Origin of the sequence: Nocardioides alpinus, assembly GCF_900112035.1 — a bacterium.
Lineage (GTDB): Bacteria > Actinomycetota > Actinomycetes > Propionibacteriales > Nocardioidaceae > Nocardioides > Nocardioides alpinus.
Map to the genome: position 1 here is coordinate 280,957 of NZ_FOKC01000001.1, position 112,945 is coordinate 393,901.

Annotated in this window: 109 protein-coding genes, 1 tRNA gene and 1 pseudogene (2 of these 111 running past the window's edge); 49 read left to right on the forward strand and 62 right to left on the reverse strand. The window is 71.6% G+C overall.

The window, feature by feature from the left end:
* On the forward strand, positions 1-106 hold the final stretch of the coding sequence (locus tag BM127_RS01400; protein ID WP_091193328.1) for a DNA recombination protein RmuC. Its footprint begins 1,016 nt before the window's first position; only the last 106 of its 1,122 coding nucleotides appear in the window; the start codon falls outside the window, past its left edge; it ends in the stop codon at positions 104-106.
* A 22-nt stretch (positions 107-128) separates the two neighbouring features.
* Positions 129-575 (forward strand): DUF6542 domain-containing protein, encoded by a 447-nt coding sequence (locus tag BM127_RS01405; protein WP_091193330.1) that lies wholly within the window; start codon positions 129-131, stop codon positions 573-575.
* 16 nt (positions 576-591) lie between these two features.
* Here BM127_RS01405 and BM127_RS01410 read toward each other — a convergent pair whose 3' ends face one another.
* Positions 592-1,215, reverse strand: a complete 624-nt coding sequence (locus tag BM127_RS01410; RefSeq protein WP_091193333.1) for an L-threonylcarbamoyladenylate synthase — start codon at positions 1,213-1,215, stop codon at positions 592-594.
* 2 nt (positions 1,216-1,217) lie between these two features.
* Positions 1,218-2,219 (reverse strand): 4-hydroxy-3-methylbut-2-enyl diphosphate reductase, encoded by a 1,002-nt coding sequence (locus BM127_RS01415; protein ID WP_091193335.1) that lies wholly within the window; start codon positions 2,217-2,219, stop codon positions 1,218-1,220.
* Between the two features lie 57 nt (positions 2,220-2,276).
* Between BM127_RS01415 and xseA the strand changes: the two genes are divergently transcribed.
* On the forward strand, positions 2,277-3,542 hold the full coding sequence (gene xseA, locus BM127_RS01420) for an exodeoxyribonuclease VII large subunit (RefSeq protein WP_091193337.1): 1,266 nt from the start codon (positions 2,277-2,279) through the stop codon (positions 3,540-3,542).
* Complete coding sequence (locus tag BM127_RS01425; protein ID WP_091193340.1) at positions 3,535-3,762, forward strand: exodeoxyribonuclease VII small subunit; 228 nt, start codon at positions 3,535-3,537, stop codon at positions 3,760-3,762. Before xseA ends, BM127_RS01425 begins: the two co-directional genes overlap by 8 nt.
* Here the strand turns inward: BM127_RS01425 and BM127_RS01430 are convergent.
* Positions 3,752-4,297, reverse strand: a complete 546-nt coding sequence (locus tag BM127_RS01430) for a DUF4245 domain-containing protein (protein ID WP_157829644.1) — start codon at positions 4,295-4,297, stop codon at positions 3,752-3,754. The genes BM127_RS01425 and BM127_RS01430 overlap by 11 nt on opposite strands.
* Before the next feature lie 154 nt (positions 4,298-4,451).
* Between BM127_RS01430 and BM127_RS01435 the strand changes: the two genes are divergently transcribed.
* From BM127_RS01435 to glpX, 5 genes are read left to right on the forward strand one after another with little or no spacing between them, the layout of a single operon-like run.
* Positions 4,452-4,859 carry a TOBE domain-containing protein gene (locus BM127_RS01435; protein WP_091193345.1) on the forward strand — a complete coding sequence of 136 codons (408 nt, stop codon included), beginning with the start codon at positions 4,452-4,454 and terminating at the stop codon, positions 4,857-4,859.
* Positions 4,856-5,605, forward strand: a complete 750-nt coding sequence (modA, locus tag BM127_RS01440) for a molybdate ABC transporter substrate-binding protein (protein WP_091193348.1) — start codon at positions 4,856-4,858, stop codon at positions 5,603-5,605. The genes BM127_RS01435 and modA overlap by 4 nt, the downstream gene beginning before the upstream one ends.
* Positions 5,602-6,384 carry a molybdate ABC transporter permease subunit gene (modB, locus tag BM127_RS01445; RefSeq protein WP_091193350.1) on the forward strand — a complete coding sequence of 261 codons (783 nt, stop codon included), beginning with the start codon at positions 5,602-5,604 and terminating at the stop codon, positions 6,382-6,384. The genes modA and modB overlap by 4 nt, the downstream gene beginning before the upstream one ends.
* On the forward strand, positions 6,381-7,343 hold the full coding sequence (locus BM127_RS01450; RefSeq protein WP_198554465.1) for a sulfate/molybdate ABC transporter ATP-binding protein: 963 nt from the start codon (positions 6,381-6,383) through the stop codon (positions 7,341-7,343). The genes modB and BM127_RS01450 overlap by 4 nt, the downstream gene beginning before the upstream one ends.
* Before the next feature lie 10 nt (positions 7,344-7,353).
* Positions 7,354-8,358, forward strand: a complete 1,005-nt coding sequence (gene glpX / locus BM127_RS01455; protein ID WP_091193354.1) for a class II fructose-bisphosphatase — start codon at positions 7,354-7,356, stop codon at positions 8,356-8,358.
* On the opposite strand, the gene BM127_RS01460 is transcribed toward glpX, so the two are convergent.
* The gene (locus BM127_RS01460) at positions 8,323-9,165 is read right to left on the reverse strand and encodes an alpha/beta fold hydrolase (RefSeq protein WP_157829645.1); all 843 of its coding nucleotides are present in this window, start codon (positions 9,163-9,165) and stop codon (positions 8,323-8,325) included. The genes glpX and BM127_RS01460 overlap by 36 nt on opposite strands.
* Before the next feature lie 91 nt (positions 9,166-9,256).
* Here BM127_RS01460 and BM127_RS01465 point away from each other — a divergent pair, with 91 nt between their 5' ends.
* Positions 9,257-10,183 (forward strand): alpha/beta fold hydrolase, encoded by a 927-nt coding sequence (locus BM127_RS01465; protein ID WP_091193359.1) that lies wholly within the window; start codon positions 9,257-9,259, stop codon positions 10,181-10,183.
* Here BM127_RS01465 and galK read toward each other — a convergent pair.
* Positions 10,180-11,271, reverse strand: a complete 1,092-nt coding sequence (gene galK / locus BM127_RS01470) for a galactokinase (protein WP_231263131.1) — start codon at positions 11,269-11,271, stop codon at positions 10,180-10,182. The genes BM127_RS01465 and galK overlap by 4 nt on opposite strands.
* A gap of 102 nt (positions 11,272-11,373) precedes the next feature.
* Between galK and BM127_RS01475 the strand changes: the two genes are divergently transcribed.
* Genes BM127_RS01475 through BM127_RS01490 form a run of 4 tightly spaced genes read left to right on the forward strand, consistent with a single transcriptional unit; the run spans position 11,374 to position 15,743 of the window.
* On the forward strand, positions 11,374-12,672 hold the full coding sequence (locus BM127_RS01475) for a sugar ABC transporter substrate-binding protein (RefSeq protein WP_091193364.1): 1,299 nt from the start codon (positions 11,374-11,376) through the stop codon (positions 12,670-12,672).
* Complete coding sequence (locus BM127_RS01480) at positions 12,669-13,634, forward strand: carbohydrate ABC transporter permease (protein ID WP_091193367.1); 966 nt, start codon at positions 12,669-12,671, stop codon at positions 13,632-13,634. The genes BM127_RS01475 and BM127_RS01480 overlap by 4 nt, the downstream gene beginning before the upstream one ends.
* On the forward strand, positions 13,634-14,476 hold the full coding sequence (locus tag BM127_RS01485) for a carbohydrate ABC transporter permease (protein WP_091193370.1): 843 nt from the start codon (positions 13,634-13,636) through the stop codon (positions 14,474-14,476). Before BM127_RS01480 ends, BM127_RS01485 begins: the two co-directional genes overlap by 1 nt.
* 7 nt (positions 14,477-14,483) lie before the next feature.
* The gene (locus tag BM127_RS01490; protein WP_091193373.1) at positions 14,484-15,743 is read left to right on the forward strand and encodes an ABC transporter ATP-binding protein; all 1,260 of its coding nucleotides are present in this window, start codon (positions 14,484-14,486) and stop codon (positions 15,741-15,743) included.
* An 87-nt stretch (positions 15,744-15,830) separates the two neighbouring features.
* Here the strand turns inward: BM127_RS01490 and BM127_RS01495 are convergent, their stop codons facing one another.
* Positions 15,831-17,459, reverse strand: a complete 1,629-nt coding sequence (locus tag BM127_RS01495; protein WP_308249284.1) for an alpha-amylase family protein — start codon at positions 17,457-17,459, stop codon at positions 15,831-15,833.
* A 257-nt stretch (positions 17,460-17,716) separates the two neighbouring features.
* On the opposite strand from BM127_RS01495, the gene BM127_RS01500 reads away from it, so the two are divergent.
* The gene (locus BM127_RS01500) at positions 17,717-19,117 is read left to right on the forward strand and encodes a glycoside hydrolase family 32 protein (protein WP_091193379.1); all 1,401 of its coding nucleotides are present in this window, start codon (positions 17,717-17,719) and stop codon (positions 19,115-19,117) included.
* A 70-nt stretch (positions 19,118-19,187) separates the two neighbouring features.
* Here BM127_RS01500 and BM127_RS01505 read toward each other — a convergent pair whose 3' ends face one another.
* Complete coding sequence (locus BM127_RS01505; protein ID WP_091193382.1) at positions 19,188-20,273, reverse strand: ABC transporter ATP-binding protein; 1,086 nt, start codon at positions 20,271-20,273, stop codon at positions 19,188-19,190.
* 104 nt (positions 20,274-20,377) lie between these two features.
* Positions 20,378-21,388, reverse strand: a complete 1,011-nt coding sequence (locus BM127_RS01510; protein ID WP_175507299.1) for a LacI family DNA-binding transcriptional regulator — start codon at positions 21,386-21,388, stop codon at positions 20,378-20,380.
* A 221-nt stretch (positions 21,389-21,609) separates the two neighbouring features.
* On the opposite strand from BM127_RS01510, the gene BM127_RS01515 reads away from it, so the two are divergent.
* The 5 genes from BM127_RS01515 to BM127_RS01535 all read left to right on the forward strand — a co-directional run bounded on the left by BM127_RS01515 (position 21,610) and on the right by BM127_RS01535 (position 28,815).
* Positions 21,610-22,890, forward strand: coding sequence for an ABC transporter substrate-binding protein (locus tag BM127_RS01515; RefSeq protein ID WP_157829646.1), 1,281 nt, complete (start codon positions 21,610-21,612; stop codon positions 22,888-22,890).
* Between the two features lie 95 nt (positions 22,891-22,985).
* Complete coding sequence (locus BM127_RS01520; protein ID WP_091193391.1) at positions 22,986-23,978, forward strand: carbohydrate ABC transporter permease; 993 nt, start codon at positions 22,986-22,988, stop codon at positions 23,976-23,978.
* Positions 23,975-24,892: a carbohydrate ABC transporter permease gene (locus BM127_RS01525; protein ID WP_091193393.1), complete on the forward strand. Its 918-nt coding sequence runs from the start codon at positions 23,975-23,977 to the stop codon at positions 24,890-24,892. Before BM127_RS01520 ends, BM127_RS01525 begins: the two co-directional genes overlap by 4 nt.
* Positions 24,893-24,964: 72 nt before the next feature.
* Entirely contained in the window at positions 24,965-27,097 is a 2,133-nt protein-coding gene (locus BM127_RS01530; RefSeq protein ID WP_091193396.1) for an alpha-galactosidase, read from the forward strand.
* Positions 27,094-28,815: a glycoside hydrolase family 13 protein gene (locus tag BM127_RS01535; RefSeq protein ID WP_091193399.1), complete on the forward strand. Its 1,722-nt coding sequence runs from the start codon at positions 27,094-27,096 to the stop codon at positions 28,813-28,815. Before BM127_RS01530 ends, BM127_RS01535 begins: the two co-directional genes overlap by 4 nt.
* 9 nt (positions 28,816-28,824) lie before the next feature.
* Here the strand turns inward: BM127_RS01535 and BM127_RS01540 are convergent, their stop codons facing one another.
* Positions 28,825-29,466, reverse strand: a complete 642-nt coding sequence (locus BM127_RS01540) for a DUF1707 SHOCT-like domain-containing protein (RefSeq protein ID WP_091193401.1) — start codon at positions 29,464-29,466, stop codon at positions 28,825-28,827.
* 112 nt (positions 29,467-29,578) lie between these two features.
* Positions 29,579-29,872: a hypothetical protein gene (locus tag BM127_RS01545; protein ID WP_091193403.1), complete on the reverse strand. Its 294-nt coding sequence runs from the start codon at positions 29,870-29,872 to the stop codon at positions 29,579-29,581.
* Between the two features lie 184 nt (positions 29,873-30,056).
* On the opposite strand from BM127_RS01545, the gene BM127_RS01550 reads away from it, so the two are divergent.
* Positions 30,057-32,945: an ATP-binding protein gene (locus BM127_RS01550; RefSeq protein WP_175507300.1), complete on the forward strand. Its 2,889-nt coding sequence runs from the start codon at positions 30,057-30,059 to the stop codon at positions 32,943-32,945.
* Complete coding sequence (locus BM127_RS01555; protein ID WP_091193409.1) at positions 32,942-35,839, forward strand: ATP-binding protein; 2,898 nt, start codon at positions 32,942-32,944, stop codon at positions 35,837-35,839. The genes BM127_RS01550 and BM127_RS01555 overlap by 4 nt, the downstream gene beginning before the upstream one ends.
* Here the strand turns inward: BM127_RS01555 and BM127_RS01560 are convergent, their stop codons facing one another.
* Entirely contained in the window at positions 35,840-37,537 is a 1,698-nt protein-coding gene (locus tag BM127_RS01560; RefSeq protein WP_091193411.1) for a CapA family protein, read from the reverse strand.
* Positions 37,538-37,586: 49 nt separating this feature from the next.
* Positions 37,587-38,669, reverse strand: coding sequence for a flavin-containing monooxygenase (locus BM127_RS01565; RefSeq protein WP_091193414.1), 1,083 nt, complete (start codon positions 38,667-38,669; stop codon positions 37,587-37,589).
* A 64-nt stretch (positions 38,670-38,733) separates the two neighbouring features.
* Between BM127_RS01565 and BM127_RS01570 the strand changes: the two genes are divergently transcribed.
* The gene (locus BM127_RS01570) at positions 38,734-39,495 is read left to right on the forward strand and encodes an isocitrate lyase/PEP mutase family protein (RefSeq protein WP_091195323.1); all 762 of its coding nucleotides are present in this window, start codon (positions 38,734-38,736) and stop codon (positions 39,493-39,495) included.
* Positions 39,496-39,504: 9 nt separating this feature from the next.
* On the opposite strand, the gene BM127_RS01575 is transcribed toward BM127_RS01570, so the two are convergent.
* From BM127_RS01575 to BM127_RS01590, 4 genes are all read right to left on the reverse strand, one after another.
* Positions 39,505-40,554, reverse strand: a complete 1,050-nt coding sequence (locus tag BM127_RS01575; protein ID WP_091193416.1) for an ABC transporter ATP-binding protein — start codon at positions 40,552-40,554, stop codon at positions 39,505-39,507.
* Complete coding sequence (locus BM127_RS01580) at positions 40,551-41,339, reverse strand: ABC transporter permease (protein WP_217642306.1); 789 nt, start codon at positions 41,337-41,339, stop codon at positions 40,551-40,553. Before BM127_RS01580 ends, BM127_RS01575 begins: the two co-directional genes overlap by 4 nt.
* Positions 41,336-42,097 carry an ABC transporter permease gene (locus tag BM127_RS01585; protein WP_217642307.1) on the reverse strand — a complete coding sequence of 254 codons (762 nt, stop codon included), beginning with the start codon at positions 42,095-42,097 and terminating at the stop codon, positions 41,336-41,338. The genes BM127_RS01580 and BM127_RS01585 overlap by 4 nt, the downstream gene beginning before the upstream one ends.
* A 119-nt stretch (positions 42,098-42,216) precedes the next feature.
* The gene (locus BM127_RS01590) at positions 42,217-43,341 is read right to left on the reverse strand and encodes an ABC transporter substrate-binding protein (RefSeq protein WP_091193421.1); all 1,125 of its coding nucleotides are present in this window, start codon (positions 43,339-43,341) and stop codon (positions 42,217-42,219) included.
* Positions 43,342-43,513: 172 nt separating this feature from the next.
* Here BM127_RS01590 and BM127_RS01595 point away from each other — a divergent pair, with 172 nt between their 5' ends.
* Complete coding sequence (locus BM127_RS01595) at positions 43,514-45,235, forward strand: fumarate hydratase (protein ID WP_231263129.1); 1,722 nt, start codon at positions 43,514-43,516, stop codon at positions 45,233-45,235.
* A 26-nt stretch (positions 45,236-45,261) separates the two neighbouring features.
* Here the strand turns inward: BM127_RS01595 and BM127_RS01600 are convergent, their stop codons facing one another.
* Together BM127_RS01600 and BM127_RS01605 are read right to left on the reverse strand one after the other, a co-directional pair.
* Complete coding sequence (locus tag BM127_RS01600; protein WP_139227552.1) at positions 45,262-46,095, reverse strand: hypothetical protein; 834 nt, start codon at positions 46,093-46,095, stop codon at positions 45,262-45,264.
* 326 nt (positions 46,096-46,421) lie between these two features.
* Complete coding sequence (locus tag BM127_RS01605) at positions 46,422-47,231, reverse strand: alpha/beta fold hydrolase (RefSeq protein ID WP_091193429.1); 810 nt, start codon at positions 47,229-47,231, stop codon at positions 46,422-46,424.
* Positions 47,232-47,261: 30 nt separating this feature from the next.
* Between BM127_RS01605 and BM127_RS01610 the strand changes: the two genes are divergently transcribed.
* Complete coding sequence (locus BM127_RS01610) at positions 47,262-47,930, forward strand: spermidine synthase (protein WP_231263128.1); 669 nt, start codon at positions 47,262-47,264, stop codon at positions 47,928-47,930.
* Between the two features lie 19 nt (positions 47,931-47,949).
* Here BM127_RS01610 and BM127_RS01615 read toward each other — a convergent pair whose 3' ends face one another.
* Positions 47,950-49,842, reverse strand: coding sequence for a penicillin-binding transpeptidase domain-containing protein (locus tag BM127_RS01615; RefSeq protein WP_091193433.1), 1,893 nt, complete (start codon positions 49,840-49,842; stop codon positions 47,950-47,952).
* Between the two features lie 136 nt (positions 49,843-49,978).
* Between BM127_RS01615 and BM127_RS01620 the strand changes: the two genes are divergently transcribed.
* Genes BM127_RS01620 through BM127_RS01635 form a run of 4 tightly spaced genes read left to right on the forward strand, consistent with a single transcriptional unit; the run spans position 49,979 to position 53,029 of the window.
* Positions 49,979-50,401: a hypothetical protein gene (locus BM127_RS01620; RefSeq protein ID WP_091193436.1), complete on the forward strand. Its 423-nt coding sequence runs from the start codon at positions 49,979-49,981 to the stop codon at positions 50,399-50,401.
* A gap of 35 nt (positions 50,402-50,436) precedes the next feature.
* A complete protein-coding gene (locus BM127_RS01625) occupies positions 50,437-51,819 on the forward strand; it encodes a class II fumarate hydratase (RefSeq protein WP_269800912.1) in 1,383 nt (460 codons plus the stop codon).
* Complete coding sequence (locus tag BM127_RS01630) at positions 51,819-52,352, forward strand: class I SAM-dependent methyltransferase (RefSeq protein ID WP_175507301.1); 534 nt, start codon at positions 51,819-51,821, stop codon at positions 52,350-52,352. Before BM127_RS01625 ends, BM127_RS01630 begins: the two co-directional genes overlap by 1 nt.
* 38 nt (positions 52,353-52,390) lie before the next feature.
* Positions 52,391-53,029 carry a DUF4396 domain-containing protein gene (locus BM127_RS01635; protein ID WP_231263127.1) on the forward strand — a complete coding sequence of 213 codons (639 nt, stop codon included), beginning with the start codon at positions 52,391-52,393 and terminating at the stop codon, positions 53,027-53,029.
* A gap of 188 nt (positions 53,030-53,217) precedes the next feature.
* Here the strand turns inward: BM127_RS01635 and BM127_RS01640 are convergent, their stop codons facing one another.
* The 3 genes from BM127_RS01640 to BM127_RS01650 form a co-directional block, all read right to left on the reverse strand.
* Positions 53,218-53,889, reverse strand: a complete 672-nt coding sequence (locus BM127_RS01640) for an aggregation-promoting factor C-terminal-like domain-containing protein (RefSeq protein WP_091193442.1) — start codon at positions 53,887-53,889, stop codon at positions 53,218-53,220.
* Positions 53,890-54,216: 327 nt separating this feature from the next.
* Entirely contained in the window at positions 54,217-55,545 is a 1,329-nt protein-coding gene (locus BM127_RS01645) for a PhoH family protein (protein ID WP_231263126.1), read from the reverse strand.
* Between the two features lie 231 nt (positions 55,546-55,776).
* Positions 55,777-56,556, reverse strand: coding sequence for an isoprenyl transferase (locus BM127_RS01650; protein WP_091193447.1), 780 nt, complete (start codon positions 56,554-56,556; stop codon positions 55,777-55,779).
* 96 nt (positions 56,557-56,652) lie between these two features.
* On the opposite strand from BM127_RS01650, the gene trhA reads away from it, so the two are divergent.
* Both trhA and BM127_RS01660 read left to right on the forward strand, forming a co-directional pair.
* Positions 56,653-57,411 (forward strand): PAQR family membrane homeostasis protein TrhA, encoded by a 759-nt coding sequence (trhA, locus tag BM127_RS01655; protein ID WP_091193450.1) that lies wholly within the window; start codon positions 56,653-56,655, stop codon positions 57,409-57,411.
* A gap of 141 nt (positions 57,412-57,552) precedes the next feature.
* A complete protein-coding gene (locus tag BM127_RS01660; RefSeq protein ID WP_139227554.1) occupies positions 57,553-57,930 on the forward strand; it encodes a hypothetical protein in 378 nt (125 codons plus the stop codon).
* On the opposite strand, the gene BM127_RS01665 is transcribed toward BM127_RS01660, so the two are convergent.
* Positions 57,917-58,840: a DUF1353 domain-containing protein gene (locus BM127_RS01665; RefSeq protein ID WP_139227556.1), complete on the reverse strand. Its 924-nt coding sequence runs from the start codon at positions 58,838-58,840 to the stop codon at positions 57,917-57,919. The two genes, BM127_RS01660 and BM127_RS01665, sit on opposite strands and share 14 nt — an antisense overlap.
* Positions 58,841-58,857: 17 nt before the next feature.
* Between BM127_RS01665 and BM127_RS01670 the strand changes: the two genes are divergently transcribed.
* Entirely contained in the window at positions 58,858-60,018 is a 1,161-nt protein-coding gene (locus BM127_RS01670) for a glycosyltransferase (protein ID WP_091193454.1), read from the forward strand.
* Here BM127_RS01670 and BM127_RS01675 read toward each other — a convergent pair whose 3' ends face one another.
* Complete coding sequence (locus BM127_RS01675) at positions 60,019-61,293, reverse strand: FAD-binding protein (protein WP_091193456.1); 1,275 nt, start codon at positions 61,291-61,293, stop codon at positions 60,019-60,021.
* Between the two features lie 78 nt (positions 61,294-61,371).
* Between BM127_RS01675 and BM127_RS01680 the strand changes: the two genes are divergently transcribed.
* Together BM127_RS01680 and BM127_RS01685 are read left to right on the forward strand one after the other, a co-directional pair.
* The gene (locus BM127_RS01680) at positions 61,372-62,361 is read left to right on the forward strand and encodes a YihY/virulence factor BrkB family protein (protein ID WP_091193459.1); all 990 of its coding nucleotides are present in this window, start codon (positions 61,372-61,374) and stop codon (positions 62,359-62,361) included.
* A 20-nt stretch (positions 62,362-62,381) separates the two neighbouring features.
* The gene (locus BM127_RS01685) at positions 62,382-62,990 is read left to right on the forward strand and encodes a class I SAM-dependent methyltransferase (RefSeq protein ID WP_091193463.1); all 609 of its coding nucleotides are present in this window, start codon (positions 62,382-62,384) and stop codon (positions 62,988-62,990) included.
* Here BM127_RS01685 and BM127_RS01690 read toward each other — a convergent pair.
* Positions 62,987-63,220: a hypothetical protein gene (locus BM127_RS01690; protein WP_091193466.1), complete on the reverse strand. Its 234-nt coding sequence runs from the start codon at positions 63,218-63,220 to the stop codon at positions 62,987-62,989. The two genes, BM127_RS01685 and BM127_RS01690, sit on opposite strands and share 4 nt — an antisense overlap.
* 23 nt (positions 63,221-63,243) lie before the next feature.
* Complete coding sequence (gene mca / locus BM127_RS01695; RefSeq protein WP_091193468.1) at positions 63,244-64,137, reverse strand: mycothiol conjugate amidase Mca; 894 nt, start codon at positions 64,135-64,137, stop codon at positions 63,244-63,246.
* Between the two features lie 37 nt (positions 64,138-64,174).
* Between mca and BM127_RS01700 the strand changes: the two genes are divergently transcribed.
* Both BM127_RS01700 and greA read left to right on the forward strand, forming a co-directional pair.
* Positions 64,175-64,564 (forward strand): DUF4307 domain-containing protein, encoded by a 390-nt coding sequence (locus BM127_RS01700; protein ID WP_091193470.1) that lies wholly within the window; start codon positions 64,175-64,177, stop codon positions 64,562-64,564.
* A gap of 224 nt (positions 64,565-64,788) precedes the next feature.
* Entirely contained in the window at positions 64,789-65,280 is a 492-nt protein-coding gene (gene greA / locus BM127_RS01705; RefSeq protein WP_091193472.1) for a transcription elongation factor GreA, read from the forward strand.
* 42 nt (positions 65,281-65,322) lie between these two features.
* Here the strand turns inward: greA and ilvA are convergent, their stop codons facing one another.
* From ilvA to BM127_RS01735, 6 genes are all read right to left on the reverse strand, one after another.
* Complete coding sequence (gene ilvA / locus BM127_RS01710; RefSeq protein WP_091193475.1) at positions 65,323-66,531, reverse strand: threonine ammonia-lyase; 1,209 nt, start codon at positions 66,529-66,531, stop codon at positions 65,323-65,325.
* Positions 66,528-67,913, reverse strand: coding sequence for an AI-2E family transporter (locus tag BM127_RS01715; RefSeq protein WP_231263125.1), 1,386 nt, complete (start codon positions 67,911-67,913; stop codon positions 66,528-66,530). The genes ilvA and BM127_RS01715 overlap by 4 nt, the downstream gene beginning before the upstream one ends.
* Before the next feature lie 14 nt (positions 67,914-67,927).
* Positions 67,928-69,316 (reverse strand): glutamate mutase L, encoded by a 1,389-nt coding sequence (locus BM127_RS01720; RefSeq protein WP_091193477.1) that lies wholly within the window; start codon positions 69,314-69,316, stop codon positions 67,928-67,930.
* Positions 69,313-69,648 (reverse strand): YidH family protein, encoded by a 336-nt coding sequence (locus BM127_RS01725; protein ID WP_091193481.1) that lies wholly within the window; start codon positions 69,646-69,648, stop codon positions 69,313-69,315. The genes BM127_RS01720 and BM127_RS01725 overlap by 4 nt, the downstream gene beginning before the upstream one ends.
* Positions 69,645-70,805: a cystathionine gamma-synthase gene (locus BM127_RS01730; RefSeq protein ID WP_091195339.1), complete on the reverse strand. Its 1,161-nt coding sequence runs from the start codon at positions 70,803-70,805 to the stop codon at positions 69,645-69,647. The genes BM127_RS01725 and BM127_RS01730 overlap by 4 nt, the downstream gene beginning before the upstream one ends.
* Before the next feature lie 78 nt (positions 70,806-70,883).
* Complete coding sequence (locus BM127_RS01735; RefSeq protein ID WP_091193484.1) at positions 70,884-71,606, reverse strand: hypothetical protein; 723 nt, start codon at positions 71,604-71,606, stop codon at positions 70,884-70,886.
* Between the two features lie 244 nt (positions 71,607-71,850).
* On the opposite strand from BM127_RS01735, the gene msrA reads away from it, so the two are divergent.
* A complete protein-coding gene (gene msrA, locus BM127_RS01740) occupies positions 71,851-72,501 on the forward strand; it encodes a peptide-methionine (S)-S-oxide reductase MsrA (protein ID WP_091193487.1) in 651 nt (216 codons plus the stop codon).
* Positions 72,502-72,503: 2 nt separating this feature from the next.
* Here msrA and BM127_RS01745 read toward each other — a convergent pair whose 3' ends face one another.
* A complete protein-coding gene (locus BM127_RS01745; protein WP_198554466.1) occupies positions 72,504-73,151 on the reverse strand; it encodes a FadR/GntR family transcriptional regulator in 648 nt (215 codons plus the stop codon).
* A 70-nt stretch (positions 73,152-73,221) separates the two neighbouring features.
* On the opposite strand from BM127_RS01745, the gene BM127_RS01750 reads away from it, so the two are divergent.
* Positions 73,222-74,451, forward strand: coding sequence for an MFS transporter (locus BM127_RS01750; protein WP_157829647.1), 1,230 nt, complete (start codon positions 73,222-73,224; stop codon positions 74,449-74,451).
* 75 nt (positions 74,452-74,526) lie between these two features.
* Positions 74,527-74,868 carry a YciI family protein gene (locus BM127_RS01755; RefSeq protein WP_091193494.1) on the forward strand — a complete coding sequence of 114 codons (342 nt, stop codon included), beginning with the start codon at positions 74,527-74,529 and terminating at the stop codon, positions 74,866-74,868.
* Here BM127_RS01755 and BM127_RS01760 read toward each other — a convergent pair.
* On the reverse strand, positions 74,861-75,427 hold the full coding sequence (locus BM127_RS01760; protein WP_091193497.1) for a hypothetical protein: 567 nt from the start codon (positions 75,425-75,427) through the stop codon (positions 74,861-74,863). The genes BM127_RS01755 and BM127_RS01760 overlap by 8 nt on opposite strands.
* 97 nt (positions 75,428-75,524) lie before the next feature.
* On the opposite strand from BM127_RS01760, the gene BM127_RS01765 reads away from it, so the two are divergent.
* The gene (locus BM127_RS01765) at positions 75,525-76,262 is read left to right on the forward strand and encodes a CDP-alcohol phosphatidyltransferase family protein (protein ID WP_091193499.1); all 738 of its coding nucleotides are present in this window, start codon (positions 75,525-75,527) and stop codon (positions 76,260-76,262) included.
* A 109-nt stretch (positions 76,263-76,371) separates the two neighbouring features.
* On the opposite strand, the gene BM127_RS01770 is transcribed toward BM127_RS01765, so the two are convergent.
* Entirely contained in the window at positions 76,372-77,832 is a 1,461-nt protein-coding gene (locus BM127_RS01770; RefSeq protein ID WP_231263123.1) for a S8 family serine peptidase, read from the reverse strand.
* Positions 77,833-77,940: 108 nt separating this feature from the next.
* Here BM127_RS01770 and BM127_RS01775 point away from each other — a divergent pair, with 108 nt between their 5' ends.
* Together BM127_RS01775 and BM127_RS01780 are read left to right on the forward strand one after the other, a co-directional pair.
* Positions 77,941-79,287: an ABC1 kinase family protein gene (locus BM127_RS01775; protein ID WP_091193501.1), complete on the forward strand. Its 1,347-nt coding sequence runs from the start codon at positions 77,941-77,943 to the stop codon at positions 79,285-79,287.
* A 2-nt stretch (positions 79,288-79,289) separates the two neighbouring features.
* Complete coding sequence (locus BM127_RS01780; protein WP_091193503.1) at positions 79,290-79,694, forward strand: nuclear transport factor 2 family protein; 405 nt, start codon at positions 79,290-79,292, stop codon at positions 79,692-79,694.
* 324 nt (positions 79,695-80,018) lie between these two features.
* Here BM127_RS01780 and BM127_RS01785 read toward each other — a convergent pair whose 3' ends face one another.
* The 3 genes from BM127_RS01785 to BM127_RS01795 are packed head-to-tail and all read right to left on the reverse strand — an operon-like array spanning position 80,019 to position 83,921.
* Entirely contained in the window at positions 80,019-82,022 is a 2,004-nt protein-coding gene (locus BM127_RS01785; RefSeq protein ID WP_091193506.1) for a vWA domain-containing protein, read from the reverse strand.
* Positions 82,019-82,540, reverse strand: a complete 522-nt coding sequence (locus tag BM127_RS01790) for a GNAT family N-acetyltransferase (RefSeq protein WP_091193508.1) — start codon at positions 82,538-82,540, stop codon at positions 82,019-82,021. Before BM127_RS01790 ends, BM127_RS01785 begins: the two co-directional genes overlap by 4 nt.
* Positions 82,533-83,921 (reverse strand): magnesium chelatase ATPase subunit I, encoded by a 1,389-nt coding sequence (locus BM127_RS01795; protein ID WP_091193510.1) that lies wholly within the window; start codon positions 83,919-83,921, stop codon positions 82,533-82,535. The genes BM127_RS01790 and BM127_RS01795 overlap by 8 nt, the downstream gene beginning before the upstream one ends.
* A 153-nt stretch (positions 83,922-84,074) precedes the next feature.
* On the opposite strand from BM127_RS01795, the gene BM127_RS22075 reads away from it, so the two are divergent.
* Both BM127_RS22075 and BM127_RS01800 read left to right on the forward strand, forming a co-directional pair.
* A complete protein-coding gene (locus tag BM127_RS22075; RefSeq protein ID WP_175507302.1) occupies positions 84,075-84,515 on the forward strand; it encodes a pyridoxamine 5'-phosphate oxidase family protein in 441 nt (146 codons plus the stop codon).
* Between the two features lie 16 nt (positions 84,516-84,531).
* Complete coding sequence (locus BM127_RS01800) at positions 84,532-86,100, forward strand: GAF domain-containing sensor histidine kinase (RefSeq protein WP_175507303.1); 1,569 nt, start codon at positions 84,532-84,534, stop codon at positions 86,098-86,100.
* Positions 86,101-86,171: 71 nt separating this feature from the next.
* On the opposite strand, the gene BM127_RS01805 is transcribed toward BM127_RS01800, so the two are convergent.
* Both BM127_RS01805 and BM127_RS01810 read right to left on the reverse strand, forming a co-directional pair.
* Positions 86,172-86,765 carry a DoxX family membrane protein gene (locus tag BM127_RS01805; RefSeq protein ID WP_157829648.1) on the reverse strand — a complete coding sequence of 198 codons (594 nt, stop codon included), beginning with the start codon at positions 86,763-86,765 and terminating at the stop codon, positions 86,172-86,174.
* A gap of 122 nt (positions 86,766-86,887) precedes the next feature.
* Entirely contained in the window at positions 86,888-87,529 is a 642-nt protein-coding gene (locus tag BM127_RS01810; protein ID WP_091193518.1) for a response regulator, read from the reverse strand.
* Between the two features lie 93 nt (positions 87,530-87,622).
* Here BM127_RS01810 and BM127_RS01815 point away from each other — a divergent pair, with 93 nt between their 5' ends.
* Positions 87,623-88,006, forward strand: a complete 384-nt coding sequence (locus BM127_RS01815; protein WP_091193520.1) for a VOC family protein — start codon at positions 87,623-87,625, stop codon at positions 88,004-88,006.
* Between the two features lie 8 nt (positions 88,007-88,014).
* Here the strand turns inward: BM127_RS01815 and BM127_RS01820 are convergent, their stop codons facing one another.
* Both BM127_RS01820 and BM127_RS01825 read right to left on the reverse strand, forming a co-directional pair.
* The gene (locus BM127_RS01820) at positions 88,015-88,551 is read right to left on the reverse strand and encodes a mycothiol transferase (protein ID WP_091193522.1); all 537 of its coding nucleotides are present in this window, start codon (positions 88,549-88,551) and stop codon (positions 88,015-88,017) included.
* 18 nt (positions 88,552-88,569) lie between these two features.
* Positions 88,570-89,160, reverse strand: coding sequence for a hypothetical protein (locus tag BM127_RS01825; protein ID WP_269212848.1), 591 nt, complete (start codon positions 89,158-89,160; stop codon positions 88,570-88,572).
* A gap of 95 nt (positions 89,161-89,255) precedes the next feature.
* Between BM127_RS01825 and BM127_RS01830 the strand changes: the two genes are divergently transcribed.
* Positions 89,256-89,603: a YchJ family protein gene (locus BM127_RS01830; protein ID WP_198554501.1), complete on the forward strand. Its 348-nt coding sequence runs from the start codon at positions 89,256-89,258 to the stop codon at positions 89,601-89,603.
* A gap of 14 nt (positions 89,604-89,617) precedes the next feature.
* Here the strand turns inward: BM127_RS01830 and BM127_RS01835 are convergent, their stop codons facing one another.
* The 5 genes from BM127_RS01835 to BM127_RS01855 are packed head-to-tail and all read right to left on the reverse strand — an operon-like array spanning position 89,618 to position 93,873.
* The gene (locus BM127_RS01835; RefSeq protein ID WP_091193527.1) at positions 89,618-90,241 is read right to left on the reverse strand and encodes a YigZ family protein; all 624 of its coding nucleotides are present in this window, start codon (positions 90,239-90,241) and stop codon (positions 89,618-89,620) included.
* Positions 90,238-91,254 (reverse strand): YihY/virulence factor BrkB family protein, encoded by a 1,017-nt coding sequence (locus tag BM127_RS01840; RefSeq protein WP_091193528.1) that lies wholly within the window; start codon positions 91,252-91,254, stop codon positions 90,238-90,240. Before BM127_RS01840 ends, BM127_RS01835 begins: the two co-directional genes overlap by 4 nt.
* A gap of 33 nt (positions 91,255-91,287) precedes the next feature.
* Positions 91,288-92,067 (reverse strand): sulfite exporter TauE/SafE family protein, encoded by a 780-nt coding sequence (locus BM127_RS01845; protein WP_091193531.1) that lies wholly within the window; start codon positions 92,065-92,067, stop codon positions 91,288-91,290.
* A gap of 1 nt (position 92,068) precedes the next feature.
* Positions 92,069-92,491, reverse strand: coding sequence for a hypothetical protein (locus tag BM127_RS01850; protein WP_091193534.1), 423 nt, complete (start codon positions 92,489-92,491; stop codon positions 92,069-92,071).
* Complete coding sequence (locus BM127_RS01855; protein WP_091193536.1) at positions 92,488-93,873, reverse strand: cystathionine beta-synthase; 1,386 nt, start codon at positions 93,871-93,873, stop codon at positions 92,488-92,490. The genes BM127_RS01850 and BM127_RS01855 overlap by 4 nt, the downstream gene beginning before the upstream one ends.
* Positions 93,874-93,913: 40 nt before the next feature.
* Between BM127_RS01855 and BM127_RS01860 the strand changes: the two genes are divergently transcribed.
* The gene (locus BM127_RS01860; RefSeq protein ID WP_091193538.1) at positions 93,914-94,936 is read left to right on the forward strand and encodes an SGNH/GDSL hydrolase family protein; all 1,023 of its coding nucleotides are present in this window, start codon (positions 93,914-93,916) and stop codon (positions 94,934-94,936) included.
* Between the two features lie 94 nt (positions 94,937-95,030).
* Here the strand turns inward: BM127_RS01860 and BM127_RS01865 are convergent, their stop codons facing one another.
* From BM127_RS01865 to BM127_RS21750, 4 genes are all read right to left on the reverse strand, one after another.
* Entirely contained in the window at positions 95,031-95,861 is an 831-nt protein-coding gene (locus BM127_RS01865) for a Bax inhibitor-1/YccA family protein (protein ID WP_091193541.1), read from the reverse strand.
* Between the two features lie 145 nt (positions 95,862-96,006).
* Positions 96,007-99,012: a lamin tail domain-containing protein gene (locus BM127_RS01870; RefSeq protein ID WP_091193543.1), complete on the reverse strand. Its 3,006-nt coding sequence runs from the start codon at positions 99,010-99,012 to the stop codon at positions 96,007-96,009.
* 154 nt (positions 99,013-99,166) lie between these two features.
* A complete protein-coding gene (locus tag BM127_RS01875) occupies positions 99,167-100,432 on the reverse strand; it encodes an outer membrane protein assembly factor BamB family protein (protein WP_091193544.1) in 1,266 nt (421 codons plus the stop codon).
* A 133-nt stretch (positions 100,433-100,565) separates the two neighbouring features.
* Complete coding sequence (locus BM127_RS21750; RefSeq protein WP_139227558.1) at positions 100,566-101,429, reverse strand: HNH endonuclease; 864 nt, start codon at positions 101,427-101,429, stop codon at positions 100,566-100,568.
* Positions 101,430-101,843: 414 nt separating this feature from the next.
* Here BM127_RS21750 and BM127_RS23125 point away from each other — a divergent pair.
* Positions 101,844-103,256 (forward strand): annotated as a pseudogene (locus BM127_RS23125) (GTP-binding protein); the annotation flags it as partial.
* A gap of 73 nt (positions 103,257-103,329) precedes the next feature.
* Positions 103,330-103,995: a hypothetical protein gene (locus BM127_RS01895; RefSeq protein WP_091193549.1), complete on the forward strand. Its 666-nt coding sequence runs from the start codon at positions 103,330-103,332 to the stop codon at positions 103,993-103,995.
* Between the two features lie 8 nt (positions 103,996-104,003).
* On the opposite strand, the gene BM127_RS01900 is transcribed toward BM127_RS01895, so the two are convergent.
* The 11 genes from BM127_RS01900 to mfd all read right to left on the reverse strand — a co-directional run.
* Positions 104,004-104,077, reverse strand: a tRNA-Leu gene (locus tag BM127_RS01900).
* A gap of 18 nt (positions 104,078-104,095) precedes the next feature.
* A complete protein-coding gene (locus BM127_RS01905; protein ID WP_091193550.1) occupies positions 104,096-104,653 on the reverse strand; it encodes a peptide deformylase in 558 nt (185 codons plus the stop codon).
* A gap of 8 nt (positions 104,654-104,661) precedes the next feature.
* A complete protein-coding gene (locus BM127_RS01910; protein WP_091193551.1) occupies positions 104,662-105,180 on the reverse strand; it encodes a glycine cleavage system transcriptional repressor in 519 nt (172 codons plus the stop codon).
* Positions 105,177-106,016: a uracil-DNA glycosylase gene (locus BM127_RS01915; RefSeq protein ID WP_198554502.1), complete on the reverse strand. Its 840-nt coding sequence runs from the start codon at positions 106,014-106,016 to the stop codon at positions 105,177-105,179. Before BM127_RS01915 ends, BM127_RS01910 begins: the two co-directional genes overlap by 4 nt.
* A 40-nt stretch (positions 106,017-106,056) precedes the next feature.
* The gene (locus tag BM127_RS01920; RefSeq protein ID WP_232786078.1) at positions 106,057-107,001 is read right to left on the reverse strand and encodes a Ppx/GppA phosphatase family protein; all 945 of its coding nucleotides are present in this window, start codon (positions 106,999-107,001) and stop codon (positions 106,057-106,059) included.
* Between the two features lie 5 nt (positions 107,002-107,006).
* Entirely contained in the window at positions 107,007-107,531 is a 525-nt protein-coding gene (locus BM127_RS01925) for a DUF501 domain-containing protein (RefSeq protein WP_091193554.1), read from the reverse strand.
* A complete protein-coding gene (locus BM127_RS01930) occupies positions 107,528-108,166 on the reverse strand; it encodes an FtsB family cell division protein (RefSeq protein WP_091193556.1) in 639 nt (212 codons plus the stop codon). Before BM127_RS01930 ends, BM127_RS01925 begins: the two co-directional genes overlap by 4 nt.
* 19 nt (positions 108,167-108,185) lie before the next feature.
* Entirely contained in the window at positions 108,186-109,463 is a 1,278-nt protein-coding gene (gene eno, locus BM127_RS01935; RefSeq protein WP_091193558.1) for a phosphopyruvate hydratase, read from the reverse strand.
* Between the two features lie 42 nt (positions 109,464-109,505).
* Positions 109,506-109,904 (reverse strand): MazG nucleotide pyrophosphohydrolase domain-containing protein, encoded by a 399-nt coding sequence (locus tag BM127_RS01940; protein ID WP_231263119.1) that lies wholly within the window; start codon positions 109,902-109,904, stop codon positions 109,506-109,508.
* A 4-nt stretch (positions 109,905-109,908) separates the two neighbouring features.
* Positions 109,909-110,577, reverse strand: coding sequence for a hypothetical protein (locus BM127_RS01945; RefSeq protein WP_091193562.1), 669 nt, complete (start codon positions 110,575-110,577; stop codon positions 109,909-109,911).
* A gap of 27 nt (positions 110,578-110,604) precedes the next feature.
* On the reverse strand, positions 110,605-112,945 hold the 3' portion of the coding sequence (mfd, locus tag BM127_RS01950; protein ID WP_231263118.1) for a transcription-repair coupling factor. It continues 1,232 nt past the right edge of the window; 2,341 of the gene's 3,573 nt are visible here — the last part of the coding sequence; its start codon lies off the right edge, out of view; it ends in the stop codon at positions 110,605-110,607.

Below are 112,945 nucleotides of genomic sequence, written 5' to 3' on the forward strand. Positions count from 1 at the left end.
GGAGACCGTCCCCCGCTCGCTGGCCGCTCCCGAGCTGGCCGTGCTCGACGACCTGCTCGCCCACGAGGCGCAGCGTCCCGCGGCGCGCCGCGTCGAGGGGGCCTGAGATCGGTCCTAGGTTGAGGGTCGTGACTCAGGCCGAGGCGTTCTGGGAGGCCGGGCGCGAGCCCGGCCGGCAGGTGGTGGCGCTCGGCGTCGCCCTCGCGCTCACCGCGGTCGCCATCGACGTGCTCCTCGTCGGCCGGCTCACCCTGTTCTTCGACCTGTGCTTCATGGTCCTGTGCCTGGGGCTCGCAGCGCTGGTCCGCCGGCGCGACTTCTACATGGTCGCGCTGCTCCCTCCGGTGCTGATGACCGCCGTCTTCGGGTTCGTCGCCCTCGTCGCCCGCGATGTCATCGCCGACCCGAGCGACAGCGTCCTGCAGGCCGTCGTGTCGGGCGTCGCCACCCACGGCATCGCGCTCTTCGTCGGCTACGCCCTGTGCCTGGGCTGGCTCGGCTGGCGGCTGCACCGCGAGGGCGAGGACGATATGGCCACCGAGCTCAGCCGTGAGCTGGGCCGGTCGACCGGCTGAGCGTCGCCCGTCGGGCTCAGGCCTCGAAGCGCTCCGGGTCGCCCGCCCCACGTCGTACGACGACGGGCTCGGCCTCCGACCAGTCGATCACCGTGGTCGGCTCGGCGGTGACCTCACCGGACTCCACGACGATGTCGACGACGTGGTCGAGGTCCTCCTTGATCTCCCAGCCCATCGTCCGCGCCTCGGTCTCGCCGGGCAGGATCAGGGTGCTGGTGAGGATCGGCTCGCCGAGCTCCTCGAGGAGGGCGCAGACCAGCGTGTGGTCGGGGATCCGCACCCCGACCGTCCGCTTCTTGGGGTGCATCAGCCGCTTCGGCACCTCGCCCGTGGCGGGGAGGATGAACGTGTAGGGCCCCGGCGTCGCGGACTTGATCGCGCGGAACGCCGCGTTGTCGACGTGGACGAACTGCCCGAGCTGGGAGAAGTCCTTGCACATCAGGGTGAAGTGGTGGCGGTCGTCGAGCTCGCGGATCCTCAGGATCCGGTCACGGCCCTCGCGGTTGCCGAGCTGGGCGCCGAGGGCGTAGCCGGAATCGGTCGGGTAGGCGATCAGCTGGTCGTCGCGCAGCGCCTCGACGACCTGGGTGACCAGCCGCGGCTGCGGGTTGTCGGGGTGGATGTCGAGGTAGCGGGCCATCGTCAGCCCTTGTCCCGGGCGGCCCGGATGTCGCGGCGCAGCTCGGGCGGCAGCGCGAAGATCAGCGACTCCTCGGCCGAGTGGACGGCCCGGGCATCGGGGTAGCCGCGCTCGGACAAGAAGGCGAGCACGCCCTCCACGAGGTCCTCCGGCACCGACGCACCCGAGGTCACCGAGACCGTGTCGACACCGTCGAGCCACGCCTCGTCGATCTCGGTGTGGTCGTCGACGAGGTAGGACGCCTTGGCGCCGGCCTCGAGCGCGACCTCGACCAAGCGGACCGAGTTGGAGGAGTTGCGGGAGCCGACCACGATCACCAGGTCGGCGTCCGGCGAGATCTCCTTGACCGCGAGCTGGCGGTTCTGGGTGGCGTAGCAGATGTCGTCGCTCGGCGGGTCGAGCAGCAGCGGGAACCTCTCCCGGATCGCGGCGACGGTCTCGAGCGTCTCGTCGACGCTCAACGTGGTCTGCGAGAGCCACGCCACCCTGGCGGGATCGCGTACGACGATGCCGGCGACGTCGGCCGGGCTCTGGACGAGCTGGATGTGCTCGGGCGCCTCGCCGGCGGTGCCCTCGACCTCCTCGTGGCCCTCGTGGCCGATGAGGAGGATGTCGTAGTCGTCGCTCGCGAAGCGCCGGGCCTCGTGGTGGACCTTGGTCACCAGCGGGCAGGTCGCGTCGATGGTCTTGAGGCTGCGGTCGGCCGCCTGGGCGTGCACGGCCGGGGAGACGCCGTGGGCGGAGAAGACGACCGTCTGACCCTCCGGCACCTCGTCGAGCTCCTCGACGAAGATCGCGCCGCGCGACTCGAGGTTGGCCACCACGTGCTTGTTGTGCACGATCTGCTTGCGGACGTAGACCGGCGAGCCGTAGAGGTCGAGTGCCTTCTCCACGGTGATCACGGCCCGGTCGACGCCGGCGCAGTAGCCTCGCGGGGCGGCCAGCAGCACGTTCTTGGCGGTCTCGGGGTCGAGCACCGGAGGCAGGCCGAGGTCGGTCGTCATGGGGACGAGTCTACGGGCCGCACCACCGGCGTCGGTCCCCTCGCCTATCCTCGCCGCGTGCCCTCACTCCGCGACGCCACGGCCGAGTCCCCGGCCCCGGTGCGCGCGGTGGCCAACGCGGTCACGCAGTGGATCGACAAGCTCGGCAGCGTGTGGGTCGAGGGGCAGATCGCGCAGGTCAACCGCCGCCCCGGGGTCAACACCGTCTTCATGACCCTGCGCGACACCGTCGCCGACATCTCGGTCACCCTCACCTGCGCCCGATCGCTCTTCGACTCGATGAACCCGCCGCTCGTCGAGGGAGCCAGCGTGGTCGTGCACGCGCGGGCCAGCTTCTACGCCAACCGCGGCTCGTTCTCGCTGGCCGCGCGCGAGATCAAGATGGTCGGTCTCGGCGAGCTGCTCGCCCGCCTCGAGCGCCGCCGCCAGCTCCTCGCCGCCGAGGGGCTCTTCGCGCCGGAGCTCAAGCGCGACCTGCCCTTCCTGCCGGGCCGGGTCGGGCTGGTGACCGCTCCCAACAGTGCCGCCGAGCGTGACGTCCTCGACAACGCGCGCCGCCGCTGGCCGGCCGTGCAGTTCGAGGTGGCCTATGCCGCGATGCAGGGTCAGCGCTGTGCGTCCGAGGTGATCGAGGCGCTGCAGAGGCTCGAGCGCAACCCGGACGTCGACGTCATCGTCGTGGCGCGTGGCGGCGGGTCGATCGAGGACCTGCTGCCGTTCTCCGACGAGGCGATGATCCGGGCGGTCCACGCGCTGCGCACACCCGTGGTCTCGGCCATCGGCCACGAGCCCGACCAGCCGCTGCTCGACCTCGTCGCCGACGTACGCGCCTCCACTCCCACCGACGCCGCCAAGCTGGTCGTCCCCGACATGGCCGAGGAGGCCCAGGGCGTCACCTGGGCGCGTGACCGGCTGCGCCAGGTGATCACCCAGCGGATCGCCCGTGAGCAGGAGTGGCTCGCGCAGGTGCGTTCGCGCCCGGCGATGGCCGACCCGCGCAACCTGCTGGCCGTCCGGTCCGAGGAGGTCGACGAGCTGGTGGCGCGCGCCCGTCGTACGCTCTCGCACCGCCTCGACCGCGCCGCCGACGACATCGGCCACCAGCGCGCGCGGGCCCAGGCGCTCTCCCCGCTGGCCACGCTGCAGCGCGGCTACGCCGTGCTCCAGGACGCCGACGGCCACGTCGTCACGTCCGTCGCGCAGTCCGCAGCAGGTGCCACCGTGTCCGTGCGGGTGGCCGACGGCCGCATCCACGCCACGACCGACCGCGTCGAGCCGGACGCCCTCACGACCGACCACCCGCAGGAGGACCCCGATGAGTGACGCAGCCGCTGACCAGCCCAGCACTGACCGGCCCAGCTACGAAGAGGCCCGCGAGGAGCTCATCGAGGTGGTGCGCACCCTCGAGGCCGGCGGCACGACGCTCGAGGAGTCGCTCGCCCTGTGGGAGCGCGGCGAGGCGCTGGCCAAGGTGTGCCAGCAGTGGCTCGACGGGGCACGCAAGCGGCTCGACGAGGCGATGGGCGACCCCTCTAACGAGTGAGCAGCCCGAGGTAGGCCTCGATGTCCTCGACCGGCGCCGAGCCGTAGACCAGCACCGCCTCGTCGCCGAGCTCGGTGGCGTACCCGTGGTCGCCGCCGTCGTCGGAGTAGGTCTGCCAGGTGTCGGTGACCTCCGACGGCACGGTCGCGTCCTCGCCGGCCTCGGCCTTCTCGTCGACGTACCGCTCCGCGAGGTCGTCCGCCGAGGAGTCCTCCTGACGGATGCCGATGAAGTCGCCGTCCTCGGTCAGGACGCCCAGGCCCCACCGCGGGTCGTCGCTGCCGAAGTAGGGGTCGACGCTGGTCGCGGTCCACCCGGCGGGCAGCTCGCGCGGGTGCACCACCTGCAGGCCCACCTGCTCGGCGAGCTCGACACTCTCCTGCCAGTCGACGGCCACCGGGGTGTTGTCGACGTCGGTGCGGAAGAGACCGCGCCACGCGACGAAGGCCAGCACGAAGAGCACCGTCACGATCAGCGCGCCGATCATGCCGCTGAAGGAGCGGGTGTACCGGCTCGGTCGTTCTTGCCCACTCACAGGATCCATCCTCCCAGCCCCTCGGTAGTCCGCATCAACCGGCTTGCTCCGGCGAGTCAGCTGACACGGACCATCGGGGGTGCGGGACGAGACAATGAAACGCAGGTGCGGACGCTGAGGGACATGGCGACCGCAGGTGCGGCATACTGCGACCGTGATCACCTACCGAATCGCGGAAGCAGCGGAGATCCTCGCCGTCAGCGACGACACCGTACGCCGCTGGGTGGACTCCGGCCGGATCCCGTCGCAGCGCACCGAGGGGCGCACGACCGTCACCGGACCGGACCTCGCCACGCTCGCCGAGCACCTCGCCGAGTCCGGCGAGGTCGCCGAGCGCGACAGGACCCGCGCCAGCACGGTGAGCGCCCGCAACCGGATGAGCGGCATCGTCACGCGGGTCAAGCGCGACACCGTGATGGCCCAGGTCGAGATGATCTGCGGCCCCTACCGCGTGGTGTCGCTGATGAGCAGCGACGCCGCCGACGAGCTCGGCCTCGAGCCGGGCGTACGCGCGATCGCCAGCGTGAAGTCCACCAACGTGATCGTCGAGGTCCCGTCGTGAGGAGGCTCGTGGTCCCCGGCCTCCTCCTGCTGCTGCCCCTCACGGGCTGCAGCGGTGACGACGACCAGCAGACCCTGACCGTGCTCGCAGCAGCCAGCCTCACCGAGACGTTCACCGAGCTGGCCGACACGTTCGAGGACGAGCACCCGGGCGTCGAGGTGGAGCTCGTGTTCGGCTCGTCGACCACGCTCGCCGAGCAGGCCGTCGACGGAGCGCCCGGCGACGTCCTGGCGACCGCCGACGAGACGTCCATGACGGTGGCCGAGAAGGGCGACGCACTGGGCGACAGCCCCAGCAGCTTCGTCAGCAACCGGCTCACGCTCATCACCCCGACCGACAACCCCGCCGGCATCGACGACCTGGACGACCTGGACGACCCGGCCGTCGACTACGTCGTGTGCGCCGACACCGCCCCGTGCGGAGCCGTCGCCGTCGCCGTGCTGGAGGAAGCGGGTATCACCGGACCCCCGGCCAGCGAGGAGGTCGACGTCAAGGCCGTGCTCGCCCGGGTCGTCCAGGGCGAGGCCGACGCGGGTCTCGTCTACCGCACGGACGCCGTCGCAGCCGGGATCGACGTGAACGAGGTCCCGACGGCTGGTGCCGACGCGTTCGCGACCAACTACTTCGTCGCCCCGCTCGTCGGCGACCGCGCCGGCCTGGCCGCCGAGTTCGTCACCCTGGTCCTGAGCAGCCCGGCCCGGCAGGTCTTCGAGCAGGCCGGCTTCGGCGGGACCGTGCCCGAGTGACCGGTCCCCGCCTCGGTCGTGCTCCCGCGGTCCTCCTCGTCCCGGCGACGATCGGCATCGCCCTCCTCGTGGTGCCGCTCGCGACCCTGGTGCTCGACACCCCGTGGCGCACCCTGCCCGAGCACCTCGGATCGGAGGTCGTGCGGGAGGCGCTGGCGATCACTGCCCTGAGCAGCCTGCTGACGGTCATCGGCTGTGTCGTGCTCGGCACTCCCTTGGCCTGGCTGTTGGCCCGGGTCGACTTCCGTGGCCGTCGGGTCGTGCGCGCGCTCGTGCTGGTGCCGCTGGTCCTTCCCCCGGTCGTGGCCGGCGTCGCCCTGGTCACCGCGCTGGGCCGCAGCGGTCTGATCGGGCAGCACCTTCCCTTCTCGATCCCCTACACGATGTCGGGCGTCGTGCTGGCCCACACGTTCGTCTCGCTCCCCTTCTACGTCCTGGCCGTCGAGGGTGCGCTGCGCACGCACGGCGGGTCGTACGACGTCGTGGCCGCGACGCTGGGCGCCGACCGGTGGACCACCTTCCGTCGCGTCACCCTGCCGCTCGCCCTGCCCGGCGTGCTCGCCGGGAGCGCGCTGGCGTGGGCGCGCAGCCTCGGTGAGTTCGGCGCGACGATCACGTTCGCGGGCAACTACCCCGGCACCACCCAGACGATGCCGAGCCTGATCTACGTGGCCCTCAACTCCGACCCGACCGTCGCCCGGACCCTGAGCCTGATCCTGCTGGTCCTCTCCGTCGGCGTCCTGGTGCTGCTGCGCGAGCGATGGGCGGTCGGACGATGATGCGGGTCGAGGTGGACATCCCCGGCCGGGTGAGCGCAGACCTCGAGGCAGCGGCCGGCGAGGTCGTGGTCGTGATCGGGCCCAACGGTGCCGGCAAGTCCACCCTCCTGCGCGCGATCGCCGGACTCGAGCCGGGTCGGGTGCGGGTCGGCGACGACGACTGGACCGACCTCGAGGTGCCGCGGCGCCGGGTCGGCTACGTCTTCCAGGACCAGAGCCTCTTCCCGCACCTCAGCGCCCTCGACAACGTCGCCTTCGGGCCGCGGGCCAGGGGTCGCCACCGACGGGAGGCGGAGGACCTGGCCCTCGGCTGGCTCCGGCGCTTCGGCATCGCCGAGCTCGCACACCGCAAGCCGCGCGAGCTCTCCGGCGGGCAGGCCCAGCGGGTGGCGATCGCCCGTGCACTGGCCACCGACCCGGACGTCCTGCTGCTCGACGAGCCGTTCACCGGCCTCGACGTGTCGGTGCAGGTGGCACTGCGCATCGAGCTCGGCCAGCACCTGCGCGACTTCCCCGGCATCGCGCTGCTGGTCACCCACGACGCGATCGACGCGCTGACCCTGGCCGACCGGGTGCTGGTGCTGGACGAGGGACGCGTGGCGCAGGTCGGTCCGCCCGCCGAGGTGGCCGCCGAGCCCCGCACGCCCCACGTCGCCCGGCTCGTCGGGCTCAACCTGGTCGCCGACGGCGAGGACCTGATCGCCTTCACCCCGGACGCGGTCACGGTCTCGCTGGCCGAGCCCGAGGGGTCGAGCCGCCTGCGCTGGCACGGCCCGATCGCGACGCTGGCGCCGCACGGTGACGCCGTACGCCTGCTGGTGCACGCCTCGCCCGACCTGCTCGCCGACCTCACCCCCGCAGCCGCGACGGAGCTGGCGCTGGTGCCGGGCCGCGAGGTCTGGCTGTCGGCCAAGGCGACGGCCGTGAGCCGCTACGGAGCCGCTGCCACCGGCCGATAACCTGTGGGTCATGAGCCCCAGCACCGGCAAGCCCGACCGCAACCTCGCCCTCGAGCTGGTGCGGGTCACCGAGGCAGCAGCCATGGCGGCGGGGCGCTGGGTGGGGCGCGGCGACAAGAACGACGCCGACGGCGTGGCGGTCGAGGCGATGCGCGAGATGATCTCGACGATCGGCATGCGCGGCACCGTGGTCATCGGCGAGGGCGAGAAGGACAACGCCCCGATGCTCTTCAACGGCGAGGAGGTCGGTGACGGCAGCGGGCCCGAGTGCGACGTCGCGGTCGACCCGATCGACGGCACCACGCTGACCGCCAAGGGCATGAACAACGCGATCGCGGTGCTGGCGGTCTCGCCGCGCGGCACGATGTACGACCCCAGCGCGGTCTTCTACATGGACAAGCTGGTCACCGGTCCCGAGGCCGCCGACGTGGTCGACATCCGGCTGCCGGTGAAGGAGAACATCGCCCGCGTCGCCAAGGCCAAGGGCCTCTCGATCCACGACGTGACCGTCGTGCTGCTCGACCGGCCCCGCCACGCCAAGCTGGTCGAGGACATCCGCGGGACCGGCGCGCGCATCAAGTACATCACCGACGGCGACGTGGCCGGCGCGATCATGACGGCCCGCCCGGACACGGGCGTCGACCTCATGCTCGGAGTCGGCGGCACGCCGGAGGGCATCATCGCCGCCTGCGCGATGAAGTGCATCGGCGGCAAGATCCAGGGGCGGCTCTGGCCCCAGGACGACGACGAGCGCCAGCGGGCGCTGGACGCGGGCCACAACCTGGACGCCGACTTCGTGCTGGGCACCGACGACCTGGTCACCGGCGACGACGCTTTCTTCGTGGCCACCGGCATCACCGACGGCGAGCTGATGCGCGGCGTGCGCTACCGCGGCGACGGCATCACCACGCACTCGCTCGTGATGCGCTCGCGCAGCGGCACGGTGCGCTCGATCACCGCGGAGCACCGGCTCTCGAAGCTACGCGCTCTGTCCCCGGTCGACTTCGACAACTGACGCCGGCACCGGCACCGGGACCGGCCGCAGCGCGGCCGAGACCGCGGCGATGACAGCGGGGTCGAACGCCATGCCCACGTGCGACGAGCGGACCTCGACCGCGCGGGCGACCGGGTCGACACAGGCACGCCAGTCGACGATCCCGTCACGGCGCGAGTAGATCGCGGTGAACTCGACGCCCTCGGGCAGCGCTGCCCGCGCCTGGTCGAAGCTCTCCTGCGCGCAGTGACCCGCCACGCAGTCCTCGGTCATCAGGTTGCGCATGCCGGCGCGGTTGAGCCGCACCAGCAGGTCGACGCTGCGGGCCAGCGACGCGTGGTGGGCGCCGGGCGCCAGCATCGGGCTGCCCATGGTCACGATGCCCGCGACCAGGTCGGGACGCCGGGCGGCGACGCCGCGCGCGAGCATCCCGCCGAGGCTGTGCCCCACGATCCGCACCTTCGACCCGCGGCGCTGGGTGATCTCCTCGAGCCGCTCCTCGAGCTGGGCGGCCGCGGCCAGGGTGCAGCCGACGTTGGCGCGGATGTCGGCGCGATAGGTGCGGAAGCCCTGGTGGCGCAGCGTCCGGCTCATCGGTCCGAGGGACGAGTCACCGGCGAGGAAGCCCGGCACGAGCAGCACCGGCTCGCTCACCCGCGCAGGTCGCGAGCCATAGGGCGTACGACGTCTCGCACCACGCGAACCGAAGGCCTGCACGGCGTAACGACCGGCCTCGGCGACGATCGATCCTTCGCGCAGCACGGCCGCCACCGAGGGCTGCGAAAAGCCCTCAGGCGTCAGGAAAGCCGCCACTGTGCGCTGGGTCACAATCATCGAACGTAGCCCAGAACCCCGTGGGAATGCGGGATGTCGCCCACTTTGCGTTCTTTTGGGGATGCCGGTCGTGTTCACTGGAGGCATGTCCCCCACCCGCCGAGCCCCCACCGAGGCGCCTGTCGTCTCCGACGAGCTCCTCGCGCCTGTGGGCAACGAGGTCGAGCTCTGCTACCAGACGTTCGGTGATCCCGACGGCGAGCCGCTGCTGCTGGTGATGGGTCTCGGCGGCCCGATGACGTGGTGGGACCCGGACCTGTGCCGGATGCTCGCCTCGGCGGGCTTCTACGTCATCCGCTACGACAACCGCGACGCCGGGCGCTCGAGCCGGATCCGCGCACGGGTGACCCGCAGCCAGCTGGTCCGCGCCTTCGGCGGGCGCAACGCCAAGGCGCCGTACTCGATGAGCGACCTGGCCGGCGACGGCGTCGCCCTCCTCGACCACCTCGGGCTGGAGTCGGCGCACGTGGCCGGTATCTCGATGGGCGGCATGATCGTGCAGACCATCGCGGTCGAGCACCCCCGTCGGGTGCGGTCGCTGACCAGCATCATGTCGACGACCGGCAAGCGCACCGTCGGCTGGCAGGACCCACGCCTCCTGCCGTCACTCATCGCCCCGCGCAAGCCCGGTCGCGAGTCCTACGTCCAGACGAGCGTGGCGTTCTGGGACGTCATCGGCTCCCCCGACTACCCGGCCGACGCAGAGCGGCTGGCCGAGCGGGCCGGCGAGACCTTCGACCGCGGCTACAGCGCCAGCGGGGTGATGCGGCAGATGATGGCCATCCTCAAGCAGCCCGACCGCACCCAGCGGCTGCGCAGCCTCCGGGTGCCGGCCCTGGTCGTGCACGGCACGGCCGACAAGATGGTCCACGTCAGCGGCGGCCGCTCGACCGCGGCCGCCATCCCCGGAGCCGAGCTGCTCCTGGTCGACGGGATGGGCCACGACCTCCCGCCCGCGCTGTTCGAGAGCTTCGTCGAGGCGATCGCTAGGACCGCGGACCGCGCGGGCTAGGCGGGCCGCGCGCCGTCCTGGGGCGCGGCCGTGAAGAGGGCGGGCTCGTTGAATCCCGCGTCCGCGAAGGCACGGCGTACGACGTCGCCCGCCGCGGCCACGTCGCGCTCGGGCACCAGCCCGATCACGCACCCGCCGAACCCGCCGCCGGTCATCCGCGCGCCCAGCGCACCGGCCTGGTGCAGGGCGTCGACCGCGGTGTCGACCTCGGGCACCGTGATCCGGAAGTCGTCGCGCATGGACGCGTGGGAGGCACTCAGGTGCGGACCGATCTCCGCGAGTGCGTCCGCGTCGAGGAGCCGCGCCATCTCCAGGACCCGGGCGTCCTCGGTGACGACGTGGCGGACATAGCGACGCAGCTCGTCGTCGTGGAGCCGGGCCAGCGCGTCGGCGAGGTCGTCCTCGGCGACGTCGCGCAGGGCAGGTACGCCGAGCTGCCGCGCGGCCTCCTCGCAGCCCCGGCGGCGGGCGCCGTACTCCCCGTCGGAGTGCTGGTGGGGCGCACGGGTGTCGACGACGAGCACCGCCAGCCCGGCGCCCGCGAGGTCGAGCGGCACCGACCGCGTCGCGTGGCTGCGCATGTCGCACAGCAGCACGTGACCGGCCCGGCCACGCAGGCTCACCAGCTGGTCCATCCCGCCGGTCGGCGCACCGACCGCGTCGTTCTCCACGTCGCGGGTCAGGGCGAAGACCGCGTCGTCGTCGAGACCGAGTCCGAGGTGGTCGTCGACGGCGCGGACCACCGAGCAGACCAGGGCAGCCGAGGACGACAGCCCCGCCCCGGTCGGCACGTCGGAGTCCACGACGATCTCGAGCGGCGGCACGTCCACGCCCCGATCGGTGAGGAGCCACAGGACACCGAGCACGTAGCGCGACCACCCGGCGACCTCGGGCGCGTCCGACAGACCGGAGCGGCGTACGACGACCGCATCGGGCTCCTGCAGCGAGCGCGCCGACCAGTCCTCGGCGCGCCCCGAGATCGTCGCCGTGCAGCCGACCTCCAGGGCGAAGGGCAGCACGAAGCCGTCGTTGTAGTCGGTGTGCTCACCGATGAGATTGATCCGGCCGGGGGCGAACCAGCGCGTCACGAAGGCCTCCTCGGCCGGTTGGATCAGAGGGGTGGGTGAGGTTTGCCAAACCCTAGCCTGAGCCGATAGACGTAGTGATCCACGTCATAAATAGGAGGGCGCATGGGGTTCTCATCCACCCGATCTCGCGGTCGTCCCGGGGTCCGACGCATCGTCGGCCCCATCGCCAGCCTGGTGCTCGCCAGCAGCTTGCTGGCGGCCTGCGGAGGGGACAGCGGCAAGCCGGAACTGGTCTGGTACATCAACCCGGACAGCGGCGGCCAGGACGCGGTCGCCGAGAAGTGCTCGACCGACGACTACACGATCACGACCCAGGTCCTGCCCCAGGACGCCGGCCAGCAGCGCATCCAGCTGGCCCGCCGCCTGGCGGCGAAGGACCCCTCGATCGACCTGATGTCGATCGACCCGCCCTTCACGGCCGAGTTCGCCGACGCCGGCTTCCTGGCCGAGGTCCCACAGGACGCGAAGAGCCAGCTCGAGGAGCAGGGGACCTTCAAGGGCGCGATGGATGCAGCCACGTGGAACGACAAGCTCGTGGTCTTCCCGTTCTGGTCCAACACGCAGGTCCTCTGGTACCGCAAGTCCTTCGTCGAGAAGGCCGGCCTCGACATGTCGCAGCCGGTGACCTGGGACCAGATCATCGACGCGGCCAACGACAACGACGGCAAGATCGGCGTGCAGGCCAACAAGTACGAGGGCTACGTCGTGTGGATCAACGCGCTCGTCGAGGGCGCGGGCGGGCGGATCCTGGAGAACCCCGAGGAGGGGGTGGACGCCAAGATCACCATCGGCGACGACGCCGGCCAGAAGGCCGCGGAGATCATCGAGAAGCTCGCCACCTCCGGGGCCGCACCCGCCGACCTCAGCGTGTCCAACGAGGGCACCGCCGGCTCGACGTTCGGCTCCGACCAGGGCTCGTTCCTCGTCAACTGGACCTACATCTTCAAGAACTACGACGAGACCGCTCCGGACGTCGCCAAGGACATCGGCTACACCCGCTACCCGCAGACGGTCGAGGGCGAGGAGTCCCGCCCGCCCTACGGCGGCATCGGGATCGGCGTCAGCGCCTACTCGGACGCCAAGGAGCAGTCCCTCGAGGCCGCCCAGTGCCTCGTGAGCCCGGAGAGCCAGGGCATCAACGCCGACCTCACGGGCAACATGCCGGCGAGCACCCAGGGCTACGAGTACGAAGCCCTCCAGGAGACCTTCCCGGCGGACCTGCTCGAGCTGTTCCAGACGAGCGTGGACGCGGCTGCGCCGCGCACCGTGACGCCGTACTGGAGTGACGTGTCGGGGTCCATCCAGAACATCTGGCACCCGCCGCGGTCCGTCGACGACGAGACGGCCCAGCGTTCCACCACGTTCATCGAGGACGTCCTGAAGGGGGGTGACCTGCTGTGAGCACCACCGTGGCACCCGAGACCGACAAGGCCGGCCAGGAGCACCGCAAGGGCGGCAAGCCGGTGGCCAGCGACCGCAGCTCGGCGGAGAACAGGCTCGGGCTCAAGCTCGTCGCCCCTGCCGTCGTGCTCATGCTCCTGGTCACGGCGTGGCCGATGATCCAGGCGCTCTACCTGTCGCTCTTCCGCTACCGGTTGACGGCGCCGGACGACCGGGCGTTCGTCGGGATCGACAACTACCTGACGATCCTCAGCGACGACCAGTTCTGGAAGAGCACCGGCACGACGCTCCTGATCATGGTCGTCACCGTGGCGGTCGAGCTGGTCATCGGCTTCGCGTTCGCGATGGTGATGCACCGCATCGTCTTCGCACGCGGCCTGATGCGCACCTCGATCCTGATTCCCTACGGCATCATCACCGTGGTCTCGGCGTTCGCCTGGCAGTTCGCGTTCTCGCTCAACAACGGGTTCGTGAACTCCTGGTTCAACTGGCTGCCGTGGATCGCCGACGACACCAACTGGTTCGGCGACTACCCGCACGCGATGTTCGCGATCATGGTCTCGGAGATCTGGAAGACCACGCCGTTCATGGCGCTGCTCCTGCTGGCCGGCCTCGCGCAGGTCAGTGAGGACATGCTCGAGGCGGCGAAGGTCGACGGTGCCACGTGGTGGCAGCGGCTGACCAAGGTGATCCTGCCCAACATGCGCGCGGCGATCATGGTCGCGGTGCTCTTCCGCGCCCTCGACGCCTACCGCATCTTCGACAACATCTTCGTGATGACCAAGGGGGCCGAGGGGACGCAGTCCATCTCGTTCCTGACCTATCGACAGGTGATCGAGCAGATGCAGCTCGGGCTGGGCTCGGCCATGTCGGTGCTGCTGTTCTTGTCAGTGCTGCTCCTGGCCTGGCTGATCGTGAAGCTGTTCCGGGTCGACCTGGCCCAGGCGAGGGGTGAAGGCTGATGGCTGGCAAGCAGACCGGCAAGACTGCCGTCGGCACGTGGATCGGGTTCGTCCTGATCATGCTGTGGTGCCTGTTCCCGGTGGCGTGGATCATCTCGCTGTCGTTCAAGTCCGAGGGCGAGACGGCTGCGGGGAGCCCGCAGTTCCTGCCCAAGGAGCCGACCATCGCCAACTACAAGGCGATCATCGACAACCCCGACTTCACCCGGGCGCTGCTCAACTCGTTCGGCATCTCGCTCATCGCGACGGTGCTGTCGGTGATCTTCGCGACGCTCGCGGCGTACGCCATCGCGCGGCTCGAGTTCAAGGGCAAGCGTCTGGTGCTGTCACTGGCACTGGCGATCGCCATGTTCCCGGTGGTCGCGCTCGTCGGGCCGCTCTTCGACATGTGGACCACGTTCGGGCTGTTCAACACCTGGCCCGGCCTGATCATCCCCTACATGTCGTTCACGCTGCCCCTGGCGATCTGGACCCTGTCGGCCTTCTTCCGCGAGATCCCGTGGGAGATGGAGCAGGCCGCCCAGGTCGACGGTGCCACGTCGTGGCAGGCGTTCCGCAAGGTGATCGTCCCGCTCGCTGCTCCCGGCGTCTTCACCGCGGCGATCCTGACGTTCTTCTTCGCGTGGAACGAGTTCGTGCTCGCGATCTCGTTGACCTCCACGACGTCCTCGCGGACGGTGCCGGCGCAGATGTCGTTCTTCGTCGGGCCCGACCCGTTCAACCCGCCGTACGCGCAGCTCGCGACGGCGTCGGTCATCGTCACGTTGCCGGTGATCGTCATCGTCCTGCTTTTCCAGCGCAAGATCGTTGCCGGCCTCACCTCCGGCGCAGTGAAGGGGTGATCAGCTCATGGCTGCCATCGAGATGAAGAACATCGTCAAGAAGTACGGCGACGGCTTCCCGGCCGTGAACGACGTGAGCATCGACGTGGAGGACGGGGAGTTCCTCATCCTCGTCGGGCCCTCCGGGTGCGGGAAGTCGACGCTCCTGCGGATGATCGTGGGGCTCGAGGACATCACCGACGGCGACATGATGATCGGAGGCAAGAAGGTCAACGACCTCGCGCCGCGTGACCGCAACCTGTCGATGGTGTTCCAGAACTACGCGCTCTACCCGCACCTCACCGTCTACGAGAACATCGCGTTCCCGCTGCGGCTGGCCAACAAGCCGGAGTCCGAGGTGGACGAGAAGGTGCGCGAGGCGTCGAAGACGCTGGAGCTCGACGAGCACCTCGAGCGCAAGCCCGGCAACCTGTCGGGCGGCCAGCGCCAGCGGGTCGCCATGGGTCGCGCGATCGTCCGCGACGCCGAGGCGTTCCTGTTCGACGAGCCGCTGTCCAACCTCGACGCCAAGCTCCGAGGACAGATGCGCACGGAGATCTCCCGGCTGCAGAAGCGGCTGGGCATCACCACGGTCTACGTCACGCACGACCAGACCGAGGCGATGACGCTGGGCGACCGGGTCGCGGTGCTCAAGCGTGGCGTCCTGCAGCAGCACGCCACGCCCCGCGAGCTCTACGAGAACCCGGCCAACCTCTTCGTGGCCGGCTTCATCGGCTCCCCGCCGATGAACTTCCTGCCGGCGAAGGTCACCGGCAACCAGGTCGAGCTGCCGTTCGGCACCCTGACGATCCCCGAGGACAAGGCCGCCAAGGCGCAGGACAAGGGCCTGCTCATCGCTGGCATCCGGCCTGACCACTTCGAGGACGCCAGCGTCATGGACGCCGACAAGGTCACCGACGAGGCCACCTTCAACGCGACGGTCGATGTCGTGGAGTGGCTGGGCAACGAGGCCTACGCCTACATCCCGTTCGAGGCCCCGCCCGAGGTGCGCGAGCAGCTCACGCAGCTCGAGAAGGACCTCGACGGTGAGTCGATGCGCACCCAGCTGGTGATCTCGCTCGACGGCGCCAGCCGGATCAGCGAGGGCGACGACGCCACCATCTGGGTCGACGCCCGCAAGATCCACCTCTTCGACCCGGCCACCGGCGAGAACCTCACCATGGACGCCGACAACGCCGGGATCGTCCCCGGCGTCGAGGCGCTCGCCAAGGCCGAGGAGGTCGGCAAGGAGCAGGACGCGGTCGACCCCAACGCCGCCACCACCTGAGCAGCACCCCTCACGTCCGACCCCGCTGGTCGGCGCGGAACCGAGGCCCCGGAAGCTCTGCTTCCGGGGCCTCGTCCCACGCGGGCGTCAACGCGAGCGGTCGTGGAGCCACGCGGTGCCGTACGGCGCCAGTCTCACGGCACCGTCGTGCAGCTCGGGGGCCGCGCCGGTGAGTGCGTCGTGCAGCCCGTCGGTGTGCAGCCCGAGCCAGTGCAGCACGTCGGCGGCCACCCACGCCTCCTGCGCGGTGGCGTTGGAGGCGGCGAGCAGAGGGCCGCGGGGATGGCGGCGTACGACGAGGAGGACGCCCGGGTCGCGCGGGTCCCAGATCTCCGTCGGGGAAGCGGCGTGGAGGTGGGGCAGCCCGGCGCGCACCTCGAGCAGGTGGCGCAGCCCGGCCCTGATGCCGTGGACGTCGTCGTGCGAGGCGGGGCCCCAGGGCATGGTCGGACGGTGAACCCAGCGGTTGTCGGCCGCGTGGGCCGGGTCGTCGGCCCACCCGGTGTCGTTGAGCAGCCCGAGCTCGTCGCCCATCCAGATCACCGGCAGGCCGCCGAAGCCGAGGATGACCGCGTGCGCCCACAGGATCCGCGCAGCGGCGTCCGGGTCGCCGGCCTCGAGACCGGCCAGAGACGCGAGCGTGCCGGAGATGCGTCGGTCCCCCGTCTCCTCGTTCTGCTGGAAGACGAGGCCGCGCGCCCAGGATCCGGGGTACGCCCCGCTGTACCAGTCCGACAGGAAGCGGCGGTGGGCGTAGGGATCGATCCCGACGGCGTGCGCGTCCTCGTCGGCGATGGCCCACCCGATGTCGTCGTGGCACCGGACGTACGTCGTCCACGCGGTGGTCGACGGCGGCTGCGGGAGCTGCTGGAGGGCGTGTGCAGCCAGGCGCGTGTCGCCGGAGGCGAGCATCGACCAGATCTGCACCATCAGGCCGTTGTGGTAGGCGAGGTCGCTCACCCGGCCCGCGTGCTGCCCGACGCCGAGGTAGGCCGGGAGGTCCGCCGGGCCCACGATGGCCTCGGCCTTGAAGAGCACCGCAGGTGCGGCGATCCGCGCGACCGTGCGCAGCACGCGGGTGAGGTCGTGGACCTCGGGCTGGTTCTGGCAGGCCGTCCCGAGCCGCTTCCAGATGAAGGCGATCGCGTCGAGCCGGAAGACCTCGACCCCGAGGTTGGCCAGCGAGAGGATGATGTCGGCGTAGGCGCAGAGCACCGCGGGGTTCGCCCAGTTGACGTCCCACTGGTAGTCGTTGAACGTCGTCCACACCCAGCCCGCGAGCTCGTCGTCCCAGGTGAAGTTGCCCGGCGCGAAGTCGGGGAAGACCTCCGGCAGGCTCGCCTCGTAGGCGTCCGGCATGCCGCGGTCGTCGAAGACGTGGAACCAGGCACGCTTGTCCCGGTCGCCCGCGCGGGCCGCGACCGCCCACTCGTGCTCGCGGGCGACGTGGTTGAGGACGAGGTCGAGGCACAGGCTGATGCCCTCGCCGCGCAGCGTCGTCGTGAGCGCGCGCAGGTCGTCGACGGTGCCGAGGTCGGGGCGCACCGACCGGTAGTCCATGACGGCGTAGCCACCGTCGTTCTCGCCCGGCCGCGGCGTCAGCAGCGGCATCAGGTGGAGGTAGCCGACACCGAGCTCACGCAGGTAGGCCGTGCGCGACCCGACGTCCGCGAGCGTGCCGGCGAAGCGGTCCGCATAGGCGGCGTAGCCCACCATCGACGGCCGCTGGAACCAGTCCGGCTCGCGCAGCCGCAGGGCGTCGAGCTCGTGCAGGTCCGCGGGCCGTGCGGAGTGGGCGGCCCGGGCGATCGCGACCAGCCGGTCGGTGACGTCGTCCACCGCGTCGGGTCCGTAGACCCGCTCGACTGTGGCGCGCAGGTCGGGTCCCCACGCGTCGAGCCTGTCCTCGAATCCAGCATCCCGGCGGGTCACGCGCACAGTATGGCGAAGTCGTGGGCCTAGGGTGATCGGTCGTGAGCTTCGATCCCACCATCCGGCCCCGGGACCACTTCACCGCGCAGCAGGGGTGGCTCAACGACCCCAACGGACTGATCCGCCACGAGGGAGAGCACCACCTCTTCTTCCAGCACCACCCGGCCGGACTGGTGCACGGCCCGATCTCGTGGGGACACGCGGTGAGTCCCGACCTCCTCACCTGGACCGAGCTGCCCATCGCCATCGCGGCGACGCCGATCGCGCACATCTGGTCGGGCAGCGTCGTCCACGACGCCGCCAACAGCTCGGGCCTCGCGCCCGAGGGCCAGGGGCCTCTGGTGGCGCTCTACACACGCTTCGAGCCGGCCACGGGGATCCAGTCCCAGTGCCTGGCGCACAGCGTCGACCGGGGCCTCACCTGGCAGCCCTACGCCGGCAACCCCGTCCTCGACATCGGCTCGACCGGCTTCCGCGACCCCAAGGTGTTCCGCCACGGCGACGGCTGGGCGATGGTGCTCGTGCTGGCCGAGGAGCGGATCGTCCAGCTCTACCGGTCCCCCGACCTGATCTCCTGGACCCACCACTCGAGCTTCGGACCCGAAGGCTTCGTCACCGGCGCCTGGGAGTGCCCCGACCTCGTGCGGGTGCCGGTCGAGGACAGCGCCGACACCGCCGACGTCCTGCTGGTCAGCGTCTGGGACGGCGGGCCGGCGGGCGGCTCCGGCATGCAGTACGTCGTCGGGCAGCTGGACGACGCAGGCTTCCGGTCGACGCAGGACGCCCAGTGGGTGGACCGCGGCGCCGACTTCTACGCCGCGATCTCCTACGCCGACGGCGCCGGCCCCGAGCCGGTCGTCCAGGCCTGGATGAGCAACTGGCAGTACGCCGACCAGGTCCCGGCCAGTGGGTTCCGGGGCTCGATGACGCTCGCGCGGCGGTTGTCCCTGCGCCGCCGCGACGGCGAGCTCGTACTGGTGCAGCGCCCCGTCGTACGGGCCGGCGAGCAGGTCCACGCGCTGGTCGACCACGATCTCACCGGCACGCTCGCCCTTCCCGTGGCGGCGCGCACGTGTCGCATCGTCGCCGACGTCGAGCCCGGCAGTGCGCCGGTGTTCGGGCTGCGCGTGCGCGTCGGCGACGGCGAGCGCACCACCCTCACGATCGACGTGGCGGCGCGCACGGTGTCACTCGACCGGACCGCGTCGGGCACGGTCGACGTACATCCCGCCTTCGCCGCCGTCCACACCGCGCCACTGCCGGGCGGCGAGGGACCCGTGCGGCTCGAGGTCGTGGTCGACGTCGCGTCCGTCGAGGTCTTCGTCGGGGACGGCGAGCTGGTGCTCACCGACCAGGTCTTCCCCGACCCCGGCAGCACGGGCATCGAGGTCTTCGCCGACGGCGGGACCGCACACGTGCACCGGCTCGACGTGACCGTGTGAGCAGACGAGCCCCCGGGAGCTGGCTCCCGGGGGCTCGTACGGTGCGCTGGTCGTGCCAGATCGGTCCGGGTCAGTCGGAGAGCCGCTCGCCCGTCTCGGTGTCGAACGCGTGGACGTGCTGCGGGTCGGTCGTGACGTAGAGCGTCTCGCCCTTCTGCGGGTGGTGCCGGCCGGCGATCCGGACGATCACGTTGGAGGGCACTCCCTCGACGTCGCAGGTGCCGTAGACGAAGCTGTCCGCGCCGAGCTCCTCGACGACCGTGACCTTGACGGGCAGTCCGCCCTCCTCGGCCGTGACCAGACGCCAGTTCTCGGGGCGCACCCCGACCGTGACCTTGCCGCTCATCTTGCGCTCCGCGGTCGGGTCGACCGGGACGGCGTAGCCACCGACCTTCACCGTGCCGTCCTCGGCCGCGACGCCCTCGAGGAGATTCATCTGCGGGGAGCCGATGAAGCCGGCGACGAACAGGTTGGCGGGCTTGTCGTAGAGCCGCAGCGGGGTGTCGACCTGCTGGAGCACGCCCAGCTTCATGACAGCCACCCGGTCGCCCATCGTCATCGCCTCGACCTGGTCGTGGGTGACGTAGACGGTGGTGACGCCGAGGTCCTGCTGGAGCCGGGCGATGTCGGTGCGGGTCGCCACCCGCATCTTGGCGTCGAGGTTGGACAGCGGCTCGTCCATGCAGAACACCTGCGGGTTGCGGACGATCGCGCGACCCATGGCGACGCGCTGGCGCTGACCACCGGAGAGGGCCTTCGGCTTGCGCTGGAGGAACTCGGTGAGCTGCAGGATCTCGGCCGCCTTGGCGACGCGCTCCTTGCGCTCGGCGGTCGGCACCTTGGCCATCTTGAGCGAGAACGCCATGTTCTCCTCGACGGACATGTGCGGGTAGAGCGCGTAGTTCTGGAAGACCATCGCGATGTCGCGGTCCTTCGGCGGGACCTTGGTGACGTCGCGGTCGCCGATCAGGATGCGCCCGTCGTTGACCTCCTCCAGCCCCGCGAGCATGCGGAGGGTGGTGGACTTGCCGCAGCCGGACGGGCCGACGAGGACCATGAACTCGCCGTCCTTGATCTCGAGGTCGATGCCCGGGACGGCTGGTTCGTCGGCCCCCGGATACCACCGCTGGGCCTTCTCGAAGCTCACTGTTGCCATGACTTTTCTCCTTCACCGGCAGGTACGTGCCGGACGATCCGTAGTGAAGTGACGCGGATCACAGTAGGCCCGAGCAGGGGCACCCGCAATGGGCGTCCACGTGCTCAACCGCCTCGGACGGACCCGCCGACGCGTACGGCCATTGGCAACAGGACCGTGCCGTCGGCGTCCTCGAGGTCCAGCAGGCGGCGTACGGCGAGGGCGCCCAGGTCGTGGAACGGGAGCTCGACCGACGTGAGCACCGGCCGCAACCAGGACGCCAGGGCGGAGCCGTCGAAGGAGACGACGCTGATGTCCTCGGGGATACGGAGCCCCGCCTCGGCGAGGGCCTGGTAGGCACCCATCGCGAGCCGGTCGTTCATGCAGATCAGCCCGCCCGCCCGGCCTCCCCCCGCCAGCCACCGGCTGGTCGCGGCGAACCCCTCGGTCACCGACCAGTCGCACGGCACCACCCCCGCGATGTCCAGGCCACGGGTGCCCAGCTCGGCCCGGATGCCCGCCATGCGTCGTGGCCCGGCGGTCGCGTGCGGAACGGGGTCCTCCCCCATCACCCACACGTCCTCGATGCCGGCGGCGAGCAGCGTGGCGGCGGCCGCCCGGCCCCCGGACTCGTCGTCGGGCACGACCGACGGCAGCCGTACGTCGGGGTCCTCGCAGTTGAGCAGGACCGCGCGCATCGCGCGCAACCCCTCGGGCAGCCGGATCGTCTGGGCGGTGCGGGTGGCATAGACCACTCCGTCGACGTCGCGCTCGCGCATCTCCTCGATGAGCAGCCGCTCCAGCTCGGGGTCGCCACCGCTCTCGCCCATCACCACGACGTGCTGCAGCTCGCGCGCCGCGACGCTCGCTCCCGTGAGCATGCTGCTGCCGTACTGCTGCCCGGCGATCTGGTCCGAGATCAGCCCGACCGTCGCCGTACGTCGCGTGCGCAGGCTGCGTGCGGTGCGGTTGGGGCGGTAGTCCAGCTTCGCCACGACGGCCCGGACCCGCTCCACGGTGGACGGTGCGATCCGCATCTCGTCGGCGCGGCCGTTGAGGATGTAGGACGCGGTGGTGCGCGAGACGCCCGCGCTGGACGCCACGTCCTGGAGGGTGGCTGATCGGCGACGGGTCATGACACCTCCAGATTCTCGGGCCCGCGGGTCGGGGCTCGCGCAGCGGGTCTCGTTTTGAACACGGGTCTTGACACCCATTCGTCGGACACATCATTCTGCTGACACGATTCAGCATGTGGTGTGTATCACATCGAGGAGTCGTGCGAACAGCACCGGAACCCGGCCCCCGGTGCGCCAACGAAGGGAAATCCCCCATGCTCCAGCGTCGAAACCGGCGGAAGATGGCTGCCACGGCAGTCGCAGCAGCCCTCGCCCTCACGGCCGCTGCGTGCGGCGGCGATGACAGCTCCGGAGAGGACGGCGGCGCCGTCACGATCTGGATGAGCCTCGACCAGTCCGTCGTCGACGGCATCCAGAAGCAGATGGACATTGCGGCCGAGGAGGCCGGCATCGAGGTCAACATCGAGCGGGTCGACGGCATCGACAAGCTCATCAAGACCAAGATCCAGGCAGGCGACGTCCCCGACATCGCCCTCCTGCCGCAGCCGGGCGTCGTCGCCTCGGTCGTGGAGCTCGGCGCGGCGTTCCCGCTCGACGACGTGCTCGACACCGGCGCGCTCGAGAGCTCGATGGTCGCCGGAGCGCTCGACGCGGGCATGGTCGACGACCAGCTCTACGGCCTGCTGACCTCGATGAACGTGAAGTCGCTGATCTTCTACCCCAAGAAGGCCTTCGAGGAGGCGGGCTACCCGCAGCCGGAGAGCCTCGACGAGCTGACCGAGCTCGCCGAGCAGATCAAGTCGGACGGCGGCACCCCCTGGTGCCTGACCATGGAGTCCGGTGACGCGACCGGCTGGGTCGCCACCGACTGGATGGAGGATCTCGTCATGCGCTACGGCGGGGTCGACGCCTACAACGACTGGGTCTCCCACGACCTGCCCTTCACCGACCCCGTGGTCAAGGAGGCGGCCGCCTACTTCGAGGGCGTCGCGCTGACCGAGGACAACGTCCTCGGCGGCCAGCAGGCCATCACCGCGACCCCCTTCACCGAGGCTGCCAAGCCGATGTTCGACGAGGGCAAGCCGGGTTGCTGGCTCCTGAAGCAGGGCTCCTTCTTCGTGGGACCCGACTTCCTCCCGGAGGACGTGTTCGCCAACCTCGACGAGGAGCTCGGCGTCATGGGCTTCCCGCCGGCCGAGGCCGGTGGCGAGAACCCGGTGCTGGGTGGCGGTGACCTCGCAGTCCTCATGAGCGACTCCGAGGACGCCAAGACCGCGATGAACCTGTTGGCCACGGCCGACATCGGCAAGGACGCCGCTCCGGTCTCCTCCTTCATCTCCCCGTTCAAGGACTTCGACGCCTCGCTCTACCCGAGCGAGACGACCCGGACGATCGCCAACGTGGCCTACGACTCGACCGCGTTCCTCTTCGACGGTTCGGACTCGATGCCCGCCGAGGTGGGTGCCGGCTCCTTCTGGAAGGAGATGACCGCCTGGCTCAACGGCGACACGGACATCGACACCGCCCTGCAGAACATCGACGACAGCTGGCCGGCCAGCTGACCTGGCCGTCGACCTGATCTGGCCCTCTGCCTGCGGGGCTCGCACCACGCGAGCCCCGCAGGTTCCCCGGCTCCCTGCAGGAAGGTTGTCCCCGCATGCTCGAGAAGACTCTGACCGCGTTCATCACGGTCCTGGCCGGTGTGAGCGCCGCCCTGGCCCTCTACTGGGTGCTCAACAAGATCTCCGAACTCCTCCCTGAGAAGTACGAAGAGCGGCTCAAGCCGTGGTTCTACATCCTGCCCGCCTACCTCGCGATCGCGATCTTCGTGATCTACCCGGCGGTGCAGACCTTCATCTACAGCTTCAAGACCAAGGTCGGCTTCCCCGCCGAGTCGTGGACGGGGTTCGACAACTACACGACCTTGCTGGCCAGCGACGCCTTCCGGCAGACGCTGCTCAACACGTTCCTGTGGATCCTCTTCGTCCCGGCAGCCGTGGTCATCCTGGGCCTGCTCGTGGCCCTGCTCGCCGATCGGCTCCCGACCAAGGGAGAGAACGCGGTCAAGACGCTCATCTTCATGCCGATGGCCATCTCGATGGTCGGCGCCGCCACCGTCTGGGGCCTGGTGTACGACTACCGCCCGCCGGGTCGCCCGCAGGTGGGGCTGCTCAACGGGATCGTCGCCGCCTTCGGTGGCGACCCGATCGCCTGGCTGCAGCAGAACGCGTTCCACTTCAACAGCTTCCTGCTGATGGTGATGCTGCTCTGGATGAACGTCGGCTTCGCCATGGTGCTGCTCTCAGCAGCCGTCAAGGGCGTGCCGAGCGAGACCCTCGAGGCGGCTCGCATCGACGGCGCCGACGAGCGCCAGGTCTACGTCCGCGTGGTGCTGCCGCAGATCAAGGGCACGATCGTGACGGTCTTCATCACCGTGCTGATCGGGGTCATGAAGGTGTTCGACATCGTCTTCGTGATGACCAACGGCAACTTCAACACCAACATCATCGGCAACGAGTTCTACCTGCAGTTCTTCAACAACAACAACCAGGGCGCAGCAGCCGCGATCGCCGTCATGCTGATGCTCGCCGTGATCCCGATCATGATCTACCAGGTCCGCAACTTCCGGGCCGAGGAGGCCGCACGATGACGACCAGTGTTGTGCCACCCGTGGCCGAAGCGGCACAGCCGCCCAAGGGCAAGCCGGGTCAGGAGGGTGGAGCGACCGGCGGCGCCGGTTGGTTCACCTACCTCGCCCTCGGGTTCATCGTCCTGTTGTGGGTGGTGCCCACGATCGGCATCGTGCTCACCTCGTTCCGCACCCGCGACGACGCAGCAGCAAGCGGGTGGTGGGAGCTGTTCCTCAAGCCGTCAGGCTTCGCCGACATGACCTTCGAGAACTACCAGAAGGCCATCCAGGGCACCAACCTCGGCGAGGGCTTCATCAACAGCCTCGCCATCGCCCTGCCCGCGACGTTCATCCCGATCCTGGTCGCTGCCTTCGCGGCCTACGCGTTCGCGTTCATGAAGTTCCCCGGACGTGACGTGCTCTTCGTGGTCGTCGTCGGGATGCTGGTCGTGCCGAGCTTCGTCTCGTTCGTGCCGATGCTCCGGATCTACCGCGACCTCGGCATCGGCGGCACCTTCCCGGCTGTGTGGCTGTTCCACCTCGGGTTCGGCATGTCGTTGGCGATCTTCATGATCCGCAACTACATGGCGACACTGCCCATGACCATCATCGAGTCCGCCAAGATCGACGGCGCCAGCCACTTCCAGACGTTCTTCCGCCTGGTGCTCCCGATGTCGGTGCCGGTGCTGGCGTCCTTCGCGATCTTCCAGTTCCTCTGGGTCTGGAACGACCTGCTCGTGGCCCTGGTGTTCCTCGGCCCCGGTGAGAACGCCCCGATGACGGTGTCGATCTCGCAGCTGCTCGGCCAGCAGGGCCAGAACCAGGAGCTGGTCACCGCATCGGGCATGTTCTCGATGCTCCTTCCGATCATCGTGTTCCTGTCCCTGCAACGGTTCTTCGTCCGCGGCCTGACCGCCGGAGCCGTGAAGGGCTGACCCGCCTCCGTACGTCGTCCGGCGCAGGCCGCCGGGCGACGTACGGTCACGTGACGACCCCGAAAGGGAACGATGATCTTCCCTCCCCGCGGCCTCGACGGCTGCCCCCGACTGACGCTCGAGCTCGACGCGGACGGCGACCTGCTGCCCCGGATCCTGTGGGCCGGCGTGAGCACGGACGGCACGGCCGGCCCGTCCGGCTACCCCTCGACCTTCCGGGGGCCGGGGATGCCGCTCCTCGGTGAGCACGCCCACGAGCTCTTCACCCGTCCCCACCTGGTCGGGCACCGCACCGACGCACCCGGGTCCGACGCCGCCTGGTCGACCCGCTTCACCCTTGACGGCGTCGAGGAGTCCGACTCCCTCCTCGTCGTCCGAGCCGCCGACCCGGCCGCCGGCCTGGCCCTCACCACCGAGATCGAGGCCCTGCCGGGTGGGCTGCTGCGCGGACGCCACACGCTGCGCAGCACCGGCCCCGGGCGCTACCACCTGGCCGCGCTGGACGTCGTCCTGCCGGCAGCCGACGACCTCGCCGAGCTGCTCGACTTCACCGGTCGACACGAGGGCGAGCGCACGCCGCAGCGCCACCTCGTCACCGACGGGCTGTGGCTCCGGGAGGGCCGCGAGGGCCGCCCCGGCCTCAGCGGCGCGACGACGGCGATCCTCGGCACGACCGGCTTCGGCACCCGTACCGGCACGGTGCTCGGCGTGCACGTCGCGTGGAGCGGCAACAGCAGCCTGCGCGTGGAGCGCTCCCCCGACCTCGGCACCACCCTCGGCGGCGGTGAGCTGTTCCAACCCGGCGAGATCGTCCTCGCGGAGGGAGAGGAGTACGCCACCCCGTGGGTCGTCTTCGGCGCCTCGGAGGAGGGCCTCGACGGACTGGCGCAGGCCTTCCACACCTACGAGCGGTCCCTGCCCGCGCACCCCGCCCACCAGCCGGTGGTGCTCAACGTGTGGGAGGCGGTCTGGTTCGACCACGACCTCCCGCGCCTGCGTGAGATCGCGGACCGGGCGGCGCGGGTGGGCATCGAGCGGTTCGTGCTGGACGACGGCTGGTTCCACGGCCGGCGCGACGACACCGCGGGCCTCGGCGACTGGTGGATCGACCCGGACGTGTGGCCCGAGGGACTGACCCCGCTCGCCGAGCACGTACGCGCGCTGGGGATGCAGTTCGGGCTGTGGTTCGAGCCGGAGATGGTCAACCCCGACTCCGATCTCCACCGCGCCCACCCCGACTGGATCCTGGCCACCGGCGACCGGGTCCCGCAGCTGCACCGGCACCAGCTCGTCCTCGACCTGTCGCGCCCGGAGGTGTGGCAGCACGTGCACGACCACGTGCACGAGGTCCTGCTCGCGACCCCGGTCGACTACGTCAAGTGGGACCACAACCGCGAGCTGCTGGAGGCCGGCTCGGGGGCGCGCGGCGGGGCGTCCGTCGTACGCGACCAGACCCTCGCCTTCTACCGGATGCTCGACTCGCTCCGCGCGCTGCACCCCGCCATCGACTGGGAGTCGTGCGCCTCCGGGGGCGGGCGGATCGACCTGGGCGTGCTGGAGCGGACCCAGCGGGTGTGGACCTCGGACATGACCGACGCCCTGGCGCGCCAGCACATCCAGCGGTGGACGGCCCAGCTGGTGGCGCCCGAGTACCTCGGCGCCCACGTGAGCTCCCCGGTCGCGCACGCCACCGGCCGGACGCTCCCCCTGGACTTCCGTGCCGCCACCGCGTTGTTCGGCGCCTTCGGCGTGGAGTGGGACCTGAGCACCGCCAGCGACGACGAGCTCTCCGCGCTCGCCGCCTGGGTCGACCTCCACAAGCGCTTCCGGCCGCTGCTGCACTCCGGTCGGGTGGTGCGCCCGGAGTCGGCCGACGCCGAGGTGCTCCTGCACGGCGTCGTCGCCGACGACGGTTCCGAGGCGCTGCTGGCCCACGTCCAGCTCGACGAGTCCGCCAGCAACCGGGGGGTCACGGTCCGGGTGCCCGGCCTGCTCCCCGACGCGGCGTACGAGCTCCGCTGGGCGGGTCCGGTCGACCACCGGGCGGTGAGCCGGTCCGTCGAGCTGCCCGACAACGGCCCCACGGGCGGTGTCCGGGTGACCGGTGCGGCACTGGCCGCGCGCGGCTGCTGGATCCCGCGCCGGCGGCCGGAGACGATCACGTTGGTGCACGTGACACGTGCCGGAGAGGAGCAACCACGATGACCAGCCGGACGGACGAGGACTGGTGGCGCACCGCGGTCGTCTACCAGGTCTACCCGCGCAGCTTCGCCGACTCCGACGGCGACGGCATCGGTGACCTGCGCGGACTGATCGGGCGGCTCGACCACCTCGAGCAGCTCGGCGTGGACGTGGTGTGGCTGTCCCCCATCTATCCCTCCCCGCAGGACGACGCGGGCTACGACATCAGCGACTACCAGGACGTCGACCCGACGTTCGGCACCCTGGCCGACCTCGACGAGCTCCTCGCGGCGCTGCACCGCCGCGGCATGCGACTGATGATGGACCTCGTCGTCAACCACACCAGCGACGAGCACCCCTGGTTCGTGGAGTCGCGGTCGTCGCCGGACAGCCCCAAGCGCGACTGGTACTGGTGGCGCCCGCCCCGCAAGGGGACCGTCGGCGGCACGCCCGGGGCCGAGCCGACCAACTGGGAGAGCTTCTTCTCCGGGCCTGCCTGGACCCGCGACGAGGAGAGCGGCGACTACTACCTGCACCTGTTCTCCCGCAAGCAGCCGGACCTCAACTGGGAGAACCCCGAGGTCCGCGACGCGGTCTACTCGATGATGCGCTGGTGGCTCGACCGCGGGGTGGACGGCTTCCGGATGGACGTCATCAACCTGATCTCCAAGGACGTCGACCTGCCCGACGGGATCGTGCGCGCCGGCGTCCTGGGGGACGGCACGCCCCACGTCATGAACGGCCCGCGGATCCACGAGTTCCTCGCCGAGATGCACCGCGAGGTGCTGCACGGTCGGGACCGCAAGATCCTGACCGTCGGCGAGATGCCGGGCGTGACCATCGAGGAGGCGCAGCTCTTCACCGACCCCGACCGCCGCGAGGTGGACATGGTGTTCACCTTCGAGCACATGGGTGTCGACCACGCCCACACCAAGTGGGACCTGCTGCCGTTCGACCTGGTCGCGCTCAGGACCGTGCTCGGCCGGTGGCAGGAAGGCCTCGCCGAGGTCGGGTGGAACTCGCTCTACTGGAACAACCACGACCAGCCCCGTGTCGTGTCGCGCTTCGGCGACGCCGGCCGATGGCGCGAACGCTCGGCCACCCTGCTGGGCACGGTCCTGCACCTGCACCGCGGCACGCCGTACGTCTACCAGGGCGAGGAGCTCGGGATGACGAACTACCCCTTCGTCGGCATCGAGGACTTCCGCGACATCGAGTCGCTCAACCACCACCGCGCGGCGGTGGAGCTGGGTGCCGACCCGGAGCAGGTGCTTGCGGCACTGCGGTCCCGCAGCCGTGACAACGCGCGTACTCCGATGCAGTGGGACGCCTCGCCGCACGCCGGCTTCACGACGGGCACGCCGTGGCTGCCGGTGAACCCCGACCACACGGAGGTCAATGCCGAGGCGGCGACGGCCGACCACGGCTCGGTGTTCCACCACTACCGGCGCCTCATCGAGCTCAGGCACACCGATCCGGTGGTGGCGCACGGAGACTTCACCATGCTGCTGGCCGACGACGGGACGGTCTACGCCTTCACCCGGTCCCTCGACGACGTCGAGCTGCTGGTGGCGGCGAACTTCTCCGGCGAGCGGGTGCGGGCCGACCTCGACCTCACCGGCTGGGCCGACGCCGAGCTCGTGCTGGGCAACGTGGAGCCCGGCGCGGGCGCTGGTCCGGGCATGCCGTGGGAGGGCAACCTCGAGCCGTGGGAGGCACTGGTCCTGCGCCGTCGGCGCTGACGGCGGCCGTCAGTAGGTGCCGAGGAACTTCTTCGGAGTGCCGGGCGCGGGCTGGCGCTGCACGGTCACCGAGCCCATCATCGCCATGCCGCGCACCCGGATGACCGGGGAGTCCGGGCCGATCGCCGCAGGGGTCTTGTCCTTGCCGTGGCCGAACTCGCCCATGATCGGCGTCCCGTCGACCACCACGTCGAAGTGCGCCGGGACGATGATCTTGACCTCGCCCATGATCGTGCTGGCGTTGATGTGGGTCGTGCGCGCGGCGAGCTGGGCCTGCCGCAGGTCGATGACGACCGAACCCATGAGGGCGAAGGCGCTGTGGTGCTCGGGCACCGACCAGACGCCCTGCCGCTTGCACTCCCCCAGGATCGCCGTCGACGAGGCGTGACCCACGGCCGGGACGTAGCTGGCTCGCGGGACCGGAGCGCTCGCCGGCTGCGGGTGCGCGGGCAGGTGGAGGTCGGCGGTGATCGGCACCAGGTCGGCGTACGTCTTCGCGCCCCACGTCAGCTCGAGGCGCTCGTCGAGCTCCTCGAGGTCGATGCGCCCCTCGCCGGCCGCATCGCGCAGCACGTCGGCGACCTTCTGGCGGTCGTTGTCCGAGATGCGCAGCAGCGACGGGTCCGGTGGCCGGTTCTCGATCTCCCCCATGGCGTCAGGATAGCGATGTGACGGCGCCCGGCCCCGTGACGGGCGTCAGGTCCCACCGTGCCGACAGCGGCGAGCGACGCGCGGCCGCCGCTGCCGGCACCCCGGAGGAGCCCTAGTCCCCCGGCTCGGCGGCGTACTCGTCGCCGAAGTCGATCCGGTTGCGGGTGCTCCCGCCTGCGGGATCGGCCGACTGCCACGCAGGAGTCGGACAGGTCGGTGCCGGACCCTCGGCGGTGTTCCACCGGGGCTGGGCGATGAAGCACGGACGCTCGGTGGCAGGTGCGGGCTCGATGATGGCGGGCGCCGGCGGTGCGGCGTACGTCGTGGTGATGGCAGTGATGCACGTGATGGTCGTGGCGCCCGCGATCGCGGCGATCCGGCGGAACGACGAGGTGGTGATGTTCATGATGGGCTCCTCTGGCGGGGCCGGGCGGGTGCCCGGCGGCTGTTCTCGGGACCACCAGAGTCGGTCCGGCGTGGACCGGGTTGACGACGGTTGACGAAGGTTGACACCCCCTCTTTTCGGGTTGCCGGACCGCAGCGCAGAGAGGATCGTCGCAAGCGAGCCGACGAGTGGTGAGAGGGGCCGTGTGAGCGCGCTTCCCCGTCCCGACCTGCCACCCGGACCCGCCCGGTCGCTCAACGACGCCCTCCACGGGCTCCACCACCGGGCCGGCTGGCCGTCGCTCCGCACCCTCGCCCGCGAGACCGCCGTCTCCCACACGACCGTCTCCAAGGTCTTCTCCACCCCCGCGCTGCCCTCGTGGGGCACGCTCGAGCTCCTGGTCGAGGCTCTCGACGGCGACACCGCTGCCTTCCACGCCCTCTGGCTCGCCGCCTCCACCTCAGTCGACGGCAGCGAGCCTCCGCCACGGATCGCCGGACGCGGCACCGAGCTCGACGTCGTACGACGCCACCTCGAGTCGGGCACCGGGCTCCTGCTCGTCACGGGCGAGGCCGGCATCGGCAAGACCACCGTGGTCCAGGCAGCGTGCGACTCGGTGCGCAGGTCGGTCACGCTGGCCGCCGGACGCTGCCTGCCACTGTCGACGGAGATCCCGTTGATGCCGTTCACCGAGGCGCTCCGGGGCTTGGGTCGTCGGGACAGTGGACGGGCGATGTCCGACGCGCTGGGCGAGTGCCCCGACTACGTCTCCCCGGCCCTGGCCACGCTGCTCCCGGAGCTGGGCGCGACCGGCGAGCTGCCCGACCCCGACGACCGCTGGTTGCGCCAGCGGCTGTTCTCGGCCGTCACCGAGCTGACGGAGGTCCTGTCACGCCGCAGCGCGTTCGCACTCGTGCTGGAGGACCTGCACTGGGCGGACGACCTCACCCTCGACCTCGTCGACCACCTGTTCCGCACCAGCCGGACCAGGATCCTGGCCACGTGGCGGACGGACGACCCGGACGTCCCTTCGCAGCGACGCGACTGGTGCACACGCGTGCGCCGCGACGCAGGGGTGATCGGGCTGGGCCCGTTGACCCGCGAGGAGACCGTCACGCAGCTCACCGTCCTGCGCCCCGGCACCTCCCGCACTGCGGCTGCGCTCATCCACCAGCGGACCCACGGCCAGCCGCTCTTCTCCGCGCAGCTGGCCCACGCGGACGCCGGTGAGCCCACCTACCTGCGCGAGCTCCTGGACGGTCGGGTGGCTCGCATGGGCGGGAGCGCGTGGCGGGTGGCCGCCGTACTGGGCGTGGCGGACCGTCCGCTCCCCGAGCCCACGGTCGTCCGCACCCTCGAGGTCGACCCGCAGGCGCTCGCCAGCACCCTCCGGGAGCTGCGCGACCTGCAGCTGCTCGGCGTCACCGACGCCGCCGTGCACCTCCGGCACCCGCTGCTGGCCGAAGCCGTCCGTCGACGGCTCCTCCCCGGCGAGCGGGTCGACCTCCACCGGGCCCTTGCGGCCGTGCTGGCGGAGGACCAGGAGGTCGAGCCCGCCGAGATCGCTCGGCACTGGCACGCTGCCGGACAGAAGCCCGAGGAGCGCAGGTGGCGGATACGAGCCGCTCGAGCCGCGGCAGAACGCTTTGCGGCGTCGCAGTCGGCGGACGACTGGCTGCGCGTGCGGGAGCTCTGGCCGCCGGACGCGCGCGCGGTCGACGACGAGCAGGCAGACCGCTACGAGGTCGTGGTGGGCATCGCCAACCAGCTCGACCTGGCCGGCCGGCCGGCCGAGGCGATCCCGGTGCTGGAGGCGGAGCTGGTCACGAGCGACACGTACGACGTTGCCGAACGGGCTCATCTGCTCGCCCTGCTGGCGAGGTTCAACTCCTCACAGTTCCACGTCGGCGAGCGCGGCCTCGAGCTGAACGAGCAGGCCATCGAGCTCTACCGGAGCCTGCCGCCGTCGGCCGGGCTCGCCGCAGCGCTCAACTGGCGGGGCACGGAGCTGGAGTGGCACGGCCGGCGCGACGAAGCGGCGGCTGTGCTCGACGAGGCCGCTCGGGTCGCTGCAGCGGCAGGGGACGCGCCCCTCGAACGCTCGGTCCGCGCCCAGCGTGCATGGCAGATGGTGGCCTCGGGCGACGACACGGGCCTGGTGGAGATGGAGCACGCCATCGAGGCGTTCGGCTACGGTCACAACCTGAAGCGGGACCTCGCCGTCGCCGTCCGCCACTCCGACGCCCTGCTGATGACCTGCGGCTCCGCGGCGGCGGTCGACGCGGCGGCGCGTCCGGCACTCGAGCTCGCCCGACGCTGGAACATCTCATCGGGGCACGTCCAGGTCCTCACGACCAACGTCAGCCAGGCCTGGCGCCGGGAGGGCTGCGTGCACCGAGCACTGGAGGTCGTCTCCGACCACACGGCGGACGAGGAGCCCGGCCCCTTCCCGCTCCTCCACATCGAGCGGGCCACGGTGGACGTGCTGCGCGGCGACGCCGAGGCGGCTCGCCGCAGGCTGTCCCACCTGGAGTCGGGACGGTTCGAGGTGATGGATCCGTTCATCGTGGAGGCCCGTGGCCTGCACGAGGTCTGGACGGGTGACCCGGGCGCCGGGCTGCGGGCACTGGTCAGCGCCCTCCACGGACGCCATGACGAGATCGCCCCGGGGACCGTGGGAGACCTCCTCCTGCTGGCCTCGCGCGCGGCCGCCGACATGTGCGCCGCTGCGCCCGCGGACGAGCGACGCGACGCGGCCCGAACCCTCGAGACCTTCCGTGCGGGACTGCACCACGACCCGTTCGAACCGTCCGCCGTCCTGGCAGACCGGGCCGCAGCACCCCAGTGGGCTGCCGAGCTCGGGCGACTGCACGGGGAGGACCACGTCGACGCCTGGCTGGCCGCGATCAGGACCTGGGACAGTCTCTCCCGCCCCCACGACGCGGCGTACTGCCGGTGGCGAGCGGCGCAGTGCGCGCTGCGCGACGGTCAGGGGACCGTGGCCCCGCGCCTGCTCAAGCGTGCCGCGCGGGATGCCCATGAGCACGTCCCACTCTCAGAGGCGATCGCCCGGACAGCGATGGGACATCGATGAGCGCCCTTCCCCGTCCCGACCTCCCACCCGGTCCGCACCGCGAGCTCGTGGACAGGCTCCACGAGCTCCACCACCGGGCCGGCTGGCCGTCGCTGCGCACCCTCGCCCGCGAGACCGCCGTCTCCCACACGACCGTCTCCAAGGCGTTCTCCCGACCCGCACTCCCCAGCTGGGGCACCCTGGAGCTGCTGGTCGAGGCGATGGACGGCGACACGGGGGTGTTCCACGCCCTCTGGCTCGCCGCCTCCACGTCCGCCGAGGGCAGCCGTCCCGCGCCTCGCATCGCCGGACGCCGCACCGAGCTCGACGTCGTACGCCACCACCTCGAGTCCGGCAGCGGACTCCTCCTCGTCACCGGCGAGGCGGGGATCGGGAAGAGCACGCTGGTCCGCGCTGCCGCTGACGCGGCAGCAGCCCACGTGGCCACGGGCCACTGCCGGCCCCTCTCGACGCCGGTGTCGCTGATGCCCATGGTGGAGGTGCTCCGGGACCTGATGTCGAGAGACGATCGGTCCTGGTCCGACGCGGTGATCCGCGCATCCCCGGCCTGGGTGTGGCCGACCCTGGCGCCGCTCCTTCCCGAGCTGGGCACGGACGCCCTGACGGGTCCTCAGGACTTCGGACGCCAACGCCTGATGAGCGCAGTGATCACGCTTGTCGAGGCCTTCCACGCCGAGCGCCCGCTGGCGCTGTGGCTCGAGGACCTGCCGTGGGCGGACTCGGCGACCCTCGACCTCGTCGAGATGCTCGACAGCCACGGTTCACGTCTCCCCGTCGTGGCCACCTGGCGCACGGAGGATCCCGACACGACCCCAGTGCACACGCAGTGGTGGGACCGCGTGGCAGCGCGAACCTCTCGTGTCTCCCTCGTCCCGCTGTCGCGCGCGGAGACCGCCGACCAGCTCGCGCTGATGGACGGGGTCGTCCCGGCGGCGGCGCGGGTCGACCAGATCTTCCGGCGCAGCCAAGGACAACCACTCTTCACTGAGCACCTGGCGTCGGGAGGCCAGGCGGGCGACGCCCTGCCGGACGTGCTCGCGGGCGCGCTGTCCCGGCGCCTCGACCTGCTGGACGGGGACGACTGGCTCCTGGTGCGCACCCTCGGCATCGCCGACAGGGCGTTGACGGTCGAGCAGCTGGTGCGGGCCGCGGGCGTGCAGGCCGACCCGGTCCCCGCACTGCGGGCACTCGTACGCCAGCGGCTGGTGGCGAGCGTCGACGACAAGGTGCAGCTGCGGCACCCCCTGCTCGGCGAGGCGGTGCGCGCCATGCTCGTGCCCGGCGAGGCACGTGGCGTGCACGTCGGGATCGCGGTCGCACTGGAAGAGCTCTCGGATCCGCCCGCGGCAGAGGTCGCCGGGCACTGGCAGGCCGCCCGCCGGCCGGCGGACGAGATGAGGTGGCGCATCCGCGCCGCGCTGGCCGCCGACGCCAGGTTCGCCCGGCGGGAGGCATTCGCCGAGTGGAGTCGTGTGCTCGAGCTGTGGGGTGTCACCTCGCCCCCGGACGGTGAGGCCGAGGTGGACCTGGCCCAGGTGCTCGTGCGGCGTATCGAGTCCGCGATCCGTGCCGGGCACGGCGTGGAAGCAGTGGGTGGACTCATCGAGGAAGCCATGGCCACTCCCCTGCCCGAGCTCGGTCGGGCAGCCGTGCTGCTCCGGGCGGGAGACATCGAGTGCGGCTTCGGCGACGTGGCGCTGGGGTTGCGGCTCATCGATGAGGCGGTCGCCATCCAGAGCCGGCACGCACCCACCAGAGAGGCGGCACGCGTGCTGGAGGTCCGCGTCAACATCCTCGGTTCGCTCGGTCGCAACGAGGAGCTGGGCGCCGACATCGCTCGCGGACTCGACATCGCTGCCGCCCTCGACGCGCCCGAGATCGCCCGGATCTTCCTCGCCCAGTCCGCTTGGGCGCACGTCGTCGACCACGACCCCGGCGGAGCCCGCGACCTCGCGTGGCAGGCGATCCGTGCCGTCGACCCGGACCGGGACCCGGCCGGCACCATCCGGGTGGGTGCGTCTGCGACCGAGGTCCTGCTGGCCGTCGGTGCATCCGCCCAGGAGATCGCTGAGGCTGCGACGGATGCCGTGGTCCACACCGACCGGTGGCAGGTCCTGGGCCTCGCCCCCGACGGGTTGTACTCCGACGTCGCCGAGGCCTACCTCCGCGCGGGCGACGTCACCAGGGCCGCGGAGTGGATCGAGCCGCGAGTCCGGGGTGTGACTGGCGCGCAGCTCCGGCGGAGTCGACGCGCGTCGTGCGCCGTGGACGTGCGACGGGGCGAGCTCGCGTCGGCACTGGCCATGCTGGAGCACCTCGAGGCCATCGACCAGGGCGACCACTACGCCGTCAGCGCCGCGTTGCGGAACCCCGTGCACGCCGAGGCACTGTTGTGGTCCGGGAAGGCGAGCGAGGCCGGCGCCCACCTCGCCCTCGCCCTCGAGGTGGTGAGCACCAACGATCTCGCCCTGGAGTCGGCCTGGCTGCTTGCGATGTGCGCGCGGACTGAGGCCGACCTGGTGCAGTCGGCTGCGCCATCGGAGCGACATGCGGCTCTCGCGCGCGTCGAGCTGATGAGGGCGACCTGCGTTGCAGACCCGTTCGGGCCGGATGCGTACGGCGCCGACCTCGCCGCCCACACCGCGACCTGGCGCAGCGAGCTGCAGCGGATCGTCGGCCGGGACTCTGCCGGACCTTGGGCCGGTGCGGCAGCGGAGTGGGACAGCCTCACCCGCCCCCACGACGCGGCGTACTGCCGGTGGCGGGCTGCGCAGTGCGCGCTGCGAGACGGACAGGGCACTGTGGCGGCCCGGCTGCTGAAGCATGCTGCACGCGACGCGAAGGAGCACGTGCCGCTGGCTCGGGCGATCGCCAGGACCGCGGGCGGCGGCTGATCAGGCGGCCGGGGGCCGTGCCGCCGCGACGTGCTGGTAGTCCTTCGACGACACCCAGTAGCCGCCCCACTGCCAGCCGATCCGGGCGAACTCGCGCACCAGGAGGTCGCCCTCGCGGATCACGCCGACCGGGACCGGTGCCGACCTTCCGCGGTCGATGGCCGCGTAGCGCCGCCCGGCCGGCGGGTCGATCGAGCCGGGTCGGACGTAGGGGTTCTGGACCGGGTTGACGTCGATGGCCGCACCGAAGGCGTGGTCCGACCAGTTCCGCTGCCCGGCGACGCGGCGGCAGTTGAAGCCCGACGTGTTGTTGTCCGCCATCGACGCGTCGTCGTCACCGCCGTACTCGTCGACGAGCCGCATCCGCGCGATCGGGTAGCCGACGTCGTACAACCGGCCGAAGACCTGCGTCACGTCGCGGGCGAAGCGACGGTGGACCACCATCTCTCCCGTGCGGGCCAGGCCTCCGAACCCGCGGTAGGTCATGGTCAGGTGCCGCAGGTCGGACAGCGGGACCGGGCAGCCGCGCCGGTGGCTGCTGCCCCTCATCCGCTCCGCGAGCGCGGCATCGATCGGCGCGATGGTGGCGTCGTACTCCGGGTCGTCGGCCTGCGCCTCCCCCCGCTCCGCGGCCAGGCCCGAGCAGCGGGCACCCGCGCGCCAGTCCCGGACCGCCCCCGCGCGAGCCGGTCCGGTGACCGGCAGCGGTCGGCCGTCGGGGGCGATCCGCGCCGGGACCCAGTCCTCCTCGACCACGCCGTCCGCGTCGAGGCGCAGGGTCAGGACACCGGTGTCGGGCTGGCGGGAGTGGTACCAGACGAAGTTGCCGAGGCCGTAGGACACATAGGTGTCGCCGGACCAGCCGGCACCACCGAGCACGTGCGAGTGGCTGCCGACGACGACGTCCGCGCCCGCGTCCGCGAGCTCGCGGCCGAGCCGGCGCTGGCTCTGGGTGGGGCACGCCTCGTTCTCGCGACCCCAGTGCACGTAGACCACGACCAGGTCCTGCTGCGTGGCTGCGGTCTCGACGGCGTCGAGCAGCAGGTCCGTACGACTGCCGCGGGCCGCCGCGATCCCGGCGTTGCGCGGGCCGGCCGACCAGACGCCGCTGCCGCCCTCACGCTGCACGGTGTCGGCGGCGAGGAACGCCACGTCGAGGTCGTCCTTGCGGACGACATGCGGGGTGAACGCCTCGACCGAGTTCCGGCCGGCCCCCACCACCGCGACCCGGCTGCGCCGTGCCGCCCTGATCGTGTCGCTCAGCCCGACCTCACCGTAGTCGCCGGCGTGGTTGTTGGCGACGGTGACGACGTCGACGCCCGCGTCCGCGAGCGCGCCCAGCGCCCGCGGTGGCGTACGGAAGTAGTAGCGGTCCGAGGCGAACTCGAGCTCCTTGGGGTCACGGCGTCCGCGCTCGGTGACCGGCGTCTCGAGGTTGACCATCGCGACGTCCGCGGACCGCAGGGTCCGGGCGATCGGGCCGAGGCCGCGTCGCAGGAGGGTGCCGACGTGCGCCTCGAAGTGGACGTCGCCGGCGAAGGCGAGGGTGACCTCGCCGCGCGCGGGTGTCGCGACCGCGTCGTCGACCACCGGGACACGAGCATCGTCGCGGGTGCGGGTGTCACCCGGTGTCGTGGAGGTGCACGCGGTCAGGGCGAGCGCCGCCACCGCTGCGCCGCCCCACTCCCGAGCACCCATTCCTCGAGTGTGCCCCAGACCACCACACGGGCCGGCCGGGCCGGTTCGGTCAGGCCGCGGCGGCGACCAGGAACCGCGAGACCGCCAGGGCCGCCTGGCGCCCGGCTCGTGGAGCGCCGATGGTGCTGGCCGACGGGCCGTAGCCCACCAGCTGGACGCGGGGGTCGCGTGCCGCAGTGGTCGCGCCCTGCACGTTGCCGCGCACCGGCACCAGTGCGATCCCGCCCTCGGCGGTGCGCAGCCCGAGCGGCGCGAGGTGGTCGACGGCCGGGCGGAACCCGGTCGCCCAGAGGATCGCGTCCACCCGTTCGAAGGCCGCTCGTCCCGAGCCTGTCGGAGGGTCCGACCAGCGCACTCCGTCGGCCTCGATCCGCTCGAACATCGGGAGCCGCTCGTACGCCCCGAGCCGCGCCGCCTCCTGCTCCTGGGGGCGCAGGGCCAGCCCGGTGACGCTCACGACGCTCGCCGGCGGCAGCCCGCGGCGTACGCGCTCCTCGACCGCGGTCACCGCGGCGAGCCCGGCGGCGGCGTCGAAGTCCTCGCGCCAGACCGGCGGGCGCCGCGTCACCCACAGGGTGTCCGTCACCGGCGCGAGCTCGCCGAGGAACTGCACGGCCGAGGCACCGCCGCCGACGACGAGCACGCGCCTGCCGCGGAAGTGCTCGGCGCCGGGGTAGTGCGCGGTGTGCACCTGCTCACCGGTGAAGTCGCCGATGCCGGGGTAGTACGGCACGAACGGCCGCGTCCACGTCCCGCTGGCATTGACGAGGGTCCGGGTGCGCCACTCGAGGTCGCCGGCGCGCACCACCAGCAGGTCGCCGTCGCTCTCGACGCGGTCGACCCGCACCGGGCGCACCACGGGCAGACCCTGCTCGCGCTCGTAGTCGCCGAAGTAGTCGGGGACCACCGCATTCGCCGCTCGCCCCGAGCCCGCGGGTGCCGTCGACGCAGGCAGGTCGGCGACCCCGTGCACGTCGGCCATGCTGAGCGACGCCCAGCGGTGCTGCCAGGCGCCACCGGGCTGCGGGTTGGCGTCGAGCACGACGTGGTCGACGCCGCGCTGGCGCAGGAAGTACGACGCCGCGAGGCCGGCCTGGCCGGCGCCGACCACCACAGAATCCAGGACCGCCACGGTGGCAGAACACCCACCCCGCAGCATCTATGCCCGCCACCACGTCCGTGGCAACCTCGGTCGCATGGACATCGCCACTCGTGCCACCACCCTCCTCGAGCTCCACCACACCGGCACCACGCTGGTCCTCCCCAACGTCTGGGACGCCTGGTCGGCCCGCGTCGTCGCCGACGCCGGCTTCCCGGCCCTGAGCATCGGCAGCCACCCGCTCGCCGACTCGCGCGGCCAGGGCGACAACGAGGACATGTCGCTCGACGACGCCCTCGACGGCGTACGCCGCATCTGCTCCGCCGTGCCCGACGTGCCGGTCACCGCCGACATGGAGGCGGGCTACGGCGCCGCTCCCGCCGAGCTGGTCGAGCGACTCCTCGAGGCCGGCGCCGTCGGCCTCAACATCGAGGACACCGTGCACTCCGAGGGCGGTCGGATGCGCTCGGTCGCCGAGCACGCCGACTACATCGGCGGGCTGCGCCGGGCAGCCGACGCCGCGGGAGTCGACGTCGTCATCAACGCGCGCACCGACGCCTTCATCAAGTCCGACCAGTTCGAGGACCCGGTCGCTGAGGCGATCACCCGGATGCTGGCGTGCGAGGAGGCCGGGTCGCGCTGCTCCTACCCCGTGGGCGCACCCGACGCCGCCTCGCTCCAGCGGCTGCTCGACGCGCTCGCCGGACCGCTCAACACGATCGCCAACCCGCGCAAGGGCTCGGCCGCGGGCTCGCTGGAGGACCTGCAGGTCATGGGCGTGCACCGGGTGACCTTCGGCCCGCTGCTGCAGAAGGAGCTCGCGCCCGACCTGACCGCGCTCGTGGCTGCCTGGAAGTAGGGCTGCCGCTCAGGCCACGACCAGCACCGGGGCCGGTGCCACCTCGAGGCGTACGGCGTCGCCGGGCTGCAGCCGCAGCGCGTCCGAGCTCGCCAGCTGGGCGACGACGAGGGTGCCGTCGGCCAAGGTGCAGGTGACCCGCGACAGCGGGCCCAGGAACATCACGGTCGTGACGGTGGCCGGCCCGGCCGGGTCGGCCACCACCGACACCGACTCGGGGCGGACCAGGGCGTGCCCCGATCCGGTGGCCGAGCCGGGCAGCACCGGGACCTCGCGGCCCATCACTGCGGCCACGCCGTCGCGGACCTCGGCCGGCAGCCGGTTGCTGAGGCCGACGAACTCCCCCACGAACCGGCTGGCGGGAGCGGAGTAGAGCTCGGCGGGCGGCGCGAGCTGCTCGAGGCGCCCGGCGTTCATCACGCCGACCCGGTCGGCGACGGCGAGCGCCTCCTCCTGGTCGTGGGTGACGAAGAGGGTCGTGGTGCCGACCTCGATCTGGACGCGGCGGATCTCGTCGCGCAGCTGCACGCGGACCTTCGCGTCCAGGGCCGAGAGCGGCTCGTCCAGGAGCAGCACCGAGGGCTCGATCGCGAGCGCACGGGCCAGCGCGACCCGCTGCTGCTGGCCGCCGGAGAGCTGGTGGGCATAGCGGTCGGCGTGCTCGCCGAGCCCGACGAGGTCGAGCATGTCGCCGGCACGCGTACGACGGGCGGCCCCGTCGCGGCCGCGCATCTTGAGGCCGAAGGCGACGTTGTCGATGACGGTCATGTGGGGGAACAGGCTGTAGGCCTGGAACACCATCCCCATGTCGCGCTTGCTGGCCGGCACCTTGGTCAGGTCCTTGCCGCCGACCGACACCGTGCCCGACGTGGCGTGGTCCAGCCCGGCGAGGATCCGCAGGGCCGTCGTCTTGCCGCAGCCGGACGGTCCCAGCAGGGCGACGAGCTCGCCGGGGACGATGTGCAACGTGAGCCCGTCCAGCGCCTTCACGTCGCCGTACACACGGGTGAGGTCCGACAGCTCGACGGCGAGACCACGATCAACGGTCTGTTCGGTCATGAGGAGGCTCCAAGCTTGTGCCGGTCACGGCTGAGGAAGGTGAGCCCGATGAGGAACAGGGCCACGAGGATCATCGAGGCGAGGGCCGCGGCCATGGCGGCGGGCCCGTTGTTCTTGTAGAGCGCGGCCATCGCCACCGGCAGGGTGTCGAAGTGCAGCAGCGACGCGAAGACGTACTCACCGAGCACGAGCGCCACCGAGATGAACGCGGCTCCGAGCACGCCGCCGGTGATGTTGGGCAGGACGATGCGCACGATGACGGTGAACCAGCTCGCGCCCAACGAGCGGGCCGCCTCCGACAGCGTGGCGACGTCGATGGCCGAGAGCGACGCGTCGATGGCGCGGTAGGAGTAGGGCAGCACCAGCACGACGTAGGCGAACGTCAGCACCAGGGGCGAGTCCCCGAGCACGTAGGTCACCCACGAGTAGACGTTGGTGATGCCGACCACGATGACGAGCGCCGGGATGGTGAGCGGGAGCAGGCACAGGAACTCGATGAGCCGGCTCACCCGCGGGACGCGCAGGCGCACCCAGACCATCGTCGGGACCAGCAGGGCGACCATCAGGACCACCGTGAACAGCGCCAGCAGCAGCGAGGCGACGATCGAGGACCGCAGGTCCTCGTCGGTGAACATGAACGTCCAGTTGTCCCACGTGCGACCCGGCGCGCTGCCGCGGACCTGGGTCGAGAAGTCGAACATCGCCAGCAGCGGGACGAAGAAGTAGGCCGCGAACGCCAGCAGCAGCACGGCGCGGAAGACCCGGAAGCCCCTCGGCGGCGTCACCGCATCCACCTCGACGTACGTCGCAGCAGCAGGTTGTAGGCCACCATCACGACCGTCACCACGACGATCATCTCGAGGGCGAGCGCGAAGCCGACGTTGGCCTGGCCGAGGAGGACCTCGCTCGTGATCGCCTGCCGGATGAGGAGCGGCACGATCGGCTGGCCCTGGCTGACCAGGACGGCCGCCGTCGCGTAGGCCGCGAAGGCGTTGGCGAACAGCAGCAGCAGCGCGCCGAGGAAGGCAGGCGTGAGGAGCGGGAGCGCGACGTGGCGCCAGTAGTCCCAGGTGCTCGCGCCGAGGTTGACCGCGGCCTCGCGCCACTGCGGACGGAGGCCCTCGAAGGCGGGCGCGAAGACGATCACCATGAGCGGGATCTGGAAGTAGCAGTAGACGACGACGAGGCCGGGCAGCCCGAAGAGCCAGCCCGAGCCGTAGAGGTTGGCGCCGGTCAGGTCCATGATCGCCTTCGTGACGACACCGACCGGACCGATCGTCGCGATCCACGCGAAGGCGAGCACGACGCCGCCGAACTGCGCGAGGACGCCGCTCACCGCGAGCGTCGCGCGGCGCATCAGGCTCTGCGGTGACATCGAGACGATCAGGTAGGCGAGCAGCGCGCCGAGGACGGCGCCGATCAGGGCCGTCGACGCCGACAGGATCAGCGAGCCCTTGAGTGCCGTGACGGCGGCGTCGCTCGTCAGGGCGTCGAGGTTGCCGAGCGTCAGGCGTCCGGCCTCGTCCTGGAAGGCACCGACCACGACCGTCAGGGTCGGGACGACGAGGAAGACCAGGACGAAGCCGAGGAACGGCAGGAGCGGGAGGACCGGGCCGACGGCGAACCGCCGGCCCGTCCTTCCGCTCGTGGTGGGCGAGGTGCTCAGCGGATGGCCTTGGACCAGTTCGCTGCGAGGTACTCGCCGGCGGTCACCGTCTGCTCGTCGGTGGGGATCACCGGCTCGCCCTCGACGACGGGCAGGGCGTCCCAGAGCGCGGCGTCGATGGTGCCGGCCTCGGCCATGGCGTCACCGCGGACCGGACGGGCACCGCCCTTGAGCCACAGGTTCTGGCCCTCGTCGCTGTAGAGGAACTCCTGCCACAGGCGGGCGGCCGCCGGGTGCGGGGCGTCGGCGTTGATGGCCTGGAAGTAGTAGCCGGCCACGACGGCCTCGGACGGGACGACGGTCTTCCACGTGTCGACGTTGGCGGCAGCCGCCGCACCCAGGTAGTCCCAGTCGATGACGACGGGCGTGGTGCCCTGCTCGATCGTCGTGGAGTCCGGGTCGACGGTGAGGAAGTTGCCGGCCTTCTTGAGCTCGGTGAAGAAGTCGACGCCCGGCGCGATGTCGTCGGCGGAGCCGCCGTTGGCGATGGACGCCATCATCACGCCGCTGAAGGCCGCACCGGCCTGTGTCGGGTCGCCGTTGAGGGCCACCTTGCCCTTGAACTCCGGCTTGAGCAGGTCGGCCAGTGACGTGACGTCGGGGACGACCGCGGAGTCGTAGCCGATCGACATGTAGCCGCCGTAGTCGTTGACCCAGGTGCCGTCGGCGTCCTTGAAGTTGTCGGGGATCTCGTCCCAGGTCTCCACCTGGTAGGGCGCGAACAGGTCGGTGTTGGCGAGCGCGACGGACTGGCCGAGGTCGAAGACGTCGGGGGCGCGGTCGGTGCCCTTGAGGTCGTTGGCCGCGTTGATCTCGTCCTGCGAGGCGGCGTCGGGCTGGTCGGAGTTGACCTCGATGTCGTACTTCTCCTCGAAGGTCGAGATCATCTCGCCGTAGTTGGCCCAGTCCGGCGGCAGCGCGATGACGTTGAGCTCGCCCTCGTCCTGCGCGGCCTTCACGAGCTCGTCGAGGCCACCGAAGTCCTCGGCCGACGTGGCGGACGCTGCGTCGACGCCGCTCTCCGTGGTGGTGTCGGTCTCCTTCTCGGGAGCGGCGCAGGCCGCCACCGACATGAGCGTGGCCATCGCCGTGAGCGACACGAGTGTCTTGCGGGTGTTCATCGGACCTCCAGAGAGCATCTGCCGTGGATCGGCGGTGTGTGCCGGGCGGAGCCTCGTAGGTCCCGTCTGTCCGGAGGCTACCGCTGAATGGCCGCTCTGCGGCCGACCGATGAACACCGGGTGCTCCGGGTCCTCTCGGACGACCCCGCACGGCGGCGTACGCTCAGGTCCCGTGACGACTGCTGCCACCGGCCCCGAGTTCCACTACTCCGACCTCCTCCCCACCGCCGGGTCCAACGGCGCGGACGAGACGCCCTACCGGCTGATCAGCACCGAGGGCGTGTCCACGGTGGAGGTCGAGGGACGTACGTTCCTGAAGGTCGAGCCCGAGGCGATCCGGCGGCTCACCGACGAGGCGATGCACGACATCAGCCACTACCTCCGGCCCGGACACCTCGCCCAGCTGCGCAAGATCATCGACGACCCCGAGGCGTCGGGCAACGACCGCTTCGTCGCCCTCGACCTGCTCAAGAACGTCAACATCTCCGCCGGCGGCGTGCTGCCGATGTGCCAGGACACCGGCACCGCGATCGTGATGGGCAAGAAGTCCGAGGGCGTGCTCACCGGCGCCGACGACGGCGAGGCGATCAGCCGCGGCGTGTACGACGCCTACACGCGGCTCAACCTGCGCTACTCCCAGCTCGCACCCCTGACCACCTTCGAGGAGAAGAACACCGGCACCAACCTGCCGGCGCAGATCGAGCTGTACTCCACGCCGGCCAAGGACGTCCCGGAGTACAAGTTCCTCTTCATGGCCAAGGGCGGCGGCTCGGCCAACAAGTCGTTCCTCTTCCAGGAGACCAAGGCCGTCCTCAACCCGACGCGGCTCATGGAGTTCCTCGACGAGAAGATCCGTTCGCTCGGCACGGCCGCGTGCCCGCCCTACCACCTCGCCGTCGTCATCGGCGGCACGAGCGCGGAGTTCGCGCTGAAGACCGCCAAGTACGCCTCTGCGCACTACCTCGACGACCTGCCGACCGAGGGCTCGATGAGCGCCCACGGCATCCGCGACGTCGAGCTGGAGGAGAAGGTCTTCGAGCTCACCCAGTCGTTCGGGATCGGCGCGCAGTTCGGCGGCAAGTACTTCTGCCACGACGTCCGCGTCGTACGGCTCCCCCGCCACGGCGCGTCGTGCCCCGTCGCGATCGCCGTCTCCTGCTCGGCGGACCGCCAGGCGCTCGGCAAGATCACGCCCGAGGGGATCTTCCTCGAGCAGCTCGAGACCGACCCCGCGCAGTACATGCCCGACGCCGGCGTCTCTGACGAGATCGCCGGCGGTGAAGTCGTGCAGATCGACCTCAACCAGCCGATGGCCGACATCCTCGCCGAGCTCTCGAGGCACCCCGTGAAGACACGGCTCTCGCTGACCGGGCCGCTGGTCGTGGCGCGCGACATCGCGCACGCCAAGATCAAGGAGCGGCTCGACGCCGGCGAGGAGATGCCCGCCTACCTCAAGGACCACCCGGTCTACTACGCCGGACCGGCCAAGACCCCCACCGGGATGGCCTCCGGCTCGTTCGGGCCGACGACCGCCGGCCGGATGGACTCGTACGTCGAGCAGTTCCAGGCCGCCGGCGGCTCGATGGTCATGCTCGCCAAGGGCAACCGGTCCAAGCAGGTCACCGAGGCGTGCGGCACCCACGGGGGCTTCTACCTCGGCTCGATCGGGGGCCCCGCCGCGCGCCTCGCGCAGGACTGCATCCGCTCCGTCGAGGTCGTCGAGTACGAGGAGCTCGGCATGGAGGCGGTCTGGAAGATCGAGGTCGAGGACTTCCCCGCCTTCATCGTCGTGGACGACAAGGGCAACGACTTCTTCACCGATCCCTCGGGTGCCGTCACGGTGCCGCTGAGCTCGCTCCTGGGGGTAGGGATCCGGGTCCGCTCGGCGGAGTAGGTCTCACGGAGATCCGCCCCCGGACGTCATACGGACGGGGCAAACGGCTGCGCCGTCCGTATGACGTCACGCGGCTGGTCGCGAGCCGGTCGCCATCCCCCGATCGTCAGCGCCTCCTCGACCTGCCGGAAGAAGGCGTCCGGCTCGAGCCGGAGCCCGAGCAGTGGCATCCGCAGGACCCGGTCCCCGTCGATGACGAGGGAGTTCTGTCGCAGGGCGTCCCCCACGACGTTGGTCGCCCACGTGTGGTGGATCCCGTCGATCTCCAGCACGAGCGCGTACTCCTCCCAGTAGAGGTCGAGGTAGTAGCGCCCGTCCCTGCCCTTGCGGACGACCTGGCGTGTGGGGACGGGCAGGTGGCGACGTCGCAGCTCGCGCACGACGTCGAGCTCGCCGAGCGAGCGCGCGCCGTCCAGCAGGTCGAGGATGGTCTCGTGGACGAGTCGCCGCCGTCGGTCCCGTCTGATGCGCAGGGCCTGCGTGCCCAGCAGCTCGGCAGTGGTGAGGCCCTGTTGCACCACGAGCGTCAGCACGTGGACCGCCTGCCGGTCCGAGTCGGCCCACAGCGCCGCGCGTACGCCGGCGACGTCGGGCCGGGTGCGCGGGATGCCCGAGGGCGCCAGGTCGGCTGCCTCCCACCGGCGTGTCTGGCGGATGTCGTAGAGACGGGACCGGCGGACGCGAGCGCCGCGTGGCACCGAGACCCGGTGCCGTCGGACGTCGTAGCGCTCGAGCCCGCCCGCGACCAGCGCGGACTCTCGGTCGAGGCAGGCGCGCGGGCCGCCCTGGAGCACTGCCGCCCACTGGTGGCCGACGTCGGAGATGTCGGAGTTGTGCAGGCACACCGACTGATCTCCCACGAGCTGCCACCTGTGGGCCCGCACCTGGCCCCTGATCTCGTGACGAGTGATGCCCAGGCCGTAGAGCTGTGGCCGCGACAGGACACCGCCCTGCCTGCGAGCCAGGGCTCGCGCACGGACCAGCCTCGAGTCTTCGTGTGACGTCTGCTTCGGCATCCTCCGAGGCTGGGAGACGGAGCAGCGCGACGGGTCCGGGACGGGCCCCGCCTGTGGAGAACGGCCTCCTGGACCGGCCTGTGGACGCCGGCTGGCCTCACCGGTCCTTCTGGGACGTCATACGGAGGGCGCATCCATTGCCCCCTTCCGTATGACGTCCGGGGCTGTGACTAGACGAAGGTCGAGAGCACCTCGGGCCAGTGGGCCACGAGGGTGGCGAGGTGGCTGGTCCCCGGCCGCACGACGACCTCGACGTCCGCGAAGCCGGCCAGCAGGTCCGCGGCAGCACCCACCCCCGACCGGTCGTCGTCCTCCCCGAACCACGCTCGCACCGGGCACCGGACCTCCGCAGGGCCGTGCTCCCACGCTCGCACCAGCAGCGCCGCGTCGCGCAGGTAGCCGCTCGGGTCGGCCAGCGCCTCCCGCACCGAGGCAGCGACGGCCGCGGGTCCGGCGTACGCCACCAGTGCCGCATCCGACGGGGGGAGCATGGTGAGCCACCGGGCGGCGAGCGCCTCGTCGTCGGGGTCGTCGGGACCCACCGAGGCCCGCCACGCGAGGAACTCCGGCGCGAGCTCACCCATCAGCGCCGTCACCGACTCCGTCCGTCGTCCCGGAGGCTGCGTCGCGACCAGGCCGAGGGCGACCACCCGGTCCGGGTGCCGGGCAGCGCACGCGATCGCGTAGCCGCCGCCCACCGACATCCCGAGCACCGCGAACCGCTCGTGCCCCAGCTCGCCGGCCACGAGGGCGAGGTCGTCGGCGACGCTGGCGTGGGTCGAGGCGTGGGGCGTCGAGGCGCCGTAGCCCGGGCGGCTCACGCACAGCAGGCGTACGCCGACCGCGCGGGCGGCAGCGTCGCCACCCATCGCGACGTGGCGCGTGTCGGGACATCCGTGCAGCACCGCGACGAGCGGGCCGTCCGGGTCGCCGCCGAGCCAGCCGTGGAGCACCCTGCCGTCCGACGCCCGCCACCGCATGCCCCGAACCTAGCGGGCAGGATGATGCCCGTGGAGAGCATCGAGATCGCCCGGGCCGAGACCGATCGCGGCGACGTGGTGCTGCGCCGTCGCAGGTCCGCGACGGCCGCCGACGTGGTCGAGCTGAGGGTCAACGGCGTCTTCGTGATGGACACCGCCGAGACCACGAGCGAGATCGAGCTCGCGGCCCGGGCGCTCGACCTCGTGGACACGCCGACCGCGGTCCTGATCGGCGGGCTCGGGCTCGGCTTCACCCTGCAGCGGGTGCTGGCCGACGCGCGCGTCGAGCAAGCGGTGGTCGTCGAGATCGAGGAACCGCTGATCGAGTGGATGCGCAACGGCACCGTGCCGCACGGCCCCGGCATCCTGGCCGACGCTCGGGCCTCGGTCGTCAACGCCGACATCGCGATGGCCATCGCAGAGGCGCGGTCGTCGTACGACCTGGTGCTGCTCGACGTCGACAACGGCCCGGGCTACCTCGTGCACGAGGACAACGAGGCGGTGTACGAGGAGGAGTTCCTGCTCCGGTGCCGCGACCTGCTGAGCCCCGGCGGCGTCCTCGTCGTGTGGTCGGCCCACCCTGCGCCGGAGCTGCTCGCCGCAATGCGCGGGGTCTTCGGCACTGCGGAGGAGCAGGCGCACGACGTGCTGCTGCAGGAGCGCCCGGAGCAGTACTACCTCTACCTCGCGCGCCGCTGAGCCGGCCCTCGGAGACGGGCTAGCGCAGGAACGCCTCCAGCACCGGGCCGGCGGTCTGGGAGCCCGAGACCCCGGTCCCGACGAAGACCGCGACCGCCAGGTCGTCCCGGGTGGCGATCATCCAGGCGTGGGTGGGCAGGGCGCCGGACGCGTCGGGTTCGCCGTACTCCGCGGTCCCGGTCTTGGCCCCGACCTGACCCGGCACGTCGAGCAGGAAACGCCCGCTCCCAGTGGTCACCACGCCACGCATCAGGCTGCGCAGCGTGCCCGCCTCACCGTCGGTCAGTGGTGCGTCGGGCGGCGTCTGCGTGACCTCGTGGTCCGGCAGGAGGACCGGCAGCACCGTGCGACCGGCCCGCACCGACGCCGCGACGGTCGCCATCGCGAAGGGGCTGGCGAGCACCGTGCCCTGCCCGATCATGTCGGCGGCAGCGCCCGTCTCGGTCTCCGGAGGCGGCACCTGGCCGAAGTAGACCGGGAACCCGAGGTCGTGGTCGACGCCGAGGCCCAGCGCCTGCGCGGCGGCGGTGAGCTCGCCGGGGGCCAGCCGGTCGGCGTTGCCGATGAGGGCGGTGTTGCAGGACTGGGCGACCACCTGGGCGAGCGTGATGTCACCGATCGACGACGAGGGGTAGTCGTCGTAGTTCTTGAAGGAACGTCCGTCCACGACGGTCGTCGCGGGGCAGGACAGGACGTCGTCGACACCGAGGCCGCTGCGCAGCAGCGCGAGCGCGGTGACGACCTTGAAGGTCGAGCCCGGGGCGTAGTTGCCGGTGGAGGCCAGGTCCGCCCCCGCCGCCCCGGCACCGTTGGCCGTGGCCAGCACGGCGCCGTCAGAGGGGCGGATCGCGACCAGCGCGCTGGCCGGCGCGTCCTCGCCGAGGGTGGCCAAGGCGTCCTCGGCGCGCTGCTGCAGCGCCGGGTCGAGGCTGGTCGCGAGGTCCGTGCCGTCGGTGGCCGCGACCTCGACGAGGGTGCGCAGCACGTCGTCGGCGCCGCGCGCGACCACTGCTGCGCCGGGGCTGCCGGTGAGCTGCTCGTCGTAGCGCGCCTGCAGGCCGGAGAGACCCACCTCGTCGCCCGGAGCGATGCGTCCGTCCGAGCCCTCGACGAGGTCCTCGGTCGCCGGGCCGACCCGACCCAGCAGCGCCGCCGCGAACTCCCGGGTCGGTGCGAGCGGGATGTTGTCGCGCACGGCGAGGGCACCGGGGACCTCGACGAAGGCAGGCAGGACGTCCAGGGCGTCGTCCTCGCGGAGCACGAGCGCCTCGACGAACGCCTCGGCCCCCATCGCCTCCGCGCGCTCGACGTACGACGCCACGTCGACGTCCAGGACGCGGGCGATGCGACGCGCACTGCGCGCCACCTGCGGGCCCTCCACCTTGGTCTTGTCCAGGCCGTAGCGGAGCACGGGTCGTTCGGTGACCAGCACCGCGCCGTCGGCGCCGGTGATGTCGCCGCGGACCGGTGACACCGTCCGCAGGCCGAGGGTGTCGTCGTCGGTGAGGTCCGGCACCAGCGCGTCCGGCGCCCAGTCGACCTGCCACCCGGCCTCGGTCGGCACCAGCGCGACCGTGGACTCGTACTCCCAGGTGCCGGAGTCCGTCAGCTGCCAGCTCCACGCGAGCGTCGCGGACGCAGCAACACCGGCAGCGTCGGGGTCCTCGGGCTCGTCCACAGCCACGGCCTGCACCGACACGGCCACGTCGGAGAGCGGCTCGACGAGCTCGTCGAACGCCGCTCGGTCGGCCTCGTCCGTCAGCGGTACGTCGCCGAGCGAGTGACCCGTGAGCGCGGCGGCCAGGGCGTCGGCGGTGTCGGAGGCGGGCGCCGCCTCCTCGCCACCGAGCACGGAGCAGGCGGACCCTGTCCCGACGAGCACGACGGCGATCCCGAGAGTGAGTGATCGCATGGACCGATCCTTCCCGCAGATCGCACCCCCACGGGGGAGAAACGCCGAGCACCCCTACCCCTGCGCGGCCGGCCCGTCCTAGGGTGCCCGGCAGGGTGGCGCATCGGGCGACACCCGCGTTCCGAGGGGGAACCACATGCACAAGATCGTGCTCTCAGCGCTGACCACCGTCGCGCTTCTCGTCCCGGTCTCGCTCACGGCTCCGGCGGCCACCGCCGCCCCGGCCGAGGCAGGCACCCGCATCACCGGCACCTGGAAGGGCGCGGTCTTCGGCGACAACGGAGCCGACGCCGGCTACCGCGCCAAGGTCCGCATCGTCAAGCGCGACGGGAAGCTGCGCGGCAGGATCGCGTACGGCGGCTGCTACGGCACCTGGCGGTTCAAGGGCCGCTCCGGTGGCACCTACCGCTTCACCGAGGTGATCACTCGCGACACCACCGGTGGCAACTGCGTGAAGCGGGTCGCGGTCAAGGTGAAGCGGGACGGCGCCAAGCTGCGCGTCGTGTGGCGTGAGCCCACGTCGGGCGACACCGCGACGATGCTCGCGCGCAAGGCCTGAGCACGCCCCGCCGGGTGGGGAGTAGCGTCGCGGGGGTGAGCGAGACACGCACCGAACACGACTCCATGGGCGACGTCGAGGTCCCCCGCGACGCTCTCTGGCGGGCGCAGACCCAGCGCGCGATCGACAACTTCCCGATCAGCGGCCTGACCCTGCAGCCCCGACACACCCAGGCGCTGGCGCACGTCAAGGCGGCCGCGGCGCAGGCCAACGCCGCCCTCGGCGTGATCACCCACCCGCAGGCGCAGGCGATCGTCGAGGCCGCCGACGCGATCGTCGGGGGCGAGCACGACGGAGACTTCCCGCTGGACGTCTTCCAGACCGGGTCGGGCACCAGCTCCAACATGAACGCCAACGAGGTGATCGCCACCCTCGCAGCCCGCGCAGGCGTCGACGTCCACCCCAACGACGACGTCAACGCCTCCCAGAGCAGCAACGACACCTTCCCGACCAGCATCCACGTCGCCGCGACCCTCGCCGTCGTCGACGACCTCGTCCCCGCGCTCGACCGCCTGGCGACGGCGTTCGAGGCCAAGGCCGAGGAGTTCGCCGACACCGTCAAGGCAGGGCGTACGCACCTGATGGACGCGACGCCGGTGACGCTCGGGCAGGAGATGGGGGCGTACGCCGCCACGCTGCGGCTCGGCGTCGAGCGGCTGACGTCGGTGCTCCCGCGCGTCCGTGAGCTGCCGCTGGGTGGCACCGCCGTCGGCACCGGCATCAACACTCCTGCGGCCTTCGCCGAGCGTGCGATCGCGGCGCTGTCCGAGCGGACCGGGCAAGCCTTCACCGAGGCACGCGACCACTTCGAGGCGCAGGGCACGCGCGACTCGCTCGTCGAGCTCTCCGGGGTGCTGCGCACGATCGCGGTGGGACTCACCAAGATCTGCAACGACCTCCGCTGGATGTCGTCCGGGCCGACCACGGGGCTCGCCGAGATCCACCTGCCTGACCTCCAGCCGGGATCGAGCATCATGCCCGGCAAGGTCAACCCGGTGCTGCCCGAGGCGACGCTGATGGTCTGCGCGCGGGTCGTCGGCAACGACGCGACCATCGCCTGGGCGGGGGCGTCCGGAAGCTTCGAGCTCAACGTGATGATGCCGGTCATGGCGCACGCGCTGCTCGAGTCGATCCACGTCCTGTCCACGTCCACCGTGCTGCTCGCCGACCGGTGCGTCCACGGGATCACCGCCGACGCGGACCGGATGCGCCGCTATGCGGAGTCGTCGCCGTCGGTCGTCACTCCTCTCAACTCCCGCATCGGCTACGAGGCGGCGGCCACGATCGCCAAGCAGGCACTGGCCGAGGGCACCACGATCCGCGAGACCGTCATCGCGATGGGCTACGTCGAGCGCGGCGAGCTCACCGAGGAGCAGCTCGACGCGGCCCTCGACGTCGACTCGATGACGGGCCGATGATGTCGCCGCCCGCGGACGGCCTCGACCCGACCCGCGAGGCCCTCAAGGCGATCGACCGCGCGATGACCGGCGACTCCGACGTCCTCGAGGTCGGTTGCGGCACGGGCGTCATGGCCGAGCGCATCAGTGCACTGTCGGGAGTCACCCTCGTGGTGATCGACCACTCCGACGCCTCCGTGGAGCTCGCGGAGGCGCGAGGCATCGATGCCAGGTGGGCCGACATCTGCTACCTCCCGTTCGAGGACGACACCTTCGACGTGGTCTACGCCGGGGCGATGCTCCACGAGGTGCGTGACATCGAACGTGCCGTGGCCGAGGTCCGTCGCGTGCTGCGACCCGGCGGCACCTTCGTGGCGGTCACCGACGTCGACGACGGCTCGGCCAACGAGGGCCGCGGCAAGGGTGCCCGGCGCGCGAACCCCCGGTTCTCGAGCGAGAACGGCGAGGGCAAGCTCGCGCGACGCTTCAGCGACGTACGCCGCCACGACCTCGAGTCGGGCGACTCGTCCGTCACGGTCTTCGAGGCGCGCTGACCCTGTACGCAGATACCCCCTAGGGGTATATTGGCGGCATGGACCACAGCACTCACGACGACGTCGGTCACCCGATGGGCAGCACCAACGCGATGGCGGTGTCGGCGACCCTCCACTGCCTGACCGGCTGCGCCATCGGCGAGGTGCTCGGCCTGATGGTCGGCACGGCCCTCGGCCTCGGCACGCTCGCCACGATCGCGCTCGCGGTCGCCCTGGCGTTCCTCTTCGGCTACGCCCTCTCGACGCTGCCGCTGCTCCGGGCCGGCCTGGGCCTCGGGACCGCGCTCGGCATCGTGCTGGCAGCAGACACCCTCTCGATCGCCACGATGGAGCTCGTGGACAACGCCGTGATGGCGCTGATCCCGGGAGCGATGGAGGCCGGTCTCGTCAACCCCGTCTTCTGGCTCTCGATGATGCTCGCCCTGACGGTGGCCTTCCTCGCGGCCTGGCCGGTGAATCGCCACCTGCTCGCGCGCGGCAAGGGACATGCCCTCACCCACGGCTTCCACGGCGCCGCACCGACCGGGGCGCGGCGCCTCATCCCCGACCTGTCCACCTCGACGCTCGTCGCGGCGATCGTCGCCTTCATGCTCGGCGGTCTCGTGGTCTCGATCGCATCGGACCTCGAGGTCGAGCCCACCCCCACCCACGCGGCGGGCCCGGCGCGTACGCCCTGACGCGAACGAGGCGCGACCCGACCGTCCCCCCCGCGGACGGGCGAGCCGCGCCCCTCCGACCCCCTGGTCGAATCGGGTGCGAGCCCGGTTCCCTGTGCACGGAGAGTGACGCCTCGCGCACCCGTCCACCGGCGAATCCGGGCCTGACTAGGCCGACCGGTTAGACCAGTGGTCCAGCTCTCGGCGGATCAGTACCAGCCGTTGCCGGACTTGAAGCTCCACGCGCTGCAGGGGGTGCCGTAGGTGCCCTGGATGTACTCCAGGCCCCACCTGATCTGGGACTCCGCCGACGTCATGTAGTCGGCCGGCAGGTCGTGCAGCTGCGTCAGCGCCTGCGGGATGCCGTAGGCCGAGGACGTCGGGTTGTCGGCGTCGACCCGCCACCCGGACTCGCTGGTGTAGAGCGAGTCGAGGCAGGAGAACTGGTCGGAGGAGAAGCCGTAGAGAGGGAGCAACGCGCGGGCGATGTCACGCGGGTCGCCCTCGGAGAGGGTCTGCGACTTCGTCACCGCCGCGCCGGCCGACATCGAGAGCGCGGTGGCCTTCGTCGGCGACGTACGCCGTGCGGAGCGCGACACGACGGAGCGCTGGGCGCGCTGCTCGCGGTCGGCGGCGCTCAGGGTCGCGGTGGGCGCGGTGCTGGGGGTCGCGCTGGGCGTCGTCGAGGTCGCGACCTCGGCCGCGGCGGGGGTCAGTGCCGGATCGCTGGTGAACATGCCGCCGGCGACGCTGACTCCGGTCGCAGCAGCAGCCAGTCCGGTCAGCGCGATGCCGGTGCGCAGGGCACGGCGCGGGGCACGCACGGCCTTGTGCTTGCCGGGGGCGCGGTGCGTGGGGACGTACTTGTCAGAGGAGGGCACAGGGGATGCTCACGGGTTGACGACGGGGGTCGATCGGCACGTACGGCGGTCGGGGCGCGGTGCTTCTCGGGGTGGCCCCAGGCCTGACCTTGGTTGAAAGGTCACGAATCGATCACGCCCACCATGCATGAGGCCCGCGGGGCGTGCAAACCGAACTCCACAATTGGCCGCACCCCTTGCGTCACACCGCTCCCACGGGACCCGCCAGCCCCATCCGTACGGCGGGTGCGGGGGTCTCCTGTGCGAAGTTCGGCACAGATGGGCCGTTGCAACGGCCGAACCGCGCGGGAGTCACCGCCTCAGCGGTGACTCCCGCAGCAACGGTCCTCAGAGCGTGATGTCCTCCAGCATCTCGGTCACCAGCGCCGCGATGGGCGAGCGCTCCGAGCGCGTGAGCGTCACGTGGGCGAAGAGCGGGTGGCCCTTGAGCTTCTCGACGACCGCGACGATGCCGTCGTGGCGACCGACGCGGAGGTTGTCACGCTGCGCGACGTCGTGGGTCAGCACGACCTTGGAGTTGGCACCGATGCGCGAGAGGACCGTCAGGAGCACGTTGCGCTCGAGCGACTGCGCCTCGTCGACGATGACGAAGGAGTCGTGCAGCGACCGACCGCGGATGTGGGTGAGCGGGAGCACCTCCAGCATGCCGCGATCCATCACCTCCTCGATGACGTCCTTGCCGGTGAGGGCGCCGAGCGTGTCGAAGACCGCCTGGGCCCAGGGCGACATCTTCTCGTTCTCCGAGCCGGGCAGGTAGCCCAGCTCCTGACCGCCGACGGCGAAGAGCGGGCGGAAGACGACCACCTTCTTGTGCTGGCGGCGCTCCATCACGGCCTCGAGCCCGGCGCAGAGCGCCATCGCCGACTTGCCGGTGCCGGCGCGGCCGCCGAGCGAGACGATCCCGACCTCGGGGTCGAGCAGCATCTCGAGCGCGATCCGCTGCTCCGCGGAGCGGCCGTGGATCCCGAAGGCGTCCCGGTCACCGCGGACCAGGTGCACCCGCTTGTCCGCACCCACCCGCGCCAGCGCCGTACCCCGGTCGGACAGCAGCACGAGGCCGTTGTGGCACGGCAGGTCGCGGGCGTCGGCGAGGTCGATCACGCCGTCCTCGTAGAGCTCGTCGAGGTCGGAGGCGGGCACCTCCAGCTCGGTCATCCCGGTGTATCCGGAGTCGCTGATCACCTCCGCGCGGTACTCCTGGGCGTCGAGGCCGACCGCGGACGCCTTGATGCGCAGCGGCAGGTCCTTGGACACGAGCGTGACGCGATGTCCCTCCTGGGAGAGGTTGTGCGCGACCGCCAGGATCCGGGTGTCGTTGTCGCCCAGCCGGAAGCCCGACGGGAGCGACTGCGGGTCGGTGTGGTTGAGCTCGACCCGGAGGGTGCCGCCCTCGGTGCCGATCGACACCGGCTCGTCGAGGCGTCCGTGCACGACCCGCAGGTCGTCGAGCGAACGCAGCGCCGCACGGGCGAAGTAGCCCAGCTCGGGGTGGTTGCGCTTGCCCTCCAGCTCGGTGATCACCACCACGGGGAGCACGACCTCGTGCTCGGCGAAGCGGAGGAGTGCGCCCGGATCGGCGAGCAGCACGCTGGTGTCCAGGACATAGGTCCTGCGATCAGTTCTGACGGAGCTGGGCGATGAGGTGTTGCTGGCCACGACTAACCCCTTGCTGGGGCCGGCGCGCGCACTCCTCGCCCGGCCCGATGTCATTCAACGGACCGGAGAGCTCCCATCTGAGTGCTCAAGGACTGCCTCCCGGTACAGCTGGCTTCCCCACCAGCCGATGTCGCGAAATTACGCCCGCACAACGCCGGATCCGGGGCGACACGCCCGAACGCGAGGTGACGAGCAGATGACGTCTGCCGCCGCCCACGGCCGGAGCCGGGACTAGCCGCCGAAGCGGCGCTCGCGCGCGGCGTATGCCCGGATCGCGCGCAGGAAGTCGACCCGGCGGAAGTCGGGCCACAGGGCTTCGCAGAAGTAGAACTCCGAGTTCGCCGACTGCCAGAGCAGGAAACCGCCGAGCCGCTGCTCCCCCGAGGTGCGGATCACCAGGTCAGGGTCGGGCTGGCCCTTGGTGTAGAGGTGCTCGGCGATGTGCTCGACGTCGATGAGGTCGGCGAGCTCCTCCAGCGACGTCCCACGCGCGGCGTGCTCGGAGAGGAGGGCGCGTACGGCGTCGGCGATCTCGCGACGCCCGCCGTAGCCGATCGCCACGTTGACGAGGATGCCGTCGATGTCGCGGGTCGCCTCCTCGGCCGCCTTGAGCCGCGCGGCGGTCTCGGGGGGCAGCAGGTCCAGGGCACCCACGGGGTGGATCCGCCAGCGGCCGGCCTCGGCGAGCGACTCGACCGCACCCTCGATGATCGTGAGGAGCGGGGTCAGCTGGTCGGCCGGCCGGTTGGTGAGGTTGTCGCTCGAGAGCAGCCACAGCGTGACCACCTCGACCCCGACCTCCTCGCACCAGCCGAGGAGCGGGCGGATGTTGTCGGCGCCGGCCTGGTAGCCCTCGGCGGTGTTGAGCCCGACCGCCTTCGCCCAGCGCCGGTTGCCGTCGAGCATCACGCCGACGTGCTTCGGGATCTGGTCGGACGGCAGGAACTTCACGACGCGGGACTCGTACGCCGGGTAGAGCACCCGTCGCACCGCGTCCTTCAGCCTCACCACCTGCCGATGGTAACCGCCGCGAGACCCAACCCCCTGGGGTGGACGACTGCGCGTCTGACCTTGGTACCGCTACTTTGGAAGCATGGAGACCCGCTCATGACGCCGCGCGACCGGGTCGAGAATGCCGTCGAGCACGCCGTCGAGCGCGCCGAGCACGCGGTGGAGCGCGCCAGCGAGCTGATGTCCGACAAGCTGGCCGAGGTCAAGCCGCACCTGCGCGGCTGGTTGCACGCCGCCACCGCACCCATCGCGCTCGTCGCCGGCATCGTGCTGGTCGCCCTGTCGCCCACGGAGCTGACCCGCATCGGTTCGGCCGCGTTCGCCTTCTCCGCGCTCCTGGTCTTCACCGTCTCCGCGATCTACCACCGCGGCACGTGGTCGCCGCGCACGTGGGCGTTCCTGCGCCGCTTCGACCACGCCAACATCTTCGTGCTCATCGCCGGCACCTACACGCCCTACGCCCTGCTCTTCCTCGAGGGCACGGCTCGTACGACGCTGCTGCTGGTCGTCTGGGGCGCCGCCATCGCAGGCGTCATCTTCCGGGTCTTCTGGACCGACGCGCCGCGCTGGCTCTACACCCCGATGTACCTCGCCCTCGGCTGGGCGGCGATCTTCTTCATCCCCGCGTTCGTCGCGGGTGCCGACCGGTTCAGCAGCGGCATCGCGATCGCCACGCTGGTCCTGGTGGCAGCGGGCGGCCTGCTCTACACCGTCGGCGGGGTCATCTACGGCCTCAAGCGGCCCAACCCGTCGCCGCGCTGGTTCGGCTTCCACGAGGTGTTCCACTCCCTCACGGTGCTGGCGTTCGCCGCGCACTACGTCGGCGTCTCGCTGGCGACGTACTCGCTGCGTTGACTGCGCTCGCTCGTCGGTCCAGGCACCGTCGGGCGGCGAGCGCGTCGGTGGGGGCCGGCGGTGAGCCTCCTCACGTCCGGCAACCATCGCGTGCCCCCGCTCGTCGTACTGGGGAACCCCGTCCCCCACCCCGATCGCGTGATGTCTGACAACGACCCCCAGCCCGACCGTCCGCCCCTTCTCGACCTCAGCCTCCCGCAGCTGGTCGCCGGCGCCACCGCCGCGGCGACGTCCGCGATCCTGATCAGCCGGATGGGGCTGCTCGGCACCGTCCTCGGCGCAGCCGCGGCGAGCATCGTGTCGGCGATCGTGACCGCCGGGCTCGTGAGCGGCTGGCACCGGGTCCGCACGGTGCCCCGCAGGTTCCCGCGCAACGTCCACGGCATGGTGGTGACCGCCGCCGCGCTCGGCCTGGTCGTGGTCGCCTTCCGGACAGGGGTGGAACTGGTGGGCGCGGAGCTGCCGGCGGACGCCTTCGCGGCCCGCTGGCTCGCGCAGATCGGCGTCAGCGGAGGCTGATCAGGCCGAAGGTGACCAGGGCCGCACCCACGACGAGGGCGGCCAGGCCCCAGGCGGCGAGGGGCCAGCGCCGCGCGAGGCGCTCGAGCGCCAGGTAGGTGGCGCCGATGGCCGCCAGACCGACCGTCACGTGCAGGAGCACCGCGAGCATCACCCCGGCGATCGCGCCGGCCGTCCGCAGCCGACCCCAGAGCAGGCTCAGCGCGAGGGGGAGCACGATGGCCCCCGACAGTCCGCCGGCCAGCTCGGCCCAGAAGGAACGGTCTCCCATCCACGGGACGTCGAGGGCGCCCGGCCACGAGCGGTCGAGCAGGTCCCCGGTGGAGCTGTAGCCGAGGTAGAGGATCGTCGCGATCGTGACGCCCGCCGCGATCCGGTAGGACCAGTGCCGTGCCCGAGTCCACGGCACCTCGCGGCCCACGAAGATCGTCGCGACCGTGACCGCGGTCCACACGATCCAGCGCCGGATCACGCCGGTCCCCGTGTCGGCCATCGCGTCGCGGAAGATCCGGTCGGCGCTCACCCGGTCGACCTCGTGCCCGTCGGTGGAGACGTACGACGTCGGGTCGGCGCGGCCCGCCACCAGTGCGTCGTGCAGCAGGGCGGCGGGCAGGTGGGCTCCGGTCTTCGGCACCAGCCACGTGAAGAGCGCCGGCACCGACGTGAGGTCGGTGCGGAAGCCGGGGTCGGCCGGCACCAGCAGCTCGCCGAGGTGGCGGTCACGGTAGGCCAGGCGACGCTCGAGGGAGAAGGTCTCGACGCCCTCCTCAGCGTGCCGCTCGAGCACGATGCGCATGTCGGCGCCGGGGTCCGGCGGGTCACCCGGGACGCCCTCGCGAGGAAGCGTCCCGCCGTCGTAGAACCGGCGTGGCTGCTGCACCACCTGACCGCTTCGCTCCCGAGTCCGCATGCCTCCAGTGTGGCGCCGTGGACCGTACGCTGGCGACCACCATGCGGATCCTGTGCACGTTCGTCGGCGGACTCGGACACCTCGCTCCCCTGCTGCCGCTGGCACGGGCGGCACGGGCCGCCGGCCACGAGGTGGCGATCGCCGGATCGGGCGGCCTGGTCCCGCGGATCGAGGAGGCGGGCTTCCGCGCCTACGGGACGAGCCCCCAGCCGCACCACGCGGGGGTTCCCGCGTCCCGGGACCTGACGCCGCTCGAGGTCACGGACGCCCGCGCGGCTGAGGTCGAGTTCGCCGCGAACTTCGCGGACCGGGGCGCCCGCCGGATGGCCGCCGCGGTGCCGGCCGTCATCGAGGACTTCCGACCCGACCTCGTGCTGCGCGACGAGACCGACCTCGGGTCGACGATCGCCGCCGAGCTGCGCGACGTCCCGGTCGCCACCCACCTCGTGCTGGCGTCGGGCCTGCTGGTCCGACCCGAGCTGGTCGGCCCGGTGCTGGACGTCGTGCGCGCCGAGCACGGGCTGGACCCGGACCCCACCCTGGCCCGCCTGACCTCGGGGCTGGTGCTGTCCGACTTCCCGGCGTCCTTCCGCAGCCCGGACTCGCCGCTCCCCGTGCGGCCGACGCACTACCGGTCTGGGCCCGCGCCCGAGCGGACCGGGCGAGCAGCCGGACGTCCGGGTGTCTACGTCACCCTCGGCACCATCTTCAACAAGACGTCGGGCGACCTCTTCGAGCGGCTCCTCGCCGGCCTCGCCGACGTGGAAGCCGACGTGGTGGTCACCCTCGGTCGCGAGCTCGACCCGGCTGACGTCGGCCCCCAGCCCCGGCACGTACGGGTCGAGCGTTTCGTGCCCCAGGCCGAGGTGCTGCCCGAGGTCGACCTCGTCGTCTCGCACGGCGGCTCCGGCAGCCTCATGGCGGCGCTCGCCCACGGACTCCCGTCGGTGCTCGTGCCCCTGGGCGCGGACCAGCCCCACAACGCGCTGCGGGCCGGGGAGCTCGGCGTCGCCACCGCGCTGTGCGCCGCCACCGCGACGGCGGACGACGTCGCCGACGGCGTACGGACCGCGCTGGCCGACGCGGCCATGGCCGCACGCTGCCGGGTGGTCGCCGACGAGATGCGGGGCCAACCGGGCCTCGACTCCGCGGTGTCGGCGTTGGAGGGCGCGGTGTAGTCAGGCCTCCAGCAGGTCGTTGCGGAACACCCCGTCCGGGTCGAGGCGGGAGCCCAGCTCGCGGAACGCAGCGAGGTCGTAGGCACCCTCCGGGGCACGCAGCGCCGGGGTGGCGGTGATCTTGCCCCAGTGCGCACGCGGCGCCCAGGGCGCGAGCGCGTCCTCCACCGCGCGCAACGCCGGCATCACCAGCGCAGGGTCGGGCCGCCACGTGAAGTGCGCGACGACGGAGTCGCGGCCGCGGACAGGGCTGAGCCAGAGGTCGTCCGCGGCGACCGAGCGGATCTCGTGGACGAGCAGCGCCGGAGCGACCGCGTCGCGGATGCCGATCATCGTCGGCACCAGGTCGGGCGCCGCGGCTCGGGGCAGGAACAGCTCGCTCTGCAGCTCCTCCCCGACGCTCGGCAGGTGCGAGGCCCGGAAGTGCGGAAGCCGCTCGTGCCACGGCCCCGGGACGCCCTGCTGCGGTGACGCGGCTGCCGGGTCGACGCCCGGCACCGGGTGCAGTTCGCGGTCGGCCGACGCCCGCGAGGCCAGGCACGGCGCGAGGGCCCCCGGCCGGTCGAGCCGCTCCTTGACCCACACCGACGAGACCCGGTCGGGGTCCGCGAGGTTCGTGAACACGCTGACACCGGTGCCGCTGGCCAGCACCTCCGGCAGCTGCTCGGCCACCTCGTCGGCCGGGAGGTCCGCCCACACCCGCTGACGGACCTCGTACGTCGGCTCGGTGCGCAGCCAGAGCCTCGTCACCACACCCAGCGCGCCGAGCGAGACGACCGCGCCACCGAAGTCCGGGTGCCCGGAGTCGATGCGCACGAGGTCGCCGGAGGCGGTGACGATCTCGATCGCGACGACCGCCGTCGCCAGGGACCCGAGGTGGTCGCCGGAGCCGTGGGTGCCGGTCGCGCACGCCCCGGCCACGCTGATGTGGGGCAGCGAGCCGAGGTTGTGCAACGCACGCCCCCGGGCCTGCAGCACGGGAGCCACCTCGGCGTACGTCATCGCACCCGGCACGACAGCGACCGGACCCTCCGGACCGTCCTCGAGCTCCACCGACAGACCGAGGTCACGGGTGCTGACGTGCACCCCGTCGGTGTCGGCGACCCGGGAGAAGGAGTGCCGCGAGCCGAGGGCCCGGACACGGTGGCCGGCGGCAGCGGCGGTCGCGACGACCTCCCTCAGCTCGGCGACGCTGCCCGGGCGCACGAGCTCACGTGCGCCGTAGGTGAGGTTGCCGGCCCAGTTGGTCCGGCGGCTGTGGTCGGGCGTGCTCACGGGTGCTCCTCGGCGAGGGGAAGGGGCGGCCAGCGTCCCACGGATCGGTGGGCCCGGCAGCGCGTCTAGGGTGCCGCCATGACCACCGCCCGCACCGTTCCCGTCACCACCGAGATGGACGGTGACGAGCTCGACGCCCTGGACGCGTGGCACCTCGCCCGACGCCACGGGTTGAGGAAGGTGGTGGTCGAGTCGTTCGTGCGCTTCCGCTACGGCGACGGCTTCACCAACTCCCGCGCGCTCGCGCTCCAGGCCTGCCTCGCGGTGGTGCCGTTCCTGCTCGCGCTCACTGGGCTCGCCTCCGACCTCGACGAGGAGCGTCCCGCAGCGGTGGTCGCCCACGTCGTCGACTCGCTCTCCCCCGGCAACGGGTCGAGCGACGCGCTCGCCTCGGCGGTCGAGAAGTCCGACGAGTCCGAGAAGGCCGGCGAGGTCGCGCTCGTGCTCGGCCTGGGGTTCGCCCTCCTCTCGATGACGACCGCGATGGCCCAGGTCGAGCGCGGCGCCAACCGCATCTACGGCATCCGGCGCGACCGCAAGGCCCTCGCGAAGTACGGCCGCGCCGCCGTCCTGACAGCGATCCTCGCGGCACCGGTGGGCATCGGCTTCCTGATGATCGTCGGCGGCGGCGCCTTCGGGGAGGCGATGGCCGACAACTACGGCTGGTCGGACGACGCCGTGCAGTGGTGGAACGTGCTGCGCTGGCCGATCGGCCTCGGCCTGCTCGTCCTGACGATCGCCGTCCTGCTCGACCACGTGCCCCGTCGTCGGCAGCCGGCGCTGTCCTGGCTCGCCCTCGGGGCCGGCATCGCCGTCCTGCTGAGTGCCGCGGCCACCGTCGGGCTGGCCCTCTACGTCTCGCTCAGCGCGTCGTTCGGCAGCGTCTACGGGCCGCTCGCCGGCATCTTCGCGCTGCTGCTGTGGGCGCTGCTGTCCTCGATCTCCCTGTTCTACGGCACGGCGGTCTGCGCCCAGCTCGAGGCGCTCCGCGCCGGGGACGACCACCCCGCCCTCGACGATCCCGGCCGACCGCACGCGCGGACCGTCGGGGAGGGCACGGGCGACTGAGGCCGTCGTACGCTGCCCCCATGGACGCCGACGCGTGGGACCAGCGGTACGCCGCCAGCGAGCTCGTGTGGTCGCGCGAGCCCAACCAGTTCGTGGCCACCGAGCTCGCCGACCTCGCGCCCGGCACCGCGGTCGACCTCGCTGCGGGTGAAGGTCGCAACGCGATCTGGCTCGCCTCCCGCGGCTGGTCGGCCCACGCCGTCGACTTCTCCCAGGTGGCGCTCGACAAGGGCGCCCGGCTGGCCGACGGCCTCGACGTCACCTGGGTCTGTGCGGACGCCACCAGCTGGCAGCCGGCGCAGCCGGTCGACCTGGTGGTGATGGCCTACTTCCAGGTGCCGGCCGCCGACCGACGACGTGCGGTGCGCAGCGCCGCGACCATGCTCCGACCGGGCGGGACGCTGCTGCTCGTCGCCCACGACTCGACCAACCCCACCGAGGGCACCGGTGGACCGCAGGACCCTGCCGTGCTGATGACCGCCGAGGACGTGCTGGCCGACCTCGAGGGGATCGCGGTCGACGTGCTGCGCGCCGAGCGGGTCGCGCGCGAGGTCAGCCCGACCGACCCGCACGGCGGGGCGGAGACGCGTACGGCCTGGGACTGCCTGGTGCGGGTGGTGCGCGCCTAGCGCTCGTCGGCGTCGGCGTCGGTCGTCACGGACCGGTCGACCGGCTCGTCGCCGTAGACGCCCGCGTCCTTGGCCGCCTGGGCCTTGCGCAGCTGCTTGACCAGGCTGAAGCCGATGATGACCACCGCGATGATCATGAAGATCCACAGCGCGAAGCCCAGTGGCCCGGCCTTGACCTCAGTGGGCTTCGGCGTCGGGTCGTCGATCAGGATGAGCAGCAGGTCGAGCATGCCCCCAGTGTCCCACTTCCCGCCTAGGGAGCAGGGATCGGGATGCCTGCGAAGAGGTCGTCCTCCGGGCGGGTGCTCTCGACCGTCGACTCGACCAGCTCGTAGTCCTCGGTCGGCCACACCTTCTGCTGGATCTCGCGCGGGATCGCGAACCACATGCCGTCGGGGTCGATCTGGGTCGCGTGCGCCAGGAGGGCCTGGTCGCGGACCCCGAAGAAGTCCCCGCAGGGCACGCGGGTGGTGATCCGGTCGTCCCAGTCGGCCTCGCGCTCCCACGTGGCGAGGCGCTCCGTGTAGGGCGACTCGAGGCCGTGCGCGAGCATCGCCTCGTGCAGGGCGTTGGTCTTCGCCCAGCTCCAGCCGTGGTGGTAGTAGAGCTTCATCGGCTGCCACGGCTCCCCCGCGTCTGGGAACTGCTCGGGGTCCCCGGCCGCGGCGTAGGCGGCGACGGAGACCTCGTGGCAGCGGATGTGGTCGGGGTGCGGGTATCCCCCGCGCTCGTCGTACGTCGTCAGGACGTGCGGGCGGAACTCGCGGATCAGCCGCACCAGGCGCTCCGTCGCCTCCTCCAGCGGGACGAGCGCGAAGCAGCCCTCCGGCAGCGGTGGCTTGGGGTCTCCCTCGGGCCAGCCGGAGTCGACGAAGCCGAGCCAGTCCTGCCGGATGCCGAGGATGTCGCGGGCCCGGTGCATCTCCTCGCGCCGGATCTCGGAGATGTTCTCCCAGACCTCCGGCCGGTCCATCTTGGCGTTGAGCACCGAGCCCCGCTCGCCCCCGGTGCAGGTGGCGACGTGGACGTCGACGCCCTCGGAGACGTACTTCGCCGTCGACGCGGCGCCCTTGCTCGACTCGTCGTCGGGGTGGGCGTGGACGTGCATCAGCCGGAGCCCGGCACGAGGGCGATCAGTTCGGGCCATGGGAGAAGTCTAGGAGCAGCCGCTTAGGCTTGGACGCGTGACCACCGACCTCACCGAACGCTACGGCGCCCCCTCGCGGTGGCGACGGCCGGTGACCATCGGGCTCGCGCTCACGTTCGCCGTCGTGGGACTCTCCTGGCTGGCCTGGACGGCGTGGTTCCACAGCACCCCCGCCGCCTCCTCCGAGCTCATCACCTACGACGTCACCAGCGACTACGAGACGCAGGCCAGGCTCGACGTCACGCTGGGCGACGGGGTCGAGGCGAGCTGCCGGCTGCGTGCCTTCGCCGAGGACCACACGACGGTCGGCGAGATCGCGTTCACCCCGGTCGAGGGCACCAACGAGGTGGTCATCCGCACCGAGCGCCGGGCCACCACGGTCGAGAAGCTCGGCTGCACCGCGCCGGGCCAGCCACGCCCGCGCTGACCCGCTCAGCCGCCGCTCTGCCCCGCGCCACGGCGTACGAACTGCGCATTTCAGCGCGTCTTGCTAACCTGTGGTCCTGCCCGTCCGGCAGCGCTGGCCCCCGTCTGTCGCCGCCGCGCTGTATCTGACCGGACGGAAGAGAAGATCCACCGACCAGATGTGGTCGCGCTGAGGCACACCCCCAGTCCGGCAGCATCCAGACGACGCGAAGCAGGAGCAACGACATGACCGACCAGGGCACCGTCTGGCTGACCCAGGAGGCCTACGACAAGCTGCAGGCCGAGATCGACGACCTCAAGGGCCCCAAGCGCACGGAGATCATCGAGAAGATCGCCGCTGCGCGCGACGAGGGCGACCTCAAGGAGAACAGCGGCTACCACGCCGCCAAGGACGACCAGGGCAAGCAGGAGGCCCGGATCCGTCAGCTCGAGGACATGCTCCGTCGGGCCGAGGTCGGCGAGACGCCGGCCAACGACGGCGTCGTCGAGCCCGGCATGGTCGTCACGGTCGACTTCGGCGGTGGCGACACCGAGAAGTTCCTCCTCGGCGCCCGCGAGAACCTCACCGAGGGCGACGACCTCGACGTCTACTCGCCGCAGTCCGCGATGGGCGCGGCGATCAACGGCAAGTCCAAGGGCGACAAGGTGTCCTACACGACGCCCAACGGCAAGGACCTCAGCGTCACGATCGTCGACGCGGAGCCCTACCGGGCCTGAGCGTCGGTCTCACCTCTTCCCCGGGGCGGTGGCGTACGACGCTCAGTCGGCGACGCGGTAGCCGCGCTCGCGCAGCCGCGCCATCAGGTGCTCGGCGTGCGCCTCACCGCGGGTCTCGAGCTGGATCCGCACCTCGACCTCGTTGAGGGTCAGCGACGGGGAGATCCGCTCGTGGGCGACCTCGAGGACGTTGGCGCCCTCGGCGCCCACCTCGGCGAGCAGCGAGGCGAGCCCGCCGGGGAGGTCGGGGATGCAGACGCGGAGGTAGAGGTAGCGCCCGGCGGCCGCGAGGCCGTGCCGGATCACCTTGCTGAGCAGGAGCGGGTCGATGTTGCCGCCGGACAGCACCGCGACGGCGGGCGTCTCGAAGCCGGTCGGGTTGTCCAGCAGCGCGGCCACTGCCGCGGCCCCGGCCGGCTCGACGACCTGCTTGGCCCGCTCGATCAGCGCCAGCAGGGCGCGCGAGAGCGACTCCTCCGACACCGTGACGATCTCGTCGACGTGGTCGCGCACGGCGGCGAAGGTGATGTCGCCGGGACGACCGACAGCGATGCCGTCGGCCATGGTCTGCATCGACGCCAGCGGCACGGGCTCCCCCGCGGCGAGCGAGCCGGGGTAGGCCGCGGCTCCCTCGGCCTGCACCCCCACGACGCGTACGTCGGGGCGCAGCGCCTTGATCGCGATCGCCACGCCGGCCAGCAGCCCGCCACCGCCCGTGGGCACCAGCACGGTGCGTACGTCCGGTGCCTGCTCGAGGACCTCGAGGCCCAGCGTGCCCTGGCCCGCGACGATGTCGACGTGGTCGAACGGGTGGATGAGCACGGCCCCGGTCTCCTCGGCGAACGCGCGCGCGGCGACCATGGCGTCCTCGAGGTAGCGGCCGTGGAAGACCACGTCGGCGCCGTAGCCGCGGGTGGCCTTCTCCTTGGGGATCGGCGCCCCCTCGGGCATGAAGACGGTCGAGGAGATGCCCAGTGTCGTCGCCGCGAGCGCGACCCCCTGCGCGTGGTTGCCGGCCGACGCCGCGACCACGCCGTGGGCGCGCTCCTCCGCTGAGAGCCGGGAGATCCGGACGAAGGCACCGCGCGACTTGAACGACCCGGTCCGCTGGAGGTTCTCGCACTTCAGCGACACCGGACCGCCGGCCAGCGCGGACAGCCAGCGCGACTCCTCCATGGGCGTGGTGACGGTGACGTCCTCCAGCAGCTCGCGCGCGGCCAGGATGTCGGCCAGGGTCACCTGCTCGGTCATGAGTCGTCCTTCAGCGTGGAGAGGTCGTCGGTGTGGTCGGGGTGGGGGTCACGCTCGGCCGACTCCCCCACGGGACTGTCGTTGGGCGGGACCTCGTCGGGTGGGACCCCGTCGGTGGCCAGGTCGTCCACGAGCGCCTCCTCCGCGTCGTCGCCCACACCGGTGTAGGTGGCGAGGTGCTGGGCCACGGCGTTGCCTGCGGCGGCAAGAGGCACGGCGATCAGCGCGCCCGCGATGCCCGCGACGAGCACGCCGCAGCCGATCGCCACGATCACACCGAGCGGGTGCAGCGAGACGAAGCGGCCCATGAGGAACGGCTGGAGGATGTGGCCCTCGATCTGCTGGACCAGGATCACGCCGCCGAGCATCAGGAGCGCCGTCCAGGGCCCCTGGTCGACGAGGGCGACGAGGATGGCCACCGTGCCCGCGACGGTGGCGCCGATCATCGGCACGAACGCGCCGAGGAAGACGAGCACGCCCAGGGCGAAGACGAACGGCACGCCCAGGAAGAACGCCACGAGCATGATCCCGATCGCGTCGGCCAGCGCCACCAGGACGGTGGCCCGGACGAACTGCGTGAGCGAGACCCAGGCGACCCGACCCGAGGCGTCGACGCGCTCGCGGGCGGCACGCGGGGCGAGGCGGACCATCCACGCCCAGATGCGGTCACCGTCGGCGAGGAAGAAGTAGGTGGAGAACAGCACGATGAAGAAGCCCGCGACCACGTGACCGACCGCGGTGCCGACCTCGGTGACGCGGGTGACCACGCCATCGGTGCCGGTGCTGTCGGTGATGGCCGACTGCACCTCCTTGATGTAGCCGTCGAGCTGCGAGTCGGAGATGCCGAGGGGTCCGGTGCGCAGCCACTCGCGCACCTGGTCGAGGCCGGTGACGACGGAGTCGGCGAGGTCGGTCGCCCCCTGGGCGACCTGCTGGCCGACGAAGGTCAGCAGCAGCGCGACCGTGCTGATCCCGAGGACCATCACGATCCCGGCCGAGGGTCCGCGGGGCAGGCCGACCCGGCGCAGCCCGTGCACCAGCGGGATCGCGAGCGCCGCCCCGAGGAGCGCGATCGCCAGCGGGAGGGTGATCACCGCGAAGTAGCGCATCGTCCACAGCAGCCCGAGCGCTGCGACCACGATGACGATGAGGCGCCACGACCACGCGGCGGCGAGGTCGAGGCCCCACGGCACCTGGGCACGGCTGAAGTTGGACGGACCGGTCGTGAAGGCAGGCTCGGCCCGCCGCTCCGCGCGCACCTGGGCCCACTGCGCCACGATCCGCTCGGTCAGCCGGTCGTCGTCCTCGGTGCGCCCCAGGGGCGGGAAGAGTCGGCGGCGCGTCGACTCGTCGTCGAGGTCGGGCGCCTGGTTGTCGCTCACGTCGGTCACGCTACTCAGTACCCACTCCGCAGGCTTCCCAGCAGCCGGTGCGCCGCCAGGGGGTGGTCCTCGGCCAGCAGGCCGGCGGCCGCCAGCACGTAGTCGCCGTCCACGACGACCACCGGGTCGCGCGGCAGCTGCCACCCTCCCTCGAAGGCGTCGCCCGTCGCAGGGATCAGCACACGTCGTACGCCGTCGGGGCCCCCGTGGCGCAGCACCCCGCCCGATCCCACCATCAGGTCGACCTCGCGGAGGTCCTTGCCGCTGCGCTCGACGACGCGCCCCTCAGGGCTGACGACGACCTTGCTGCGACCGGCGTGGCGCTCGAGCGCGATCCGGACCGCCGCTGCGGCGATCTCCAGGTCGGCGTCACGCTCGTGCGCGTCGGCGGGCAGGAAGTCGGGGTGCGTGCGGCGACGCAGGGCGGCAGCCGCGAGGTCGTCGCGTCCGGCCGCCTCCACCGTCGAGACCGCCGACCACCGCATGCCGAGGTCCCCCTCGACGGTCCGGGTGACGGGTGTCGTGGCCACCACCTCGCGGGCCAGGCCACTGTCCTCCGGGTCGAGCTCGACGACGCTGTGCACGTCTGTGGTGGCGCCGCCGACGTCGACGACGACCACGTCGCCCGCGCCGCGGTGCTGGTCGTCGGTCCCGCGGGCCAGCAGCTCGACGCCGGTCAGCACCACGTCGGGGGTGGCGCCGCGCACGAGGTCGACGAACGTCCGACCGCGCGCGTCGGTGCGGCTGCTCAGGTGCTTGCCGCCGATCACGTGGCTCAGGAAGATCTCGCGGATCGCGCGCCGCGCGCTGTCGGGGGCGAGCACGCCGATCTTCGGCACGACGTTGTCCGCCAGGACGTACGGGGTCCCTGACGCGGCCAGCCGCGAGGCGACCACGGGCTGCGACTCGATGTTGCCGGCGACGACGACCGGGCCGGTCCACGGGGTGCGGGCCAGGGCGTCGGCGTCACTCTCGAGCACCTCGGCGTTTCCGCCGTCGGTGCCGCCGACGAGGAGGACGACGTCGGGCTCGGAGCCGCGCAGGTCGGCCAGCTTGGCGGCGTCGAGGCCCCCGGACAGCACCAGCACGACCTTCCCGCCGCTGGACAGCGCCACCCGGCGTCCTGCCTCGGCGGTGACCAGCTCCTCGTTGCCGACGACGGCGATCCGCAGCCCGCCCCCGGCACTGGAGCAGGCGAGCACGTCGGCGTCGGGGGCACGCGGATCCTGCTCGGCCAGCACGGCCATGCAGGCGTCGTACCCGTCGAGGACGTCACCCACCCCGTCGGCGTCGGGGAGCGTGGTCGGGTGGCTGGCGGTGGCGAGGAGGTCGCCGGAGTCGAGGTCGACGAGCACCGCCTTGGTGAAGGTCGAGCCGAAGTCGACGCAGACGACGAGGCTCACACCAGCACCGAGAGCCCGGCGAGGACGCTGAGCACCAGCACGGACACCACCACGACGGGTACGCCGATGCCGCGGGGCAGCGGCCGGCCGTCGCGGATCGCCGCGTCCGCCTGCTGGAAGCGCTGCCAGCCCACCACCGAGGTCACCGCCGCGGCCACCAGCAGCCCGATCCCGAGGGCGTACTCGGCCCAGGAGTCCTGCAGGAGGTGGAGCGCGCCGACCGCCGCGACGAGGAGCCCGACGGCCGTCCGCTCGTAGGCCAGGAACGTGCGCTCGTTGGCCAGCGAGTAGCGCGGGTCCGTCGGGTCGGATCCGGGGCCGGTCGTGCTCACCCCAGGGCCCGGTCCAGGTCCGCGACCAGGTCCTCGACGCTCTCGATGCCGACGCTCAGCCGGATCAGGTCGTCGGGGACCTCCAGGTCGGTGCCGGCCACGCTGGCGTGGGTCATCCGGCCCGGGTGCTCGATGAGCGACTCGACGCCGCCCAGCGACTCACCCAGGGTGAAGACCTCGGCGCGCTCGCAGACGGCGAGCGCCCGGTCGAGGCCGCCGACGACGCGGAACGAGATCATCCCGCCGAAGCGCTTCATCTGGCGCGCGGCGACCTCGTGGCCGGGGTGGGCCGCGAGGCCGGGGTAGATGACCTCCGCGATCCGCGGGTCGCCGTCGAGGAACTCCACGATCTTCTCGGCGTTGTCGCAGTGACGGTCCATCCTGACCCCGAGGGTCTTGAGGCCGCGGTGGGTGAGGAAGGCGTCGAACGGACCCGCGACCGCACCCATCGCGTTCTGGTGGAAGCCGATCTTGTCGGCCAGCTCGAGGTCGCGCACGACCACGGCCCCACCGACGACGTCGCTGTGCCCGCCGACGTACTTGGTCGTCGAGTGCAGCACCACGTCGGCACCCAGGGTCAACGGCTGCTGGAGGTAGGGCGAGGCGAAGGTGTTGTCCACGACCAGCAGCGCGCCGGCGTCGTGGGCGACGGTGGCGAGCGCCTCGATGTCGCCGATGGTGAGCATCGGGTTGGTGGGGGTCTCCACCCACACCAGCTTCGTACGCCCGGGCTCGATGGCCGCGGTGACCGCGGCGACGTCCGCCACCGGTGCCGGGCTGTGGTCGAGGCCCCAGACCTTGGCGACCTTGTCGAAGAGGCGGAACGTGCCGCCGTAGGCGTCGTCGGGGATCACCACGTGGTCGCCGGGGCGGGTCAGCGCCCGGATGACGGCGTCCTCGGCCGCCAGGCCGGAGGCGAAGGCGAACCCCTTCTCGCCGTCCTCGACGGCGGCGAGGGCTCCCTCGAGCGCCGTACGCGTGGGGTTGGCGGAGCGGCTGTACTCGTAGCCGCCGCGCAGGCCACCGACACCGTCCTGCTTGTAGGTGCTGCTGGCGTAGATGGGCGGGTTGACCGCCCCGGTCATCGCGTCGGGCTCGTAGCCGGCGTGGATCGCACGCGTCTCGAACCCGGCCTTGTTGGCGCGTTCCTGGGTCACCCGCCGAGCGTAGACCCAGCAGAACGGCCGCCACACCCACGGGGTGGCGGCCGTTCGTTTGATCGACCCCAGGTCACGTCACCTCGTTGCGCCTGTACCCAGGGGCTCGTCCGAACCGGTCGAACCGGAGCCGGGGCTGACTCGTCCCGGTGCGGTGGCGACCACAGCGGTGGGGCGCGCAGCCCAGGTTCCGAATGCCTGCATGGAACCCGCGGCGTTCGAGGTCGTGAAGAGGGTGGCCCCCCACGGGTCGGAAGCCGTTCCGAAGCATGAGGACGTCGACGCCTTGCAGCTGAAGACAGTGCCGGCGTTGGAGGACAACGAGGCGAAGACGCACAGGTGGCCCGGGGATGCGTCAGGCGCGGTGACGCTGCCCGAGCAACCAGCCGGCGGGACACCCCCGACGGGAATGATGTGGACCTCCGGTGCCGATGCGAACGTCGTGCCGAAGCTGATGTCAGTGCCGTCGAACTGGTTCGCCGCGGTCGCAACGTTCAGGATCATGTAGCTACCTCGCACCAACGACGTGCTGCGCGCGTAGCGCCCGTCGCTCTCGGCCTTCGAGTACCCCGACCCGGCGGCGGCGTACTTCGCGTCAGCCTCGGCCTTCGAGTAGGTCTCCGCCTTCGTGTAGCCCGAGCCAGCCGGCTCGTACGACCCCTTGGGCTGGTACTTCGCGTCGCTCTGCGCCTTGGTGTAGTAGCGCTTGTCCGCCAGCGGCTTGAGGTTCTTCTTCCAGATCTTCTTCCAGCTCGTGGCCACCGCGTTGCTGACCTCGGCACCGGCGGGGGTGACGGCCATCAGGCCTCCACCGACGAGAACCCCCAGAAGCACGGCAACGAGGAGCTGCCGAACCGATCGACGTGACGACATGATGCGTTTCCTTTCGACGGATGTGCCCCGGCCTCCTGGGGCACTCGGACACGTTCCTCCCGCCGCAGACCGGGCGCATCGGTGACAGCACGACGTCTAGTCCACGTAATTTCACGGATGGGCCGGCCGAGCGACGTTCCCGGGCACTTGTCCGACCGGGGAGAATGGGGCCATGTTCGGATTCGGCAAGCCCACCACCCTCCCCACACCCGACCAGGCCCTCCCCGGCCGCTCGGAATCCACGTGGAGCCTCGGCGACCACGTCGTCCTCGACGCGCCGGTCATCACCCCCGACGCGCCGGCCGGCCACGAGGTCGCGATCCTCGGCCTCGGCTGCTTCTGGGGCGCCGAGGAGATCTACTGGCAGATCCCCGGCGTGTGGTCCACGTCCGTCGGCTACGCCGGCGGCAGCACGCCCAACCCCACCTACGACGAGGTCTGCAGCGGCCGCACCGGCCACACCGAGGCGATCCGTATCGTCTTCGACCCCGCGGTCGTGTCCTACGCCGACCTGATCAAGAAGTTCTTCGAGATCCACGACCCGACCCAGGGGATGCGCCAGGGCAACGACGTCGGCACGCAGTACCGCTCGGCGATCTACTGGACGACGCCCGAGCAGGAGCAGACCGCGCGCGAGCTGACCAAGGCGTACGGCGACGAGCTGGCGCGCCGCGGCCTCGGCGAGATCACCACCGAGATCCGGCCGTCGAGCGAGACGCCGTACTTCTATGCCGAGGACGCCCACCAGCAGTACCTCGCCAAGAACCCTTTCGGCTACCGGTGCCACGCCAACACCGGCGTGAAGTTCCCCGCGACTGCGTGAGGTCAGCCCATGAAGGGCTGGAAGATCTCCCGGACGAGACCTGACGCGCGGTCCGCGTCTCCGGCTGCGATGGCTTCGACCAGGTCGTGGTGGTGACGGTGCGCAACCTCCGCGTCGCCTGACTCGTCGTCGCGCATGTGCTCGGCGAAGACGTCGGTCATGCTTGCGTAGAGCTGCAGGTAGAGCGGGTTGTGCGTCGCCGCGACGACGGCGAGGTGCAGTGCGAGGTCGGCACCGGCCCTGAGGTCGGGATCGCCCGTGGCCCAGCTCGACTCGCGCTCGTCGCGCAGCGTGCGGAGCCGCTCGACGTCGGAGTCGGTACGCCGGAGGGCCGCCAGGGACGCTGCGGTGCTGTCGAGAGCGAGGCGCAGCTCCAGGTAGTGGTGGCGGCTGCCGCCCGCCAGCTCGCGCACGAGCGTGCCGTTGAGCTCGGAGCTCGAGATGACGAAGGTGCCGCGGCCCTGCTCCCGGCTGAGCAGGCCCGCGTGCACGAGCGACTGGAGCGCCTCGCGGACCGTGTTGCGGCCCACCCCGAACGCGTCGACGAGATCCGCCTCGACCGGAATGCGCTCGCCGACCGGCCAGCGGCCGGAGGCGATCTCCTCCTGGAAACGTGCGGCGACCTGGTCGATCAGTCCCACTCGCCGCACCGGTCGGCGTGTGCCAGACTGGCTCGAATTCATCCCATGATCCCATCATTGATCCGTCGTGGAGTCGAGCGTGACCACCCTGCTGCCGCCGCACGCCCCAGTGAACCGCGCTCGCCTGACCCTGTGGGCCGGACTCGCCACCGCACTGACGGCGCTCAACCTGCGCACGGCGGTGACGGGGTTGTCTCCCCTGCTCGAGACGATCGGGGCGGACCTGGGCTTCGGGCTCGCCCTGGCCGGCCTGCTGGGCACCGTGCCGGCGGCGACGTTCGGCGTCTTCGGCTTCCTCGCCCCGGTGATCACCCGGAGGTACGGGCTCGAGCGCACCGCCGCGGCGGCGCTGGCCCTCACCGCGCTCGCCCTGGTCCTGCGAGCGCTCTCCCCGACTCCTCTCGCACTGGTCGCCTCGACCGTCGTGGCGTTGGCCGGCATCGGCGCGGCCAACGTCGTGATCGTGCCCCTGATCAAGGCCTGGTTCGCCGATCGCATCGCCCTGTGGACCTCCGGCTACCTGCTCCTGCTCCAGACGGGCCAGTTCGTCGCTCCCCTGCTGGCCGTGCCGGTGGCCGGGGCGACGAGCTGGCGCCTGTCGGTGGGCATCTGGGCAGCACCCGCCGCCGTAGCGGCCGTCGTCTGGCTGACGCTCGCGATCGCGCTGCCCGCTGACCACCACGCGCCCGCCGCCGCGGCGCCCGTCACCCAGCGGCAGATCGGTCGCTCGTCGACCGCCTGGGGCCTGATCGGGCTGTTCGCGATGGTGTCGGTGTCGAACTACAGCATCATCACCTGGGTCCCGGCCGTGCTCACCGACGCCGGCGCCAGCGCCGCGCGGGGCGGCGCCATGCTCGGGTTGTACTCGGCCTGGGGAGTGCTCGCAGCCCTGGTCGTCCCCCAGCTCGCCACCCGCTTGCGCAACCCGTTCGTGGTCGTCGTCGCCTGCTCGGTCCTGCTCGTCGTCGGCTATGCAGGACTGGCCCTCGCACCGCTGGACGGCACCGTGCTCTGGATGTGCGCGCTCGGCGTCGGGGTCAGCACGTTCCCGCTCTGCATGACGCTCATCAACCACCGCACCCGGACCCCGCAGTCCGCCTCGGCGGTGTCGGGCTTCGTCCAGGGCGTCGGCTACGGGCTGGCCTGCTTCGGGCCGATCGGTCTCGGGCTGGTGCGCGAGGCGACGGGCTCGTGGACGACGCCGCTCGTCCTCCTGGGCGCGACTGCGCTTCCCGGCCTCCTTGCCGGCTGGTACGCGTGCCGGCCATGCTTCGTCGAGGACGCCGTCGCCGACACGTACGCGGCCTGAGCCTGTCGATCCGGGACCGGTTCGTACGTCACCCTTGATGACGAGCCGCACGGGGCGGCCCCACGGAGGAGTGACATGACCAAGTACGCCATCTACTTCCACCAGCAGTGGGTCGGGGACCACCCCGAGGAGTGGTACCTCACCAGGGTCGAACCGTCCACCGCCGTCGTCGCCGAGATGGAGGCGTCCGGAGTCCTGGTGTTCGCCGGCGGCCTCGTGGAGGACATGTCGCAGGCGTTCAGCGCCGACGACACCAGCGGGACCATGGTGGTCACCGACGGGCCCTACACCGAGACCACGGAACACCTCGGCGGGATCACGATCATCGAGGTCGAGACCCTCGAGGAGGCCCGGGAGTGGGCCGCCAAGGTCGCCGAGGGTTGCGGGTGGCCGCAGGAGGTCCGCGTCGTCAAGTAGCCCTGCCCTGTTCGACCGGCGCCGGCACCCAGGCGGTGAGGCTGCGCGGGTCGCCGAGCCAGTCGGTGCGGGTGTTCCTGCCGTCGGGCCTGGTGCCGGCGACCCGGACCGCGACCCGGACCTGCTCCGGCGAGCCCAGCACCTCGCGCGACATCCGCATCCGCACCTGGTCGGCGTCGTAGTCGATCCTCATGCGGTAGGACCCCTCGACCGGCTCGCCCCACTTCTTCGTCGCGAACCCGTCCGTGGTGAGCAGGGCGTAGTCGGTGCCGACGAAGTAGCCGCCGGCGAACACGTACTCCGGGCCGGGGTCGGTCGGGTCGGTGTCGAGGAACACCGAGCCCGACGAGCCGCTGCGGAACGACTCCACCAGATCGGTGTGGGTCGTGGTCACCACGACGTTCTTGCTGCGGTGGTCGACGGTGACCGACCTCAGGTCGACGCCGTGGCCGAGGTCCTGCGGGTCCAGGACGCCGATGCCGTCGGCGTGGGCCGGGGCGAGCGGGGACAGGACGAGGGCAGCGAGCGCGAGTGTGGCGCCGCTCAGGGTGGTGCGCATGGTTTCCTTCATGTCCCAAGGACGCGACGGCACCCTGTTTGGTTGCTTCGTCTGAGATGATCCGGTTCCGCAGGATCCCCCATGACCGAGGAGACGCGTGGCCCCCGCCCGCCAGGCCCCCCTGACCGTTGCCTCATGGCTGGTGCACGCCTACACCGCCTCCGGGGTCGTGCTGGCGTTCCTCACCGTCATCGCGGTGATGGAGGGCGACACCGTCCGGGGACTGTGGCTGTTCCTGGCCGCGATGGTCGTCGACGGCACGGACGGGATGCTCGCCCGCTGGGTCCAGGTCAAGCGGCACGTGCCGTGGTTCGACGGGGCGCTGCTCGACAACATCGTCGACTACATCACCTATGCCTTCATGCCCATGGTGCTGCTGTGGAGCGCGGGCTACCTCGGTGAGGGGACGTCGGCCACGGTGCTGGCGGTCGTCCCGCTGCTTGCCTCGGCCTACCAGTTCTGCCGGGTCGACGCGAAGACCGACGACCACCTGTTCCTCGGCTTCCCGAGCTACTGGAACATCGCGGCCTTCTACGTCGTCGTCCTCGACCTGCAGCCGGCCACCGTCGCGGCCGTGCTGCTCGTGTGCGCCGTGCTGGTCTTCGTGCCGATCGGCTACGTCTACCCCTCGCGCACGACGACGCTGCAGGTGCCGACACTCGCCCTGACCTGCCTCTGGCTGGCCAGCTATGCGGTGCTGCTCGTGCAGCTCCCCGACCCGAGCCCCGTCTGGCTGACCATCTCGGTGGCCTACGTCGTCTACTACGTCGCGCTCAGCCTCTACCTGACGGCCCGTCGCTCCCGCAGCACCGCCGCAGCGGCTGCGGCCGACTAGCGAGATCAGAGGGCGGGCGGGAGTCCGAGACTCCCGCCCGCTGCCACCGTGCCCCTGTTGCGCGGTGGCTCCCCCCCTGGAGGGTCTTGCTCAGCCTTGGGTCAGTCCGTCACCCCAGCGCTGCGACTGCGGCCACAACGTCGACGAGGCCGTAGCCCTTGTCGTACGACGTGGTGCCGAGCGGTCCGGCCGTGTAGGCCGCCCCGTCGGTGTACTTGTGCGCCGAGACCTTCAGCGCCCGCTCGATGTCGGCGGGCGTCGCGGACGGCCTGGCCTGGAACAGCTGCGCGACGATGCCCGCGATGTGCGGGGCCGCCATCGACGTGCCGCTGATGGTGTTGAAGGTGCCGATGTCGAGCGCGCCCGGCCCGTTGCGGAAGTCGAGACCCGTCGAGCAGATCGCGAGGTAGAGCCGGCACGACGAGGTGATGTTCTCTCCCGGGGCGGAGATGTCCGGCCAGGTGGAGGCGTCCGAGCCCAGGCCGCGCGAGCTGTACTCCGAGACGACGCCGGCGCGGGTGCCGGTGTCCTGGTCGTAGTAGGACGCGACCGACAGGATGCCGCCGGTGGGGTCCTGGCCGGGCGGGTTGGTCAGGCTCGTCGAGCCGTCGCCGCCGTCGTTGCCGGCGGCCCAGACGGTCACCACGCCCTCGGTTGCGAGCGCACGCTGCAGCTTGACGGTGGCCGACTCGGGGTCGAACTCGCCGCCGCCGGTGGGGCCGTAGGAGTTGTTGGTGACCTTGATGGGCGGGCAGGTGGAGGCAGGTACGCCGGCTCCGCAGGGAGCGGCGTGGTTCTCGAGCACCCAGTTGAGCGCGGAGTCGGCGCCGAGGATCACGATGCCGGCACCGGTCGAGATCGAGACGAGCTTGGCGCCGGGTGCGGCACCCTGCAGCGTGCCGCCGTCGGTCAGTGTGGTGGGACGACCCGCGACGATGCCGCTGACGTGGGTGCCGTGACCGCCCACGGAGAGGGTGTCGGTGTCGACGAAGGCGGGGAGCCGCTGGACCGAACAGGTCTCGGTCAGCGGCTCGCACAGCGCCTCGAGGTTGGCGACGACCGCGCTCGAGCCGTCGGCCTCCTTGAAGTAGGGGTGGGTCGGGTCGACGCCGGAGTCGATGACGGCGACGCTGACCCCCTTCCCGGTGAGCTTCGCGCCGTCGGCGCCGGTGAGGGTGGCGGCCGCCTCTGCGCCGCGGGTCGCGGTGTTGGAGGTCTCCTGGAAGAACTCGATCGGCTGCGCGCCGCCCTCGACGTACGTCACTCCGGGTGCGCTGCGGACTGCCTGGATCTGGGCCTTGGTGGCGTTGGCGATGACCACGCCGATGGCGCTGAACTCGCCCTTCTTCGCCATGCCTGCGGCCGTCACGGCCTGACGGGCCGCCGTGATCGAGGTGCCGTGGACCATCACCGAGGTCTTCCCGGTGAGGCTGCCGAGCTGGCCGGCGAGGAAGGTCGAGACGTTGGCCGGAGCACTCTGGTCGGCGGCCGAGGCGGTGCCGCCGGAGGTGAAGGTCGCCGAGGCGGCCAGGATGCTGGCCGTGGCGGCGAGCAGGGGCTTGATTCGCACGTGGTCCTCCCGAGGTTGGAGTCGAGTCGTTGCCAGGACAACGAGGCGATGTGCGCCAGGTCACGCGGCATTTCACGGCCGGGTTGGTGCGGAGGGGACAATGGCCACATGACCGAGTTGCCCCGCAAGGCCGCGGCCCGCACGGCACGCCTCGCGGCGCTCCCGTTGGGGTACGCCGGACGCCAGGCCATGGGCCTGGGCAAGCGGCTCGGCGGCAAGCCCGCCGAGTCCGTGTTGTCCGATGTCCAGCAGCGCACCGCCGAGCAGCTCTTCCGCACGCTGGGTGAGCTCAAGGGTGGGGCGATGAAGTTCGGCCAGGCGCTGAGCGTCCTGGAGTCGGCGCTGCCGGAGGAGCTGGCCGCGCCCTACCGCGAGCACCTCACCGCGCTGCAGGACTCCGCTCCCCCGATGCCGACGTCGACGGTCCGCCAGCAGCTCACCGCCCACCTCGGTGCCGACTGGCGCCAGCGGCTGGTCTGGCTCGACGGCGCGCCCACGGCGGCCGCCTCCATCGGCCAGGTCCACCGCGGCCGGTGGCGCGACGAGGACGGCACCGAGCACGACGTGGCCGTGAAGGTCCAGTACCCCGGTGCCGGTGAGGCCCTGATGGGCGACCTCAAGCAGATCGCCCGCGTGGCGCGCGGCGTGGCCCCGGTCTTCCCCGGTATCGACATCAAGCCCCTCGTCGCCGAGCTGCAGGCACGTGCCGCCGACGAGCTCGACTACACGCTCGAGGGCGAGGCCCAGGCGGCGTACGCCGAGGCCTTCGCCGACCACTCCGACATCGTCATCCCTGACGTGGTCGCCGTCGGCGGCGAGGTGATCGTCACCGAGTGGCTCGACTCCGCGCACTCGCTGGCCCACATCATCCGCGAGGGCACGCAGGAGGAGCGCGACCACTACGGCGAGCTCTTCGTACGCTTCCTCTTCGAGGGTCCGCGCCGCACCGGCATGCTGCACGCTGACCCGCACCCCGGGAACTTCCGGATCCTGCCCGCGCCCGACGGCGGGCTCGGCCGGCTCGGCGTGCTCGACTTCGGCGCGGTCGCCCGGCTGCAGGGCGGCGCGTTCCCCGAGAACATGGGCCGCCTGATGCGCATCGCGCTCGACGAGGACCCGGAGTCGCTGGTCGCCGTCCTGCGCCAGGAGGGCTTCATCAAGGACCGGATCGAGGTCGACCCGGCGATGGTCCTGGCCTACCTCGCGCCCTTCGTCGAGCCGGCCGCCGAGGACCGCTTCACGTTCAGCCGCGAGTGGATGCGCGAGCAGTTCGAGCGGATCAACGACCCGCGGGCCGAGACGTTCACCCTCGCCACGCGCCTCAACCTGCCGACGTCCTACCTCCTCATCCACCGCACCTGGCTCGGCGGCATCGGGCTGCTCAGCCAGCTCGGCGCGACAGCGCCGTTCCGCGCGATCCTGGAGGAGTCGCTGCCCGGGTTCGCGAGGGAATGAGCATGGACTCCGCCGTCGCCCTGGCCCGCTGGCACGCCGTCGTCGATCGCCACGACCCCGCCGGGCTGCCCGCGCTGATCGCCGAGGACGCGGTCTTCCGCAGCCCGGCCGTGCACACGCCGCAGGTGGGCCGCGACACCGTCGTGGGCTACCTGACCGCCGCCTTCACCGTGCTCGGCCCGGCGCTCACCTACGAGCGCGAGTGGCTCGGCGAGGACTCGGCGGTCCTGCAGTTCCGCAGCGAGGTCGGCGGCCTCGACGTCTCCGGGATCGACATGATCACGTGGGACGCGGACGGCCAGATCGTCGACTTCACCGTGATGGTCCGCCCGGCCAAGGCGCTCCAGGCCGTGATCGAGCACATGGGAGCCGAGCTCCTGCGGATGCTGGAGGCGGCGGGAGACTGACCTCGGTGCGGCTACGGCGTACGCCGAAGGTGGCGGCACACGACATCCCGACCTGCCCATCCGATGTCGTCCGCCGCCACCCTCCCGGGCGCGGCGCCGAAGGTGGCGGCACACCACAGCCCCACCGGCCGATCCCATGTCGTCCGCCGCCACCCTCGCGGGCGCGGCGCCGAAGGTGGCGGAGGGCCGCTCGCCAACTCACCAGTTGGCGAGTCGGGTTGCCAGGAGAGCGCCCGGACCACCCCCACGTCGCCAACTCACCGGTTGGCGCGCCAACTCGTGAGTTGGCGAAAACCACCTCGGGCGACACGAGCTCGAGGCAGGCTAGACCCAGAACCCGCGCCCGCCACCGGCCCAGTCGCCGAACTGCTCGCGGTACGACGCTCCGGGCGCGCGCGAGCCGAGGTACGACCCCACGACCGCGGCGCCGAGGTCGTCGAGCTCGGGGCTGACCATGCGGCCGTCGACCCGTCGCGCCATCGAGTCGATGAAGCGTGCCAGGCCGGGGTCCTCGCCGAGCCGAAAGAACGTCACCTGGGCGCCGAGGCGCGCGGCCGCGTCGAGCTCGCGCACCGAGTGGGCGATGGTCAGCGGGTGCGGCGGGTAGGAGAACCACACCTCGCCGTCGGGCTCGAGGTGGGCGGTCGGCTCGCCGTCGGTGACGATCAGCAGGACCGGCTGGGCATTGGGGTGCTTGCGGAAGAACCGGTTGGCGAGCAGCAGCCCGTGGTGGAGGTTGGTGCCCTTGTCCCAGCGCGCGTCGAGACCGGTGAGCTCCTCGATCTCCATCACCTGCGCGTGCCGGCCGAAGGCGATCAGCTGGAGGTCGTCGCCGCGGAAGCGTGAACGGATGAGCTGGTGCAGCGCCAGCGCGGTGCGCTTCATCGGCACCCACCGACCGTCCATCGCCATCGAGAACGACGTGTCGACGAGCAGCGCGACCGCTGCCTGGGTGCGGGCCTCTGTCTCGAGGACCTCGATGTCGTCGATCTGCAGGCGCACCGGGGCGGCGCCGCCCTGACGCAGGACGGCGTTGGTGATCGTCCGCGGCACGTCCCACGGCTCGGTGTCACCGAACTCCCACCGCCGGGTGGCGCCGGACGGCTCGCCGGCCGGGCCGGTCGTACGCGTCTCGCGGGCGCCGGAGCGACCGCTCATCCGGTCCGCCACGTCGCGCAGCAACGCCTTGCCGAGCTGGCGCATCGCCTTCGGGGAGAGCCGCAGCTCGCCGTCCGAGCCACGCTTGAGGTAGCCGCTGTCGCGCAGGGCACGCTCGAGGTCCTGGAGGGTCTTCGCGGCGACCGCCGCCTCGGACCCGAGCTGGCCGGCGAGGGCGTCGAGGTCGACATCGTCGAGCCGCGCCCCGTGGTGGGACTGGGCGAGCTGGTCGGCCAGCGCGTCGAGCTGGGCGAGGTCCTGCAGCGCGCCGGTGCCGTCGCCGAGGCCCATCCCTGTCCCCGGCCCGCCCTCGAAGCTCTCCGACCCCGACCAGTCCTCACCCGGCCGCAGGGCCCGGAGGTTGGCGTCCATCCGGGCCAGCTGCTCGGTCAGCTGCGGAGACCCGAAGGCCTGCTGCGACAGCTCCATCAGCTCCTGGCGCTGCTCCTCGGTCATCGAGTTCATCATCCGCTGGGCAGCTGCGGCGCGCTGCGCGAGCGAGTCGAGCAGCTCGTCCATGTCCTGCGGGTTCTCCGGGAAGAAGTCGCCGTGCTTGTCCATGAAGTCACGGAAGTCCTCGTCGGTGTCCGCACCCGACGCATGCTTCTCGAGCAGGTCGTTGAGGTCGGAGAGCATCTCCGCGACGGCCTGGCGGTCCTCCTCGGTGGCGCCCTCGAGCGCCTGCTTCATCCCGGCGAAGCGCTGGTCGAGCAGCTCGCGGCCCAGCAGGTCCTTGATCTCGTCATAGGCCTCGCGCGCCTCGCTCGACTGCCAGTCGTAGGACGCCAGCTCACTCACCGCAGCGGCCGTCGACGGAGAGAGGTTGTCGAGCATCATCTCCCGGAAGTCGCGGTCGCCGTCGTCCATCGTGATGTCGCGCGCCAGCTGTCCCCGCTCCGCGCGCACGGCCTTGTCCAGCAGCTCGCGGACCTCGCGCATGGTGCCGTCGAGGTTGTTGCGCTGGAGGATCTCGCGCCGGCGCTCGGCGACCTTGCGGGCCAGCTCGTCGAGCCCGGCCTGGTCGGGGCTGCCACGCCGGAGGAACTCCCGCATCGCGTGCTCGGGGCTGTAGCCGGCCATCACGTCCTGGCCGATCGCGTCGAGTGCCTCGGCGAGGTCGACCGGCGGCGCCAGCGGGTCGCCGCCGTCGTACCGCTTGAAGCGGCTCATCGCAGCGCCTTCCTGAACCACAGGTCGTCCGGCCAGTGGGGATCCGCCGACCGCTCGACCTCCGCGAAGCCGTGGGCCTCGTAGAACCCGACCGCCCGGTCGTTGCCGTCGACGACCTCGAGCCACAGCTCGTCGCCCTCGACCAGCGTCTCGATCTCGGCGAGCAGCCGGCTCCCGAGGCCCAGGCCCTGGTGGTCGGGGTGGACGTAGAGCTTCCACATCACCTCGCGCTCCCCCGTGACGTCGGGGAAGTCGCGGTAGGACCGGGTCAGCCGGCCCAGGTTGGCCAGCGCGACCACCTGACCGTCGCGCTCGGCGACGACGTGAACGTTGCGCTCCAGGGAGGTGGCGAAGACCTCTGGCGTCCACCACTCGTCGAGCATCCGCTGGGCGTACGCCGCGTCGATCGGGCCGTAGGTCGGTGGCACGACGGCGCGGCCGAGCTCGACGAAGGACGCGATGTCCTCCACGGTGCCGCGCCGGAGGGTGCCGGTGGCGAGTGGACGAGTGTCACCCATAGACGGTCTCCCCGGCCTCGGAGTCCTTGCCGATCTTGCGCGCGAGGTAGAGCCCCTCCAGCGCCAGCTCGAGCGCGGCGGCGCGCTCGCCGTCGTTGGTCGCACCGAGCCGGTCGCACACCTCGTCGTAGAGGTCGGACTCGCCCAGCACCGGCAGGCCGGCGAGGAAGTCCCGGGCGCCGACGCGCGCACCGGTGCTGACCATCGCCCCGCCCTCGATCGCGTCCACGAGCAGGCGCAGGTCGATGCCGGCGAGGTGGGCGCGGACGGTCTCGGCGACGGCGGTGCGGAGCAGGTGGGTGAGCACCTCGGTCTCGCGACCCTCCTCGCCGGTCTCGAACTCGATCTTGCCGCCCAGCACGTCGACGGCGGTCTCCAGGTCGACTACCCTGGCCACGGCCTCGTCCTCGCCCTGGGTGGTCGCGCGGTGCAGCGCCGCGGCGGCGATCGTCTCGGCGCCGGCGATCGCGAAGCGCGCACTGACCCCCGAGCGCTGGTCGACGGCCTGCGACTCCCGCAGGTTGCGGGTGAAGCGCGCGAGCACCTCGAGCAGGTACGCCGGGACCGCGGCGACGAGGTCGGCCTCCTGCTCCATGACCGCGATCTCCTCGGCCACCTCCCGGGGGTAGTGGGTGCGGATCTCCGCGCCGAACCGGTCCTTGAGCGGGGTGATGATGCGGCCGCGGTTGGTGTAGTCCTCCGGGTTGGCGCTGGCCACCACCAGGACGTCGAGCGGCAGCCGCAGGATGTAGCCGCGGATCTGGATGTCGCGCTCCTCCATCACGTTGAGCATCGCGACCTGGATCCGCTCGGCGAGGTCGGGCAGCTCGTTGATCGCGACGATGCCGCGGTGGCTGCGCGGGATCAGCCCGAAGTGGATGGTCTCCGGGTCGCCGAGGTGACGGCCCTCCGCCACCTTCATCGGGTCGACGTCGCCGATCAGGTCGGCGACCGACGTGTCGGGCGTCGCGAGCTTCTCGGCGTACCTCTCGTCGCGGTGGCGCCACGAGATGCGCAGGTCGTCGCCGTACGTCGCTGCCGCCTGCTGCGAGCCGACCGTGATCGGCTCGTAGGGGTGCTCGCCGAGCTCGGAGCCGGAGATGACCGGGGTCCACTCGTCGAGCAGCCCCACGAGCGAGCGCAGCAGACGGGTCTTGCCCTGCCCGCGCTCACCGAGCAGGACGATGTCGTGACCGGCGAGCAGCGCGCGCTCGACCTGCGGGACGACCGTCTCGGAGAAGCCGTGGAGGCCCGGCCACGGGTCCTCGCCCGCGCGCAGCCTGGCCAGCAGGTTGTCGCGGATCTCCTGGCGCAGGGTCTTGAGCTCGTGGCCGCTGTCGCGGAGCTGGCCGAGGGTGCTGGCGGTGGGGTGCTGGGTCACGCCTTCCACGCTAGACCGGTGCGTCAACGTGGAGTGCGCTCGAAGTCCCGGCGGTCCGGTCCGTGGGCCTGTCGCCGGACCCCTCGGGACCTTTGACCCTCCCCCCGACGCCGTGGCCGGGAGACGCTGGAGGTCCAGCACCAGGAGGCCTCCATGCACACCACCGTCGACCTCTCCCGCGAGGAGTGCGCGCGCCTCCTCGGCGCGGGCATCGCGGGCCGGGTCGCTCTCGGCACCCCCACCGGACCGCACATCGTCCCGGTCAACTACGCCGTCGACCACGACTCCGTGCTGGTCCGCACCACGGCCTACAGCCTGCTCGGGACCTACGGTCGCGACGCCCAGCTGTGCTTCGAGGTCGACCAGTTCGACTACGAGCTCAAGCGGGGCTGGAGCGTCGTGGTGCGAGGTCGCGCGTCCTTCGTCGACGACCACGAGGAGCTCGCCGAGATCTCCCGCTCCTGGCAGCCGCACCCGTGGGCCGCGGGCCAGCGCCACCTCGTCGTACGCATCCCGTGGACCGAGGTCAGCGGACGCCAGCTGGGCAGCGGATGGGATCCGTGGGAGCACCTGCCGGTGCGACGCCTCGCGTGACGGCACACTGGGGCCCGTGACCCACACCCCCGACCTCGGCGCCGACGCCCGCCTCCTCCTGGAGGCGGTCACTGCGATCTCCAGCGACCTCGACCTGGCCAGCGTCCTGACGCGGATCGTCGAGGCGGCGACCGCACTGACGGACGCCCGCTACGGCGCGCTCGGCGTGATCGGGAGCGACGGCGAGCTCGTCGAGTTCGTCACGACGGGGATCGACGAGCGCGCCCGTGCCCTGATCGGCGACCTGCCCCGCGGTCGCGGCATCCTCGGCGTCATCATCGACGATCCCTCCGGCCTGCGGATCGCCGACCTCTCCGCCCACCCGTCCTCCGTGGGCTTCCCCCCGAACCACCCGCCGATGAAGTCGTTCCTCGGCATGCCCGTGCGGATCCGCGGCACCGTCTTCGGCAACCTCTACCTCACCGAGAAGGCCGGCGGTGGCCCCTTCACCCAGGCCGACGAGGGCCTCGTCGAGGAGCTCGCCCGCACGGCGGGCTACGTCATCAGCAACGCCCGCTCGTTCGCGCTGAGCGAGCGCCGCCGCCAGTGGTTGGAGGCGTCGGCCGAGCTCGCCGAGCTGCTGCAGCCACCGGTCGACCTGCCGACGGCACTGCACCACATCGTCTCCACCGCCCGGCAGGTCTCCCGGTCCCGGGCGGTCACGCTGTGGTCCTCCCTCGGTCCCGAGCACGACACGGTGAGCGTGGCTCCCGATGCCGACGAGGAGTGGATCCGCGAGCTGCTCGCCCGCGCGCGGTCGGCTCCCGACCTCGAGAGCGCCGGCTCCCCGGTCGTCACCACCTCCGTCGACGGCGTACCGCTCGTGGTGGTGCCGCTGCGCTCGCACCTCGCGCCGGTCACCGCGCTCGTCGCCGTCGCCCACCCCGACTCCGGCCTCCTCGACGTCCAGGACCGCGACCTCTTCGCCGGGTTCGCCGACCAGGTCGCGCTGTCGCTCGACCGCACCCAGGCGCTCGCCGACCGGCAGGAGCTCGCCGTCATCTCCGATCGCGAACGCATCGCCCGCGACCTCCACGACATCGTCATCCAGCGGCTCTTCGCCACCGGCCTCCAGCTGCAGGGCGTCGCAGCGATGTCCGGGGCCGGTGCCGTGACCGAGCGCCTCGACAAGTCGGTGGCCGACCTCGACGACACCATCAAGGCCATCCGCGGCACGATCTTCGAGCTGCAGGACCGCCGCGGCGACTCGTTGCGCGCGGCGGTCCGCAGCCTGGTCAAGGAGTACGTCCCGGTGCTGGGCTTCAGCCCGGTCGTGCGCACCACCGGGCCGGTCGACACCGTGGTGCCGCCGGCCCTGGGCTCACAGCTGCTGGCAGTGCTCCGCGAGGCGATCTCCAACGTCGCCCGCCATGCGCTGGCCGACGGTGCCGAGGTCGATGTCGTCGCGTCCGGAGACCTGCTCGAGCTGCGGGTGGCCGACGACGGGGTGGGCCTGCCGGGCGAGGTCACCGAGAGCGGGCTGCGCAACGCACGGCGCCGCGCCGCCGACCTGGGCGGGACCCTCGAGGTCACGCCCGTCGGCGCACGCGGCACGCTGCTGGTGTGGCGGGTCCCGCTGGTCTGACCGGGCACGTGCGTCGGACAGGCAGGAAGGCCCGACGCCGGTGAGGGCGTCGGGCCTCCGGGGCCTGCTGGTCACCGCAGGACGGGGTGTTGCTCCACCACGCCGATGCGGTTCCACCAGTGACCCAGCCCCCACGTGGTGCCGGCCGCGCCAAGGGCGAGGACCGCCATCACGATCACGCCGACGAGGTGGTCGTCGACGACAGGGTTGTTCTCCAGCGGGAGCGACGCGGCGTACATGAACGCGTACATCAGTGCGCCAGCCGCGGTGCCGAACCGCATGGCCACCCCGAGCAGCAGCGAGATGCCGATGCCGAGCAGGCCGAGCATGAACAGCCACTCGACGAACACCGAGTCGGCCATGCCGTTGAAGAAGCTCTTGAAGGGGTTGTCCTCCGGGACCCCGAAGGCGAGGAAGCCCTCGGTCGGGCTGCCACCGTTGATCCAGGCGGCAGGACCGAAGCGGTCCAGGGTGCCTTCCTGGTCGTAGCCGGTGTGGAACCCCAGCGCGAGCAGCTTGTCGAGGAAGGCCCAGAGGAAGGTGACTCCGAAGGCGATCCGCAGGGTGGCCAGGGCCCGGTCGAACCAGGGGCCTCGGTCGTTGTGGTCGGTGACGGGCGAGCCCGTGGGGTCTGCCTCGTGCTGGTGACGATGGATGACGCTCATCGTCATCCCCTCCTTCGGTGGTGGTTTCTGGGTCACCACCAGAGTCGCGTGGATGCGCCGCGCCCATCAGGGTCGGCGGTCACCACGCGGGGGGACCTAAGTCCCCACCCCCTGGGCCGGCGTCAGCTGCCGAGCAGCTTGGAGGCCAGCACGGCCGCCTGCGTACGCCGCTCGAGGCCGAGCTTGGCGAGGATGCTGGAGACGTAGTTCTTGACCGTCTTCTCGGCGAGGAACATCTGCTCGGCGATCTGCCGGTTGGTCAGGCCCTCGGCGATGTGGCCGAGCAGGATGCGCTCCTGGTCGGTGAGCGAGGCCAGCTCGTCCGGCGTACCCGGGCCGTTGCGGATCCGCTCGAGCACGGTGGCGGTCATCGCCGGGTCGATGAGCGACTTGCCGGCCGCCACGTGGCGCACGGCGGTGACCAGGTCGGAGCTGCGGATCTCCTTGAGGACGTAGCCCGCGGCACCGGCCATGATCGCGGCGAACAGCGCCTCGTCGTCGTCGTACGACGTCAGGATGAGGGCGTTGATCGACGGATCGACCGCCCGCACCGAGCGGCACACCTCGATGCCCGACCCGTCGGGCAGGCGGGCGTCGAGCACCGCGACGTCGGGCCGCAGGGCGGGGATCCGGGCGGTGGCCTCGACGGCGCTGGCGGACTCACCGACCACCTCGATGTCGTCCTGCTGCTCGAGCAGGAACCTGAGCCCCTCGCGTACGACGTCGTGGTCGTCGAGGAGGTAGACGCGGATCGGAGGGGCCATGGGGACATTCCACCAGACCGGCCCGCCCACCGGTCCAGATCACCGGTCCAGATCACCGGCGCCGAACCTCCGGATCGGGAGCAGACTGGACGGATGTCCCTCACCCACCGCGCGGTCGCGATGATGCTGCCGGTCACCGACGTCGACAGCGCCCGCACGTTCTACTCCGAGTCACTGGGACTCGACTACACCGGCACCAACGACGAGGGCAGCGCGGTCTACGCGCTGGACGGCGGCTCGACGCTCGTCCTGCTGCCCCGCCCCGACGCCACTCCCTCGCCGAGCACGGCCGTGAGCTTCGAGGTCGACGACATCACCGCGGAGATCAGCGCGCTCCGGGAGCGCGGCGTCGTCTTCGAGGACTACGACCTGCCGGACCTCCGCACCGTCGACCACGTCTGCGTGCTCGGTTCGGAGAAGGCCGCGTGGTTCAAGGATCCGGCGGGCAACGTGCTCTGCCTGCACGAGAACACCTGAGCCGCGGCTCAGACGTCCGTCGCGCCGTCGATCGACTGGCGGATCAGGTCGGCGTGACCGGCGTGGCGGCAGTACTCCTCGACCATGTGGACCAGCACCCACCGCACGGTGGCCGTCGCGCCCTTGCCGGGGTCGCGCGGACGCGCGACGGGGCGGTCGAGCTCCGGGCCGTCGGCCAGGGCCGCGTCGAGGCACGCGTCGGAGCGCGCGATCGCCGCCGCGAGCAGCGCGTCGAGCTCGGCATGTGAGGCACCGGCGGCGCTGTGCCAGTCCCAGTCGGGGTCGTCGTCCCAGGGGGCGGTGTCCCACGGCGGGGCCGGCTCCTCGGCGCGCAGGTGGTAGGAGAACCAGTAGTCCTCCACGAAGGCGAGGTGCTTGACCATCCCACCGAGCGTGAGGTCGCTCGGCGGGAGGGTCTGGTCGAGCTGGGCGTCGGTCAGGCCGGAGGCCTGCAACCGGATCGTGGCGCGGTAGCGGTCGAGGAAGCTGCGCAGCATCCCGACCTCGTCGTTGCTGTACGCCGGGTCGGCGCGCTCGATCGTCATGGGAGCGACGCTAGCGCCTCAGAGCGCCGGCCCCTCGCCACGCAGCTTGTCGACCTCGGCCATCGCCTCACGCAGGTAGCCGAGCCACTCGTCGGCGTGCTCGCCGACCAACCGGACCGACCACGCCAAGGCGTCGGAGCGCGACCGCGCGACGCCGGCGTCGACGAGGGTGTCGAGCACCTGCCGCTCGGGCTGCCGCAGCCGGGTCATCACCGGGGCGGCCACGTGCGTGAAGAGCGCCTCGGTGCCCCCGAGCCGCACCCCCCACGACACGGTGCGCTGGTAGCGGGCCTGGGCCTCGAGAGCGATCTCGATGCGCTCGGCCTTGGTCTCGGCGCGGAACCGGCCGATCCGGCCCTCCGCCTCGGAGCCCTCCACCACGTCACCCAGCGTGCCGAGCACGGTGATCTCCTCGCGGTCCGTGCGGACCTCGATCTCGCTGAACCACCCCTCGGGCAGTCGCCCGCGGAACCAGTCGGCAGCATCGGCGGCGGCGGGGAGGTCGGCGACCTGCCAGCCGCCGCGGCGTCCGCCACGCCCCCGTCCTTCTCCTCGGCCTTCTCCTCGGCCACGTCCCCGTCCCTCTTCGTTGTCATCTCGGGTCATCATGAGCGTTCTCCTTGTGTGTTGCTTACATGATTACACCCTTACAACCCACGAGCCAAGCCCTTTGTTCCGGTCCTACGATGAGCACCGTGTACCCCCTGCAGAAGACGTGCCCCTGCGGCACCGGAGCGACGTACGACGCCTGCTGCGGGCCGCTGCTGGCCCACACCGCGCAGGCGGGCTCACCGGAGCAGCTGATGCGCTCGCGCTACACCGCCCACGTCACCGGCGACGCGGACCACCTGTACCGCACCTGGCACCCGCGCACGCGGCCCGACGACATCGCCCTCGACCCGACCACCCGGTGGACGGGCCTGGAGATCCTGCGCGCCGAGGGCGACACAGTGGAGTTCGTGGCCACCTCCGAGAGCGGCCGGATGCACGAGGTCAGCAGGTTCGAGCAGCGGGCGGGGCGCTGGGTGTACGTCGACGGCGACGTGTCCTGATGTCCTGACGGCCCTCAGCCGTCGACCCAGCGCTCGCCTACCGGCACCGGGAGGCTGCCGCCGGCGGTCGCGGACGCGACCAGGTGCGTCACCGCCTCGACCTCGCCGGGGGCGGCTGCCAGGAGCAGCCTGACCCGGGCGTCGTACGACACCTCCAGGACCGTGACGCCCCGCGCGCGCAGGTCGCCCTCGACCCGGCCGGCCTCCGCGTGGTCCATTTCGAGGGCGAGCTCGGTCAGCAGGGAACGACGGACGGTGCCGGCTTCGGCCAGGGCAGCCCGGACAGCGCCGCCGTAGGCCCGCACGAGTCCGCCGGCACCGAGCAGCGTGCCGCCGAACCACCTGGACACCACGGCAGCGACGTCGCTGACTCCCGCGCCCCGGAGCACCTCCAGCATCGGCGCACCCGCGGTGCCGCCCGGCTCGCCGTCGTCGGAGGAGCGCTGCACGTCGCCGCCGGGACCGAGGACGAAGGCTGAGCAGTGGTGCCGGGCGTCCCAGTGCTCGCGCCGCAGCTCGGCGACCATCGCCCGCGCCCGGTCCTCGTCCCCGAGCCTGCGCAGCGTGCACACGAACCTCGAGCCACGGTCCTCGACCTCGGCCGTGACGTCCCGGCCGACGGTGAGGTAGGACGTCACGACGATGTGGACCGCACCTCCGGCTCTGGCTCTGGTTCCGGCTCTGGTTCCTGCCAGGTCACCGAGACCTTCTCGAACCCCTTGTGCCGCTGCATGCGCGCGTAGGACGCATAGGCGCGACGGTCGGCATCGGTGAGCTCGACGTTGTCGGTGAACGGCGTGAGCAGCGCCCGCGGCCAGAGCCGGCGGCTGAGCACGACGTTGACCTCCATCGCCAGCACGGCCATCACGGCGCCGATCCACAGGAAGCCGATGAGGCCGAGGACCAGGCCGAAGGTCTTGGTCATCGAGGTGGTGTCGACCAGCACGCGGTCGACGTACGCCGCTCCGGCGTACTGCAGCCCCTGCCACATCACCGCGAGGGTGAAGCCGCCCGGCGCGGCTCGGCGGAAGGAGTGCTGTCCGGTCGCGGCATAGCGGAAGAGGAGGGCGAGGAACGTGCCAACGACCAGGACTGTCAGCACCGGCAGCACGACCTTCAGGCCCGTGCCGAGCACCTCGGTGAACAGGTCGGTGGTGCTGGCGACGGTCGACACGATCGACACCGCGAGCAACGAGAAGCCGGCGGTGACCAGCAGCACGAGGGTCTTGACCCTGGCGTAGAACGGGTTGGGCCGGCTGTTGCGCGGCACCGACCAGGCGACGTGCTGGGTGTTCTGCAGCGCCTGCCCGAGCCCCATCGCGCCGTAGAGCGCAGCGAGGCCACCGACCACGACACCGGCGAACGAGCCCTGCAGTCCGTCCGGGCGCCCGAGCTCGTCACCGATGATCGGGAACTGCGCGAGGGCGGAGTCGAGGATCGCCTCCTGCCAGTCGGGCTCGCCACGCAGGATGATGCCCAGGATCGACGTGCCCAGCAGCATCAGCGGGAAGATCGCGATGAAGGCGTAGTAGGTCAGCGCGGACGCGAGGTAGGGACCCTGGTCGTCGAAGTACTTGTAGACCACCGCGAGCGGGAAGCCCAGGACGGGGTGGCGACGCTGGAAGGCGTCGACGCGCGGGACCGCTGGCACGAGGTGAGGCTACCGCTCACCACCACTCCGGCCTCACCACCAGCCCAGCACGTCGCCGCCGAGTCGAACGACGAAGGCGGAGACCACGATGAGGAAGAACACCCGGACGAACCTCGCGCCGCGCGCCATCGCGACGCGGGCGCCGAGGTAGCCGCCGACGATGTTGGCCGCGGCCATCGGCAGCGCGAGCTCCCAGATGACCGCGCCCTGCGGGACGAAGACGATCAGCGCGGCGAGGTTGGTGGCCCAGTTGGCGAGCTTGGCCTTGGCCGAGGCCTCGAGGAAGTTGTAGCCGAGGATGCCGACCAGCGCGAAGACGAGGAACGAGCCGGTGCCCGGACCGATCGCGCCGTCGTAGAAGCCGATCGTGAGGCCGGTGAGGACGACCATCGACACGTGCTTGCCGCCGCTGAAGCGCAGGGCGGTCAGCTGGCCCACGTCGGGTCGCACGAGGACGTATCCCCCGACGAGCACGAGCACGACGAGGATGATCGGGTCGAACGCGCTGCGCGGCAGCAGCGAGGCGACGAGGGCCCCGCCGGCGGACCCGATGAAGGCGGCCAGCATCAGCGGCAGGAAGGTCCGCGGGTCGGGGCGGATGCGTCGGACGTACGTCGCCGCGCTGATGGAGGTGCCGCAGAAGGACGCGAGCTTGTTGGTCGCCGCGATCTGGACGACCGAGGCGCCGGGCAGGCCGATGAGCAGCGCCGGCAGCTGCACCAGTCCGCCACCACCGACGACGGCGTCGACGAAGCCCGCGGCCAGGGCCGCGAGGACCAGGAAGCCGATGACCTCCAGGGACAGGTCACTCACGTCAGCGGGTGAACTCCTGCACCACGACGGCGTCGTAGTCCTCGGGCATGGTGGCGCTGAGCCCCGGGCAGAGGAACTGCTGCGACTGGTCGGTCGTCATCTTCGCGGCCGCACAGTTGACGGTCGCCAGCGGCTCGCCGTCGGCGGAGAAGACCATCTCGAAGATCGCCGCGCGCTCCTCGTCGGACAGGTTGGTGATGGTGCCCTTGACCTCGGGCGTGGTGACCTCGTCGGACCCGGCCGAGCGCTTGACGCCGTTGAGCTCCCAGCCGTCGTCGACGGCGAAGCTGTTCCACTCGAAGGCCTCGCCCAGCTCGACCTCGACCGGGTCGGTGCTGGTGTTGACGTCGTCGCCGCACGCCGCGAGGGCACCGAGGCAGGCGAGGACGACCAGCGCCGTCCGCGCGCCCCGCAGCGGCCTCACGACGCCGCCAGGAAGGTGAGCAGGTCCTGCCGGGTCAGCACGCCGATGGGCTTGCCGTCCTCGTGGACCAGCACAGCATCGGCCTTCTCGAGCAGCGTGACCGCGTCGGCAGCGGCCTCGGTCGAGCCGATCGTCGGCAGCGCCGGGGACATGTGGTCCTCCACGCGGTCGGTGAGCTTGGCGTGGCCGGTGAACAGCGCGTCGAGGATGGTGCGCTCCGACACCGACCCCGCGACCTCGGCCGCCACGATCGGCGGCTCGGCGCGGACGACGGGCATCTGGCTGACGCCGTACTCCTGCAGGATGTGGACGGCCTCCGCGATGGTCTCGGCAGGGTGCGTGTGCACGAGGTCGGGCAGGCGACCGGACTTGCCGCGAAGCACCTCGCCGACGGTGCGGTGGTCGGCCGTCGCGCCGTTGGCGAAGCCGTACTGGCCGAGCCAGTCGTCGTTGAAGACCTTGGTGAGGTAGCCGCGGCCCGAATCGGGCAGCAGGACCACGATCACCGCGTCCGTACGCCCCTCGGCGGCGAGCTCGTGCGCGAGCTGGCGTGCGGCGAAGGCCGCCATGCCGGACGAGCCGCCGACGAGCATCGCCTCCTCGCGGGCGAGGCGGCGGGTGAAGGCGAACGAGTCGGCATCCGAGACCTCGATGACTCGGTCGGCCACCGACCGGTCGTAGGTCTCGGGCCAGAAGTCCTCGCCGACGCCCTCGACGAGGTAGGGGCGGCCGCTGCCGCCGGAGTAGACGGAACCCGACGGGTCGGCGCCGATGACCTGGACGTCCGGGTTCTGGTCCTTGAGGTAGCGACCGACGCCGCTGATCGTGCCGCCGGTGCCCATGCCGGTCACGAAGTGGGTGATCCGGCCGTCGGTCTGCTCCCAGATCTCCGGGCCGGTCGTCTCGTAGTGCGACCGCGGGTTGTGGGGGTTGGAGTACTGGTCGGGCTTCCAGGCGCCGGGCTCCTTGGAGAGCCGGTCGCTGACGTTGTAGTAGGAGTCCGGGTGCTCCGGCGCGACGGCGGTCGGGCAGACCACGACCTCGGCGCCGTAGGCCTTCAGCACGTTGCGCTTGTCCTCGCTGACCTTGTCCGGGCAGACGAAGACGCACTTGTAGCCCTTCTCCTGCGCCACCATCGCGAGGCCGACGCCGGTGTTGCCGGAGGTCGGCTCGACGATCGTCCCGCCGGGCTGCAGCGCTCCGGAGGCCTCCGCGGCCTCGATCATCCGGGTGGCGATGCGGTCCTTCACGGAGCCACCGGGATTGAGGTACTCCACCTTCGCCAGCACCAGCGGCGCCGCCTCGGGGAGGTCCAGGGTCCGGCCGAGGCGGACGAGCGGAGTGTTGCCGATCAGGTCGAGGAGCGAGTTCACGTACTGCACCCGGTCAATCTAGCGACCCGAGGCTCCGTAACATGAACTCGTGGGGGCAACAGGAGCAGCACGCAAGCTGGCGTCAGCCGCGGCCTTGGGCGGCGGCGGACTCTCCGTGCTCGGCGCCGGGCTCTACGGAGTGCTGGTCGCCGAGGCGAAGTTCGCGCGCAGGATCATCGGCAACGCGACCGACGTCCCTCCCGACGCGACCGGCTGGTACGGCCGCGGCCGGCCCGGTCCGGCGATCCGGATCGCCCTGCTGGGTGACTCCAGCGCGGCCGGCTACGGCGTCGAGCGCGTCGAGGACACGACCGGCGCCCACCTGGCCAGCGGCGTGGCCGCGCAGGCCGACCGACGGGTGCACCTGCGCTCGTTCGCGGTCGTGGGCGCCCAGTCCAGCGCGCTCGCCGACCAGGCCGAGGCCGCCATCGGCACCCACCCCGACCTGGCCGTCGTCCTGATCGGCGCCAACGACGTCACCCACACCGTCCTGCCGTCCGCGTCGGTGCGGCACCTCGCCGAGGGCGTACGACGCCTCCGCGAGGCCGGCATCGAGGTCGTGGTGGGCACGTGTCCCGACCTCGGCACGATCCGCCCGATCCCGCCCCCGCTCAAGCAGGTGGCACGCGAGTGGTCGCGCCGCCTCGCTGCGGCGCAGACGATCACCGTCGTCGAGAACGGCGGCCGCTCGGTCTCCGTCGGCGACATCCTCGGCCCGGAGTTCTATGCCGCGCCCGCGGTGCTGTTCGGACCGGACCGGTTCCACCCGTCCGCCGACGGCTACCAGCAGCTGGCGTCGGTGCTGATCCCGTCGTGCCTGGCCGCCCTCGACCTGCTCCCCGACGACGAGGCGGTGCCCGAGCCGTTGCGCCGCGAGGGGATCCTGCCCGTGGCAGCCGCCGCGGTGCGCGCAGCGCGTACGCCGGGCACCGAGGTCGACGGCACCGAGGTCGGCGGCAACCAGCGCGGCCTGCGCGGACGCTGGGTCGAGCTGCGCCACCGCCGGCGCCGGCCGTCCACCGACGTCGAGTCGCCGGCGCCGGACGAGGACCACGAGGTCGCGGAGTCCTGAGGCGCTGGCCAGGACATGCCACAGGACATGTCACTGGCCCGCCCGAGCGAGCTCGGACGGGCCAGTGACGTTGATCAGCTGTGCTGCGTGAGGGTCAGTCGCCCCGGATGATCGCGAGGATGCGCAGCAGGTTGGTGTAGATCCAGACCAGGCTCACGGTGAGGCCGAAGGCCGCACGCCACGACTCGCGGTCCGGGAGACCGGCGGCGACGCCGTTCTCGACGAAGTCGAAGTCGAGGATCAGCATGAAGACACCGAGCACGAGGCCGGCGATCGCCATGATGAGGCCGAGGGCGCCGAAGCCGAAGAGGCCGGTGTTGATGCCGAAGAAGCTCAGCACCAGCGACAGCAGGCCAAGGCCCACCATGCCGAACATGCCCGCGATCACGAAGGTGCGGAACTTGTTGCCGACCTTGATGTCGAAGAACTTGTAGGCGGCCAGCGTGCCGGCGAAGGCAGCGAAGGTGCCGAGGACGGCCTGGGTGACGATGCCGTCACCGAACTGGGCGTCGAAAACCTTGCTGATCGCACCGAGCGCCACACCCTCGGCGGCCGCGAACGCGAGCACGAGGGCCGGGCTGATGACCTTCTTGAAGGAGTTGGCGAGGGACAGCCCGAACGCCAGTCCGGCACCGACCATCGACAGCGTCAGGGCACGGCCCCACGCGTCCTGGTCGACGGTGTTGACGTCGATGATGTCCCCGATCCACCACCAGGTGGCGAACGCGGTCGCGAAGACGACCGCGAGGGAGATGGCCGTCTTCTGGACGACCGAGTCGACGGTCATCCGACCACCGGAGCCGTCCACCTGGCCGGGGGCCTCTCCGTAGCCGGGGTAGGTCTGACCGCCGCCGGCATAGGTCTGGTTCGACGAGGCGCGGTTGAACTCCTCGGAACGGTTGAAAACGGGGTTGCTGCTCTTCATGGTCTCTCCTTGGAGGCCGCCCCGGGTGTTCCGGGGATTCCGACGCCGTCGAGGTGACGACGCCTGTCACGTCACACCACTCTAGCCGGGGTGACACCAGTTCAAACGTGTCCCGGCGCGCCGGTGTTCCCGGCACAGCAACTTCTCAGGAACGGCGTACGCGGACCGTGAACTGCTCCCTCGTCCGCGGGTGCAGGTCGTCGCCGCGGTAGACGACCGTCAGCGTGCGCTTGCCGACCCGCTGGAGGGCCGGCAGGCGGACCGCGAGCCTGCCGTCGTCCCTGAGCCTGGCCTCGAGCGGCCGGTCGACACCGGAGAGACGCACCCGGACCGTGCCCGTCGGCGCGGCGGGCGAGGTGACGACGCGCAGCACGAGGCGCTCACGCTCGCCGACGGTCGTGACGATCAGTCCCTTGGCGACCTTGGCGATCGTCACCGTTGCCGGCTGCGGCTGCGGCTGCGGCTGCGGCTGCGGGGTCGGCTGCGGCTGGGGCTGCGGCTGGGGCTGCGGCTGGGGCTGCGGCTGGGGGGTCGGCGTGGGAGTGGGCGTCGGGGTCGGGCTCGTCGGCGGCTCGACGGTCGGCGGTGCCGTGCACGGCACGGTGCCCGACCGCAGCGAGTGGCCGTCGGTGTCGCCGTCGTCGGACCACACGACCTCCTTGTGACCCGCGACGCAGGCGGACTGCGGGGCGAGGGCCAGACCCTCGTTGTTGAGGTTGGGCATGCCGACCGGGCGGTCGTAGGCATCAGCCACGGAGAAGGCTCCGGTGTCGTCGAGCTCGAGCGCCACCGTGGTGCCGTCGCAGCTGTCGTCGCAGAGGGCCCAGAGGCGCTGGGTCTCGGGGTCCCACGAGACGTCCATCGCGCCGGCCGGGCCGGCGTTGGTGAGCAGCTCGGGGTCGATGGTCGCGACCAGGTGGGCGGTCTCCTGGACCGCGGCGGTCTGCTCGAGCGCGACGACGTACAGCTGTCCCGTGCCCTCGACCGCGACGACCGCCAGCGTGGTGCCGTGGCCGGGGTAGTCGGCGGGGTCGTAGGGCGTGCCCGCGGACTGGTCGACGAAGCCGCCGGCGGTGAGGACGCTGTCGGGGACGAAGGTCACGCCCTCGAGGCCGAGGTTGGCGCCGAGCGCCGGCAGCAGCGGGTTGAGGTCCCACTCGTCCGTCGCGCTCATGGAGACGGTCGGCTGGTAGCGCAGGATCGTGTTCTTGCTGACTCCGCTCACGTCGTTGTTGCGCTCGGACGCGAGGTAGACCGCGCCGTCGGTCCCGAGCGCGACACCCTCGGTGTCGGGCGCGCCGGTGCCGTCGGCGTACCTCGGGTTCTTGCCGCCGGTCCACCCGCTCGCGGGCTTCCAGGTGGCACCGTCCTTGGTCAGCTTCCACAGCGTGCCGACCTTGTTCTGCGCGACCCACAGGGTCCTGCCGGTGGGGTCGCTCGGGTCGAAGGTGACACCACTGGCGTCGGCCGGGAAGGTCGCCGCCTCGTCGGAGACGCTGACCGTCGCTGAGCCCCACCACGGCTGGGTCTGCAGGCCGGGGCAGTCGTTGACCGCACCCGGGGTGGCGCTGGCGCTGGCGACGAAGGCGCCGACGCCATCAGCGCACCGGGCGTACGTCGGGACGCCGTGGGCGGTCCAGGAGAAGGAGTCGATGAGCTTGGCGGCCGGGTCGAGGAGGCGTACGGAGTCGGCGCTGCCGAGCCCGGCGGCGAGGGTGCTGACCAGGAGGTGGCCGTCCGCCGGCACCACGGTGGGGCTGGGCAGGGTGGTGGGGTTGGTGTCCGTGCTGTCCTTGATCACCCAGCCGGCCACGTCGACCGGCGCGTTCGAGAGGTTGACCAGCTCCACCCAGTCGTTGGGGTTGGAGGACACCTCGTTGACGCGGATCGGGCTGCACGCGTTCGCCGCGCCGCGGGTGGAGACAGTGGTCTCCTGCCACGCGCCCGCGCCGTCGGGGCACCGTCCGTACGTCGTACCGGCGTGCCCACCTGTCCAGCCGTAGGTGTCGACGAGCGTGGTGCCGTCGGCCTGGTAGAGGGTGACGGTGTCCTCGGCACCGAGGCCGAAGCCGGGCGGCGGGAACTCGGTGTAGAAGGCGAAGAACGCGCCGGGCTGGAGGACGGTGTTCGCCGGCACCGAGACGAACGGGTGGCTGGGGTCGGCGTCGATGAGCTTCCAGCCGGAGATGTCGGCCGGCGTGGCGCCGGTGTTGACGACCTCGACCCAGTCAGCGACGACGTCACCGTTGGACTCGACCTCGTTGAGCTTCACGTCGAGCGGGTCGAAGGCGCTCGGGCAGCTGTTGGCCGCGCCCTTGGTGCCGGCGGCCGTGGTGGTGAAGTCGCCGCTGGGCCCGGGGCAGCGACCCCACGTCGTGGTCGCGTGCGCGGTCCACGAGTACGACGACACGAGGGTGGTGCCGTCTGCCGCGAAGATCCGCGCCGAGTCGGCGCCGCCGAGGCCGAAGCCGTTGACCGCGATGGGGTCGGTGTCGATCGCGAGGTAGCCCTGCGGAGCGACGACGGAGCCTGCCGGGAAGGTCAGCGCCCGCGCGTCGTCGCTGTCCTTGACGACGAAGCCGGACACGTCCGCCGCGACCGGGCTCGGGTTGTGGACCTCGATCCAGTCCGTGGCGTCGCCGTTGGACTCGACCTCGGTGATGTGGACCGGGCTCACGCAGTTGTTGGCCGCACCCTTGGTCGCGAGCTTGGTCGTGACGAGGGCTCCGGTGGCGTCCGGGCACCGGCCGTAGGTGATCGCGGAGTGGGTGGTCCAGCTGTAGGCGTCCACGAGCGTCGTGCCGTCGGCGGCGAAGACGCGCGCCGAGTCGGCGCCACCGAGGCCGAAGCTGCCGGTGACGGCCGGGTCGTCGGTGTTGACCGCGAGGTGGGCGCCCGGCGCGATGACCGTGCTCGCCGGGAGCGTGACCGCGTGGGTGTCGTCGTTGTCCTTGACCACCCAGCCGGACACGTCCGCTGCAGTGGTGCCGGTGTTGACGAGCTCGACCCAGTCGAAGGTGTCACCGTTGGACTCCACCTCGTTGACCTTGACGTCGGCCAGCGGGTCGGCCTGGGCGGGAGCGAAGGCTCCGGCGGCGAGGGCGGACGAGGCGAGGGCGCCCACCAAGGACAGTTGCAGCAGTCGACGCATGGGGCGGAGTTTCGCGGCGCGCGCCGAACGCCGGCACCGCGGCGGGAGAACGCAGTGCGAACGGCCGTCGACGTGATGGTGCGAGCCGGGTCAGGGCCTCTCGCAGCCGCGCTCCTGCTCGGCCCGGCACCGGTCCGTTCCGCGCCCGCCTTCGTCAGCAGCAGTCGTCCATGGCGGGCTGCGGCGGGGCGTCGGAGTCCAGGTGGAGCACCTGACCGCCCGGTGAGACGGCGAGCTGTTGCCAGGATCGTTCTCCGTCGACGGTCCAGAGCGCTGTGCCGGTGGGGGGATCCAGCGCGGTGACCCCGTCCTCGGTCAGGGCCAGCACGACGTCGCCGGCGGCCACGACGGACGTGGCCTCCCCTCCGTCCCAGAGCATCTCTCCTGTGGTCCGGTCGAAGCCCGTCGTCGTGGAGCCGACCTGCTGGACCACCACGGTGTCGCTGGTGAGGGCCGCCGTCGATGTGGACTCGTGCTCGATGGCGGTCGGGGCCGGGTGACGCCACAGCAGGTCGCCGCTGCGGGTGTCGCGAGCCTCCACGGACTCACGGGCGCGCAGCACGGTGACCTGCCGGTCCACTCCGAGCACGCTCATGGCCGGGTGGGTCCAGCGAAGCCGACCGGTCCTCGCGTCGGTCGCGTACACGAAGGAGCTCTCGGACACGTCAGACGTCGTGGCGGCCGTGAGGATCGTGCCTCGAACGCTGGTGACCCTGATGTCGTAGCCGAGGGCCGGCACCGGCGGGATCGTGCGCCACACCACGTCGCCGTCGGCCAGGTCGATCGCGTAGGTCGAGCCGTCACTGCCGGTGAGGAGCAGGAGGTTCTCGTCGTGCAGGTGGAGGTCGTGACAACAGGCCGGGAGACCGACGTCCCAGTCGGGGCGGGCTTCGCCCAGGGTCTGTGACCTGAGGGAGCTGCCGTACCCGGTGATCAGGTTTCCGCCGGCGATCGCGGCGCCGTGGAACGGAACGTTGGTGACGTACGTGTATCCCGGCGCATCCTCGGTGAGCGAGAGGGTGGAGTAGCCGTTGCTGTCGCCCTCGCGGTCCTCTTGGACGATGAGGAGGTCGTCGATGACGCCGAAGACGCCGGAGGACTCCTCGGGCAACGCGTCGTCGAAGAGGACCTCCCCATCGGCGAGGTCCAGGGCTGCGACACCGCACGGGCCCGTCACGATGGCTGTCCCGTCGAAGACGTGCGGTGGAGATTCACTGGCCTGGGCAAGGTCGGCCTGCCACTCGACGTCGCCCGTGACCGGGTCGATGCTCGAGAGGGTCGACGCCTGCCGTGCGCACGCAGCGAGATCGTCCTCCCCGCCCGTGCAGCCCGCCAGCGCAGCCGTCACCAGCGCCAGCACCATGACGGACGCGACCCGGACACCGCGGTCGACGACGCGACGCCGAGGCCCCTCACCCATGCGCAACGGTCCCACGGCACCACGCTCAAGACGTCAGTCGTGATCGCATCGAGACCTCGTGGGGCAGCAACGGCGGTGTTGCGGACGGACGGGCTGCGACCTCATGTCTCCGGTGAGCAACCAGGACGCGCCGCTAGGTGGCGAGGGTGTAGGTGCTGGCGAGGTGGAGCTCGGCGGGTGAGTAGTCCCAGCCGCCGGTGGGTCCGCCGGGCAGGGGTGGGGAGGTGGATCGGGTCATGCGGAGGTGTTCGGTGACGCCGTGGACCTCGTGTCGTGTGGTGTCGCTGGGGTGGGCGACCCAGGTGGTCCAGCCGGGGGTCTCCTTGACGTGGTTGCAGCGTTCGCAGAGTCCTTGGCCGTTGGCGGCGGTGGTGGGGCCGGCGTCGGTGGCGCGTTGGACGTGGTCGAGGTGTCTGATCGTGGCGTTGCACCAGGGTGTGCGGCAGGTGCCGGCGTCGCGGAGGGTGAGGAGCTCGGCGAGGGGGCCGTCGAAGCGTCGGCTGGTGGACTCCATCGCGTCCAGTGCCCGGTCCTCGGGGGTGGTGAACAACCGGCGCAGGGTGGCCTTCGTGGCGGCGGAGGCTCTGTGGACGAGGTCGGTGCACAGCGCGGCGGGGAGGACCCCGACGCCGTTGATCAGGCCGGGTTCGGTGCCGTCGCAGAACAGCGACTTGACGCCGATGACGAGGTTGACCCTCAGGGTGGGTGCGTCGGTGGCGGGGTCCGTGCTGTGCGTGCTGCCGGTGATCCGGGCGGCGAGGGTGTCGGCGCGGACCTGCCCGCCGGTGCGCGTATCGCCGTCGGCGCGGGCGGTAGCGCTTCGTCTCGGCGTCGGCGGCGAGGGTGAGGCACGTGCGGCGTGCGGCCTGGCGGAGCTTGAGGTCGCCGAGTCCGGGGAGTCGGGGTGCGAGGTCGGCGTCGACCTGGTGGCGTTGCTCGGGGGTGAGGTGGGCGACCTCGCGGGCGAGGGTGAACGCGCGGTCCTCGGTGAGCTCACCGCGCCCGAGCGCGGCCAGGGTCAGGGGGAGGTCGTCACGCAGGCGACGCGACAACAACACCCGCTGCTCCCCGGCGTGCGGGCTGGCGAGGGTGGCCAATGCGACCTCGGCGCCGATCGACATCGCCCGCGGAGGCGTACGACGACCTGATCCGGCACCGGCGGGGACGTCCTCGGCCTCGGCGGCGTCCGCGAACCTAGAGGTCACGACGACCTGCGCGGCCGCGCACGCGGCCTTGATCCGCTCGAGTGCTTCGAGCTGGTCGCGGTGCCCGGTCGGCAGGCCGGCAGGGGTCAGGGAGGCGAGGAGATCAGCCAGCGCACGGAGGTCGCCGGCCTGCCACGCGGTCACTTCCTGCTGCTGCTGCTCCATCTGCCCCTCCTCCGGCTCCCGGTTCGAACGTGTGTTCCACGATGGCAGCGACCACCGACAGTGCCGCCTCGACCGCGGACAGGCGGGGCCTCGTTAACCCGTTGCCGCGCCCTCCCGGCGCTGTCTACGGTGCAGGGAGCCGGGCACGTCCGGCGGCCGTGAGGGCGACGTCCCAGGAGGTATCGAGATGCGAGCAGCGCACGCTCCCGTCCGCATCCACCTCCTCGAAGGGACCTCGCGTGTCGCCACGCCCACTCCTTGCGCGCTCACTCAACCTGGGCATCCTCGCCCACGTCGACGCAGGTAAGACCACCCTCACCGAGCGACTCCTGCACATCGCCGGAGTCATCGACCAGCCGGGATCGGTCGACGCCGGCACCACCCAGACCGACAGCCTCGATCTCGAGCGACGACGCGGCATCACCATCAAGGCCGCGGTCGTGGCGTTCCCGGTCGGGGACCTCGTCGTCAACGTGATCGACACACCGGGGCACCCCGACTTCATCGCCGAGGTCGAGCGGGTGCTCGGGGTGCTCGACGGCGCGGTGCTGGTCCTGTCGGCCGTCGAGGGCGTGCAGCCGCAGACCCGGATCCTGATGCGCGCCCTGCAGCGGCTCGGCGTGCCGACGCTGCTGTTCGTCAACAAGATCGATCGTGCCGGCGCCGACGTCGACGCGGTGCTCGACGCGATCCGCAGGCGCCTGACCCCCGATGTCCTGCCCATGGGCACCGCCGCCGGGCTCGGCGCCAGGACCGCGACGTTCGCGGCGTACTCCCCCGACGATCCCGAGTTCCACGAGCGCGAGACCGTGGCGCTGGCCGAGAACGACGACGCGCTGCTGGCGTCGTACGTCGAGGGCCGGGACCGCACGGCGGAGCAGCTGCTGGCCCTGGCGGCCGAACAGACCCGCTCGGGGAGGCTGCACCCGGTCTTCGCCGGGTCGGCGGCCACCGGAGCCGGAGTCCCGGACCTCATGGCGGCCATCACCACACTCCTGCCCGGCCCGGAGTCCGACACCGGCGGCCCCGCTTCGGGACGGGTGTTCAAGGTCGAGCGGGGCGCAGCAGGCGAGAAGGTCGCCTACGTGCGGATGTTCTCCGGCGAGCTCCGCGCACGACAGCGGGTGGAGCTGCCGGACGGCCGGTCGGGCAAGGTCACAGGCGTCCAGATCTTCCGTGACGGGCACTGGGTCCGCGCCGCCGAGGCGCACGCGGGCCAGGTCGTGAGGCTTCTCGGACTGGGCCTGGTCCGCGTCGGTGACGGGTTCGGCACCTCGATCCGGGCGGAGGCCCACCACTTCCCCCCGCCGACCCTGGAGGCCTCGGTCGCGGCCTGCGACCCGGCGCAGGAACCCGCGCTCCGCGCGGCACTCGCCCGGCTCGCCGACCACGATCCCCTGATCGCGGCCCGCATCGACCAGGACGGCCGTCCCACGGTGTCCCTCTACGGTCGCGTCCAGCAGGAGGTCATCGCCTCGACGCTGGCCGAGGAGCACGGCATCGAGGTCGAGTTTCTCCGAGGCGTCCGTGCTGCACGTCGAGCGCCTGCGACGGACCGGCTCGGCGGTCGAGCGGTTCAACACACCGTCGAACCCCTACTGGGCCACGATCGGCCTCCGGATCTCCCCGGCGGCACCCGGCACCGGGGTCGTCCTCGACCTGGAGGTGCCGCTCCGCGACCTTCCCCTCTTCCTGTTCAGGTCCGTCGAGCACTTCACCCACGTCATGTCCGAGCACGTCACCCGGGCGCTCGCACGTGGGCTCTCCGGCTGGGAGGTGACCGACTGCCGGGTCACCCTGACCGAGGTGGCGTACGCCTCGTGGGACGGCCCGCCGTCGCGTCGCGGCCCGCTGCCCACCGCCCTGGACTACCGCAAGCTCACCCCGCTCGTCGTACGACAGGCGCTGGTCCGCGCCGCGACTCAGGTCTGCGAGCCCGTCCTGGGGGTGAGCCTCGAGGTGCCCACCCGGGACAGCCCGCAGCTGCTGCGGCTGCTCGGCCGGTGGGGCACCGAGGTCACCGGTCAGACCGCGACCGCCGACCTCACCCGCATCGAGGCCCGGATCGTCGCGGCCCGGCTGCACGACCTGCAGCACCAGCTCCCGGACCTCACCGGCGGAGAAGGTGTGCTCGAGACCCGGTTCGACGGCTACGAGCCGGTCCGGGGCGACGCACCCGTGCGACGCAGCTGACCGTCGGGTGCCCCGGCTGGGGTTCGAACCCAGACTGTGCGGTTTTTAAGACCGCTTCCTCTACCGGTTGGGATACCGGGGCTTGGTGACGACGACCGCCCTAGAGATAGGTCTTGCGAGCGTAGACGGCGTGCGCCCCGGCCGCGCGATCCAGGAACAGCAGCCCGTCACAGTGGTCGATCTCGTGCTGCAACGCCCGCGCCTCGAAGGCCTCGACCTCGAGCTCGACCTGCTCGCCGGTGCCCGGCAGCTGGCCGCGTACGACGACGCGGCTGGGACGCTTCACGTCACCGGTCAGGTCGGGGACGGACATGCACCCCTCGCGGGCCTTCTCGTTGCGGCTGCCCGAGACGACCTCGGCGTTGCAGAGCACGAACGTGCCGTGGTGGTCGCGGGTCTTCGGGTGCGCGGAGACGTCGACGCAGAAGACCTTCACTCCCTCCCCCACCTGGGGTGCGGCGAGGCCGACGCACCCCGGCGAGACGCGCATCGTCGCGACGAGGTCGGCAGCGAGCTGCACGATCTCGGGGGCAGACGGGTCCACCACGCCACCGTCGGCGGACAGCACGGCGGCAGGAGCGCGTACGACGTCGCGCACGGCCCCGGGCACGCCGAGGTCCGACTCGGCCCAGGCCAGGACCGTCGGGTTGATCGCCATGACCGGGCTCAGAGCTCGTCGGTGTCAGCTGCGCGCAGGGTCACGCCGACCCCGAGGCCGGCGGCGACCGACGTCAGCTCCCGCGACACCGCCTCGACGTCCGCTCCGGAGGGGAGGTCCACCTCCGCGACGAGGAGGTAGAGGTCACCGGCGAGGCGGGTGGTGAGGTCGGTGATGTTGCCGCCGACGCCGGCGACCACCGCGACCACGGCCGAGACGATGCCGGGGCGGTCACCGCCGTGGACCGACAGGACCCACGAGGTGCCGGCCGCGGGCGGGGCGTGCTCCGCCGGGACCTCGCGGACGGTGACGGTCAGGCTGCCGTCGGCGGTGAGCGGCGCCAGCGCAGCCTCGATCTCCGAGCCGCCGGCCGTGCCCTCGCAGACCAGCGTCATCGCGAAGTGACCGCGCAGCAGGGTCATCGTCGAGTCCTCGAGGTTGAGGCCCAGGCCGGCCAGCCTGTCGGTGGTCTCGGCGATGATGCCGGGACGGTCGTGGCCGAGGACGGTGATGGCGTGGAGGGTCACGGCTCCATTGTGTCAGCGGCGGAGACGGTCAACGCCCGTGCCCGCGTGAAGACCTCGTCGGTCATCTCCCGGGTCAGCCGTCCGGTGTAGGTGTTGTGCGGAGAGGGGTGGTAGCAGCCGATCAGCGTCACCGACCCGAGCGCCAGCTCGGCGCCGTGGGCGAACTTCGGCTTGCGGTCCGGTGCAGGCGCACCGGCCGCCACCAACGACCGCACCGCGCCGTCCCAGCCGAAGGAGCCCAGCGCGACGACCGCGCGCACGGTCGGCAGCAGGTCGAGCTCGGCAGCGATCCAGGGGGCGCAGGTGTCGCGCTCGGCGGGCGTCGGCTTGTTCTCCGGGGGTGCGCATCGCACGGTCGCGATCATCCGCGCGTCGACCAGGCGCTGCCCGTCGCCGGCGTGCTCACTGGTGGCCTGCGCGGCCCACCCGGTGCGGTGCAGGCTGGCGAAGAGCCAGTCCGCGCTCGGGTCGCCGGTGAAGATGCGGCCGGTCCGGTTGCCGCCGTTGGCCGCGGGCGCGAGGCCGACGATCAGCAGGGACGGCTCGGGATCGCCCCATCCGGGGATCGGCCTGCCCCAGTAGGGCTGGTCGGCGAAGGACGCGCGCTTCTCGCGCGCCACGTCCTCGCGCCAGGTCACCAGCCGGGGGCACGCCGAGCAGACACTCACCCGGGCATCGAGCTCGGCCAGCGATCCGGCGGGCGCGAGACGTCGTACGTCGTCGGCGTCGCGCGCGACCGGCGTGTCCGGGGCGCCCGGGTCGTCCGGCCACCCCGTCCCCGGAGCCACCGGACTGGGGAACTCGCCCCCGACGACGGGATGGGGCAGCAAGACCATGGGCGGAGGGGTCATGGGCGGAGGGGTCATGGGTGGAGGGTCATCGCCCGATGGCCGCAGCCATGCCGTGCAGGATGTCGGCCTCGGAGACCAGGTGCTCGCGCACCGGCACGCGGGCCAGGATCCGGCTCCAGATCAGCGCCCCCGCGTCGATCACGTCGGCGCGGCCGGGGTGCATGTAGGGCAGTGCGCGGCGCTCGGCGACCGTCATCGCGACGAGGCCGTCGACGAAGGTCGCCGTGGACGCGTTGGAGAGGACCGCCCGGTCGAAGGCGTCGCGGTCGTAGGTGCCGAGGGCGAGCACGCCACACGCGAGGGTCTTGATCGTGCCGGACGTGCCGATCACCGTCGCGGTCCGGTGCAGCGCGACGCCGGAGTCGTCGAGGTGGGCGTCGATGTCGACCACGCAGGCCGCCACCTCCGCCTCGCTCGGCGGGTCGGAGTGGAGGTGGCGCTCGTGGAGGCGGACGGATCCGATGTCCATCGAGACCGCCTGCCGCTCCTCCCCCGCACCGAGCACCAGCTCGGTGGATCCGCCGCCGATGTCGACCACCAGCACGGGCTCGGGCGGCATCGGGTCCTGCGCGGCCATGGCGCCGGCGAAGACCAGCGCAGCCTCCTCGTCCCCGGACAGCACCTCGGGCTCGACGCCCAGCCGGCGGCGTACGCCCTCGGCGAAGACCGCGGCGTTGCCGGCGTCGCGGGTGGCCGAGGTGGCGCAGAAGCGCAGCAGCTCGGGCGGCACGCCGTGGTGGCGGATCACGAGCGCGAACTCGTCGATCGCGGCGAACGTCCGCGCCAGGGCCTCGTCGGCCAGCATCCTCGTCGCGTCGACGCCCTGGCCGAGACGGACCACTCGCGAGTCACGGACCACGACGTCCAGCCCACCGTCGTCGCGGACGTCGGCAATGAGGATCTTGATCGAGTTGGTGCCGCAGTCGATCGCGGCGACGGTCCGTGCGGGTGCAGCCACGTCTGTCGACACGGCCGTCAGTCCGAGGGGCGCTCGACGCACGGGCCCATCGACCACCAGTCGCCGAGCGCGTCGAGCACCTCGTCGCCGAGGGGGTTCACGCCGCGCCCCATGGCCAGCGACTGGCCGGCGAGGACGTGGAGGCACTTGACCCGGTCGGGCATGCCGCCGGCCGAGATGCCGTCGATCTCGGGCACCTCGAGCCCGGCCCGACGGCCGACCTCGGCGCGCGCCTCGAGGTAGCGCTCGTGGGCAGCCCGGTAGGCGGCGGCCAGGTCCTCGTCGGTGGCGAGCCGGTCCTGCATCTGCTTCATCACGCCGTTGCCCTCGAGCGTGCCGATGCGCGAGGCCGCGCGCGGGCAGGTGAGGTAGAAGGTCGTGGGGAACGGCGTGCCGTCGGGCAGCCGGGGCTCGGTCGTGACCACGTCGGGGTTGCCGCACGGGCACCGGTGGCCGATCGAGTCGATGCCGCGGGGTCGGCGGTTGAGCTGGCCCTGGATCGCTGCGACGTCGTCGGGATCGATGGCTGACTGCTCGCTCACTGCTGGCCTCCCGTGACGGAGCCGTCGACCAGGTCGGCCGGCTCGGGGTCCGGGGGCGGCGGGTTGCCGGCGAGCTCCACCGACTCCCACGCCGCGCTCCACCAGGCCTTCGGGACGGTCTTGATGACGTCGTCGGGGTCGTTGAGGGAGGCCTGCGCCTCGAGCGGCTTGCCGTCGGCCCCGATGACCTCGAAGCCGGACTCGCCCGGCATGACGTAGCCGAAGCGGGCCCGTGCCTGGGCCTTGACGTAGGCCGGGTCGTCCCAGCGCAACTTCTCGCGCTCGAGGTCGTTGATGCTGGCCTCGCGCTCGACGATCTGCGCCTTGAGCTCGCCGATCTGCGAGCGCTGCTGGAGGTAGGCGCGCAGCGACGAGGCGTACGACACGGTCAGCACGGCGAGCACCAGCACGAGCACGGCGGCGCGGCCGGTGAACCGGGGGCGCCGCGCAGCGGTCCCCGCGGCGGCGGGACGTGCCGCCGCGACGGTCGTGTCCGCGGGCCGGGAGGACGTCGTACGCGCTCCGGCGTTGCGCGGCCTCGGGCCGCGCGCGCCGGGGCGCGAGGTGCCCTGAGCCGGTCCGCGTGATGCGTTGCCTCCGGGTCCGCCGCGAGAAGTACGACGTGGGGAAGGCATGCGGACCAGTCTGCCTCGTTCAGCCGCCGAATCGCGGGAAGGCACCCCGACCGGCGTAGCGAGCTGCGTCACCGAGCTCGTCCTCGATGCGCAGCAGCTGGTTGTACTTCGCGACGCGGTCCGAGCGGGCCGGCGCGCCGGTCTTGATCTGACCGCAGTTGGTGGCGACGGCGAGGTCGGCGATGGTGGTGTCCTCGGTCTCGCCGGAGCGGTGGCTCATCATGTTGCGGAAGCCCGCACGGTGCGCCAGCTCGACCGCGTCGAGGGTCTCGGTGAGTGACCCGATCTGGTTGACCTTCACCAGCATCGCGTTGCCCTGGCCACCGGTGATGCCGCGCTGGAGGCGCTCGACGTTGGTGACGAAGAGGTCGTCACCGACGATCTGGGTCTTGTCGCCGAGGGCGTCGGTCATGGCCTTCCAGCCGGCCCAGTCCTCCTCGTCGAGCGGGTCCTCGATCGACACGATCGGGTAGGACGCGACGAGGTCGGCGTAGTAGTCGACCATCGCGTCGGTGGAGGTCTTCTTGCCCTCGAACGTGTACTTGCCCTTGTCGTGGAACTCGCTGGCGGCGACGTCCATCGCGAGGGCGATGTCCTTGCCCAGCTTGAAGCCTGCGCTCTTGACCGCCTCGGCGATCAGGTCGAGGGCGGCACGGTTGCTGTCGAGGTTGGGGGCGAAACCACCCTCGTCGCCGAGCCCGGTCGAGAGGCCCTTCTTCTTCAGCACCGACTTGAGCGCGTGGTAGACCTCCGCGCCGTGCTGCAGCGCCTCGCGGAAGGTCGCCGCGCCGATCGGGGCGATCATGAACTCCTGGACGTCGACGTTGGAGTCGGCGTGGGCGCCACCGTTGACGATGTTCATCATCGGCACCGGCAGGAGGTGGGCGTTGGGTCCGCCGACGTAGCGGAACAGCGGGAGGCCTGCGGACTCCGCGGCGGCCTTCGCCGTGGCGAGAGAGACACCCAGGATCGCGTTGGCGCCGAGCTTGGCCTTGTTGGCCGTGCCGTCGAGGTCGAGCATCACCTGGTCGACGAGGCGCTGGTCCTCGGCGTCGAGCCCGACGATCGCGTCGGAGATGGTGCCGGCGACAGCGGCGACGGCCTTCTGCACACCCTTGCCCAGGTAGCGCTTGCCGCCGTCACGCAGCTCGACGGCCTCGAAGGCACCCGTCGAGGCGCCGCTGGGCACCGCCGCGCGTCCGAACGCGCCGTCCTCGAGCAGGACCTCCACCTCGACGGTGGGGTTGCCGCGCGAGTCAAGGATTTCACGGGCACCAACTGCAGCGATGAGGGACATGGCAGAGCTCCTGACAGGGAAAGTCGTGGGACGGGCGTCAGCCTAGCCACGTCTCTTCTCGGCCGCCTTGGCGGCGTTCCACAGCGTGAGCACCTCGGCGGCGTCGTTGGCGACCGCATCGCCGAAGACGTGCGGGTTGCGGCGCTCCATCTTGGCGATGACGCCGCGGGCGACGTCGTCGAGGGTGAAGTGGCCGGCCTCCTCGGCGATGACGGCGTGGATCACCACCTGGAGCAGGAGGTCGCCGAGCTCGTCGCAGAGCGCGGCCGGGTCGCCGGACTCGATCGCCTCGACGACCTCCTCGGCCTCCTCCCGCACGAAGGGGATGAGCGAGGTGTGGGTCTGCTCGCGCTTCCACGCGCACTCGCGCCGCAGCAGGCGCATCTGGTCGGCGAACGCCTCCAGTGCTGAACCGTCCGGAGCCGACGCGTCGACCGTCATGGCCTCAGCCGCAGCGGTGGTTGAGCGGCAGCGACCTCGCGAAGGCGGTGTCCGGCTCGGTGGCCAGCCCGGACTTGGCGGTCTCCCCGACGGCCACCGACGTGTTCGTGTCCACCGGGGTCAGCACCCCGTCGACGCTCCTCAGGCCGTAGCGCGGGTCGATCTCGACGCCGTTGGCGTCGGGCCACTGGTTGAAGACGTCGACGCCGGCCTGCGAGATCTGCTCGGCGGTGGCGTCGACGACACCGTCCTGGTCCAGCTCGATCTTGCCGACCTGGTCGAGGATGTCCTGCGCGTAGGCCTGCGCGGAGGCCAGGTCGACGTAGTCCTCGCGGACCTCGGCCGGCTGGGTGGCGGCCGTGCCCTGCCGCTGGGCCACGTCGTTGAGGTAGGTCGAACCCGGCTCCACGCCGTAGTCGTCCGCGATCTGCTCGGCCTGTGAGCGCAGCGCCATCAGCTGGATGACGAACTGGCGCACGAAGCTCATCGGCACCTCGGCCTCGAGCTCACCGAGCGCCGTGCAGTAGTTCTCGGTGGCGGAGTCGACCTGCCGGACCGTGAGCTCCTGGTCTCCGATCCTGGCGGCGACCCCCGGGGAGGCACTGCCGCACCCCGTGAGCAGCAGCCCGGCGAGGCCCAGCGTCACGGCGGTCACGAGGCGGGTCTTGCTCACGGGTCACTCCTGGTCACGACGGGCTGGTCACGGAAGGGGGTGGGGCGGGGGGCCGGGCGGCACGATGACCTCGTCGATCACGCCACGTGCCCATTCAAGCAGGGCGATGCCGGCCAGTGGCACGACGGGGAACCCGGCGGACTGCGGACGCGGCACCAGGATCGTGCTGACCGGTGCCTTGACGATGCTGCGTGGATGGAGCCGCTGCAGACGTACGACGCGGGAGTCGGGCAGGTCGACCGGGGCGAACCGGACGTTCTTGCCGGCCAGCGTCACCTCGCGCACCCCGGCCTGGCGGCACCGCGCCCGGAAGCGGGCCACGAACAGGAGGGACTCGACCTCCTCGGGCGGGGTGCCGTAGCGGTCGACGAGCTCGGCGCGGACCTCGTCGACGTCGTCGTCGGTGCGCACCTCGGCGAGCCGCTTGTAGATCTCCAGGCGCAGCCGCTCGCTCGGGATGTAGTCGTGCGGGAGGTGGGCGTCCACGGGCAGCTCGATGCGCACCTCGCCCAGCTCGTCCTCGCCGCCGCCGCCCTTGAAGTCGGCGACGGCCTCGCCGACGAGACGGACGTAGAGGTCGAAGCCGACGTCGGCGATGTGCCCGGACTGCTCGCCGCCGAGCAGGTTGCCGGCGCCGCGGATCTCGAGGTCCTTCATCGCGATCGCCATGCCGCCACCGAGGTCGGAGTGCTGGGCCAGCGTCGCGAGCCGCTCGTGGGCGGTCTCGGTCAACGGCTTCTCGGCCGGGTAGAGGAAGTAGGCGTAGGCGCGCTCGCGGGACCGGCCGACGCGACCGCGGAGCTGGTGGAGCTGGGAGAGGCCGAGGGTGTCGGAGCGCTCGATGATCATGGTGTTGGCGTTGGAGACGTCGAGGCCGCTCTCCACGATGGTCGTGCAGACCAGCACGTCGAACCGCTTCTCCCAGAAGTCGAGCATGACCTGCTCCAGGGCGTGCTCGCCCATCTGGCCGTGGGCCGTGGCGACCCTGGCCTCGGGCACGAGCTCGCGGATCCGGGCGGCCGCCTTCTCGATCGACTGCACCCGGTTGTGGATGTAGAAGACCTGGCCCTCGCGCAGCAGCTCGCGACGTACGGCTGCGACGACCTGGCGGTCCTCGTAGGCGCCGACGTAGGTGAGGACCGGGTGCCGCTCCTCGGGCGGGGTGGTGATCGTGGACATCTCGCGGATGCCGGTGACCGCCATCTCGAGCGTGCGCGGGATCGGCGTCGCACTCATCGACAGCACGTCGACGGAGGTGCGCATCCGCTTCATCTGCTCCTTGTGCTCGACGCCGAAGCGCTGCTCCTCGTCGACGATGATCAGGCCGAGGTCCTTGACCTTGATGTCCGGGTTGAGCAGTCGGTGCGTCCCGACCACGATGTCGACCGACCCGTCGCCAAGACCGGCGATGACCTCCTTGGCCTCCTTGTCGGTCTGGAAGCGCGAGAGCCCCTTGATGACCACGGGGAAGCCCGACATCCGCTCGGAGAAGGTCGACATGTGCTGGGTCACGAGCAGCGTCGTCGGCACCAGCACGGCCACCTGCTTGCCGTCCTGGACCGCCTTGAACGCCGCGCGCACGGCGATCTCGGTCTTGCCGTAGCCGACGTCGCCGCAGACCAGCCGGTCCATCGGGACGACCTGCCGCATGTCGGCCTTCACCTCGTCGACGGTCGTCAGCTGGTCGACGGTCTCGGTAAACGGGAAGGCGTCCTCGAGCTCGCGCTGCCACGGGGTGTCGGGACCGTAGGCGAAGCCCTTGGTGGCCTGCCGCGCGGCGTAGAGCTTGATCAGCTCGGCCGCGATCTCACGGACCGCCTTCTTGGCCTTGTTCTTGCGCTTGGTCCAGTCGCCGCCGCCGAGCCGGTCGAGGCTGGGGTTCTCCCCGCCGACGTAGCGGGTGACCTGGTCGAGGGTGTCGGCCGGGACGTAGAGCATGTCGTTGGGGCCGCCGCGCTTGCTGGCGCCGTACTCCAGGACGAGGTACTCGCGGGTCGCTCCGCCGACCACGCGCTGCCTCATCTCCACGAACCGGCCGACGCCGTGCTGCTCGTGCACGACGTAGTCGCCGGCCTTGAGCTCGAGCGGGTCGATCTGCTTCTTGCGGCGCGTCGGCATCCGGCGCATGTCGCGCGTCGAGGTCTTCTGGCCCGACAGGTCGTCGCCGGTGACGATGGCGATCCGCGCCTGGTCGTCGACGAGGCCGTGCACCAGCTGGCCGCACGTCACCGTCACGACGTGGGCGCCCGCGGTCTCGCCCTGCTCGACGAGGCGGGCAGCCACGTCGTGCTCGCCCAGGAGCTCGACGAAGCGCTGCGCGGGGCCGTGGCCGGCGTGCACCACGACCACCTCGGTCCCCTCGTCCACC

Excerpts from the sequence above, each read along its gene's own strand:
- BM127_RS01410 (WP_091193333.1), bottom strand. The coding sequence starts at position 1,215 with ATGGCCCGCTACCTCGACATCCACCCCGACAACCCGCAGCCGCGGCTG.
- BM127_RS01415 (WP_091193335.1), bottom strand. The coding sequence starts at position 2,219 with ATGACGACCGACCTCGGCCTGCCTCCGGTGCTCGACCCCGAGACCGCC.
- BM127_RS01425 (WP_091193340.1), top strand. The coding sequence starts at position 3,535 with ATGAGTGACGCAGCCGCTGACCAGCCCAGCACTGACCGGCCCAGCTAC.
- BM127_RS01450 (WP_198554465.1), top strand. The coding sequence starts at position 6,381 with ATGATGCGGGTCGAGGTGGACATCCCCGGCCGGGTGAGCGCAGACCTC.
- glpX (WP_091193354.1), top strand. The coding sequence starts at position 7,354 with ATGAGCCCCAGCACCGGCAAGCCCGACCGCAACCTCGCCCTCGAGCTG.
- BM127_RS01465 (WP_091193359.1), top strand. The coding sequence starts at position 9,257 with ATGTCCCCCACCCGCCGAGCCCCCACCGAGGCGCCTGTCGTCTCCGAC.
- BM127_RS01475 (WP_091193364.1), top strand. The coding sequence starts at position 11,374 with ATGGGGTTCTCATCCACCCGATCTCGCGGTCGTCCCGGGGTCCGACGC.
- BM127_RS01485 (WP_091193370.1), top strand. The coding sequence starts at position 13,634 with ATGGCTGGCAAGCAGACCGGCAAGACTGCCGTCGGCACGTGGATCGGG.
- BM127_RS01490 (WP_091193373.1), top strand. The coding sequence starts at position 14,484 with ATGGCTGCCATCGAGATGAAGAACATCGTCAAGAAGTACGGCGACGGC.
- BM127_RS01495 (WP_308249284.1), bottom strand. The coding sequence starts at position 17,459 with ATGGTGGGCTACGCCGCCTATGCGGACCGCTTCGCCGGCACGCTCGCG.
- BM127_RS01505 (WP_091193382.1), bottom strand. The coding sequence starts at position 20,273 with ATGGCAACAGTGAGCTTCGAGAAGGCCCAGCGGTGGTATCCGGGGGCC.
- BM127_RS01510 (WP_175507299.1), bottom strand. The coding sequence starts at position 21,388 with ATGACCCGTCGCCGATCAGCCACCCTCCAGGACGTGGCGTCCAGCGCG.
- BM127_RS01515 (WP_157829646.1), top strand. The coding sequence starts at position 21,610 with ATGGCTGCCACGGCAGTCGCAGCAGCCCTCGCCCTCACGGCCGCTGCG.
- BM127_RS01520 (WP_091193391.1), top strand. The coding sequence starts at position 22,986 with ATGCTCGAGAAGACTCTGACCGCGTTCATCACGGTCCTGGCCGGTGTG.
- BM127_RS01525 (WP_091193393.1), top strand. The coding sequence starts at position 23,975 with ATGACGACCAGTGTTGTGCCACCCGTGGCCGAAGCGGCACAGCCGCCC.
- BM127_RS01530 (WP_091193396.1), top strand. The coding sequence starts at position 24,965 with ATGATCTTCCCTCCCCGCGGCCTCGACGGCTGCCCCCGACTGACGCTC.
- BM127_RS01535 (WP_091193399.1), top strand. The coding sequence starts at position 27,094 with ATGACCAGCCGGACGGACGAGGACTGGTGGCGCACCGCGGTCGTCTAC.
- BM127_RS01540 (WP_091193401.1), bottom strand. The coding sequence starts at position 29,466 with ATGGGGGAGATCGAGAACCGGCCACCGGACCCGTCGCTGCTGCGCATC.
- BM127_RS01545 (WP_091193403.1), bottom strand. The coding sequence starts at position 29,872 with ATGAACATCACCACCTCGTCGTTCCGCCGGATCGCCGCGATCGCGGGC.
- BM127_RS01555 (WP_091193409.1), top strand. The coding sequence starts at position 32,942 with ATGAGCGCCCTTCCCCGTCCCGACCTCCCACCCGGTCCGCACCGCGAG.
- BM127_RS01560 (WP_091193411.1), bottom strand. The coding sequence starts at position 37,537 with ATGGGTGCTCGGGAGTGGGGCGGCGCAGCGGTGGCGGCGCTCGCCCTG.
- BM127_RS01570 (WP_091195323.1), top strand. The coding sequence starts at position 38,734 with ATGGACATCGCCACTCGTGCCACCACCCTCCTCGAGCTCCACCACACC.
- BM127_RS01575 (WP_091193416.1), bottom strand. The coding sequence starts at position 40,554 with ATGACCGAACAGACCGTTGATCGTGGTCTCGCCGTCGAGCTGTCGGAC.
- BM127_RS01590 (WP_091193421.1), bottom strand. The coding sequence starts at position 43,341 with ATGAACACCCGCAAGACACTCGTGTCGCTCACGGCGATGGCCACGCTC.
- BM127_RS01605 (WP_091193429.1), bottom strand. The coding sequence starts at position 47,231 with ATGCGGTGGCGGGCGTCGGACGGCAGGGTGCTCCACGGCTGGCTCGGC.
- BM127_RS01615 (WP_091193433.1), bottom strand. The coding sequence starts at position 49,842 with ATGCGATCACTCACTCTCGGGATCGCCGTCGTGCTCGTCGGGACAGGG.
- BM127_RS01620 (WP_091193436.1), top strand. The coding sequence starts at position 49,979 with ATGCACAAGATCGTGCTCTCAGCGCTGACCACCGTCGCGCTTCTCGTC.
- BM127_RS01630 (WP_175507301.1), top strand. The coding sequence starts at position 51,819 with ATGTCGCCGCCCGCGGACGGCCTCGACCCGACCCGCGAGGCCCTCAAG.
- BM127_RS01635 (WP_231263127.1), top strand. The coding sequence starts at position 52,391 with ATGGACCACAGCACTCACGACGACGTCGGTCACCCGATGGGCAGCACC.
- trhA (WP_091193450.1), top strand. The coding sequence starts at position 56,653 with ATGACGCCGCGCGACCGGGTCGAGAATGCCGTCGAGCACGCCGTCGAG.
- BM127_RS01660 (WP_139227554.1), top strand. The coding sequence starts at position 57,553 with ATGTCTGACAACGACCCCCAGCCCGACCGTCCGCCCCTTCTCGACCTC.
- BM127_RS01665 (WP_139227556.1), bottom strand. The coding sequence starts at position 58,840 with ATGCGGACTCGGGAGCGAAGCGGTCAGGTGGTGCAGCAGCCACGCCGG.
- BM127_RS01680 (WP_091193459.1), top strand. The coding sequence starts at position 61,372 with ATGACCACCGCCCGCACCGTTCCCGTCACCACCGAGATGGACGGTGAC.
- BM127_RS01685 (WP_091193463.1), top strand. The coding sequence starts at position 62,382 with ATGGACGCCGACGCGTGGGACCAGCGGTACGCCGCCAGCGAGCTCGTG.
- BM127_RS01690 (WP_091193466.1), bottom strand. The coding sequence starts at position 63,220 with ATGCTCGACCTGCTGCTCATCCTGATCGACGACCCGACGCCGAAGCCC.
- mca (WP_091193468.1), bottom strand. The coding sequence starts at position 64,137 with ATGGCCCGAACTGATCGCCCTCGTGCCGGGCTCCGGCTGATGCACGTC.
- greA (WP_091193472.1), top strand. The coding sequence starts at position 64,789 with ATGACCGACCAGGGCACCGTCTGGCTGACCCAGGAGGCCTACGACAAG.
- ilvA (WP_091193475.1), bottom strand. The coding sequence starts at position 66,531 with ATGACCGAGCAGGTGACCCTGGCCGACATCCTGGCCGCGCGCGAGCTG.
- BM127_RS01735 (WP_091193484.1), bottom strand. The coding sequence starts at position 71,606 with ATGGCCGTCACCCCCGCCGGTGCCGAGGTCAGCAACGCGGTGGCCACG.
- msrA (WP_091193487.1), top strand. The coding sequence starts at position 71,851 with ATGTTCGGATTCGGCAAGCCCACCACCCTCCCCACACCCGACCAGGCC.
- BM127_RS01755 (WP_091193494.1), top strand. The coding sequence starts at position 74,527 with ATGACCAAGTACGCCATCTACTTCCACCAGCAGTGGGTCGGGGACCAC.
- BM127_RS01760 (WP_091193497.1), bottom strand. The coding sequence starts at position 75,427 with ATGCGCACCACCCTGAGCGGCGCCACACTCGCGCTCGCTGCCCTCGTC.
- BM127_RS01775 (WP_091193501.1), top strand. The coding sequence starts at position 77,941 with ATGACCGAGTTGCCCCGCAAGGCCGCGGCCCGCACGGCACGCCTCGCG.
- BM127_RS01780 (WP_091193503.1), top strand. The coding sequence starts at position 79,290 with ATGGACTCCGCCGTCGCCCTGGCCCGCTGGCACGCCGTCGTCGATCGC.
- BM127_RS01785 (WP_091193506.1), bottom strand. The coding sequence starts at position 82,022 with ATGAGCCGCTTCAAGCGGTACGACGGCGGCGACCCGCTGGCGCCGCCG.
- BM127_RS01790 (WP_091193508.1), bottom strand. The coding sequence starts at position 82,540 with ATGGGTGACACTCGTCCACTCGCCACCGGCACCCTCCGGCGCGGCACC.
- BM127_RS22075 (WP_175507302.1), top strand. The coding sequence starts at position 84,075 with ATGCACACCACCGTCGACCTCTCCCGCGAGGAGTGCGCGCGCCTCCTC.
- BM127_RS01805 (WP_157829648.1), bottom strand. The coding sequence starts at position 86,765 with ATGAGCGTCATCCATCGTCACCAGCACGAGGCAGACCCCACGGGCTCG.
- BM127_RS01810 (WP_091193518.1), bottom strand. The coding sequence starts at position 87,529 with ATGGCCCCTCCGATCCGCGTCTACCTCCTCGACGACCACGACGTCGTA.
- BM127_RS01815 (WP_091193520.1), top strand. The coding sequence starts at position 87,623 with ATGTCCCTCACCCACCGCGCGGTCGCGATGATGCTGCCGGTCACCGAC.
- BM127_RS01820 (WP_091193522.1), bottom strand. The coding sequence starts at position 88,551 with ATGACGATCGAGCGCGCCGACCCGGCGTACAGCAACGACGAGGTCGGG.
- BM127_RS01825 (WP_269212848.1), bottom strand. The coding sequence starts at position 89,160 with ATGATGACCCGAGATGACAACGAAGAGGGACGGGGACGTGGCCGAGGA.
- BM127_RS01865 (WP_091193541.1), bottom strand. The coding sequence starts at position 95,861 with ATGAAGAGCAGCAACCCCGTTTTCAACCGTTCCGAGGAGTTCAACCGC.
- BM127_RS01870 (WP_091193543.1), bottom strand. The coding sequence starts at position 99,012 with ATGCGTCGACTGCTGCAACTGTCCTTGGTGGGCGCCCTCGCCTCGTCC.
- BM127_RS01875 (WP_091193544.1), bottom strand. The coding sequence starts at position 100,432 with ATGGGTGAGGGGCCTCGGCGTCGCGTCGTCGACCGCGGTGTCCGGGTC.
- BM127_RS01905 (WP_091193550.1), bottom strand. The coding sequence starts at position 104,653 with ATGGCGATCAACCCGACGGTCCTGGCCTGGGCCGAGTCGGACCTCGGC.
- BM127_RS01915 (WP_198554502.1), bottom strand. The coding sequence starts at position 106,016 with ATGGTCTTGCTGCCCCATCCCGTCGTCGGGGGCGAGTTCCCCAGTCCG.
- BM127_RS01930 (WP_091193556.1), bottom strand. The coding sequence starts at position 108,166 with ATGCCTTCCCCACGTCGTACTTCTCGCGGCGGACCCGGAGGCAACGCA.
- eno (WP_091193558.1), bottom strand. The coding sequence starts at position 109,463 with ATGTCCCTCATCGCTGCAGTTGGTGCCCGTGAAATCCTTGACTCGCGC.
- BM127_RS01940 (WP_231263119.1), bottom strand. The coding sequence starts at position 109,904 with ATGACGGTCGACGCGTCGGCTCCGGACGGTTCAGCACTGGAGGCGTTC.